Genomic DNA, 111,331 nt, shown 5'->3' with positions numbered 1-111,331 from the left:
GGAGACGCGCGGGAAACTCGGATTCAATGCCAAGTATCTGCTTGAGATGGGGGAGGAAAAAATTTCCCCTGGCCTGCATGCACTGGTTGACGCCCATAAGGAATTATTCCGCGCCGACGTGCTGATCGCCTCGGATGGTCCCCGACTTTCCGCCGCGCGGCCGACCGTCTTTCTGGGATCTCGCGGAGCGATCAGCTTTGACATCTGGATCGATGCGCGCAAGGGCGGCCATCATTCCGGCAACTGGGGCGGTCTTCTCTCCGATCCTGCAATCCAGCTTGCCCACGCGATCGCCAGCATCACTGAGCCCTCTGGCAAGATTCTTGTTCCGGAATGGCTTCCGGTGAGTATCCCGGACAATGTTCGTCGAGTGCTTGCGGATTGTGAGGTCGAGAGCGATGCCGAAGGCCCGCAGATTGATCCGAACTGGGGCGAGCCTGGGCTGACGGCAGCGGAAAAGCTGTTCGCCTGGTGTTCATTTGCTGTACTCGCCTTCGAGGCCGGAAACCCGAGAACGCCTGTTGGGGCTATCCCTGCAAGAGCCTGGGCCCGCTGTCAGTTACGGTTCGTCGTCGGTATTGACGTGGAAAATGTCTTGCCGGCTCTGCGCCGTTACCTGGATCATCACGGTTTTTCCCAGGTTCAAATAGCGCAGGCAAGCGATGAGGTCTTTCGTGCCACAAGGCTCGATCCTGAGCATCCTTGGGTCAACTGGGTAGTGGACTCGATCGGCCGTACAACAGGGAAAAAGCCGGCAATACTGCCGAACCTCGGCGGCTCGCTGCCGAATGATGCCTTCTCTGAAACTCTGCAGCTTCCGACCGTGTGGATACCGCACTCATATCCGGGGTGCTCTCAGCATGCGCCGAACGAGCACCTGCCCATGAATATCGCGCGTGAAGGACTCGCGTTGATGGCCGGGCTATATTGGGACCTCGGAGAGCGAAACGTTCCGGCAGTATCAAGTGGCAATCTGGCTCGTAAATGAGCGCGCGGTTGATGGCATGTGCTGCATGAGAGCGCAAATCTTGCCCGGCTGCGCAATTCGTTCCAATGATAGCGAGCTCAGATTCGCGCCAAAGGCGCTACAGGTGAGCCCCTTTGCATCCTCCCAAATCAGAGCCTCCGAAAAAGGGAAGAGAATGAAAAAACTGCCCGGCGCCGCCCTTGTGTTTGCGTTTGCTGTTTACGGCGCGGGGGCACGGGCAGACGATACGGCACCGCCATCCTATGCCGATACGACACTGACAGGCGATTGGCACGGCTACCGCAATTGGCTGCGGGACCAGGGCGTCACTTTCACGATGTCGCAGACCAGCGATGTGCTCGGCAACGTATCGGGCGGCGTGAAAAGAGGAACGGCCTATGACGGTCTTTTCCAATTGCAGGGCGATTTCGACATGGGCCGGTTGGCAGGCTGGACCGGCGGCGCTATTCATATTTCCGGTTATGCGATCCAGGGCCAGGGCCTGTCCGGCAAGGATGTCGGCAATCTTCTGACCGTAACCTCGGTGGAGGCCGATCCCGGCTTCAGGCTGGGCGAATTCTATCTCTCGCAGAGCCTCATGAACAACACGGTGACGGTGAAGCTCGGGCAAATCCTGGCGGATCAGAATTTCGCGATCAGCAATACGGCCAGCCTTTTCGTCAACTCGACATTCGGATGGCCCGGCATTTTTGCCGCGGATCTGCCCGGAGGAGGACCGGCCTATCCCTTCGCCGTTCCGGGCGCTCAGATCATCATCAAGCCTGACGATGCCTGGACGCTGCAGGCTGCCGTCTTCAATGGCAGCCCGACCGGTTCGGACCCCGATGGCAATGCCAATGGACTGGGGTTTCCGGTTGGCGATGGCGTGCTTGCGATTGCCGAGGCGGCTTATGCCTATACGCCTGGAAAGGGCGAGCCCGGCTTGCCGGGCACCTACAAGCTCGGCGCCTGGTATAATTCGGAGCAGTTCGACAGTTTGTCCACCGCATCGAACGGCGTTTCGCTCGCCGATCCCCTGTCGAGCGGCAGTCCGCGCCGGCTCTCGGGCAATTTTGCGGTCTATGCCGTTGTCGATCAGACGCTCTGGCAGGAGCCCGGGAGTACGGACAATGGCCTCAATGGATTTGTCCGTATCGCGGTTGCGCCGCAGCAGGAGCGCAACAGCATGAACTGGTATTTTGATCTGGGCCTTGCCTATAAGGGGCTTCTGCCGGGGCGCGACAATGATACCGCCGGCGTGAGCTTTGCCTATGCGAGCATGAGTTCGGGCATGTCGGATCTGGTAAAGGCCGAAAATGCCTTCACTGGGACGTCGCAGCCGGTTCCGAGCTCCGAAGCCGTGATCGAAGCCACCTATCAGGCGGCCGTCACGCCATGGTTTACGGCCCAGCCATTCTTTCAATATGTCATCCGACCCGGCGGCAATGCAGCCGATCCCGACAAGCCGAATTCGCGGATACAGAATGCAGCGATTTTCGGGTTCAGGGCCGTGACATCCTTTTGAGAGCGGCAGCGGGCCGCCACGGCGAGCCGATCAAAGCCGGATGGCGGTCTCCTCTTTCGCCGTGCGGATAACGATCTTGGTGAAAAAGCGGGCGACATTGTTTTCGTCGCGGAAAAGCCTGTCGCACAGCGCATCGAATTCTTCCATATCGCGCAGGCGCAGCATCAGGACGACATCGGTTTCGCCGGTGACGGAATAGGCTTGCGAAACGGCCTCTTCAGCGACCGCGATATCCAGAAAGCGGCGCATATGCGCCTCGCCATGCAACTTCATTTCCACCGTCACCAGCGCCTTGATCCCACGTCCGGCCTTGGCGGGATTGAGGATTGCCACGATACGGTCGATCACACCCGATTTGTGGAGCCGCTGCACGCGGCGCAGGCAGCTGGAAGGAGACAGGCCCACCTCCTCGGCCATATCGATATTCGTGCGCGATGCGTCGCGCTGCATCAGGTTCAGAAGTTTTCGGTCGATACGATCCATGCCAGCGAGCATACCGGCCAAACGCGCCTTTGCAATAAAATTGCATAGACCTGCAATATTTGACCACAAATTCGAAGCGAACGGGGCTAACAGATTGAGGCACCATCAAGGGGGTCTCAAATGTCGTTCTTATCGCTCATCCGCCGCAACACCCAGGAAACACTCGCAATTTACTGGGTGCTTGTCCGCATCACGGTTCCGATCGCGGTTGCGGCCGAGCTCTTGTCAAGGATGGGAGCGGTCAAGGCGGTCGCCCCCGTCTTTGCGCCCGTCATGAACCTGATCGGGCTGCCTCCGGAGCTGGGCGTGGCCTGGCTGACGGGCATGCTGGTGGGGATCTGGGGTGCCGTTCCGCTCGTTTTCACCCTCGTTCCCGCATCCTCGCTCAGCATCGCCGACATCACGGTATTCTCGGCCCTCATTTTGTTCGCGCATGGTCTGCCGATCGAGCAGAAGATCATCCAGAAGGCGGGGCCAGGAATGATCGCGACGACCACGCTGCGCATCGCGGGCGGCCTGCTCTATGCCTTCCTGCTGCACCATGTTCTGACGGCGACAGGCTGGCTGTCTGGCCCGGCCAATCCTGTCTGGCTGCCGATGAGCGCAACGCCCGACTGGGCCGACTATATCAGGGGGCTTGCCGAGACCATGGTCTGGATGCTGGTCATCCTCGTCGTCCTGTCCTGGGGCCTTGAAATCCTCAAGGTGACCGGGCTGCTGGGCCTGATGATGAAGGCGCTTTCGCCTGTGCTGCGCCTCGCCGGTATCAGGGGAGAGGCCGAACATCTCACGGCTATCGGCCTGTTTCTGGGCATTTCCTACGGCGCCGGCCTGCTGATCCGCGAGGCGCAATCGGGAGCGATATCGCCGCGCCAGATCTTTCTGTCATGCGTGTTCATGGGCTTTGCGCATAGCGTGATAGAGGACACGATCGTGGTGATCTCGCTCGGCGCGGATCTGCATGGCGTTCTGACCGGCCGGCTCATCTTCGCCGTAGCGGCATGCGCAGCGATTGCCGCCCTGCTGCGCCGCCTGCCCGACAAGGCATTCTTCACGCAGATGTTTCGCCTGGGGAATATGGAAGTCGAGAGACGATGAACTTGCGGACGTCTGCCGCAACACTTTCCCGGCGCAGAGTCACCGCCAATGCGCAGGGCTTGCTTGGGGCACTGAGACCGCCCCAACCTCCCCTCATCCCTGTGCCCGTCACACGGATCCAGCCTGCCCAAGTCTTTGGGCAGGAAAGACTTTTTCGCCTACGGCAAGTAGGGAATCAGTCACCGCGCAGACGCGCGGTGACTGGATTCCTGTGTGAGGGAGGAAAGGTGTGCCGCAACGCACCTGACGAGAGCGCGGCACCCTCTCCTTCGAGAGCACCGCCCATCCATCACACCAGCGGTCCGCGGCTGGTCGCGATCAGATCCTCCTCCTCGTCCCGCTGACGCCCGCCGAAAGCGGCGGCCGCAGCGGCGATGAAGGCACCGACCAGCAGCGACAGCGAGCCGATCAAAGCCGAGGTTGCCGCAGCCTTGCGGGCCTTGTCGGCAGCAGCCTGTGCTGCAACCTTGGCATCGTCGATCTGCTTCAGCACCGTATCGACCCTTGCACGAGCATCGGCTTCCGGAAGGCCCGTGCGGGCCGAGACGATGCCGGCAATATAGGTCTTGTCGCCGTCAGGCACCGAGCCGTTCGCCGCCCCCTGCAGGAGGATGCGGGAGATTTCGGCAGCGGCCGCACCGTTATCCGCGTTGGCGCGGTCGGCGATATTCTGCGGACGCAGCAGCGCATCGGTGAAATAGGCGGTGGGTGCACCGGCCGAATCCGTGTCCGAGGCCGAAACGGCGGCGGCACCTCCGGCGACACCTGCGGCCATGGCGGCCTGACCGGCAGCACTTGCCCCTGCCCCCGCAAGCGAGGTCAGCGACGAGGCCAGAAAGCCGGCGACGAAGACGGTCGCGAGCGCCCAGCTGAGGAAACCATGGGCCGTATCGCGGAAGAAGACTTCATCCGTATGCACCGCCGCCCATTTGGTCCTGAGCCGCCCGGTCAGATAACCGCCGAGGCCTGAGGAAAGCCACTGCACGACGACCAGCCAGATCGCCGCGGTGATGCCGACGGTGGCCGCCGAACTGCTTTGTCCCGCCCAAGGCGACACCATGGTGAGGCCGACACCGGAGCCGAGCAGCAGCAGGATGAGCGTGACGCCCGTCGCCGCCACGGCGCCGCCGATGATCGGTCCCCAGGCGATGGCCGCTACAGAGGATTCGACCGGCATCACACCGGTCTGCCCACCTTCAAGAGGGTATCTGCCTTCAGCAAGAGACATGGAATCCCCCTATCGCATGAACAGAACGAGAAGAATGACGATCGGCAGGGGGATGCCGAGAAGCCAGAGAAGAATACCGCGACCCATGTGAAAATCCTCCATGATATGAGTGTGTTCGCAAGGATCGAACGCCGGCAAATGCTGTTTGTTCCGAAACGGGGCGCCATGATGCCTGCCCGCAATTCTCAGCCTCGATGGAACAGGCGAGTCCGCCCCGCGTTGGGCTTCAAGAGAAAGGAGCGCTTCATGGCCCACAAGACAAAACCGCTCGTCGAAGTCGCCGCCAGGACCGTGGACGGCCGCGTGCCGCTCGGCATCATGAATACCAGGCAGGCGCTTGACCTGCCGGAAGAACTGGACGTGGAAATCTCCCACCCCGACAAGGAAGCCGGTGTCACCGACCATTTCATCGACAGGGACGAGCTGCGCAAGGTCAGGAAGAAGGCCCGTGGCAAGCAGCGGGCGGACTGACCGATCCGGAAGAATTTCGCGAGGCGGCAAATCGGCTCCGGCGAGCCATTGATACACGCGATCCGCGAGCTATCTCGCCGGCATGGGCATCTTCGGCGAAACGTCACGCAGCAAGGGGCTGCGCCTCACACTTCAGCGGATAGAGCGGGGCGAAGGCCAGAAGGCGCTTGCCGTGCAGTTCCTCTTTACCGTCATCGATATCGCCATTCTCGTCTTCTTCGTGCTCGGCCCCTATTTCCGCGCCGCGCCCACCTATCTCGTCATCGATTACGCGATTGCATTGTGGATCGCCGCCGAGATGGCGGCGCGCGCCATTGCCGCTCCGTCGCTGCGCACCTGGATCCTGCGGCCGATGACCTGGATCGATTTCGTGGTACTGGCGACGCTTCTCTTTCCCTTCGCGCTCTTCAACTTCGCCTTCCTGCGGGTCATGCGGCTCTGGGCGATCGGCCGCAGCCCGCTGCTGAGGGTGGCGCTGCGCAGGATGGGCTGTGTCGACCGGATCGATGTTGTCCGGGCGGTCATCAATTTCGTGGTCTTCCTCTTCCTCGTCACCGGCTTCGTCTACACATCCTTCTTCTATAACCTGGAGGGCGGCGAAGGTTTCGTCGATGCGCTCTATTTCACCGTCGCAACCGTCACCACGACGGGCTTCGGCGACATCACACTGCCCGGCACGCTCGGCAAGCTCACCTCGGTCGTCACCATGATTGTCGGCATCTCGCTCTTCGTCCGGCTGGCGCAGGCGGTGGTGCGGCCGCACAAGGTCACCTTTCCCTGCCACCGCTGCGGCCTGCAGCGCCATGACGCCGATGCCGTTCACTGCAAGGCCTGCGGCGAAGTTCTCAACATTCCCGACGAAGGCGCGTGAGCATGGTTGCCCGCCTCGTCGCCGGCCCATGTGCAGCTGATGACGGAGATCGGGGGCTGCTGGCGGAAAAGGCGGCAGGCGGGTGGCTGGGCATATCTGAAACGGCGTGCCGGGAGGCGCCCCTTGTAACTTGACGTCATCCGCTTGCAGCCTAGCTAGCGCTTGAATCAGACCCCACCCGCAAGAGTTCTCCCCGCAACCGAGGAAGGAACACCATGTCCACCGGCATCATCGAAGGCTTCCAGCGCCGCCGCCTCCCGGGCGACGGCGTCGAGATCGACGCGCTCGTTGCCGGCGATGGCCCACCACTCCTCCTCCTGCACGGCTGGCCGCAGACCCGCATGTGCTGGTCGCGCGTCGCACCTGATCTGGCCAGACACTTCACGGTCGTCGTGCCCGATCTGCGCGGCTATGGCCGGAGCGACAAGCCCGAGGGCCGCGCCGATCATCAGACCCATTCCAAGCGCGCCATGGCCCGCGACCAGATCGCAACCATGCGCGCACTCGGCTTCGAGCGCTTTGCCGTCGGCGCACACGATCGCGGCGCGCGCGTCGCCTATCGCCTCGCCTTTGACCACCCCGAGGCGGTTACCCGCTTGGCAAGCCTAGACGTGATCCCGACGGCCGATATGTGGGCGCGGATGGGCGCCAGGGAGGCCGTCTCCGCCTGGCACTGGTCAATGCTGGCACAGCCGGACGGGCTGGCGGAGAAGCTTGTTGGCGCCGATCCGGAGTGGTTCATCCGCTACATCCTCTCGCATCAGTCGGCTCAGGGTTTTGCCTTTCCGGAGGAGAACATGGCCGATTATCTCGCCTGTGCCAGCGACCCCGGAAGCGTTCACGCCTGGGCCGAAGATTATCGTGCCGGCTGGACGATCGACCGCGAACTTGACGAGCAGGATCGCGGCCGCAAACTCGACATGCCGCTCTTGATGCTCTGGGGCGAACGCGGCACGCTGAAGGGCAAGGATGGTCTTGGGCCGTGGCGGGCCTGGGCAAATGCTGTCGAGGGCGAAGCCCTGCCCTGCGGTCACTTCATTCCCGAGGAAGCGCCCGACGCCGTCATTGCGCATTTCACCCGGTTCTTCGGCGCAGGCGCCTGACCGTCCTTGTATGGTCTCCGCGCCATCCGGCTTAAAAGCGGCAAGGCCCATCGCAGGCCATCCCACTCGGGCGCGTCGAGCGGATCGGCGAGCGGGTCTTGTCTCTGCTGGCGGCTTTTCCTGTGAAGCTCGTTTGCGAGCATGATCCAGTTGAGAAGCATGATCCTGCCTCCATCTATGACAGATCCAACTGAGCTAAGGCGCCGGCCCCAGCAAAGGTAGACACGTGGATAAAAGGGGGTTTTCACCGATGAAAGAGGCAAGCTGGGATGACCTGCAGCTCTTCTTCCACGTCGCGACATCGGGCGGCCTGACGGGCGCTGCGGCCCGCACCGGCCTCAGCGCGCCAACCATCGGCAGGCGGATGCTGGCGCTCGAGCGGGCAACCGGGCGCACGCTCTTCCGGCGCGGCCCGACCGGCTATCTGCTGGCTACGGATGGGGAGACACTGCTCGAGCGCGTCCTGGTCATGAAGGAGGCAGCCGAGGCGATCGCCGACTGGCGCGGCGACGTGCTGACCCTGCCGATCGTCTCGACGGGTGCGGATGCCTGGATGTTGTGGTTCATCGCCGGCCACCTGCAAGCCGTCTGGCAGCCGGAAGACAGGTTCCGCATGTGTTACAAGGCGCTCGATACCGGCCTCGACCTGACCTATCGCGAGGCGCATCTGGCCATCATGCAAGGTCGACCCGAGCGCGGCAATTTCGCCACGCGCCGCTCCGTCTCCGTTGCCCACGCAGCCTATCAGGCCAGCACTTTCAGCGCCGCCAATCACAACTGGATCTCGCTCGGAACGGAGATTGCGGTAACCCCGGCCGACAAATGGACCTTCGAGCAGCCCGACCACTGGATCACCAGCTGGACGAATACGCCGCTGATGCTGCTCCACCTCATCCGCGGCGGCGCCGGCCGCGGCCTGCTGCCCTGCTTCATGGGCGATGCCGAACCCGGTCTGGTCCGCGCCGGGCCTGTCATCGACAGCCTGACCTATGACATCTGGATCACCGTGCATGAGGATGAGCGCCAGCGGCCGGAAGTGCGCATAGTGATCGACAGGCTAAGCGCGCTTTTTGCCGCGCATGCGGACCTGTTTGCCGGCAAGTCTGCCCGCGTTTGAAGCGCGCTACAGGGCGGCTGGAGCCGCCCCATGCCGCGGCCATTGCGGCAGATGCACGACAGGATGCGTGACGACCTCGCCTTCGGCATCCTCGTCACAGGCCGTCTGCAGCTTCATGGCGCTGCCTTCGATCTTGTCGAGCAGAGTCTGAACCTCATCGAACCGGCCGAGAAGGCGGTGGGTGAGTTTTCTAAATTTCCGTTGGGACATTGATTGCCTCCTTTGATCCGGGAACGCGGCGGATCGCAGAAAGTTCGAGGTCGGCCCTGCCCCGGTCAATTGCCAAACCGGTCGGGTTGTTATCGTGAGCCATCATCAACCTGGCGCGTAAATGGCGATGATCTACGAGGAGATCCCGGGCGGTCCGGAATTGTTGACCTGGTTCGGCCAGGAACCGGCATTCAACGACGCTGAAATCATCAGCCTGTCGCTTAACCGCAGCGGCGTCAGCGAGCTGAAACTCCATGGCTGGATCAGCACCGACGTCGACCCCGATGGCCGAACCATCCTCGACAAACACGCCGTGGTCACCTTTAGCTTCGAGGAAATCATGGACCTGCAGCTGGATGGTTTCAGCGGGCAAAATGTAATCGCCGGCCTGACGTTGCGCCACGCGACGCATAGAGGGCGGGTGTTGCCGGAACGGTCTGACGAGATCGAAGTAGAACTTCGCCCCTGCTACGGGCTGGATGGATTCATCCGGGCCAAAAAGGTCACGGTATCCTACCGTCCGGGCCTTCCGGATGCGAAGGAGCAACGCGGCAAGCCATGATGCCGGCGAAACTCGGCACTGGTTACAACATTGCCATCCTGGTCGCGACTGGATCGCGCGTCTCTTATACAGAGCGCGCAAAGTGCGCTGCGGTTTTGCGATAACGGATGCGTCAAACAAAGGCTCAAAGGGTGGAAGCGGGAAAGATCGCGACGCGCTTTAGAGGGCCTCCAGGAACGATATCCGGAAAAGGAAGTTACTTCCCGACAGCAATGGTAGCGGATCGGCCTATGAGACTATTGATGATGTTGATCCTGGCGCTGATGATCACATCCGTCGTCGGCATATTGGGCGTGCAGATGTTCGGCGGTAGCGGCCAGAGCGATAAGCCGCCGGCGGTCATCCAGCAGCCCGAGCCGAAATAGCACCCTCACCGCCCCATCAGCTCGCCCATCACCCGCTCGGTCAGCCGGTCGCATTTCCAGCCGGCAAAGGGAAACGCATCGAGCGCGATCGGGCCGATCAGCTCGTCGAGCTGGCGGCGCAGCAGCGCGCGCGCCCGGTGCAGCCGGCTGCGCACGGTTTCGGGCTTGAGGGAGAGCAGCTCGGCGGTCTCCTCGACGCTCATCTCCTCGATCACTCGGGCGATGAAGACGAGGCGGAATTCTTCCGGCAGGCTGTCGGTCGCCTCTTCCACGAGTTTCAGGATCTGTCGCTGCGCCATGGTGGTCTCTGGATTGTCGATGGGCGAACCGGTGGGAAAATCGAGGATGCGGCTTTGCATCTGCGCGGTATCAACGGGTACTTCGGGCGTGCGGCTCGCTTTGCGAAGCCTGCCGAGCGCCTCGTTCATGACGATACGCGTGAGCCAGGTGGAAAAGGCGCTGGCGCCCTGGAAATCACCAAGGTGGCGGAAGGCCTTGAGATAGGCATCCTGCAGGGCATCCTCCGCCATCGCATCATCGCGCAGGATGCCGCGGGCAATGCGGAACAGCCGGCGGTTATAGCGCCGCATGATGGCGCGGAAACCCTCGGGATCGCGCGCCAGCGCCATCGCCACCAGCTCCGGGTCGCTTCTCTCTGCTGCCGCTCTTTCCACCTGCTGCGCCATGGCTCATTCCTTTTTTGCATTGGATGCGGGCCTTTTTCGCATTGGATGCCGGGGCAGGATAAAGGTTCCCGACATCCGGAAAAATCTTTTCGGGAACGTCTGCCCGATGCTGGCATCCAATTCTGCGTAGGAAACATTGACCGGCGGTATCAGCCGGATGGAGGACCAGATGCAGAAACACCTTATCGCCGCGCTCTCGGCTTTCGCGCTCTCCGCCCCCGCGGCTTTTGCCGCCGGCGCAGCACCCACCGATCCGCAGATCGCCCATATCGCCTATACGGCCGGCGTCATCGACATCGTGGCGGCCAAGCAGGCGGTCGAGAAATCCAAGAACAAGGAAGTCGTCGCCTTCGCCAACGATATGATCCGCGACCACGAGGCCGTCAACAAGCAGGCGCTCGATCTCGTCAAGAAGCTCAAGGTGACGCCCGAGGACAATGATACCAGCAAATCGCTGACATCGGCGGCCGAAAAGGAGCGGCAGAAACTCTCCAAGCTCAAGGGTGCCGCCTTCGACAAGGCCTATGTCGATAATGAAGTGGCCTACCACAAGCAGGTCAACGAGGCGCTGAAGACAGGACTGATACCGGCAGCCCAAAACCCGGACCTGAAGACCCTGCTCGAAACTGGCCTAAAACTCTTCGAAGGCCATGAGCAGCATGCCGAGCATGTTGCCTCGATGCTGAAATGACGGTCTTGGCCATTCTGCCGAGACTCTGCCTTGCGGCCGGCCTTTCCCTTTGCGGGACGGCCGCAAGCGCTGCCACGATCGAGGTCACGATCGAAAAGCTCGAGTTCAAGCCAGCGGTGGTCAAGGCACGGCCGGGCGATACGATCCTCTGGCGGAACAAGGATGTGATGGATCACACGGCGACATCCAGGGGGAGTTTCGACGTGGTGATCCCTGCGGGCAAGTCGGGGTCGACTGTGGTCAAGGGCGATGGGGTGGTGGACTATAGCTGCCGCTATCATCCCAATATGAAGGGGCGGATCGAGGTGGCTCCATAGGGGCGGATGGAACGCCCTCGCCCTCAAACGACAGCCGAACCCCTCGCACCGATCGGGTTGCGCCGGAAAAGCTCGCCGACCAGCCAGCTGTCGAGATAGGCGCGCACTTCCACGATCGTCCCGCCCGAAAAGCGGCAGAGCCAGCAATAGCGGTTGTCGAAGCGCATGCCGTCGCGGGCGGTCGCCATGGAGCGGAGCTCGACGATCGCCCAGTCGCCGTCGATGAGGATATTCTCCGTGGAAAGCTGCGTGCCGTCGGGCAGGACCTTGTGCAGCTTGGCGAAGGTGCCGGCGAGGAATTCCTGTTTGGAATGGTAGTGGCCGGCGAGCGGGTGCGTGCCCATGACCGTCCAGTCGACGTCTTCGGCGACCTTAGCGAAGAAGGCGGTGCCGTCGCCCTGTTCGAGATGGGCGAAGAGGGCTGCGATTTGCTGTTTGTTCATGGCGCGTCTCCCCCAAGGATGGTCGCGGGATGCACGGATTGATAGCATGAGTTAGCTGGTGCTGAAATAGCGGGATATTTGCTTGCGGCGGAGATCAATCCCCTCACCGCCAAAGCTTTGAAACTGCATATGCATCCATCCAGCGCCAGACCCAGGCCATGGCGAACATCGTCAGCAGCCAGCCCAGCACGACGTCAGAAAGGAAATGAGCGCCAAAAATCACGCGATTGAACGCCACAAACAGCAGGCAAGGCACCAGCACTATCGCGGCCGCCCACCTGAACCTGGCGGGCACCAGAACCAGCAGCGACAGTGATGCCGCGGCTGCGGAAGCCTCGCCGGAAGGGAAGGAGCAGTTGCGGCTGCACGCGGCGGAAACCTGCCACACCGGCGTAAAATCCATGGTCCCACCGAACTCGACAAGCTCGCGAGGCCGTACACGCCCGATGAGAACCTTGAGCGTTTGGACCGTGAGGAGCGGGCCTGCGGCAAAGCTCAGGAGGACGAACAAGGGTTTGTGCGGCGAGCAGAACCGCATGCGTCCCGGCGGGAGCCGTTGCAGCGCGATCAGCACGATCATCGAGCCGATAAGATAGGGCTGTGCGAGGCGGCTGATATCCCTTACCTCACGCAAGAACGGATCGTCGGCCAGAATGAAGATCCCCCCGCTAACAAACCAGCGCGAGACCATGAGATCGAGATTGGGAAAGGCAACAAAGACGAAACTGACCCACACGATCGACGTACCGATCGCGGCGATCGCCCGGTCCGCCGTGGATGGCGTTGCCGGCAAGGTCACGCCGCTGGAGGCAGAATTCCAGTCATCGAACACAAATTTTCGCAAGCCGGTATCTCCGAAGGCTACAGCATCGGCCCGAAAATCGGAATCGATTTTCGGAACGGCTGATGCGTCAAATCAAAGGGTTAGAGCGTCCTTTGTGCGTCCGAACGGACGCACGGCGCTCTAGTCGGGCGGCAAGCTGGTTTCGAATTGTCAAGAAATGGCGAGGAAGGGATCAAGGCGCTGTTGAGAAGAGGTTGCCTGGCTGCTGAAAGCGCGCTTGCAAATTGCAGAAATCTCGCTTGTCCGCGATAGTGGGCGTCCGGCGGCAAAGCCGACAAAGACAATTGAACAACTGCAGGGCATTGGGGTGGATAACAGTCTCGTTCTGATCGTTGAGGATGAACCGGCAATCGCGCAGATACTGGAAGCCTATTTGTTGCGTGACGGGTTCCGTACCGTTCGCGCCGGCGACGGCGAAATAGCGCTTCAACATCATGCCCATCTGAAACCCGATCTTGTGCTGCTTGACGTGCGCCTTCCGAAACTCGACGGTTTCGACGTGCTCGCGCGCCTGCGCCAGACAGGATCAACGCCGGTGATCATGGTGACGGCTATTGCCGATGACATCGACCGGTTGAGCGGCCTGCGCCTTGGCGCCGACGATTATGTGGTGAAACCGTTCAATCCGCAGGAGGTTGTTGCCCGGGTCAAAGCCGTCTTGCGCCGGACGCGGGGAGAACATGCCAACGTCATCAAGCGGTTTGGGACTATAGAGGTCGATTTCACCAGCTACACGGCGTTTGTCACCAGAGACGAGTGCCGCACGCATCTATCCCTGACGCTCAGCGAGTTTCGAATTCTCGCCTATATGATACGCCATCCGACCCAGGCTTTCGCGCGCGCCGATATTCTCGACGCCTGCCTGCCGGAAAGCGACGCTCTGGTGCGCACTGTCGACACGCATATTTCCAACCTTCGGCGCAAACTGGAAGATATGGGGCAGAACGGCTTCTTTCCTGCCGTGAGGGGAATTGGCTATCGTTTTTCGGATCCGAGATGAAGATATTCAGGCTCCCCTCGCTACCGCTTGCAACGGTTACCGCTGCCATCATCGGAGTGATGCTGCTTCTCAGCGTCGGCATGACCTATCTCGGGGCGATCTGGTATTCCACCTATCTCGAGGAAAGCATCATTGAAAACCTGCCACCGAGAGCCGCGGCTGCTTATCGCGATCTGGACAATGGCGTCGTCCCCGACCAGGATTCGCTCAAGCTCCTCCTCGCTAACCTCAATGGGCTGCAGGAAGAACAGACAGATTTCCAGCTCCAGATCCTGATTCTGACCTGCGGCCTGCTTTCGGCCCTTGTCTGCGCCATTATCGGGATATTTCTGGCGCGACAGATCGCAAGGCCTCTCGCAGAACTCACATCTGCTGCCGAAGGCCTGAAATCCGGCGACTTCTCAGTGAGCGTCGCTGCCTCGCGCCACACCACCCGAGAGGTCTCCAGTCTTCTGGATACTTTCAATGCGCTCTCAGCCAGCCTCGACAGCATGGAAAAAAGGCTGCGCTTCAACAACATGGCGGTCGCGCACGAATTGCGTACGCCACTGACGATCCTGCGGGGTTCATTGCAGGGCATGCTCGACGGCGTCTTTCCAATGGACCGGAAGATGATCTCCGATCTCCTGGTTCAGGTGGAAGGTCTCGGGAGAATTGTTGAAGATCTGCGCACCCTGTCGCTGGCGATCGGCCAGAAACTCGTGATGGAGCGTGAACGGACCGACGTGTCGCAGGTGGTAGAAGCGGTGCTGACATCGGCCAAACCCATACTGGAGACCAGCACGCTGACGCTCGAAACCGGTCTGCAACCCGCCTTTATATCGGTGGACTCGCCGCGTATTCGCCAGGCCGTGCTGGCGCTTCTGGAAAATGCCAGCCGCTACGCGGCAGACGGCAATTGGCTGCGGTGCGAAACAGAGCAATTGCCGGATGAGAGCGTCGTCATCCGCTTTCTGGATCGAGGTCCCGGATTTCCGCAAGGGCTGGATGCCGTGGCCACGAACCCCTTCTGGCGAGGTGATCCCTCCCGATCTCGTGCAACGGGCGGCACAGGACTGGGACTATCGGTGGTGCAGGCCATCGCGGTTGCCCATGGCGGACATCTTGAATTCGCCAACCGGGAAGGCGGTGGCGCGATGGTCGCAATCCACCTGCGTCCGGCATAACGCGCAAAGACCCGACCGCCATTTAGAATGGTCGCTGATAGCCTTCCTGCAAGATCTCCCCCGGCCTGAGATCATGGCCGGCAAAGTTGCCATTGCACCCACCGCGCCCCAGCAGGGGCATGCTCAATGGAACAGTTCGCCGATCGTGTGGAAACGCGATTTGCTCCGGCTGCGCCTGTCCGTTCCGCCGGTTGCGGAATTAGGCACCCTGAACCCATAGGTCTCTTCAGGATCGGCAGAGCGCTCGGCCCAGAACGCATCGATCGCCGACAGCATCATGGACCGCCGTTTGCGGCGGCGATACTGGATCGGCTGCCTGGCCCGCGACACCGCCAGGAAATGCGACATGCCGCCTTCGACGGTCAGCCCCTGCAGGACGATCAGGATCGCCTCCTTCGGGCGAATTCCCAGGAGATCGCGGGTCGCCTCGACGATCAGCCGCTTTCCATTGCGAGGACCCTGCATGCTGCCGATGACAAAGGTGTAGCCGCCCTCAGAGCCCTGGCGAAGGAATGTGAACCTGCCTGTGCACAGGAGGGCCTTGTCGCGCATACGGACGAGCTCGATGGCGAAGGCACCCTCGTGACGTCCGCCACAAAGATCGGCCAGTGCGATGCGGCACGTATAGGCCTCATTGCGGCCGTTCACCACGCCCATGTCCAGCCGTTCCCCCTGCCACAGCCTCATCATGGTTTCCCTGGCCAGGATCTTTTCCGCGACAAGGAAGTGATCGACGAGACGTGCGAGCCGCCCGGAATTGCGCATTCCGTAAACCAGGAATTTCGACAATGGCTTCTGCAGCAACGCGTCATGCGGGGCCGGAAACCCTCGTGCTGCGGCAAAACCCGCGAGGAAGCGCCACCAGCTGATAGTCAGGAGCGGATGGGCGGCAAAGCGAAACCAGAACAGAACGCCGCGCTTCCAACGGGCCCGCAGAACGAAAGTCAGTATTCTCCAGAGCAGGAGAAATCGGAACCGCCGCGGTTCATCAGCAATTTCGGGCGCTGAGTACCGACGAGGAGTGGCGGAAATCTCGCCTTTTGCCGCTGCAGTGATCAATTCATTCTGGATCATATTTTAGGCCCAACGAGTATGGTTGCGGCCAACCATCTGCGGCGGAACTATCAAGATCGCAGCAAGAAACCGTGGTCATCGCGGGGGGAACTGCCGATCAGACCTCTTCGGACATCACCGTCATCTTTCTATTTTCAATGGCATACCGCAGAGCCCGCCAGGCTCGACTTTGGTGCCGTTTCACAATCATGGCCTCACGCGCGGAATCCATGACAGTCCCGGCCTTGTGCCGTGTGACACCCCCACAACCTTTCACCCGTAACGCTGCCTCCACAATGCCGAACCGGCTGGAGGCCATCACCCCTCCTCCACCCGGTCCAACCGCTCACCCCTCACGATCGGATGCCCCTCATGTGCATGTTCTCCTCGCCGCCAAAAGCAGAGCCGCCACAGGCGCCGCCCGAATACGCCCAGCAGAAGACGCCTGATTATGCCGCGGCCCAGTCCGCTGCCGCACGCCGCGCCTCCGAAAAGGTGAAGGGTGCGCCGTCCACCATCCTCACCTCGCCTTCGGGCGCGCCGCCGCTTGCCGATACGCAGTCGCCGGCGCTGTCCGGCAATGCGCTCAAGAAGACGCTGCTCGGGCAATAGGGGCGGATAGCATCAATGGAAAATCATCGTCGCGATAACGAGACGCAGATCGCCTATCACCGCCGGCGGCTGAATGAGCTGAAGGAGGTTCGCCAGCCATGGGAGGCCGAGTGGCGGGCGCTGGCAGAGCATATCGAACCGACGCGGCTCAGGCTCCATTCCGGCCGGGAAGGCCCGCGCTCGCGTGACAAGATCATCGACAGTACCGGCACCCATGCTTACGAGACGCTGAAATCGGGCATGCATTCGGGGCTGACCTCACCGGCGCGACCCTGGTTTCGGCTGACGACCTTCGATCCGGACCTGAAGAAGCGGGATTCCGTAAAAGTCTATCTCGCCGCCGTGCAGGACAAGATGCGCGAGGTCTTTGCCGCCTCCAATCTCTACCGCGCCTTCCATATCGGCTATGGCGATCTCGGCCAGTTCGGCCAGTCGGTGGCGATCCTCGTGGAAGACGAGGAGACTGTCATCCGCGTGCAGCAGCTGGTGCATGGCCGCTTCTGGATCGCGAGGGATCACAAGGGCAAGGCGACCACGCTCTACCGCACCTTCCGCTGGAGCGTACAGCGCATCATCGAGCGCTTCGGTTACGACAATGTGCCGGAGCGGCTGCAGAGCCTCTACGACAGCTCCAAATATGGCGAGTGCTTCGATGTCTATCACGCCATCGAACCACGCTACGACCGCGACCCCAAGCTGATCGACAAGCGCAACAAGCCCTTCCTCTCCAATTACTGGATCGACGAGATCGGTGGGGAATTGCTTGAAGAAAGCGGCTTCGACAGCAATCCCATCATCGCGCCCGCCTGGGAGCTTTCCGAGGACGATCATTACGCGTTGTCGCCTGGCCAGAAGGCGCTCGGCGACATCAGGATGCTGCAGCTGGAGCAGATGCGAAAGCTCGAGGGCATCGACAAGAAGGTGCGCCCGCCGATGAACGCGCCGACCTCCATGCAGAACAGCCCGGCCTCGCTGCTGCCGGGTGCGGTCAACTACGTCGATGACCCGACCGGCAAAGGTTTCCGCCCCGCCATGGAGGTGAACCTCAGCCTTGCCGAGCTGCGCGAAGATATCCAGGAAGTGCAGAACCGCATCGAGAAGACCTTCTTTGCCGATCTCTTCTTCGCGATCACCAATATGGAAGGTGTGCAGCCGCGCAACCAGTTCGAGCTGACCCAGCGCAAGGAAGAGCAGCTCCTGCAGCTCGGCCCCGTCCTGGAAAACGTCTTCGGCGACCAGCTGGGGCCGACGATCGACCGCACTTTCGACATCCTCGCCGCCCGCGACGAGCTGCCCCCGCCCCCGCCGGAGCTGCAGGGCACGGAGCTGAAGGTGGAATATATTTCGACGCTCGCCCAGGCGCAGCAGGCGGTTGCGACAGGTGCGATCGAGCGCGGCGTCGCCTTCATGGGTCAGGTCTCGGCGGTCAAGCCGGAAGCGCTCGACAAGCTCGATGTCGACGAGGCGATCGACCTCTATTTCGATGCGATCGGCGCCCCGCCCTCGATGATCCTGGCCGATGACAAGGTGGAGGATATCCGCGCGCAGCGGGCCCAGCAGATGCAGGCGGCTCAGACCGCGCAGATGGCCTCGCAGGTGGCGCCTGCCCTCAATCAGGGCGCCAAGGCCGCACAGGTACTGGCCGATGCCAATGACAACCCGAATGGATCAGCGCTTCTGCGCCAGCTGGGTCTCGCCTGATGGATCATTTTAAGGATCAACCGTCTCTGCCCCACAACGTCGAGCGGGATGAGATCACCGCGGCCTTCCGCGAGGTCTTCGCCACCGCATCCGGCAAGCGCGTGCTGTTCTGGATGCTGGAACAGTGCGCGATCTACCAGGAGGCTTACGCGGGGGAACTCGTCAACGCCACGCATTACACGCTGGGCAAGCAGGGCGCCGGCCGGAGGCTGATCGCCGAGCTCGACCGCATCGACCCGACGCTCTACCCGCGCCTGCTGCTGGCGATCGCGGATCTCAAGGCAAATGACAAGGCAGCGGCGGCAAGCCGCGCCGCAAGTGAGGAAGGCGAAGACCATGACAGCGATGCTTAAGATCGGCAGGCCGGAAATCGCGATGAGCGCCGAGGGCCCAAATAGCGGCGGCGGTGGCAGCGGCAGCAGTGAAAGTGCTGCACCGGAAACCATTCTCTTTCCCGATGATATGCCATCACCGGATGGTGACGCCGGTGGCGATGACCACGCCGAAACCGAAGACCGCGACGCCGGCAAGCCCGATGATAGCACCGACGACCCTGCCGACCGCGTGCCCGACGATGGCCGCTACACGTTGACCATGCCCGAAGGCATCGAGGTGGATCAGGAGCTGATCGACGCGCTCGGCCCCGATTTCCACGATCTCGGCCTCACAAACCGCCAGGCGCAGCAGCTTGCCGACCGCTTCATCGAGATCCAGGGCCGGCGCGGCAAGGCGGCTTCCGAAGCCTGGGCCGGCCGCGTTCAGGGCTGGGCCGACGAGGCCCGCAGGGACCGCGAGATCGGCGGCGCAAAATGGGGCGGCACCGTGGGCTCGGCCCAGCGCGCGCTTTCGCGCCTCGGCACCCCGGCGCTGCGCGAATATCTCAACACCAGCGGTGGCGGCAACCACCCCGAAATGATCAGAATTTTCGCAAAGGTCGGATCGATGATCCAGGAGGACAACCCACCGAATGGCGGCGCGGGCGGAAACGGCAGGAAAGCCGAAACCGCGCACCTGATGTTTCCCAAAGACGCACCGAAGGGCTGATAAAACATGGCCACCATTGGCAGCTACTACCCCAACCTCGTTGACGCATTCAAAGGCTCTGCCGAAGGCGCCGTCATCGAGCTTCTCTCCCAGCAGAACCCGATCCTCGACGACGCGATGGCCGTCGAATGCAACATGGATGCCGTGCACCGCCATATGGTGCGCACCGGCCTGCCCTCCGTCTCCTGGGGCCGGCTCTACCAGGGCATCAAGCAGTCCAAGGCGACGATGCAGCAGGTGGATGACACGACCGGCTTCGTGCATGCCCGCTCCGAAATCGACATGCGCCTGCTCGATCTGGCACCTGACAAGGCCAAGGCCCGCCTCGTCGACACGATGCCTTTCATCGAGTCCCTGAGCCAGGAAATGGCCTCCGGCCTCTTCTACCATGATACGGCAACGACCCCGGAGAAGTTCAAGGGCCTGTCTGCCCGCTACTCCGCCTACAACCCCAACCTGCCGAATGTCGCGCAGCCGAACATCGCCAACCAGGTCGTCCATGGCGGCGGCACGGGTGCCGACAATACCTCGATCTGGTTCGTTACCTGGGGCGACCACGCCACCCACCTTCTCTACCCCAAGGGCACCAAGGCCGGTGTGAAGATCGACGACAAGGGCGAGCAGCGCGTGCTCGATGCCAATGGCGACCCCTACTATGCCAAGGAGACGCTCTATACCTGGCATATCGGTGCAGCCGTGAAGGACTGGCGCTACAATGCCCGCGTCGCCAATATCGACGTCTCCGACATGATATCAGGCACCGTCGATCTCTGGGCGCTGATGCGCAAGGGCTACTACCGCCTGCAGTCGCGCCGGCTGAATGCCAAGGCCAGCCGCATCGCCATCTACATGAACAAGGATGTGCTCGAAGTGCTCGACGTCCAGTCCACCGACCGGGCGCTGACCTCCGACAGGCAGAACACGGTCCACCTGACCACGCAGTTCGTCGAGGGCCAGGAAGTGAAGTTCTATCGCGGCATCCCGATCCGCGAAACGGACGCCATCCTCAACACCGAAGCGGCCGTTCCGGCCCTCGCCTGATCGTCTGCATCAGCCCGCCGTTATCAGGCGGCGGGCGCCCCTCCTTTAACGAAAGGCACATCCCATGATTTTCGACCGGCAGACGCTGCTTTCGGACGCGCAGGTTATTACCGCAACCGGCCCCAGCACCAATGTCATCAATCTCGGCCCGATCAAGACGGGTCTCACCCGCGACATCGGCAAGGGCGAACCGATCCCCTTCCTCATGCAGGTGGTGGAAGGTTTCAACAACCTGACCTCGCTTGCCGTCACCATCCAGACCGACGACAACGAGGCCTTCGCCTCGCCGAAGGCGGTCATCACCACGACGCTCACCCTCGCCGACCTCAAGGCCGGCAAGATCATCCCGCCGAGCCACATCCCGCGCGGCACGGACGAGCTTTACCTGCGCCTGCTCTACACGGTGACGGGTACTGCCCCGACCACGGGCAAGATCACCGCCGGCTTCACCGCTGGGGTTCCCTCGCATGGTTGATGTGATCGCCATCGAGCGCGGCTATTTCGGCGGCGCCAGACGCGAGCCCGGCGAGCGCTTCGCTCTGCCGGACGCGCTTTGGAAGGACGAAAAGCACCGCCCGAAATGGGTGCGGCTTGCCCGATCCGGCGCCAGGGCGGAAGCGGAGCCGGCCGAGAAAAAGCCGGCCGCAAAGCCAGCCAAGCCCGCCACGCCTCCCGAGCCAATCGGCAACGGCGTGCAGGAAGCCCTTGGCGGCCCCGCCCCGGACTGGGTGGCGCCGGAAATCCAGAACTCCTCCCAGCCTGGCGACTGACACTCGCTGATCGACAGGCCACCTCTGGAGCGCCGTGCGCCCACTCGGACGCACAAAGGACGCTCCAGCTCTTTTATTCGACGCATCGGGCTTCCGAAAATCGATGCCGATTTTCGGGCCGATGCCGTAGCGGCCTCGGCCGCTCTTTTTTCTCTCCGAGCGAAGGCAAGGCGCCAATGGCGAAACTCCACAATATGCAGCGCGTCCAGGGCGTCGTGATCGTTCCCGACGGCACGCGCATGTTCAACAACCGCCCTGTCATCGGCATCCGCGATGTGGGCGGCGCCACCCTGTTTACCGATAACAAGCCTGTGCTCGGCATCGATATCATCAGCGATGGCGCGACTGTCTATAACGACCTGCCCGTGCTCGGCACCGACGATCCGGCATGGCCCGGCATCCTTGACGGCATCAATGCGTGGATCGTCGCGCAGGCGGGCCGCGAAGGTGTCATGCTCTGCAACACGCTTGCGCTCGATGGCCCCGCCTCCGGCATCTCGCCTGCCATGTTCGTCGACGGCCTTCACCCCAAGCCCGACCTGATGGCAAAACGATCAGACATCCTCCTGCCGATCCTGCAGGGCATGGTTTCGGCCGGGGAAACGCGCTCGCTCGATCCGCTTGCCGCCTACAACATCTTCCCGCCCAAGGGCACGCCGGGGACCACCGGCACCAAGACAAACGTCACCGGCGATGTCGCCACCGGCATGCGCCTGGTTCGCGGAACCGGCACGTCGACCTATGTCGGCAGCAAGGAAGTGCTGGCGGCCGGAAACGAGAAGCAGGTGATCACGATCACGCCCGTCAACGACGCGCTCGCCGTCCATACCTTAACCTACGGCCTGCCGGCCAATCTCAGCCTGACAACGCTCGGCCTCGTCGCCGGCGACTGGCTCGAAATCCAGATCCCGGTCGAGCTGAACGACTGGGCGGGCTGGGATTACCTCGACAGCTCCATCCGCGGCCCCGTCCAGATCGGCAACACGGTGACGGTCACCAGCGGCGGCTGGACGACGGGTAACTACATCGGCGGGCGCAACCGCTCGCTCATCTGCGGCTCGAAACTCTGGCTTCCGACCGGGCTGACGATGACGAACATCCGGCTCGATAACCTGCTGATCCTGCGGCACCTCTGCAATACGGGCGGCACGGGGGTCGCAAAGATCGGGGCGCCGATCATTCGTAAGCTTGCTGCTGATCCTCGGGCCGCATGGAAGCTGGCGACCTGACCCCCGCCGTATCTGAAGCGGGTGTCCTGGATGCCTTCAGTTTGTCCCTCAGCAACAAGAGCAATATCCCTGCTAAAATGACGGCCTGCAAGGACAAGTAGGCGTACAAGATCCACCAGAACATGGCTCATTCATTCTCCCCCTAGGTGGGAGTGAAATATGACAGCAGTTACTACGGAAAACAGGGACCAAGGTCTGATGTGGCGACCCCGCGTGGAAAAGGGTGCCTCCCGGTCAGGGAAAGACACCCTTTTCTTGCCGACTCTGAAGGCGCCAGCAGGAAAGAAATTAGCGGACAGACCGCATTCTGCAATCGGACCAAAGTCCGACGCCGACTAATTCGATGCCTCCGGCCAGCGCATCGCTCAAGCGGCGAGTAGCCAAGGCCAGAAACAGCCGTTCCACCGACATCAGGCGATCGGTTGCGGCATCCGCTACCCTCATCTGCTAGCGAGGACCTTCTTGCCGAAGAGCCTCGTAATGAAAGCCGTTGCCACGCGCAATGCAACGGGCGCGGCAGAGGGCCGGCGAATGCTCGGCTGCAGGCCCGCCTTCAGGCGGGAACGTGGTGTCGGATGGATCTCATCTCTCATGGACCAACCATCGCCTTTCCGGGCGTCTACGCCCCGAGGCGAAATCGCTTCTTTGACGACCCTGTCCTTTGAGCTGACGATACCGGAAACGTTGCCTTTGTTCACAGCTACGGTCTGTATCAACTCGTCTATGTCGTAAACCTGCTGCGTTTCTTCAAACAGCTGCTCGATGCCCATTCCACCCGACCCCGGAAGCTCAACCCGAAGGGAGCGGTATCAGGCTGGAAATTGCACGTAAATCGCGCAATGCAACAAGCCCGAGAGAAAATCAGATCAAGGTCAACCGGTAAGGTTAAATCCCGCAAGGCGGCGGGTCCACTACCCTCATCACCGCCGATCGTCGATCGCCGGAGTGTTCCTTCAGGCCAATGAAGCACCGCAAGCGCTGTAACGCCAGCGTCGTCTGAAGCTTTTGCTGGCAGCGGATCTTTTATTCCCTGATCTTCTCGTTAAGCTGCAGGAAGCATTGGGGGATTACATGAAAAAGCTATTGTTTCTATTGGTTTCGCTAGCTTTATTGGCGTCAAGCGCAAACGCACAATATCGTGAGGCCGACACCGTCAATCTATGGATCGACGAAATTAGAGCTCGCAACCCAGTGGCATATGCAATCCTCAAGGATCATATGCCTGAAGCGCGCAAGATAGACAGGATGTTTCAGGCCGGAAACGCAGATGCTGCTCAAAGAGAAATGGTCGCGGTTGTCTGGAAATATCGCGATCGTGCATTCTCACGCGCTGGCGACGCCGCGGCGATCGAGGTGGTAAGAAAGACGAATGAAATCATTGATTTCCTCAGCAAAAACTATCCGCAGGGATGCCTTGAACTCCTCCGCCAACAATTGTCTCTGAAAACCCTGTCAATTCTCGAAGAGACACAAATCTATCCGCGTTATCTCGAGGCCCAGCGGCTGGCCTATGAGGATGGGAAAAATCACGCCCCGATTGCAAGGATGGACATACCGACCATGTATGACGTGGTGACCAACGATTTGGGAGTGAGCGACGCCGAGATACACATGATCGTCAAGCCCGAGAGCATCCCTGCCGCGCAACTATGTTCCCTCGCAAGAAAGAACCTCAATATCGACGCCATCAGGGAGTCTCAAAGGGGTCAATACGCAAGAGCGAATATCTCGTCGAAGAGAGCACAGTGAATATCTGGCGTCGGTTCATCCAGCTATGGCAGTACTTTACGCTCGCCTGGATCGTCACTCTTTCGTCAGTCTGCTGGCCGCTCGTCACCAATGATTTGTGGTGGGCGGGCGAGACTAAGGTAGAAGAATACGCCTTGACCAAGTTGCCGGTGCGCTGCATCGAGGCCCGTGGCACGTTTGCCGTCGACTACGAAATGCGCGACCCGGCGGAGCCATGGAATCGCGACCCCTATGAAGGGTACGACCTAGCGTGCTGGTACGGCGAAGAGCAATTCAAAGCACTTTGGCCAGAATATAAGAATGCGTCGTTCAACGAGATCTCAGCCGCTCGATATTGGTCTTTGGGCTGGGCCAAGACAACAGATCGCTATATCTTGACGAAGCTGGCCGCGTTTATCGTATTGGGACCGCCGCTGATTGCTCTTGCAATCGGTTACCTCCTCCGGTTGGCATACTAAGGTCTGCCTCCCGGCGCCTCACGATGAAGCGACCATGCTCGACGCACCCGCCGACTTGACGCCGACGCAAGCTATGTCCTGGCCGACTCCGTCATATACGTCGACGGGCGCAATCGCTCGCTCATCCGCGGTTCGAAACTCTGGCCTCCGCCTAGGCTGACGATGACGAACATCCGCCTCGGCAACCTGCTGATCCCAAGACACCGCTGCAATACGGTTGGCACCGGGGTCGCTAAAATCGGGGCGCCGATCATCCGCAAGATCGGCAGTCCGAGAGCTGTCTCGGAACTGGCGGCCTGACCCGCCACCCCAAAACGAAGCCCGCCAAAGGGTGTTGGCGAACTTCCCAGGAGAAAGAGTTGAAAAGGGTGCTCGGGGTCAGGAAAGAGACACCCTTTTCGTGCTGACTCTGGAGGCATCAGCCGAACAGAAATTAGCGGGCAGATCGCCGTCTTCAATCGGACTAAAGTCCCACACGCCGCGCCCGACCCTCTTGCACGACCTCACATCCGAACCGACAAAACGAGCGAGATTCGACGAGGCGAACCGCGAGACGCGAAAACTTTAGAAAATACGAAAATAAAAAACTATTCGTGTAATTTGATGATACTGTAGCAGATGATAGAATAATATTTTAACTGAGGCAAAATCATGAAATCGCTTTTTCCAGAAATGTCCACGAGGCAGATAGTCGTATTCATGATCGAGACATCCGTTCTCGTTGCATCGCTCGTTGCTGTCCTCTCTGTAACGATACCTTTGCTCTGATTTCGACGCCCTTGTGAGTTGAAGCGGACCTTCTTTGAAAACGGCGTCCCTCTGACAAATAAAAGCGGCGACGGCGAAATCGCAAAAAGAGGCCCGCCGAAGCGGGCAAGTTTTTTGAGGAAAGGTCAGACAGCGCGGCCGAGGCTATTGAAGGGTCAAGCGCACGTGCATCCGCCGCGTGGTCCATGCCACCTTAACTGACCCGATATCTAAAAGTTCCGATCAGACCTTGCCTCTGGCGGCAGAGACCAAAACCTTCAACTGGTCGAAATTGTGCACGCCCTCGCGGAACAGTTCGATGGTAATTGCGGCGATGCGCGCCGTCTCCTCATCATCCCTGGCAAGCTGAAATTCCGCCTGCACGGCATCCAGCACGCGCTGGCAAATGGCGAGGTCTTCCGACGTCATCGGTTGATCGCGCCCGCTTATGTGACGCTCAATCATTCGATCCCTCCATCATTGGAAATCGGGATTCGAGATAATTTCGGATGGCGGATTTTCAAGCGTGTTTCGCCAGAATTTACGGGCAGGCAGAGGCCCGGCCCCTCGTGCTGACCAGGCCTCCCCATCACCACCTCGTCAGTGCTGAGCATGGCGGCGGGTCCACTACCCTCATCGCCGCTGCTCGTCAATCGTCGCAGCGTTCCTTCGGGTCAATGAAGAACAGTAAGCGCTGTAACACCAGCTTCGTCCGCAGCCCGGATGATGGCCGCTCTGAGCTCGTCGGCTCCGGCTTTACCGGTCATCACGTCCAGGCAGGCTTTCACGGCAGACAGGAACTCCTCGCCATCGTCGGATGGCCATTCCCTCATCAGCGCGTCGGCAGCTTCCCCGACCGTCCGGACAATCAAACGTCTGTTCTCGTCCTTGAAGACAAGGATGACCGGATCGAACGATGCAGAAGTGTCCCATTTCATTACGCTTGGTTCCCGACGAACTAACATATCGGTAACCTTGCAAAAGTCATGCCGCTGCACGCTGCGGTTAGGCAATTGCCGTTGGCCGCATGGCTGAATGACGAAAAACGGCCGGCGAAAGCCGGCCGTTTCAGAGGCGGTCACTGCGCGCCTCAGACCAGCAGAGAGCTGTTGATCAGGATGTCGCTATGGTCGAAGAAGGCCTTGTTGACGCCGACGAAGGCGATGTCCTGGGCGGCATCCTTGCCGGCTCCGTCGTGATCGTAGGACAGGACGCCGGTGGCGGCATTGTAGGTCAGGACCGCATGATCGCCGCTGACCTTCGGGCCATTCTTCACGAGCACCAGGAAGGCATCGTCATCGACAACACCGTTATTGTCCTTGTCGAGGCCGGTGAAGAAGCTGCCGAGCGAGATCTTGTCGTTGGCATCGAAATCCCAGATCGAGTCCTTGTTGGCCGCACCCATTTCGTTGAAATGGAACGTATCGGCGCCGCCCTTGCCATAAAGGCTGTCATTGCCGGCGCCGCCAGCGATGAGATTGCTGCCGGCATTGCCGGTGATCGTGTTTGCCAGCTGGTTGCCGATGCCGTTGATGGCACTGCCGGAAAGGCGGAGGTTTTCGACGAAAGCATTGTCCTTGAGGCTGACACTGACCGAGGCCCAGATCGTATCCGTGCCGCCGCCCGCTGCTTCGTTGACGACCCGGTCCCCGGCATTGTCGAAGACATAGCCGTCATCGCCTGCCGAACCGTGGACCGTGTCGGCACCGCCGCCGGCATCGATCCAGTCATTGCCCGACGTGCCGTAGAACGTATCGGCGGTGGCCGAACCGATGATGTTCACGCGCTCCACCGAAATCAGCGTGACGGTCGAATGGTAGCCGTCAGCGCCGATGATATCGTAGACGACCGCATTGCCGTTCACCGTTGCAGTAACGGACTGCGCAAGCGAGAAGTCGAGTGCAGCATTGTCAGTGCCGGCTCCGCCTTCGAAATATGCCGACTGTCCGTGGTCGAACGCCCAAGGATCGCCTCCCAGGCCTTGCTTGTAGACCAGCGTGTCATCGCCGTTGCCGCCGCCGACGAAGTTCCGCGAATGATCGCTGGTAACGAGGAACCTGTCGTTACCGTCCCCACCGTAGAGCTCATTGTGGCCGGCGAAGCCATTGAGGATGTTGTCGCCGTCGCTACCAAACATACGATTGTCGAGTTCGTTGCCATAGCCTGCCGCATTGCCCTCAACAAGATTGAGGTCTTCGATGCCGGCCCCGAGAGTATAGGTCAATAGCGTTGTGGTAACGGTATCCGGCGGCCCCCAAACACCCCCAAGCTCGATGACCTGATCGCCGACATCGTCTACGAAATAGGTGTCCCTCTCACTCCCACCAATCATCGTATCAGCGCCAGCGCCGGGATTGATGAAGGCAGACATGCCACCGCTTATCTTGACGTAATCATTGCCGGCACCCGCGAAAATCATCGCGTCATCTGCATACGTCACTTCGATATGATTATCGTCATTGCCCCCGTAAATATGGAGTTGGGCGGCAATCAAGCCGTAGGTATTCAGCGGCGCATCCGACGCTATGCCGCCAAAGAAAGCATTGTTCATGAGCGCGTCGGCCGAGAGATAACTCAGAAAATCTCCCGATCCGAGAGTAAGGCCGAGAGACGTCTTAAAAGAACCTATCGACAGGGAAGTATCGGCCGATCCGCCCGTAAATGTCGTATCATCGATAAACTGACCGAAGGATACGTTTCCAGTCTGACTAAAAACAAGCGTTCCCATGAAACCCCACAAAAAATCTGCGCACGCGGGATTTCTTCCACAGCCACAACCAGAAGTCAAAGCATTGGTTAACAAATACCCAATACTGTTGCATCGCAGCAATATTTTAGATCATATAAATATATCGATACTATAGAGCGCCCTCTCGCCCATCAAAATTGAGGGCGCCCAGCTTCCTCCAGCGCAGAAATACAGCAATGTTGCGCCCGGAAGACGCAAATTCCGATCATCACCACCACTGTACCAGCTTAAACCCGCGGCAAGTCCTGCCGCTTGCCTACCGCAGCCCAGCCTCCGCAAGCGAAGACCTCAAGATACTGTACCCGTCCGGCGAAAGATGCAGTTTATCAACTGTAAAATTCGAGCACCCCTGCTTTGCGAAGCTGCATGTCAGGTCATCCTCGTCGATTCTGACAAGCGTCACACCGGTTTTTCCAGCCAGGTCCCGCTCGATATTCGCATTCACCTCAAGACGATCCTTGGCGCGGAAGGTGAAGCCCGATCCGCGCGGAAGGATGGGCACGACATAGATCGGGCTGTCGCTCCAGCGGCTTCTCAGCTCATCGACGACCGCCACGACACCCTGCGAAACACCGCAGGGGGCAAAGGAGCCATCCCACAGGTTGTTGGTTCCTATGATGAGGACGATGTTTTTGGGCTGGATTGCCGGCGGCATTTCCTTGAGGCGCCAGAGGAGCTCCTGGATATGGTCGCCGAAGATGCCGAAGTTTCCGACGGTCGCGGCCCCGAAATCCCGCTTGAGATCCGGACCCCAGTTCTCCGCCAGAGAATCTCCGAAGATCGCCACATCGAGCGCGCCGGAGATTTTCTGCTGCTCCTTCGCCTTCATGACCCGGACGGGAGACTGCTCGATGACAGGGGTTTGCGCGACCAGAGCCTGGACGGGATCACAAGCCGGAGCGGCATTCGCCTGGGGCGCGGCCCAGAGCAATAGTCCGGCGATCGCGCAAGGGAGCAACCGCGTCACAAAATCCGTCATTTCGAGCCTCGCTGCCAAAGCGTGTCGCGATATCAGGGATTCGCTGACCACCGCTCCAGGTTTCTGTTTTCCGCATGTCGTGATCGCAAAACCGCAGCACGGTCTTGCGCGGCACAGTTTAGCGTGCGGATTTTGCCGTGATTATGATGTGGTCGACAAACTAGAAAAGAAGCCACAAAAAAGCGGCCAACAACAACGCCGCGGCGACGAACTTCAGGATCGTGGCTGGAGACGGGGGTGGCTTCCTGCGCGCGACGATATATGGCTCGATGATATTCTGGAAAAAGATGTCCCGGTCTTCGGGTCGCGTGGACATCAGTTGTACGTACCGGGATATCGTGATGCCGCTTGCGTGGGCGCTGCCGCCATCGGCGTATTGGATCTCAAGGGTGCGGTCGCTCTCATTGTACTTCACCTTCCGCACCTTGTGACACTCAAAGGAAGTCCAGGTCATTGTGACATCCGAATAGAATTGTTCCCGATGTGAAAGACTATTGCTCGCTTTAGGCGATAGCCAGGCTGGCTACATAGTCATACATGACGCTGATCTTGACAAATTGCCCATAATAGTTAGTTGCGAACAATTATTTAGCGCAATGCCACCCGCCACCGGTTTGCAACCAGGATGTGACAGTCGTTATATCTTTTGATGGAAAGCCGGGGTAGGAGATGGCAGAGAGATCCAGGTTCGTCTCCTGCTGCGTTTGCAGCATCGGCAGCGGGCAAGTGAGAGTGGGCAGCAGGAAAGTCTACTGAAACTTGCGGATTGCAACCGAGCGAAGAAAGCGCTGCTCAGGTGAAGAGCTCACCTGCTACGATACGCGATGAAGCCACAGCATTACCTCTTGATCATCTTCGTTGCGCCGCCGCTCATTGCGCTTGCGCTCGGGATTTTCATGATCGCCGCATCATTCCATCATGATCCGGCGGACCCGCGTTCAACAGGAACGATCGGTGTCAAAAAAGGCGGCAGGATCGGCAATCCCGGCTATACGCTTCCGCCCCCGCAACCAGGCGGCGACTTTCAATAGAATTGCCCAAACTGTGGCCACCCCTCGCCCACCGCTGTCAGCGCTGCTTCAGCTCGCGCCGTCTCTCAGGATCTGCGCGCCAGCGGCGGCAGGGTAATGAAGGGATTGTCGGGATCGTAGCTCATCCCCGGCTTGCCCCTGCCGGGCTTGAGCAATCCCGGCGCAAGATGGCCGTTCGGGCCGAAGAGATAGGCGCTTCCCGCGCAGAGATGGGCAAGCGCGCGGTAATCGAAATAGCGGAAGGTGCTGTCTGCGAGGAAGGCCGCCTCGTTATAGGCCTTGCCCTTGATCTCGGCAAAGCGGGTCTCGGCCATATAGGCGTAGAGCGCCTTCTTGTTGAGCGATGCACCGCTGCACAGAGTGGCGAGCGAACTGGCAAGCTTGACGACCCTCAATGTCTGGGCATCCGGGTTGTCGAGCGGCTTCATGGCCTGGGCGACGTAATGGTTCGTCGCCGGATCGTTGGTCATGGATTTTTTCCAGGAGGCCGGCAGCTCCGCCGCGGTCGCCCAGTCAACAGAAGCAAGGCCTGCAGAAGCGATCGCAAGAATTGCGGCGAATAGAGAAAATCTGAAATTATAGGTCACACCATCCCCCCATCCGGCACACCTGCCCTGCATCGTCAGCGCTGCTTCAGCTCGAGCCGGATCCTGTAAAAATTCTCTGCATCCGCCATCGCCTTCACGTCGCATTGCTTCGTGCCGACGGCCACGGTTGCGATATCACGGACATCGGTGGTCAGCCAGATCGGCGCCTCGCGCGTATAGGAGCGTCCGGGAAGCGCGCGCCAGTTGACGAAGAAAATACCCACCTCCTCGCCAGCCGCATTGAGGAAGCCTGCGACGACGCAGACCTGGTCGTCATCATCTGGGTCTTCGTTCCTGAGCGTGATTCGCGAGGTGACGGAGTTCGTCTTCGGGTCGGTGCGGAAGGCGAAGCTGTAATATTGCGGCCGCTTCCAATCCCATTTGTCCTCGACGAGTTTGCAATATCCATTCTCGACGGAGAGACATTCCTGCGCGGCGTGCACGCGCCAGACGTAGTTCTGCCATCCGTCCTCGTTGGGAACGGGGGCATGGTCGCTGGTCAGGAGGCCAAGGGCGATAGAGAGCTGTTTGAGGGTCGGCATAACAGGATGCTCGCCGGATTCGCCGCAGCGCGCAAGCCCCTGATCACAAGGGCCTGCAGGCCGGACCGAACGATCCGGCCTGCATCATCTCAATGTCTTGCAGGCACGATCAGGACAATTGACCGCGCTTGCCGGTGACCATGCGAAGCACCTGTTTCGCGCGTCCTTCGGCACCTTCGGCCGAGCGCGGATAGGCATCGCGGATATGGCGCGTGTAATACCAGCCGGGGGACGTGGCCGTGACCAGGTTTTCATACACGACCAGTGGCACGTTGAAATATCTGCGGTGGCCCTTGAGGCGAATCTCGATGTCGAGGACCCCAGTCGACGGGTCGTAGGCAACGGATTTCACGAGTTTTGACGAAAGTTCCATCGTTGCTCCTATGCTGCGTCGCACAATGGAACCCCGGTTGGGATAATAGTCAAGCCTTTGTAATGTTTCGGGACACATTACCTCATAAACCTTGCCTCACGTGAATGCCGCTCTAAAAGGCGCCGAACCCAGACAGATTGCCGCCCTGCAGCATTTCGCCTCACCTGCCCCTCAACCCAAAATCCGTTTTCCATTGAACGCACCCGACTTCTCCAGCTATATAGGAGAAAACGCAAAATCTCGGAGACAAGCATGCGGCAGGAAGATATCGAGGAGTCCGTCGCCGAGAGTGGCTACAGACAGATTCGCGCGGATATCATCTTCGGTCGGCTTTCGCCGGGGCAGAAGCTGAAACTCGAAAATCTCAAAGGCGCCTATGGCACGAGCGTCAGCACGCTGCGCGAGATCCTCAACCGGCTGACCTCGGAAGGCCTCGTCGTGGCCGAAGGTCAGCGGGGGTTTGAGGTTGCCGGCGTTTCCGTTGCCGATCTCCGGGAGATCGCGGCGCTGAGATTGCTGCTCGAGGAACATGCGCTGGAACAATCCTTCGAACAGGGGGATGTGGAATGGGAGGCGCAGCTGGTCTCCGCCCATTACAAGCTGGCCCGCATGGAAAAGGTCATGGCGACGGGCGATACAGCCCAAGCCGAGGACTGGAAGCGCTATGACTGGGAGTTTCACCAGGCGCTGATTGCCGCCTGCGGCTCGCGGCTCCTGATGGAAACGCATTCGGCCGTCTTCGACAAATATCTGCGTTACCAGATGGTGGCGCTCTCCTATCGCGGCAGCGTGGCGGAAGAGGAGCACCGGCAGCTTCTGGAGACCGCCCTCAAGCGCGACAGCAAGACCGCCAAGGAAATCCTGCAGCGCCATATTCAGGCGGGCGTCGAACATGCGCTCGGCAGGGGGCTGTTGTCCTCCCTGCCCGCGCAGGCCAGGGGATGACGGCCTGATGCGCAGCGAAAAACCCATGCCGAAGCTGGCAAGCGAAGCCTCCGAGACGATCAGCGATGTCGTCTTCAGGCAGATCCGGCAGGATATCATATCCGGGGCACTCGCCCCCGGCGCCAAGATCAAGCTCGAACAGGCGAAAGAACATTATTCGATCAGTGTCTCGTCGCTGCGCGAGATCCTGAGCCGCCTTGCGATGGAAAATCTCGTGCTTGCCGAAGGACAGCGCGGCTTCGAGGTAAGCCCGGCCTCAGTCAAGGAGCTGGAGGAGCTTGCCGATCTCCGGACCGTGCTCGAAACCCACGCGATCGGTCTTTCCTTTGCCGCCGGAAACCTGGAATGGGAAGGCCGCATCGTCGCCGCCCACCACAAGCTCGCGGCGGCCGAGCGGAAGCTTCTGGCGGGGGATGCCTCGCGCACTGTCGACTGGGTGCGCTATGACTGGGAATTCCATCAGGCGATCGTTTCGGCCTGCAATTCCGCGACGCTGATGGCGACGCTGTCCTCGGTCTTCGACCGGTTTCTGAGGTATCACATGCTGGCGCAGAGCTTTCGCGGGCAGGCTGTGGTGGATGATCACAAGCTGCTGTTCGAGTTGGCGCTGAAGCGCGATGTCGAAGGTGCAAGGGGCGTGATCCGCAGGCATGTGCAGAGCGGTGTAGAGCATGTGTTGAAGAGTGGGCGGATTAGCTGAGGGCTGCGGCGGGGTTCACCCCGCATCCCTTGGAATCCCCTCCGGCCGCATCTGCTTCTTCAGCGCCGCAATCCGGAAGATCGCGTTCGGCGCCCCGTATCCGCGATAGGCGCGGCGCTCCACCACCTCGAAGAAGAAGCCCTCCCCGTAAGTCCCGCTATAGAGCTGGAAATATTCGCCCTCCCCATCGCGGTCATAGAGGATGTTTTCGGCCTTCAATCTTTCGGTCAGCTCCGGCTCCAGCCCGAAGCGGGCTTCCACATCGTCGTAATAGTTCGGCGAGATTGGCAGTGGCTTGAAGCCTTTGGCGCGTAAGCGCTCGGCGGTGGCAAAGATATCCTTGGTCGAAAAGGCCAGATGCTGGATGCCGGAGCCGAATTTTTCGGCGATGAAATGGCCGGCGAGCGTGCGGCGGTTTTCCGCACCGTTCATGGTGATGCGGAGTGTCCCCGCCTCGTTTTCGATCACCTGGCTGCGCACCACGCCAGCGGGATCGATGATATCGACCATGGGGGTTTTGCGGGTTTCGAAGATCGAGGTGTAGAAGAGCAGCCAGGTCAGCATCTCGTCATAGGCGACGGTCTGGGCAATGTGATCGACCTGCAGGAGGCCGGCGTCGCTTGTTTCGCCCGCCTCTTCCGCCGGCTCGAAATCGATCTCGGAGAAGCGGCCGAGCGGGCTTTTCTCGTCGATGAGATAGATCAGCCCGCCGCCGACGCCGCGGATCGCCGGCAGCTGCAGCTCGCCTTCAATGACGGCTTGCGTGAAGGGTTCGGCATCGAGCGCCAGCGCGCGGGCATAGGCCTCCGCCGCATCCTCGACGATGAGCGCCACCGCATAGGCAAACGTGCCATGCACGGCATAGGCGGCATTGGCAAAACCTACAGGGTCGACATTGATGAGGATGCGGATATCGCCCTGCTGGAAGAGCGTCACCTTCTTGGAGCGATGCACGGCGGTCTTCCGGAAGCCGAGCGCTTCCAGAATGCCGACCAGCTCCACCGCTTCCTCATCATCGGTGGCGAATTCGATGAAGCCGACGCCTTTGACGGCCGCGCGCGGGGGCATATCGATGCCGACTGGCGTCTCCACCTTGCGGCGGATCTGGTCGGCCAGATAGATCAGCGAACGGTGGCCATCGGCAGCGATCGCCCGCGTCGAGCCGCCGCGGAACTGGTCGTTGAAGATCTCCAGCGAGAAGAAGCCGTCATAGCCGGTGGAGGCCACGGCCTCGGTAAATTCCGTCACCGGCAGATCGCCCTCGCCCGGCATGTTGCGGAAATGCCTGGACCAGTAGAGCAGGTCCATATCGATCAGCGGCGCATCGGCAAGCTGCACGATGAAGATCTTTTCCTTCGGGATCGAGCGGATGGACGTGATGTCGATCTTGCGCGACAGCGAGTGGAAACTGTCGAGGATCAGCCCGACATTCTCGTGATCGGCACGGCGCACGATCTCCCAGGCATCGCGGTGGTCGTTGACATAGCGGCCCCAGGCGAGTGCCTCGTAACCCACCTTCAGCCCGCGCTTGGCCGCTCGTTCTCCCAGCTCGTGGAAATCGGCCGCTGCCCTATCGATACCGCCAAGGGCTGCCTGCGAGACATTGGAGCAGACGAGCACCATGTCCGTGCCGAGTTCCTGCATGATGTCGAACTTGCGTTCGGCCCGGTCGAAAGTGCGGCTGCGCAACCCCTCCGGCATGCCCTCGAAATCGCGGAAGGGCTGGAAGAGCGTAATGACAAGGCCGAGGTCGCGCGCCATGCGGCCGACATCGGCGGGGCTGCCGTCAAAGGCCAGGAAGTCGTTTTCGAAAATCTCCACGCCGTCGAAGCCGGCGCGCGCAATCGCTTCGAGTTTTTCCGGCAATTCGCCTGAGAGCGTCACCGTCGCAATCGAGGTCTTCATGGCTCGCAAATCCTCCTCGTTATCGGGCGCGATGGCGGAAACCAGCGACCCTCCTCATGGCATTATGGCAAACGTCGTTAGGATTGCAATTCAATTGATCAAATCAAAAGTCTCATATGATTTTCAAAAACTATGTTGATTTATGAGCGCCCCTCTGGCAAACATGATGTGAACAGTCGGGAGAGGATGACTGTGAGGCCGCTTTTGACGGCCGCCAAAAAGGAGGAGATTCCAATGCTGAAATCGTTGCTGACGCGGCGTGGCGCCATGCTGGGTGCCGCCGCTCTCGTGGCCGCCATCGGGCTTGCAAACCCGGCCGCCGCCGTCACCCCGGAAGAAATCAAGGCCCGCGGCAAGCTGATCGTCGGCATCCAGGGCGACAATCCGCCATGGGGCTTCGTGACCAGCGCCGGCAAGCAGGATGGCCTGGATGCCGATATCGCCACGCTCTATGCCAAGGAACTCGGCGTCGAAGTCGAATTCGTGCCGCTGGAAGTGAACAACCGCATTCCGGCGCTGACCACCGGCCGTGTCGACGTGCTCTTCGCCACCATGGCCATGCTGCCGGATCGCGCCAAGGCCGTGCAGTTTTCCAAGCCCTATGTCGCCAATGCCATCGTGCTGATCGGCGCCAAGTCCACCTCGATCAAGACCAATGAGGATATGGCGAACCTGACGATCGGTGTCGCCAAGGGTGCCGCGCAGGATACGCAGGTAACGAAGAATGCGCCGTCCACCGCCACGATCCGCCGTTTCGATGGCGATGCAGCAAGCGTGCAGGCGCTGGCTTCCGGCCAGGTGCAGGCGCTCGGTGGCAACATCTTCTACATGGACCGCGTCGAAAAGGCCCGCCCCGGCGAATTCGAAAACAAGCTTGAATTCCAGAAGCTCTACAACGGCGCCTGCACGCGTCTGGGCGAAAAGGAAATCAACGCCTCGATCAATACGTTCATCGACAAGATCAAGGCCAATGGCGAGCTGAAGAAGATCTACGACAAGTGGATGAAGGTTCCGGTTCCGGAATTCCCGGAAAAGCTTGAGGGCATCCCCTTCGCCGTAAACTGAGCGATCCGCTCTCTTTCATGACAGCAATAAGGGCGGGCATGCCAATGCCCGTCAACGCAACAGCCATGCCCAACCACGGCATAAGGCCCTGCCCCGTTTGAGGTGCGCGACATGACCAGAACCATCTTTGTGCTCAACGGACCGAACCTGAACCTGCTTGGCGAGCGCGAGCCCGCCATCTACGGCTCGACCACCCTTGCCGATATCAGGCAGATGTGTCTCGCAAAGGCAAAAAGCCTCGGCTTCGAGATCGACTTCCGCCAGACCAATTTCGAGGGCGAGCTGGTGGAAAGCGTGCATCAGGCCCGCAAGGATGCCTGCGGCATCATCATCAATCCCGCCGGCTACAGTTTTACCTCGATTGCGCTCCTCGATGCCTTGAAAACCTTCGATGCGCCGAAGATCGAGCTGCATATTTCCAATGTCCATGCCCGCGAGGAGATCTATCACAAATCCCTCGTCTCGCGCGTCGCCACCGCCATCATGATCGGCTTCGGCGCCCGCGGTTATGAGCTGGCGATCGAGGCGATGGCGGATATGGTCGGAGCGGCAAAAGCAGCATGAATTATCAACTGGATTTCACGCCCGTCATCGATGGCTTGCCGAGCCTGCTGCTCGGCTGTCTCGGCACCTTTCTTCTGGCGCTTTGCGGCATGGTCCTGGCAATCGTCATCGGCATCGGCGGCGTGGCGCTGCGGGATTCCCATATCAAGGCGCTGCGCTGGCTGGTGATCGGCTTTGTCGAGCTCATCCGCAACACGCCCTTCCTGGTGCAGATCTTCTTTCTCTTCTTCGCTTTGCCGCTGATCGGCATCCGCCTCGACCCGACACCGACGGCCATCATCGCGCTCGGCATCAATGGCGGCGCCTATGCGATCGAGATCATCAGGGGCGGTGTGCAATCCATCCCGAGCGGCCAGATGGAGGCCGGTCTGGCACTCGGCCTCCACAAGGTGCAGGTCTTCCGACTGATCATCCTGAAGCCGGCGCTGAGGGCGATCTACCCCTCGCTGACCAGCCAGTTCGTGCTTCTGACGCTGTCGACCAGCATCTGCTCGGCCATCTCGGCCTACGAGCTGACCTCGGTCGCCCAGCGCATCGAATCCGACAGTTTCCGCAGCTTCGAGGTCTATTTCACCGTGACGGTGTTCTACCTCATCATTTCCTGGCTGATGATGCGCCTCTTCGCGCTCTTCTCGGCCCGTTATTTCACCTATCCGGTCAAGTGAGAGCGCCATGGGCAGCGAAGAATTCACCTTCCTTCTGATCGGCCTGAAATGGACCGTGTTACTCTCGGCGGTCGGTTTCGTCTGCGGCTGCATCGCCGGCCTTGGCGTAGCGCTGGCGCGCACCTGCGGCATAGTGTGGGTGGAGCGGCTGACATCGGCCTATATCGCTGTCTTCCAGGGCACGCCGCTCCTGATGCAGCTCTTCGTCACCTATTACGGACTGGCCCTCATCGGGTTCAAGCTCGATGCCTGGGTGGCGGTGGCGATCGGCCTCACGCTCCATGCCAGCGCCTATCTCGGCGAGATCTGGCGCGGCGCAATCGAGGCCGTGCCGCGCGGCCAGACGGAGGCGGCGAAGGCCCTCAGCCTCAAATATGTCTCGCGCATGAAGGATATCATCCTGCCGCAGGCGCTGCGTATCTCCCTGCCGGCGACGATCGGCTTCCTGGTGCAGCTCATCAAGGGCACGTCGCTTGCTTCCATTGTCGGCTTCACGGAGCTGACGCGGGCCGGCAACATCATCTCCAACCAGATCTTCCAGCCGCTCACCGTCTTCGGCATCGTCGGCATCCTTTATTTCCTGATGTGCTGCCCGCTGACCATTTTTGGCGCGCGCCTTGAGCGTCGCTTCAACGCCGCGCACGCGCGCTGATGCCGCGCCCTAGCGAAACGGACCAGAGACCATGACCAACGTTCCCGCCCCATCATCTGAAACCATGATCACCATGAGCCATGTGGAGAAATGGTACGGCGCCTTTCAGGCCCTGCACGATATCAATATCGATGTGCACCGGGGCGAGCGCATCGTGCTCTGCGGCCCCTCCGGCAGCGGAAAATCGACGCTGATCCGCTGCATCAACCATCTGGAGACCTACGAGAAGGGCGAGATCCGCGTCGGCGGCATATTGCTCGGCAATCAGGCCAAGGCGATCGACGCGATCAGGCGCGAGGTCGGCATGGTCTTCCAGCAGTTCAACCTCTTCCCGCATCTGACCGTGCTGCAGAACTGCATGCTGGCGCCGATGCGCGCCCTTGGCGTGACGAAAGCGGAAGCCGAAGACCGTGCCCGCACTCTGCTTGCGCGTGTAAAAATCTCCGAACAGGCCGATAAATATCCGGTGCAGCTCTCAGGCGGCCAGCAGCAGCGCGTGGCGATAGCGCGTGCGCTCTGTATGCGCCCAAAGGTGATGCTCTTCGACGAACCGACCTCGGCGCTCGACCCCGAGATGGTCAAGGAAGTGCTGGATACGATGATCAGCCTTGCCGAGGAAGGCATGACGATGATCTGCGTGACCCATGAAATGGGCTTTGCCCGCCAGGTCGCCAACCGGGTGATCTTCATGGCGAGCGGCGCGATCGTCGAGGAGGCGGCACCGGCCGAATTCTTCACCAATCCCCGCCATGAGCGCACCCGCAAATTCCTCGGCGAAATCCTGCGCAACTAGGATCTGAAGGAGTTTCAATGTCGGATCTTTCGCGCACACGCCCCCTCGACATAGCCGTCATGGGCGCCGGGCTGATCGGCAGGCGCCACATCGAAGGCGTATTGGCCGAGCCGCGCACCGCCCTTGCCGCCATCATCGACCCCTCGCCCGCCGCCCGCGACGAGGCCCGCGCCAATGGCCTGCCCTGGTTTGCAAACCTCGCCGAGGCGCTGGCAAACACCCGGCCCGATGGCGTGATCGTCGCGACACCCAACCAGCTGCATGTGGCAAACGCGCTGGATGTGGTGGCATCAGGCATCCCCGTCCTCATCGAAAAGCCTGTTGCCGATAACGCCGAGGCCGCGGCAGGTCTCGTGCGCCGCGCCGAAGCATCAGGCGTGCCCATCCTCGTCGGCCACCACCGCCGCCACAACCCCATTATCCGGCAGGCCAAGCGCCTGATGGAAAGCGGCCGGCTCGGCCGCATCCGCTCCGTCCATGGCAGCTTCTGGGTCGCCAAGCCCGATGACTATTTCGAGGTGACATGGCGCCGCGAACCGGGCGCCGGGCCGATCTTCATCAACCTCATCCATGATGTCGATCTCTTCCGCCATCTGCTCGGCGAAGTCGAAAGCGTGCATGCGATGGAATCCAATGCCGCCCGCGGCCATGCCGTCGAAGACACCGCCGTCGTGCTCCTGCGTTTCGAAAACGGCGCGCTCGCCACCCTCAGCGCCTCCGATGCCGTGCCCTCGCCCTGGAGCTGGGAGCGGACATCAGGCGAAAACCCCGGCTTTCCGCAGGAGGACCAGTTCTGCTACCAGATCGGCGGCACCGAAGGCGCGCTGACGATCCCCGATCTCACCCTCTGGACCAATGAGGGCCGCCCCGACTGGCGCGAGAAGCTGACCGAGGAACGCCTGCCCGTCACACCGGCCGATCCGCTCACCCTGCAGCTCCAGCATTTCTGCGATGTCATCGAAGGCATGGCGACACCCCTCGTCAGCGGCCGTGAAGGGCTCGCGACACTTGAGGTCATCGAGGCGATCAAGGCGTCGGCGAGCACGGGAAGGACCATATTCCTAAAAGGCGAAACCCCATGATTAGCGGCACCACACGGCTGATCGCCCATCTCGGCTACCCGACGGAAAGCTTCAAGGCGCCGCTGATCTACAATCCCTATTTCGAGGAACAGGGCATCGACGCCGTCGTCGTGCCGATGGGCTGCAAACCGCAGCATTATCCTGACTTCCTGAAGCTCGTCTTCCGCCTCTCGAACATCCACGGCGCCCTCATCACCATGCCGCACAAGATCACCACGATGGGCCTGCTGGACGAGATCTCCACCAATGCCCGCGTCGCCGGCTCCTGCAACGCCATCAGGCTCGGCAAGGACGGCAGACTGATCGGCGACATGTTCGACGGCGAAGGTTTTGTGCGCGGCCTGAAACGCAAGGGCCAGACCATATCAGGCGCCAAAGCCCTCCTCATCGGCGCCGGCGGCGTCGGCTCGGCCATCGCCGCCTCGCTCGCCTCCGCCGCCATCGGCCACCTGGCGCTCCACGACGACAACAAGGCTGCCCTCGAAGGCCTGGCAACCCGCCTCAACACCTACTACCCCGCAACCAGGGTCACCACAGGCTCAAACGACCCGGATGGATTCGACATCGTCATCAACGCCACGCCGCTCGGCATGCGCAAGGATGATCCGCTGCCGCTGGATGTGAACAGGCTTTCGTCCGGTACCTTCGTCGGCGAAGTGGTGATGAAGGAGGAGATCACGCCGTTTCTCGCCGCAGCAAGGGAGCGCGGATGCCGGTATCAGGTGGGGACGGATATGCTGTTTGAGCAGATACCGGCCTATCTGGAGTTTTTTGGGTTTGCGACGACCACGGCGGAGCATTTGAGAAGAGTGGCGCGGTTGTGAATTGGGGCGCACTAACGAAGCCATTCTACCCAGCCGGTGAATCGAAACGTTTGAAAACAGCTGGATACTCTCAGATCTTATAAAACTACCGGTTGCTTTTTTACGCATGATTATGCTCTGTTGAGAGCAAATCTTCGGAGGCGATCAATTTGGGAGATATAAAGCTCGGTGAACCTTTTGGCATGGACCTTACTGGGGTCTCTGATGCCGACTGGGCGCTAGCACTTCAGCGCATCGTTCATGACCTGCGTTCAGACTTCATCTACGCCCCGCATATCGGCTTCATCTATCGGAAAGTCGGACAAGAACTCGTCGAAATCGTGAAGCAAGAACTGAAGGACGGCCAGTACAAACCGGGCCTGCCACTTACAATCGAGGTCCCGAAATCAAACCGCATGCAAGTGAGGGTTCGTCCTCCACGGCCAGGACCGGCGTATTCGCGACCGGGGAGCGTCCTGTTGCCAAAAGACAGACTGTTATATCAACTCCTTGCAGATAAAGCGGCTCCCATTATTGAAGCCAAGACTGATAAATCCCGGTCGTTTAGCCACAGGCTTGAAGATGCCAATTCACCCAGCATGTTCAAGCCGACTCGGGCATGTTGGGGCGAGCTTCAACGGGCATTAGCCCGGCATTCGTCAGACAGAAAAAATCGATACGTTGTAAAGATAGATGTTGCGAATTTTTTCGGATCGCTAAACCAGCACACGTTGGTCAACGTCCTTGCTGATGCAGGTTATCCCACAAAATTTCTTAGTCGGCTGGAAGCGCTGCTAACCGCCTATACCGGTGAAAGAAGTTCCAGAGGCATTATCCAAGGCATTTATCCATCCGATCTACTCGGCAACTTCTACATGGAACCCATCGATAGATTTCTTGATGATCAAGACATCCCGTCCGCAAGGTACGTGGACGACATGTATATATTCCTCCCTAGCGTCGAAGCTTCCGAACACCTAATGAGGCGGCTGATTCCAGAACTCCGTAGCTATGATCTAGTGCTGAACGAGGCCAAGTCGGCAATCATGCCTAAGGCCGCCTTGAATACTGAGGAGCCGGATCTCGAGGCCCTATTCGAGGAAGCGGTAGAAGAGATATCAAACCAGATCGAGGAAGAGGATTTCGACGCTGACTACGGGTTTCAATCAGAGTGGGAAGACGTAGAAGAAGACCAAGAAGCAGCAGACAATAGCAACGATGATGACAATCTCGAACTGGAAGCCACCAAAGTGCTATTCGATGCCATCACAGACCATCCAGGTCATGAAGAGACCATTGAACGCTTCTGCCTCCCGCTGTTTGCGAAAGCCTACTCCGACCACGCAGTCGACCATGTTCTGGACTCGTTCAAGAAGCGGCCGTCCATGTCTCAGATTTACGTCTCCTATCTGGCCAAATTTCTACCAGAGCCATCGGTCTATCAGTTCCTGTGCAGAAGTCTCGAAGACCGGTCACTAGTAGATTGGCAGGTAATGTGGATTTTGGCGGCACTCATCACTAAGGAGCCTCCCGACGACGCACCGTTAAAGACGGCGGCTCAAATTCTGAGAGACGGCGCAGTGCATGACGCAACGAGAGCGACAGCAGCGACTTATATTGGGCGATACGGCGATGCAACAAGGCGACGGGCATTGATTGGTATCTACGGTTCAGTTTCGCCTTACGTGCAATCCGCTATCTATTTTTCATCGCGATATTGGCCGAGAATCGAGCGCAATAACGCCAGAGCGCAATGGGGCGCTCTCACACCATTGAACGAACTGCTAACCAAGGCGATAGCAAAATAGCTTTAGATTGAAATGCGGCCGTAAGCCAGAATAGGGATATCAACAACGCAATGGTGTCATAAAGGCTACGTCACAATCCTCAGGCGCGGCCTGCTCGGCCCGTCGGAATTGAAGTCACCGTACATACTGACGAAGTCTTTTTGAAACACGCGAGACATCCGCAGGAGTTCGTCTGCCTCAAAACCAAGATCATTGAGATGAGCCTTGATGATGGTTGGAAGCACTGTCGGCGGATCGTGTGGAAAGTCGAGGCTTGCCGGCTCTCTTGTTCGCCAGCCCCGTGCACTGATTTGCTGCCAAAGATAACGCGCTTGATTGTCAGAAATAGCCTTCTGAGCCTGAGCGCTCATAAGCAAGCTCTGCATCGAAACTTTCCATTCCTTCTTCATCGAAGCAAGCAGTTCGAGCGTAATACGTCTTCCGGAAAAGGCTTCCTTCATATCCTCAGGGGGGAGCAGGAAAGCTGAGGCAAAACGATTGGCTTCATCCTCCATCTCAGGCGTCGGAAATTGGTGCATGACAAGGTGACCCAACTCGTGAGCCAAGGTGAAGCGTAGGCGATCTGCTGGGTGGTCGCGATTAATCAGGACGATGGCAGGGCGCCCAGGTACGGCAAACGTCACCCCACTCACGCCCGCGCCATGGAAATCGCTATCTGCCACGATGATCCCGGCTTGCTCCATGATGCGGGTTAAATTCTTGATAGGTCCCCGCGGTAACTTCCAGTGCGCCCGAACAATCGCTGCAACTTTTTCAGGAGACTCACATCGCTCGATGTCGAGATGCGGGACCGACGAAACGCCGTTGAAATCCACATTCTCCAAAAAGACGCGCAGGTGCATAAGGCGCACGTTCAACTCGGCAGTAATCATATCAATATCACGGGCCGACACATCAGCTTTTCCGCGAAGCATTGCATGCACGCTCACCGGTGGTCCGTACACAGTATCGGTGATAGTGAAAAATTCAGGAGGAACACCGAACACCTGTGCCGCCTTGGCAAGTAGCTGGTCGTCAGGCTCAATCAGGCCGTTCTCAAGCCGAGAGAGAACGGTTTGAGCGATACCTAAATCTTCAGAGCTTTTCTTCTGCGTATAGCCCCGCAATTGCCTTGCGAGGCGCAGCAGATCACCAAATGCGGCCATATTTCTTACTTGCTTTCGCGTTCCGGCTTCCGTGGCTTAACCACGACGAGCGGCGAGAACTCATCCGGTGCGGGACCAGCGGGGAAGGGCAAGACACCAGAACCGTCGGCCTCGTCGGCATCGTCATCGATTCTGTACGACCATAGCAGAGTATTCCCGTCCCTTGCCACGACGATGACCTCTTCGATGGCCGTGCCGATGTCGTTGGCCTTCCAGACAATCTCAACCTTTGCCGCTTCCGGTGGGAAACCTGGGAGCGTCTGCTGGGGATCCAGATAGTCCAACACTGCTTGGGTGAGGATGTTCTTACCAAGGTTGTCTTCGTCACCTTTCTTGAAGCGAACGATGACCTTCCCGCCAAAAATGAACTTGATCGTCTGCGGCTCTTGGCGAACGCGTATTGTTTTCTCGCGACCAAAAACAACCTGTGCATTGCGGGCGATGGCATCAAAAACATAATTCGCCACCGTCCGGGAATACAGCACAGAGCTATAACCACTAGTCACTCGAAACGCCGCAACACGCAGCCATTCATCGAAGCCTTCGATGACAACCTGCTTGATCCGGCCATGATAAGGCGAGAGTGCTACTTTCACCTCGTCCTGGGTCATCCTGCTCATTGATGCGAATCTCCGATTCCTCACCGGAGTATAATATTCGATATTTTGTAAATTCAACAAAAAATATTCAAATCCTATTCCAGGTATCCTGAATTGGCGTTGGCGGCATCGCCTCTCCTCCGTCATTCCTGCGCTTGTCACAGGAACCCACCCTGCCCAAGCCAATGGGAAGGAAAGACTTTTCACTAACCTTAAATGACTCATTCACCGCGCACACGCGCGGTGGCTGGATCTCGGTGACAAGCACAGAGAAGACGATGGAGAAGGTTGCCGCCCTGTTGCTCTTGCCGAGAGCCTCCCACTCCACACCCCTTCACCTACAACTTGCACCCCTTCGAAAGCGCCGCACTCTCCATCGCCGAAACCTTGCCCTTAGACACCGCAACCTCGCCTTCCTTATCCCCACCGGCCACACTGCCGATCGGCACGCCGACCAGAAACACACCAAACGCATCGCCGTTGGCGGCCGAGATCTGCTGCTTCGATAGGCCGTCGAGCTTCACCTTCTCCTTGCTGCGTTCGCTGGCGATCTGCGGGCAGCTGAGATTGGTGTAGGCCTGCATCGGGATGTCGGCCTGCACGATGGCGTCAGGTCTTTTCGCGCAGGACGTGAGCGCTGCGGCAAGCGCCACGGCGAGAATGAGTTTTTTCATTAGATAACCCCAGTTAGCAGGTGATCTCTAACATCGCCGCCCGCCTGGCGCGAGTAATGCGCAAGAACAACCACAGAAGAATTCTTGGGCGCGGCCGGTGGCCTTGTGCTGGCGAGGACGGTCTTCTGACCCGCTGATGGAGGAGAGCGTCGGCTTTGGGCCGGCAGGGCCATTGCACCTGTCGCCCTGTGGCGGGACGGCCATCATGAGGCTCGTCAGCGCGAATGACCGGCTTTCTGCCTAACCCTTTTGGATGAATTGCGAATCGACCGCGACGCGACCAAAGTAGCTAAGCGGCGGTAGTAGGATTACAAGGACCGAAACCGATGTGGGGGGCTTGCCGAGTATTGAGTGGGAGCCCTTCGATTATGCCGTTTTAGCGGCGGATGCGAACCGGTGCATGGCAGCAGCCATGGGCTCTACCGGAGCCAGGCGCTTGTCCTGATGTAATCACCCAAAGGAAGTAATTTACGGTTCATGCAGTTCACCGGAAGCGTGGAGCTGGGAGATACCGAGTTTTATGATCCTGATGAGATCGGTTTTTCGAGAGCCGTAGGTCTTGCGATATTGTTCGAGCGTCGGCTTGCTGCTGGCGATCTCGGCGAGCACTGGGTCTCGATTGGTTGTTGCTACTAAAGCACCTTTGGCCCAGACACGATCGAATAGAGCACGTTCCTCGTCTTGAGGTGACATGTATGGCCTTCCTTGAAGATTGATTGGATTTTGCAGTCGGGCAGAAAACCCGGGGTCACTGCAGTCATGCGAGAATGATGCTCCATGCAAGCATCGCAAAAGCAGCCGCAATGAGTATCCAAATGCAGATTTTAAATCCCGCACTGGATGTGATGCCTGTGCGCCACTTTGTCGTCGGCATATTCCCGGGGTTGACCTTCAACATAACCGCCTCCTGCTTTCTGCTTTAAGAGGCAGCCGCTCCAGAATGAAGATAGCAGGCTCCGGGGAGTTGAATGACGAACGGGAATGTCCGTCGCCTAGCCTCATATAACCATCCGGCAGCCTTATTGTTCCATGCCGTGGTCTGCTGTCATTCGCCGTGGTGAGCAGCGCCCTGCCCCGTCATTGCCACGGCCCGCGGCCGCACACATCACCGGAGAAGAAGTGGCAGGAACGTCACGATCGATGGTGAGCCGGCTTTGATCTGCCTTCGTTCCGTGTCCCTGCTCATCTGTCGGTTAATTAGAAGATGCTACTTCATAAATGCTTGAAAATTCATCCTACGTTCACGCAGACAGATAGCATCTTCTAAATTACTATGAAAATATTTTCAAATAAAAATACCAAAAACTTCAGAAAATATCTCGTAATAAAGTTGTATTTTTCCGGTTTTATTTATTTTCAAAATGACAAAAGTCATACTTTTAATTTTTATTATCAAAAAATATTTTATTATTTTGAAAGCCTGCGGTGAGAATGCTACTGGTTATTTTGAAAGCTCCGAATTTGATTTGCAGTCGGCATCCGCAGGAGCTGTTGCGGACTCATGGCCACAGCGGCCGTGCCGTCGAAACCTCCGCGACAACAGCCGAGAGCCTTGGAGAACAGCGTCCCGGCCCGGCGCGAATAACGGAAACGATTGGCGAAACAGATGCAGTCGGTGCGATATAAGAAAAAAGATCTGGAGTTCGCGCGGCTCCACGCCGCAAAGGCGGCGCGGCACATCACCAGCCAGGAAATCGTCCTTAGAAGGCTGCGCATGATCGGGGCGCCGCTGGATCTGGATTATGCGTTGCTTGGCAGGCTTTACGATCGCCAGCGGAAGGTTCTCTACCATCTGAAGCGGATCGAAGACGTCCTCGACGTGAAGTCCCAGCCGATACAGCCCGACCCACCTGAACCCGGTCGACACGACCCCAGCCTGCATAGCGTTGTGCGCTTCGGCCAACGGCCGGCGCGGTTCGATTGGCAGTGACGCCGGCTTTCCACGACAGCCTGACCAGCCTTGAACGCCGGGGCCTCCCGCCTTGGATAAAGCGCAATGGAAGCGCATAGTCAGCTATTCGGCGGTCAACGAAGCGGGCCCAGCCAGACAAAGGCCCCTTCGCTCCGATCCAGGGAAGGTGAGAATCTTCCACCTTCAAACACTCAATCGCGACATGCGAGAACGGTTGGCCATGGTAAAGATCTTCCTTCCAGACGGAACTGCTGCAGCGAGCCGGAAGCGCTGGCGTCTGCTGGGCGGGCTCAAGCGCGCAGACTATGCGTCGTCCGATCCCCGGCCCCCCGAAAGCGGCGAACATCATGAAGAGGCGCTGGTGATCCGGCACATGAAAGACGTGACGATCCCTCGCCCTGGCTACCCGGCTTCCCGGCGGCGCAAGCTGAACCCCGACCAGAAAGCCCTGGCATCATGGGAGAACGAAGGAGGCGCAGTCCGCATGGAAAACCGCCCTTCGTTAAAGCGATAAGTCCGGTCGACGGCCGGACAGGCTTTAGCTAACGCAATTTCAGGATGGTTTCGACGCTGAGCCGGCGAGCGATCCAGGCCCAAAAGGGCCGAAACCTCCTCAGAATTTGAGGCCGGTTATAGGGCTCGCCACGCAATACGTCCGCGAGCCTCTATACCTGCTCAGTCCGCCAAAACGCGTTAAGCGCGTGAAATAATCATGGATGGAAGCAAGAGTCGCGTGAAAAGTGTGTGACACGGCACACTGCGCAATATCGTTTCCATAGAGCGCTCTTTTCGCCGGCCCATGGGCGTGCTTGTCCGATCGATGCCCACCGGTCTATCCGGCCTGCAGCACCTCCCCGTCATAGCTCCTGTTTGCTGCATTCTGCACCAGTGCGATCGCAACAGGCGGGAAGAGGAAGCTCCAGAAGGCGAGCCAGGCGATGGAGATCAGGCGCCTCTTTCCGCTCTCGCCGCCGCGATCATTGAGGAGATCGCCAAGCGTCATGAGCAGAACCGGCAGACCGAGCGGCACGAAAACTGCGATCAGCATCGCGGCAAACGGTGTGAGCAGGCGCTGCGAGGGTGCTACCCCCGCAAGCTCTCCATGGATGCGATAGCACCACCAGGCGAGATAGATGAGCGCCGCGATCGCAATGACGAGCACCGCGAGCGCCAGAAGCTGGGTGAACTCGAAAGTGCCGCCCGCCTCGATATCCCCGCCCTGCAGGCCATAGATCCCGAGACTGAGGAGGAAGATCAGCACCATTGGCACAACGAGGATCACGGCAACCATGAGCGGCGATCGCTTTTGCGGCGCAATCGGCCTGTGGCGCTGACGCGGCGCGTCATCGAAGGCGAGAGGCTGCGCCGGCAGAAGCAGGAGGACGGCAACCACCAGGCAGGCGAGAAAACCGAGGGTCAGGGGCACCCCGCCCTGACCGGCCTGATAGAGCCAGGAGGCGACGACGGGCGCGAGACCCGAGGTTAGAATCGTGGTCGACATCAGTGTCAGCGCGCAGCCGAAATCAATCCTGCCGGACCGCCCGCCGACCAGGAAGATCGCGATCGCCAGCGGGAAAACCGCCCGCGCCGTGCCGAACAACAGCCCGAAGACAAACAGGAACGCGGGCGAAGCCCAGAGCGCCGGCGCCGGGATGACTGCAATGGCGACAAGGGCGCAGGCGACAAGCGGCGCGATCAGCGCCGGCCGGCCATGGCGGGTGGCGACGACGAAGGCCAGGAAGGCACCGATGACCCAGCCGGCATTGGAGCCGAGGTAGAAGATCCCGACCGTCTGAAAGCTGCTTCCGGCTTCGCGCGAAATCAGCGGAAAGACCGTGGTGAGCCCCTGCCCGCCAAAGGCCAGAAGCAGCGAGGCCAGAAACAAGGCCCAGTAGCGATAGGTGCTGAGGAAATCGGCCAGCGTCCATTCGGCCCCGCCGGCAGGCTGAGAGATATCGTCCGTCAATGAAACGCCCCCATTCGAAAATCATCGCTCCTCGCCCTCAATGGCGAACCGGTGGAAATACCGCCCATGGCGCAGATAGAAGTGTGTCGGCGATTTTCGAGAGGCTTGGGGGCCATTCAATCGCGCGCTTTTCATTCGCGCCCCAACGACCGGCGAAAACGTGGCATGTGTGACAGCCGCATCCGGCTTGTATAAGCCCTCAAAAAGCGGTTAGCTGCGACAGTTGGGTACGCTCATTCCTGCACAACCACACAAGTTTGAGATGAAACCTGTGCCGAACGCGCCCGCATTTCGAGGAAAGTCTCGTGCGCTGGTCCAAACCCTTAAGGCTGCATCTCGGCGTCCTGGTCGTCGCATCGCTGCTGTTCACGTCGATGCCGATCATCTGGCTGGCCTTCAGCCGTGGAAGCGATGCTGCCGTGAGCGCCGGCGTGCAGCAGATGCGCGAGATGAGCGTGCGGCTGATCGAGGGATATCGCAACACGCTGCAGGGAGGCACGGAGGCGGTGGCGCTCGCTTCTACCCTGCCGCTGCTCGCCTCTCCGCCGCCTCAGGATATCAAGGCAAAGCAGGAATTCTTTCTGGAGATTCTGCGAAACGTCCCCAATGCGACGAGCATCTACACCGGCTATCCTGACGGCTCCTATCTGCAGGTCATCAACACCCAAAGGCGCGATATCTCCCGGACGCTTGCAGCGCCTGATGGCACGGCTTTCGCGATCCGGACGATCGCTGGCAGACAGAGCGCCAATGTCATCTCGACGCTGCAGTTTCTCGATATAGAGGCAAGGCCGATCGGCGAGCGGCAGGTCGAATACGCATCCTTCGATCCGCGCCAGCGCCCCTGGTATCAGGCCGTCGTTCAGGATGGCGCAACGGTTTCCGTCGGCCCCTATATCGCCGGAACGCTTGGTGTGCCGACGCTGACGATCGCAGCACCCATGCGGGACAACGGACAGGTGGTCGTCGGCATCAACATTCACCTGCAGACCATCAGCCGCCTGCTGGACGCGCGCGAGATTTCCCCGCGGGCGCGCGCCTATATCATCGATGCCGGCGATGATCTCATCGCCCATTCCGACCCTGATATCATGAACCGGATCATCGCTATATGGTCGCGAACATCAGGTTCGCTTGTTGCGACGGCAAACAGTTTCGATTCGAGCCTCGAAACCGTGGCAAGGCTCAGGCGCGATCCCGCCTTTGCCAATGGCGGCCTGGCACGCGTCGAGCTCGATGGCGAAAGCCAGCTCGTGCAGATCGCGCCCGTCAGCGTCTCCGGCCTGTTTGAGGGAAGTGCCGCCGCAATCATCGTGCCGATGGAGGATCTGGTGGCGGAGGCCCACCGGCTGCTGCTGCACAATCTCCTGATTGCCGGAGCCCTCCTGGCAGCCGGTGTCGCGGCATCGGTGCTGCTGTCGCGCATGGTCAGCCGCTCTCTCAACCGGCTGGCCGACGAGGCGCGCAGGATCGGCGATCTCGATGTCGGCGAGAAAGCCGTATCGCATTCCTGGATAACGGAGATCAACACGCTGGCGACTGCGCTTGCGGCGAGCCGCCACGCCATCGGCCAGTTTGCCCTCTATGTGCCGCGCGAAGTCGTCCGGCGGATTGTCAGCCCGGAGGGGCGAACGGTCGTCAAGGCGACGCGGCAGGATGTGACCGTGCTCTTCACCGATATCAGGGATTTCACCGCCATATCCGAGCAGCATTCGCCCGAAGACGTGGTCGATACGCTCTCGGCCTATTTCGAACTCCTGAACACCATCGCCGAGCGCAATGGCGGCACGGTCGTGCAATATCTCGGCGACTCCATCTTCGTCATGTGGAACGCCCCCGTGCAGGACGACAGGCATGCCGAAAACGGCTGCCGATGCGCGCTCGCCATGAAAGCGGCGGTCGACGGCCTGAACGAGGAGAACACCAGAAACGGCCACCCCGCCCTGTTCACGCGCTTCGGCTTGCACACCGGCCCGGCCGTCGTCGGCAGTTTCGGCGCCATCTCGCGCCAGCAATACACGGCCATGGGTGATACGATCAATGTCGCCTCGCGGCTGGAAGGGTTGAACAAGGATTTTGGTACGTCGATCCTGGTGAGTGCGGCCATTCACGACGCGGTTGGCGACGGGTTTGAGTTTCGGCCGCTCGGGCTGGTGCAGGTGAAGGGGCGTGCTGAGAAGGTGGATTTGTGGGAGCTGGTTGGGGAGAGTGGCGACGCCCGGTAGCAAATGCCGCCATCATTGCGCTACTAGAAATTGAGCGGCAATTTTGCTACAAAGGATAGGCTTGGAAGCTTTTCAATACGCGCTTGAATAATCAACGCAGAATTCCGTTCTTCGGTGGGCGGAATGTTCGTTTGGAGGCGTCGATGGCTTTCACACCTTCAACAGCGTCCATGGTGTCTTTCGCCGTCATATCGGTCAGCATTTGCGCACAGAGCGATGCCCATCAATCCGGCAGCGGTTGGGCATACCCGCCCTCGTGCTGCAAAGGCAAAGATTTCGGTGGAGACTGCGAGGCTATACCTCGATCCCGGGTGAGGAAGGGTCCCGGAGCGTTCTCCGTTATCCTTCACCCGGGAGACCATCACCTGGTGACGAGAAACCAGTCGTTCCTGATCCCTTATGGAAATGAGTCACCATCCGGAGACGGCGATTTTCACATCTGCCTTCAACCGACGGACGAAGCCAATGAGGCGGATGGGATAGGACGAGGCGGACGCTACCATATGAACTGTTTCTTTGCGCCTCCTGACGGCGTTTGATCGCCAACGGGCTTTGGTGGCAGTTGCTGCCCAATACCGGAAATCCGCTGACCGCCGATCAGGCGGGACGGAACGCTCGACCGGATGATCCTGCCGCGTGACGACCAGCCGGTAACCTGAATCGCCAATGCCGATAAAATCGCAATCGAGCGCGATAAAGATATTGACCTTCCAGCAGGGGGAAGCCTTAGACGCACATCCGAACAGCCTCTCAAAGGTCGCGAATCATTGGAAGGTCTGTCGAGGATATTGAAGCGGAGCTGCCTTGATCGCAGCTCCGGGGTTATGGGCAAAATGTATCTGAACGCACTGGGCAGACTGCTCCTTTTCGTGCGGCTGGTGATCATCGTATCGCTGGCAGGATACTCGCTGTCCAATGCCAATGCCGCCATGCACGGTTCGGCTTTCCCCGACGTGCAGTCGCCGGCGATATTGGCCGGCGCGCATGACCACCATGCCATGTCAGGCGACGATCATGCCGCTTCGAGCGAAGACGTCACGGTCCAGGGTGTTGCCGACCGGCATGATCACGGCTCGTCCGCGAGCGATGACGAGCAACTTTCCAAGCAGCAATGCTGCAAGGATTTTTGTGGCGGCTTCGGCATCGTCTGCGAATCTCACGAGGTCGGCGGACCCGTCATCTCTTCAATCCGCCAGTTCGTCGACGATCAGAGCATTCTGGGCGAAGTGCCGCCTCTTCATCGTCCGCCCAAGATCTGAATAGCTGTCGTCCCCGCGTCTGCGGGTCCGAAGGCATGCCGTGGTGAACCGCGCCTGCCCGTGAGACTCTACTATTCGGATTTTTAAGATGAAACCTTCCATATTGGTGGTGGGGCTGCCGCTTATTGCGGGCGGCTGCGCATCCACTCTTCCTCCCGATGTCATTGCACCTGTGGATGTCGAGCAGACCTATTCCGTTCGGCCGCTCCAGTATCGTTCGCCCATCTCGGGATTTGTTGCCCGACAGCCGGTCGATCCCAAGCCGTGGCGACAACAGAACGAGCAGCAGTCTCCGCAAAAGGGAGACGCTTCATGACCGCAATCAGAAAGCTTCTCGCTCTCACCGCCCTGCCCCTCGTCCTCGGAGGCTGCGTGAGCAGTGCCGAGTATGCAGCGAGAGAAGCCGGTTTCGCGGCAGTTTCCGCCAAGGCCGGCGGGGTTGCCTCCAAACAGACCGTCTGGGTTCAAAACCGGCAGGAAGCCGAAGTGGCCTCCGCTCAGGTGAAGGCGCTTCTTGCGCGCGGGAAGACGCTGGACGCTGAAACGGCAGTGCAGATCGCCCTTATCAACAACAAGGGCCTGCAGGCCGCCTACGCCGATCTCGGCGAGAGTGCTGCCGACGCATGGCAGTCGACGATGCTGCTGAACCCGACGGTCTCGGTTGGCTTCTCCGGTATCGGGACGCCGGAACTGGAAGCGTTCCGGACGATCGAGGGCGCGATCACCACCAACCTCCTGGCGCTGATGACAAAGAAGCGCGATGTCGAGATTGCCAATACGCGTTTCCGCCAAGCCCAGCTGAACGCTGCGCTGCGCACGCTGCAGCTCGCAGCCGACACGCGCCGCGCCTGGATCAACGCGGTCGCCGCATGGGAGAATGTGGCACAGCTCCAGCGCGCACAGGCCGCCGCCGATGCGGCCTCCGAGCTTGCCGAAAAGCTTGGCGAGACCGGGGCGATGGCCAAGGGAGCGCAGGCTCGCGAGCATGTGTTCGCAGCCGAACTCGCCGGTGAAACCGCCAAAGCCCGCCTGGCCGCCCGCCTGGCGAAGGAAGAGCTGACAAGGCAGATGGGCCTGTGGGGCTCGGATGCCGAATTCCAGGTGCCGAACAGCCTGCCGCCCCTGCCGAAGACAACAATGAAACGCGATACGATCGAGGCGGAAGCGCTCGGCAACCGCATCGATCTTCAGGTCGCCAGGCTCGAACTGGAAGCCACCGCGCGCTCCTATGGCCTGACCGAGGCGACCCGATACGTCACCGATCTCGAAATCCTTGCCGGAGCCGAGTCCGAGAGGGAGGTCGGGGAAGACGGCGACAAGAAATGGGAGACGACGGCGGCCGGAGAGCTGGAATTCGCGATCCCGATCTTCGACACCGGCAAGGCTCGCATGCGCAAGGCCGAGCTTGGCTACATGCGTGCGGCCAATCAGCTGGCGGAGAAGGCCGTGAACGTCCGCTCGGAAGCCAGATCGGCCTATGAGGCCTATCGGTCGAATTACGACATCGCCCGCCACTACCGCAACAGCGTCGTCCCGCTCCGCACCAAGGTCGAGGAGGAATCCCTCCTCACCTACAACGGGATGATCACCAACACCTTCGAGCTGCTCACCGACACGCGGGACAAGATCAACTCCATCCTGCTCTCCGTCAACGCCAAACGAGACTTCTGGCTCGCGGACGCCAACCTCGCGCCCGCCGTCTATGGCGGCGGCACGTCTGCGGCATCGGCCGGAACCGAGGCCGCCTCGTCGTCCGAGAGCGGCGGCGGTCATTGAGAAAGGATTTTCACATGTTCAATAGAAGACAACTCTTCGGTGCCGGCGCTGCCCTGATGGCGGCCGGGGCCTGGACGAAAACATCCGCAATGGGCCTGCCGGACGCTCCGGCCATGGGCTCGGCCGACATGCAGCCGCCGCTGCATCCGACCTCCGGGCCGGACTACCAGCCGGTCGTGACGCTGAACGGCTGGACGCTTCCGCACCGGATGAACAATGGCGTCAAGGAATTCCACCTCGTCGCCGAGCCGGTGGAGCGCGAGATGGCGGACGGCATGACCGCTTACCTCTGGGGCTATAACGGGCAGTCGCCGGGACCGACGATCGAGGCTGTCGAAGGCGACCGCGTTCGCATCTTCGTCACCAACAAGCTGCCGGAACATACGACCATCCACTGGCACGGCATGATCTTGCCTTCCGGCATGGACGGCGTGGGCGGCCTGACGCAGCCTCATATCCCCGTCGGCAAGACCTTCGTCTACGAGTTCGACCTCGTGAAGTCAGGCACCTTCATGTACCACCCGCACTCCGACGAGATGGTGCAGATGGCGATGGGCATGATGGGCTTCTTCGTCATTCATCCCAAGGACCCGAAGTTCATGCGCGTCGACCGCGACTTCGTCTTCCTGCTCAACGCCTATGACATTGATCCCGGCTCATATGTGCCGCGTGTCATGGAAATGACCGACTTCAACATGTGGTGCTGGAACAGCCGGGTCTTTCCCGGCATCAGCCCGCTGGTGGTCTCGAAGAACGATCGTGTCCGGGTGCGGGTCGGCAACCTCACCATGACCAACCATCCGGTCCATATGCATGGCTACGACTTCGAAGTCACCTGCACGGACGGCGGATGGGTGCGGCCGGAAGCACGCTGGCCGGAAGTGAGCATCGACATTCCCGTCGGCGCGATGCGGGCCTACGAGTTCGACGCCAAGTATCTCGGCGACTGGGCGATCCATTGCCACAAGTCGCACCACACGATGAACGCGATGGGGCACGACATCCCGACCTTCATCGGGGCGGACAAGTCGAAACTCGCCGAAAAAATCCGCAAGCTTCAACCTGATTACATGCCGATGGGAACCAAAGGCATGGCCGATATGGGCGAAATGGAAATGCCCATTCCCGAGAACACCGTCCCCATGATGACCGGCTGGGGCCCGCACGGCCCCATCGAAATGGGCGGCATGTTCTCCGTCGTGAAAGTCCGCGAGGGTATCTCAGCGGACGATTACGCCGATCCGGGCTGGTACGAAAACCCGCCCGGCACTCAGGCCTGGGAGTGGACCGGCGAACTGCCGGACGCGACCAAGGCCAAAGACGCAAACACCACCATCACGCCGAAGCCGATGCAACACGGCTGACGCAAATCCCCAGCAACCAAAGGACCTGAAATGAAAATTTATACTCTCGCACTGGCTCTTGCGGCCATCGCCGGCCCAGCGCTCGCCTCCGGCAACCACGCCGGCGGGCACGGCGAAAAAATGGCGGTCGGCGAGCCCGGCGACAAGTCGAAGGTCACCCAGACCATTCGCGTCAGCATGAAGGAAACCGAGGACGGCAAGATGCTGTTCCAGCCCGCCGTGATCAAGGTTCGCAAGGACCAGACGGTCAAGATCTCCATCAAGAATGCCGGGCAAAGCGACCACGAATTCGTGCTCGACCAGGAAGACAAGATCCTGGAGCACAAGAAGGTCATGGAGAAATTCCCCGAGATGGAACATGCCGATGCGAACTCGCTCCGCCTGACGGCCGGCCAGTCCGGCGAGATCGTCTGGAAGTTCACCACCGGCGGCGAATTCAAGTTCGCCTGCCTGATCCCCGGCCACTACGAGGCGGGCATGCACGGCGACGTCAGCGTCGCTGCCGAATGAGACATCCCAAGAGGAAACCGAAAATGAAGACTGCAATCAAGCTCACCCTCGCCTTCATGCTGTCTGTCGGCGCCGCAGCAGGCGCAATCGCACAGGAATACACCAGGGGTGTCGTCAACAAGATCGACACCAAGGCGCAAAAGGTCACCATCAAGCACGAAGACCTGAAGAACCTTGACATGCCCGCCATGACCATGGTGTTCCGCGTCAAGGATGCCGCGATGCTCGAGAAACTGAAGGCAGGCCAGAACATCGAGTTCGTCGCCGACCGCGTCGACGGCAAGCTGACCGTGACTGAGGTCAAGTAGGCCGATCAGGCCTGGGTCCGTCGAGGACCCGGGCCGTCTCCATTCCGTTTCTACGGTGCGCCGGAGCGATTTCGGCAAAGACGCGTAGCGGTTTTGCGTCCGTCACTCCGGCAACCCCGCCAGTCGCAGGCCTTCGATGTATTTGGCCATCAGGGCCTTGTCGAGATAGGGAGCGCGGGCGCTGTAGCGCTCTATCGAGAAGTCGGGATTGATTTTCAGGAGTTCGCTCGCGGCCTGGCGTGCCTCCTCCAGCCGTCCCAATTGAGCATAGGTTGCCGCAAGCAGGCGGTAGGCAGGACCAGGCTCGGCCATTTTCTCCAGAAGAGACAGCGCCTCCAGGTACTTCCCCGAAAGAAACTTCGCTGCGGCGATATCCCAAAGATACCAGTCGGGGCGGCTCGGGTTGAGCCTGACGGCGAGTTCTCCCATCCTGATGGCATCGTCAAGACGTCCGAGATAACCGAGCGCATCGCAATATTCCGCAAGCAGGTCGCAGTTGTTGGGAGCCAGTTCCCTGGCACGCTCATAGCAGGCGACGGCCCGCTCGGCCTCCCCGCGCCAGAGATGGACGACGCCAAGCGCCCAGTGCGTATCGGAGTCGATGGGATTGAGCTTCAGGGCCTTGCCCAACAGGGCTGATGCGGTTGCGAGCGCAGTGTCAATTTCGACGATTTCGTTCCATTTGAGTTTTCTGAGCTCGATCCACGCCAGGCCGATGTAAGGCCGCGAATACTGCGGATCATCTTCGATTGCAGCAAGATACATTTCCCTCGCAAGCCGGACGTCGTCCGGGTTGGAACGCTGATGAAGATGCCGGCCCCGCAGGTACAGGTCATATGCCCTCAGCGACGTCACGGGCTTGCCCAGGACGCGCTGCCGCTCCGCCTCTTCGATCTTCACGCTGAGCGCGGCCGGAATGGAGCGGGACAGCTCGTCCTGGATGTGAAAGATGTCGACAAGGTCGAAGTCGTATTTCTCCGCCCAGATTTGCTCGCCCGAAACATTGATCAGCTTGGCATTTACCCTGACGCGATCGCCAAGCCGCCTGACACTTCCTTCAAGGATATAGGTCGGGATTGGTTCGGCCCGTTGCGGCTCCGAGGGCGGTCGCTGAACGACGACGGTCAGCCTGGAGAACCGCGCCAAGGCCGCCACGACATCCTCCGTGATCCCGGCCCCGAAATAATCCTGATCCGGATCGCCGCTCAGATTGGAGAATTTCGAAACGAAGAGCAGCGTTCTGTTCGGCGAAAACTCCCGCCCCCGATGTGTCCCGATCGGCTGCGCTGCGGGCTCGGCTGCCGGCGCAGGCTCGGGTTTCTCCGCCTTTCCGCCGTCGTCGAGATTGACGTCGAAGATGCGGATTGGCCGCCCGATGTTCTTCAGCGCGTGCTCGCCCCGATCCTCGAAGCCGATATCCAGGCGCTTGCCCAAGGTGTCGCGCACCGATGCGGATATCGCTATGCCTCCCGGCCTTGCGATACTTTCGATGCGTGCCGCCACGTTGACGCCATCGCCATAGACATCGTCATCATCGAAGAGGAGGTCGCCGATATTTATTCCGATCCGGAATTCTATCCTTCGCTCGCCGGGGAGATGCGCATTACGCCTGCGCATCTCCAGCTGTATCTCGACCGCGCATAAAACCGCCTCCTCGGCAGTCTGAAACTCGGTCAGCATTCCATCGCCAACAAGCTTGATCGTATGGCCCTGATAGGATGCGATTTTCACATCCCAGAGTTCGTGCCGGTGCAATTTCAGGGCGGAAAGCGTGCCCTTCTCGTCGACCCCCATCAGTCGACTGTAGCCGACCACGTCAGCGGCCATGATGACAGAAAGCCGTTGCTTCATCGTCGCCCCCATCCATCAGGTCAGCCAATCGCCGCCAAGATTAGCATAGACGCAATCTCGAGACACTTCCCGGTGCGCGTCCAGGAGGTCGACTTCGCTCGGATGGCTTCAGCCGCCGAGGGCGACCGCGATTGCGACCAGAAACAATCCAAGGCAGGTCATCGCCATACCTGCATAAAACGGCCGGCCACCTGAAAAACCTGCCCATGCATAACCTGTCACGAAGAGCAGAACGACCAGAAACAGGTTGCTTGCCCTGAGAGCCCGGTCAGCATTGTCGATCAGAAAGAAAGGGATGACGGCGGGAAGCGCGGTGGCCGAGACCAGCAGGAAGATTGCGACCGCAGAGCGCAGATCAGCCTTCGTCAGAGACAGTTTTACCGGCTCGGCACGACGCGTGAGCGCAAGCATCGAGCGATAAAGCGCCTCCGCATCGGCAGCCTCTGCAGAGAGCGGTGATCCTTCGACCGGAAACTCTTTTGCGATGACGGTGAGCGCGGTGGCTTCGTCCCTGGCCGCCCTGATCTGCCGAAACAGCCGAAGACGCCTGCTCCGGTAAAATGTCGTCCCCAGGATGAACAGGACAGCGTCTATGATGCCCCAGGCGACGTTGCAGCCGATTGTCGCAACGACGAGGTCGCGGACATCCAATCCTTCCTCGCCAAGCACGAGCCTCGAACCGACCGTCCACGTCAGCGCCATGATCAGCCCGAAAAGCACCTCGCCGAGCGCATCGCCGGGATCGAGGTCTGCGAAGATGGAACCCGGAGACATATTCATCGTCTGTGCCCTTGTCTCGTTCGCGGTTATTTCACTGCTCGCGAGCCCGCACGACCAGAAACGTCCGATCCCTCACGACAGCGCGAAAATCCTCACTTCCCGCCCGATGCCCTGAAGTTCCTCCATGCGGGAAACCTGGCTGATGCCGCTGTCGCGCAACATCTCCGAAACCTGCTCATTGCCGACGACCGCCTCCGTCGTCAGGATCACCTGCGGTTCGGCAAGGCCCTGCACGCGGGAGGCGATGTTGACCGTCTGGCCGAAATAGTCCTGCCGGTCGTTCATGCTGACGGCAAGGCAGGGGCCCTCGTGGATGCCGATCTTCAGGAGAAGATCCTCGCTGCCGCGTTCGGCATTCAGCCGCAGCATCGCTTCGCGCATCCTGAGTGCTGCCGCCACCGCGCGGTCCGGGCTCGGGAAGGTCGCCATCACGGCATCGCCGATAGTCTTGACGACTGCGCCGGCCTCGGTGGCGACGATCTCGTGCAGAACACGGAAATGCGTGCGCACCAGATCGAAAGCGGCGAGATCGCCGACGCGCTCGTAAAGCGCGGTCGAGCCGCGCAAGTCGGTGAAGAGGAATGTCAGGCTGGTGATCTTCAAGCGCTGGTCGACATCGAGCGTGTCGGTGCGGTAGATGTCGCGAAAACTCTGGTTCGTCAGGAGGCGCTTGGCCGTCAGGAAAGGCCGCCTGTGGCCCAGTATGTCGTGCAGCTCATCGCCTGCGATGCAGACATTCGGCAGTACGCGGCGATCGGTGTGGTTCTCCAGCGTCAGCCGCAGCAGGCCGGGGCGCAGCGTCAGCGTTTCGTTCGGCGCATGCCCCTGGCTGATGACCATCGAGAGGGCCTGGCGTTCGCCGGTCGGATCGCCTTGCACGTCGATGAACTGCGCCGAATGCGTCACCGCATCGAAGATGATGATGAATTGCGCCGGCAGCTGCAGCGAGACGAAGGCCCGCTCGCCGGGGTCCAGTTCGACCATTTCCAGCAGGATGCGCGCAAACCTTTCTTCGAGGTCATCGGGCAGGTCGACCCCGGACGAGAAGAAGATCTGCCGGTAATATTCGAGCGGCGGCAACCGGTCGGGATCGTGGGCGGCTATCCTGCGCACGCGCGGACTGACCGTGAAGGTAACCTCGACCATCTCGTCGAGCGTCGGCTCGTAGCCGGCTGCACACAGCGCGCAATGATAGGCATCCCGGTCGACGGCTTTCAGGGTGGCACCCGTATCGAGCACGCCGCCGCATCCCGGGCAGAGCACATTCCAGGTCATCTCGAAGGCGCCGATGCGGGCTGCATGCAGAAACGCTGCGATCACCTTCTCTTCATCGAGATTGTGTGCTTTGGCGAAGGCCAGCGCATTGATGCGGTTGAGCTCGCGATCCGAGCCGTGCCTGACGACATGCTCGATGCACTCGACCGTCCGCGGGTCGGCCGCCTGTCGCAAAGCGGTAAAAAGAACGTCCACTTCGCTCATGGGACAAGTCTCCGTGCACGCAACGCTACGGCGGATAATCCGTCGCAGAGCGGAATTATATCACGAAATCTCCTGATAGAAATCTGGACAGCCCGAAGTTGCATTGCGCTCGATCGAACGTCAATTTTTGTAAGTCAGTCGATCTCAGCCGCTTGCCCTACAATTGATACGGGAATAATTCCTAGGCACTTTATTGGTGACCGGGCACCCGACCAGGGAGGGACAATGCGGAAATTCAAGATTCCTCACAGCATGAGCCTTGTGATCTGGCTGGTCCTTGTTCCGGCACTGCTCTTCGGTCTCGGGCTATGGCAGGCCGAGCGCGCTGCCGAGACAGCGGCACAGTCGCAGCAACAGGCACAAGACCTCAAGGCAACGCTCGCCGAGGTCAGGAAGATCGCGGAAACAGAACCGGGAGCCATGCTGACGTTTCAGTCAGACGCGGGGCCGAGGTCGCTCTCTGCAATGGTCGCCGTACCGCAGATCGAGGCGGCACGGGACCAGGCAGAACAGGATCTCGAGATTTCATCGATCCGCCGGTCGCTCCCCTGGGGCACGATCGGTGGCGCGATCCTGGCATTCGTCAGCGGCATCCTCGGGCTTGCCACGGCGACCATCAGCGGCTTGAGGGCACGGCGATCTCAGGAGCAGTTGGTCAGGAGTTTCGGACGCTTACGCATCATTCTGCCTTTCGTCCTTGCGGCCCTTGTCATCGGATTTTGCATCGGTATCGTCTGTGCAACCGTATTCGAAGCGATCAGTATGGGCCTATGGGCGGACTTCTCGTCCGGCAGCGCCAAGCTTTTCGTCCTGGCCCTTGGCCTGGCCGGGCTTGCCGCCTACAGCGCCTTCCTTGCATTGCGCGGTCTCAGGAACGTCTTTGCGCTGTTCGCTCCCCAGCCAATGGATGTTTCCGGGCGCAGGGTGGAAGAAACCGATGCACCGGGGCTTTTCCGCTTCGTCCGCGATCTCGCCGACCGGCAGAAAGCCGTGCGGCCGGACACTGTTGTCGTCGGTCTCACCAACGGTTTCTTCGTCACCGAAAGCGAATTGCGGCTTTGGCCGGAAGACGAAGTCATCGGCGGGCGAACACTCTACCTGCCCGCTCCCTATCTCGACCTGCTCGACGAGCCGGAGGTCGCGGCGATCATCGGTCACGAATTGGCGCATTTTTCCGGCAAGGACACGCTCTACAGCCAAAGGTTCACACCGATCTATGCCGGTCTCTGGCGATCGCTTTCAGCTCTGCAGCGCGGCGACGGCGGCAGCTTCGTCCTGTATCCGGCAGCCATGCTGGGCTTTCATGCCCTCCAGCAGTTCGACCATGCGGTAAACCATTGGAGCCGCATTCGCGAGTTCGATGCGGACCGAAGCGGCGCGCAGTCCAGCTCCGTCGTCGGCGCGGCCTCTGCCCTCATCAGAACCGGGCTGATCCCTCCCGCCCTCGATCACGTCTTCAGCCTCGTCGCCAATCGAGCGCTGGCTGTGGAAAATTCGGAGCCTGAGCCTGACCTGGTTGCCAAGACCTCGGATCTCGTTCGTCTCCATGGCTGGTCCGATCCGGTCTCCCTGCTCGAAGATCGGCAGCCGCATCCGACCGATACGCATCCACCGACCATCCAGCGCATTCAGGCAATGGGGCTCACGGTCGACAAACGGCTGCTTGACCTCGCCACGCGCGCTCCAAAACCAGCCGGCCTCACATTCGCCTTCGAGCTCTTTTCGGATTGGAAAGCGCTTTGCAGCCAGCTGAGCGGCGATTACCTGGACCAGGTGCGCGACCTGCGCACGGCTCGCCAGCAGGCGCTCGAAGAACTCGCCGCCGCGGCGCCGGGCGAAACGATCCTCTACGATAACGTCAAGCCGATGATCTGGACGATGGCGATCGTCGCAGCCATCTTTGCAGGGTTCGGAGTGATGGTTACGGTCTTTGCGGCGGAGCTCGGCTTTGCGCAGGATTATTTCGCCAGGACACTGCTATCCGGTATCGCCGCAGCCGGCGTCATCGGCTGCGGCCTTTACGCGCTCTATCTTCACAAATCGGCAGCTCAACCCCTCATGGTCCTGACGCCGGCGGAGTTGCGGGCCTCGATGCTCGACGGGCCGGTTGCCTGGACCGATGTCGCCGCCCATCAGGTATTTGCCTCGAGCCGGTTTGCGCTGCGCCTTTGGCTGGCCCCGTCTGCCTCGCTTCCCGCAAAGAAGTGGCGAGCGCTTTACAGCAAGATCGACCGCAAACAACGCGTCGTTACCATCGGGGCAATGGGCATCCGCGGTATGAAGGCCACGGAATTCAGCGCGCTCGTCGAACGTTACCATAACGCAGCTCACGCGCTGAAGGAGCTTTCCGAGTTCTCGTGAAGTCAGCAAAATGCGCAGCGGTTTCGCGTGCGGAATTGTGTGAAAACAAGGAGATAGAGCATTTCCGTGATTTGAGGAAAAACGGAAATGCTCTAGACGTTTGGCTGGACCCGTTGGACTGGGTCACTCCGGATCAGAGAAAAGAGATAACAAAATTGCAGCAGCGAAACTCACTGAAGGTCGTAGCCACCCTGGCGGTCGTCGCATCCCTGTGGTGCGCGCCGCCTCTGCAGGCGCAGGAACCGGCGGGTGGCCTGACGTGGTCCAAGGATCCGGCCAGCCATTGCGAATTCGTGTCTCCTGTGTCCCTGACGACGGGCCCAACATACTGGACCGGCGCATGCCCGGGAAATAAGGCTTCCGGATCGGGAATGCTGCGTCGCCGCGATGGCGATCGCGCCGGCCCCGCTTTCTACGGGGAAATGCAAGCCGGAGTGCCCGTCATCGGCGTGATCGACAACGAAGGCTATCGTGTCGGCGGCTTCAAGGACGGCGATATCGGCAGCGATGCGGAACTGGAACCTCAGGTCAGGCTGGACGCGTTCCGCGCAGCAGCAAAGGCCGCGCGGGAAGTTGCCGGGCTATACGCCAAACAGGGGAATGCAGCCTCGTCCCGTCACTACGAAACCATCGCGCAGCAGCTGGATATGCAGATCGAATGATGGTCCGACACGGCGGTTCTGCGGATTGCGATCCGCTTCGCGCCGCTTTCTCACATCTCTTCCGTAAACGTCTCCACCGTTATCCCGAACACGGTGATCCGGTGCCACTCGCTGCGGCTGGAAACCATGGTTTCCTTCGAGACCATGGAGATCAAAAAGTCACGGCCCATTGAATCACGGAACTGGCTGGCGGGAGAATCCCATAGGCAGCAGGAGCGTTTGAGGCGGTTCAAACCCACAGTCTTGATGAGATAGGCTTCGGTGGCAGCCGCATCCCGGCCGGATACGCGATATGTCGCCTCAAGCGGTTTGCCCTGCCGATCCGGGGCGTAGCTGCACCCGGCAAATTCTACATGATCGGGCTTCTTCTGCATCTGCGCCAGAAAATCGCCGCAACCCTGCGCCGTCACCAGGATGGGAGCGGACGCTGCCATCAGCGGCGGCGCAAAGGCGTTGCACAACGACCATATGGCAACAAGACAAGCGGCGAACTTCATATCCAACCTCGACTGCGCCGCCTGGACGCTCTTATGCGCGGCATGGATTCTTTATAGCGAATAATCAACTTCGGGACAGATACGCCAGTCAGGGTGCGTACCTGCTGAACACGAAGTCGCGGTCCTTGACGATCGAGTGGCAGGAAAAGCATGCTTCGGGCATTGCCGTGGTCGAGGGTTTATAGTCGTCAAATTCGACATATCCCCAGCCGCCGGTCGAAGCATATTTCTTTGCGTCCTTGATCATGAACTGCACACCATTCTTGGGCGACCCGGCGACGAATGACTGGGGAGCGCCGAAGGCTTCCTTGCTTTCTTCCAACGGGTGATAGTCCCACGCCAGGCGGGCAATGATGGTGCCGTCAGGATAGGTAGCGGCCCCTTCCCGGAAGGCTTTGATCGCAATATCGTTGCCCAGGATGGCTCTGAGATCGTTGAGCTTACCCTCTTCGTGCGCCACGGCGATGACCGGCCAGTCGCGGTAGCCGCCAGGCATTTCAGTCAGGACCGGGGTGCGCCCCTTATCGGTCTCTCCGGACGCACTGGCATTGTAACCGATCAAGCCGGTAACCAAACCAACCGTCAACGACACCACGATAATCTTCTTCATCGAAATACTCTCCGCCATCAGGTTCACGCGGCGATCCTGGCAGATATTCCGACAGGCGAAACCATACTTTGATATGGTAGAAACGGTTCCGCGACAGGCCGCCTACAGGCCCTGCCCCACTCTGTGTTGTTCTCGATACGTGTGACCCACCCGACGGCCCTTGCCATCAAATAGACAGGCCATTTCCCAGGACGACCGGATGCACCAACAAAGAAATGCCGGGGCTGAAAGCAGTTCCCAGACCCGGGCCTCCCCTTGGGTTCTGACGCTTATTGCTGGATATCGGGCTCGACCAGACGTGCCAGATTGCGCAGCGATTCCTGCCAGCCGAGGTAGCAGGCCTCTGCCGGGATGAGATCCGGGATGCCGGCCTGCACCACATGGAGTTCGGTGCCGACGGAAACCTTCGTCAGGGTCACGGTCACGTCCATTTCGCCGGGCAGGTTGGCGTCGTCGAACGTGTCGGTGTAGCGAAGCCTCTGGCCGGGAACGAGTTCCAGATATTCGCCGCCGAAGGAATGGCTGTGGCCGGTCGTGAAGTTGCGGAAAGACATCCTGTGCGTTCCGCCGACAATAGGCTCCAGATGATGGACCGTGCAGGTAAAGCCGTTTGGTGGAAGCCACTTGGCCACGGCGTCCGCCTCCAGGAAGGCGCGATAGACCTTGTCCGGGCTGGTCGCCAGGACGCGGTGAAGTTTGATCGTGCTCGGCATGTTGATCCTCCTTTGGATTGAACTTTGGCAATGCCTCGAGGACGGGCCTGATCTCGCCGATCCGACATTGCGATCGGAAATTTTCGGCTCGGCCTGGTGTCGGTCATTCCCCGCTCCCCGAAGCGGACCCAACACGCCTAGTGTCCGACGCAGGAATATAGCGGTCATTGCCCTGTCTCCAACCCGTCCTATCTCTTGCGCGGGATTATCAGCGAGAGAGGACGCGCATGCCGATAGACAATGCGAGATTGGCGCCGATGCAGCCGGGTGTATCTGTGGAGGAGCTGAAGGCGGCTTTGGGGGCGAACTGGAAGGAGCCGGGCATCCAGGCGGAAGGCCGTCTGCATATCGAGGAATTCGGCACGCGCATCACCGCCGATGGCAGGCTCGGCGAGGTTTATTTCCGCGCCCCCTTCGATCTTCCGGGGCCAATCCATGGCGTCAGGATGGGAATGCCGGCGGGCGAACTGCATCGGCTTTATCCCGGCGCCGAGCGCATCTCCGACGAGAGAGAGGAATATGGCTGGACCATTCTGAAGATGAACCTGTCGGATACGCTGGAGCTCGGCGTCGCCATCAGGGAGGATGTCGTCAGGATGATCAGCCTCACGGACCCGACGGCGATCTATCCGGAACGACCGTATAAATATGCCGATCCCGATCTCGCCGAGGCCTACGACCTGACGCTCGCCGACCCCGTCAATCTCGCGAGGCGACCCGAGAACGGCTGGTGCTATGGCCGCCCGCCCGGCATCGATGCCTCGATGTGGCCGATCAGCGCCACCAACGGAATGCCGCTTCGCCACGCCTTCACGGTAAAATTGCCGCCGCAATATCGCACGCTCGGCAATGAGTATGTAGCGATCTCGCTCTTCGTCGACGAGCAATGGGAAACGCCGCCGGCAAGCAGGAATGCCGGAGCAGGCGGCGCGCGGCGGGCCGATCCGCGTCGCTTCGACATGGAATTTATGGACAACGGCTACACTCTCTTCTGGCTGACGGATGAGGAATTTGCAGCACCTCTCGGCGCTCCGCCGGAGATCGAAGGCGCCCCTATTCCGGGCTGGCTCTCGAAATCGCCGCTCGATTATTTCGGCGAATTCAACCTGCCGAAGACGGTGGCCGAGCAGCAGGCGAAAAACGTCTTTTCGCCCGGCGGACTTGCCGTCAACGAGCTTCTGGCCGCAGCCCGGCCTCCGAGGGGCTGGAAGAACTTGCCGGGAACAGAAGCGCTCGATTACGGTTGGCCGATCGAGATCACCTTGCGCGAGGGCGACCCGAATGTCGGCAAGCCAGCGCGCGAATTCAGGCACGAAAACGAGTTCAGCGGCTATATCACCGCCTATTCGGAGGAAGGCCAGAAACTGGGGCTGGAGCGCTTTCAGGACTGGCACGCCCATCTCGGCGGCACGATGTTTCCCATGCAGGGCTATCCCGATTTCTCGCCCTTCTACATCGAGATCTCGGAGATCTTCGGCGGCTTCAATTTCGGCGACGGCATCGCCCAGATCGACCTCAAGGAGATGAAGCTCGAATGGGCCTGCTGATGCTGGAGAAATTTGGCGACGGCTGCCAGTTGCCGGGCGCAAGCCCGGCCGATATCGCCGCCTGCGAGGCGAAACTGAAGATTATCCTGCCGGCGGAGATCAAGGCCTTCCTCGCCTCCTCCAACGGCTTCAACGGCGAGGTCGGCCAGGGCTATCTGATCCTGTGGAGTGCGGCGGAACTCTCCGGGGCTGACGGCTACGAGATCTTCGAGTTTCGCGACGACCAGCTGCTGATCGGCTCGAATGGTGGGCCGACGGCCTATGGCTTCGTCAAGGGCGATTATGTCTCCATTCCCTTCGTCTTTGCCGGAAAGTGGCTGAACGAAGTGCGCGTTCTCGGCCGTTCTTTCGAGGAATTCATCGAGGCAATCGAGCGCGGCGACGGCTGGTAATGGCCGGTTGCCTGCCGGTCCGGCTTGCGGCTAATCTTGCCTGATGGCGCGAAAGAGAAACCAAGAAGTCACCTCCTGGTATGAGGCACCGACGCCTGATATCTGCCCGCTCTGCGGCCGGGTCGTTCCGAAAGAACAGCGGGACGAGCACCATCTCGTACCCAAGAGCCGCGGCGGACGGGAGACGCAGGTTCTGCACCGCATCTGCCATCGCCAGATCCATGCGCAGTTCAGCGAAGCGGAGCTGGAACAGTCCTACACGACCGTCGAGGCCCTGCTTGCCCACCCCGCTATCCAGACCTTCGTCGCCTGGGTGCGGAAGAAACCGCCGGGGTTTTACGATGGCACGCGGCGGAGCAACCGTCGGCGGGAGTGAGGCGGGCTCGTCAGCGCTGCCGAACCTACCCGACCTTGCCTGCCCGCCTGCCCTTATCCTTGCCCACCCGCTTGCCCGCGACATCGAGCAGCCGCCGGAGGGTCGGGCATTCCATATGGGAAGGCCGGCGCGGCACGGCCTCCGGCCTGCTCGGCCTGTCGCGCAATATCGGCCTGATCTCCGGCGCATCCCTGATAGGCGCCGTCTTCGCCTATGGCGCCGGCACAGAGGATTTCATTCATGCGACGCCGGCAGCGATTTCAGCCGGCATGCAGCTAACCTTCCTGCTTGCCGGAGCGCTGATGATTGGCGCTATGGCGGTTGTCTTCGCTGGTGCCTCCGAACGGACATCGGCCAGGGCACAATAGTCCGTAACTGCCTTGGGCGGCGCTACCACCGCCCGAGGCCAACCTCTGCTAAAGCAGCCGAGAGCGCTCGACGGGCTTGAACTCTGCAAACGCTCCGCCAAATTCACCCGCGCCACGGGAAAAAATATCCATGAAATATGCCAGTCTTTTGCTTGCCGCTCTGCTCGCCAGCGCGATCGTGGCGAAAGCTTCCGCGGCATCCGATCAAACGCAACCGGAGGCGCGCGATTTGCAGGCTCTGACGACCATGTCCACCGAATTCGTCATCGAGACGACCTTCCTGCCACAGATCATGCGGGTGAAATATGATGACGACAAGGGGGCGATACTGGCCGATATCGGCAGGCTGGAGCCTGAGGTGCGCAACCTCTTCTGGCTCTCATACCTGCATTATGTGGTGCCGGGCGGCGAGTTGCATCACTTCTTCACCACGATTGCCGAGGCGCGCAAAATCCAGGAGGAGGCCAAAAAACTGCTGGTCGCTCAGGGCCAGTCCGTCAGCGACGACACGCTGCACGAGATGACCGAGATGAGCAAAAAATCAGACCCGGCACGCAACGCGGATGCGGTGCTGCAGGCGCTGACTGCGGCCGGCCTGACGCGGCAGGCGCAGGCCTTTGCCGCAGTGCGCGACCTCGCAGCCAAAAGTGAGGACGCCGATTTTGCCGCGCTCGATGCCGCCTTCGGCGAGATGACTGAGCTTCCGGGCGCCATCGGCAGCTATGTCGAGCGTACACCTGATCTCGTCGAATGGTCCGCCAAGGCGCGCGAAAAGATCGGTGACGAAGACCGACTCAGCTACCTGACGGGAAAACTCAATGCGATGGAGGACGCCGAGATCGATCGCCTTCCAAAAGCGCTGAAGCAGATCTACGTCGTCGATTATTTCAACGCCGAGATGCTGAATGGCGGCGTCCATCAATTCTTCTTCAATTCGTCCGGCGGTTATGCCCCCGATGTCGCAGTCGCCTTGCGCGAACTCGGCTTGACCACACATGCCGATGTTATCGAGCGCGGCATCGACATGTTCAGCAAACCCTATCCAACCGACATGCAGAAGCGGCGGGTGCTGAATTTTGCCGGCGAATGGGGCGCATGGGACGAGGCACTTTCTGCCCTCACCTATGAGGTCGACGACGGAGAGATAACGCCTGCCCTGATCGCGCTCGCCAAGCGTGAAAATCTGCTGCCGCGATAGAGCAGAACCACCCCACCCCTAAAGCAGCCGAACCATCAATGATCATCGGGCTGCCGGTCATGAAGCTCGATTGGTCCGACAGCAGGAAGAGTGCCGCCTGCGCAATTTCTTGCGCCGCGGCCATCCGCTTCATCGGATACAGGCTCGAAATATAGTCGAGGAATTCAGGATTATTCTCGCCGCCGGCGGTTAGGGCCCTATCGCTTCAAATGAATCCATTTTGCGGTTGTATGGGGTCACACAGGGCAACTCAGGCAAATACGGTAATACAGACGGCCATCCAGATTAACGCCGTTCCCAGTGCCATCGCTCGCCTGGCGACGACGACTTTGTCTGCCTCATCCTCCGCGACAGGTGTGGTCACAATCCAGGGCACGCAGCCAAGTGCCGCAAATCCGATGACAGCAACAATCATCACAAGATAATCGATTGCACGCCAGGTCCCCTGTTCATAGACCCCCCAGTAACCCAGAAAGGCCATCCCGACTGCAAACATGGTGGCGGACGCAGAGCAAAGCCCTGTAACAGACCCGGTAGGTGCGCGCATGGTGCTTTTTTCACGTGTCTGCGAGTTCATGACGCAATATCCACGACGGTTGGCTGTCTCCCTGCAAATATGTCAGGAATCGAGTGCGGCGTGAAGCGCCGGTGACCCTCTGGGACGTGACCCTCCGGGACGGCCGCGAAATTCCGCGCCTCGGGCGGCGCAACATCGCCCGAGGCCACTTCTGCTAAAGCAGCCGAACCGACATGCCGCCATCGACGATCATCGGGCTGCCGGTCATGAAGCTCGATTGGTCCGACAGCAGGAAGAGTGCCGCCTGCGCAATTTCCTGCGCCGCGGCCATCCGCTTCATTGGATGCAGGCTCGATATATAGTCGAGGAATTCAGGGTTATTCTCGCCGCCCGCCGGCGTGATGGTTCCACCCGGCAACAGGCTGTTGATCCTGATGCCATCGGCCGCGTAATCGGCGGCGACCGATTTCACGAGGCCGATCAGGCCCGCCTTGGAGGCCGCATAAGCCCCCATGCCGGGCAGGCCGCCATTGCTGTATCCGACGAAGGATGAGGTGAAGACGATCGAGCCGCTGCGTTGCGCTTTCATCACGGGCAGCTGCGCCTTCAGCGCAAGGAACGCGCTCGTCAGGTTGGTGGAAATCACGGCCTCCCAATTGGCCGCACTCATCTCGGCAAAGGCGCCCATCTCGCCGACGATCCCGGCATTGTTGAAAGCGCCGTCGAGCCGGCCATAGCCATCTAGCGCCCGGTCGACGAGGCCCTGCGCGTAAGCTCCCTCGCGCACGTCACCGGCCAGAGACACGGCCGCACCCCCGCTTTCACTGATCTCGGAAACCAGCGCGTCGAGGTTCTGCGCCCGCCGTGCACCGAGCACGAGCTTCGCGCCCTTGGCCGCAAACAGCCGAGCGGCGGCCGCTCCGATGCCACTGCTTGCGCCGGAAATGATGATCACCTTGTCTTCCAGTTCCATGTCCAGACCTCCTGTTTTGATGGTCATGGAGGGGTAGGAAATATGAGAAGCGGCAGCCACCCGATTCCGGATCGGCAACCTGCCGGGCGGCAACGCCGGGCGAACGGTCCGACCGAGAAACCTGTTAACCATCTCCCGCTCTCTAAGACCATAGTCCGGCGGATGCCGGACCTCGGTCCGATGCACGCGCCGCGTTTCGCACCTAACATCGTGATCCTGATGGCCGCCTTCCCGAGTCGGCTGTCCCACGATTTTTGATGAATTATCCTGCGAGGGAGACCCGGATGCGTATCGCAACTCTTGCGTCCATAGCCGCACTTTCGATGATCATGGCTTCCAGCCCGCTGACGATCACCGGCGCCGATATTGCCGCCATGGCAAAGGGCGGTGGAAACGGTGGCGGCAACGGGGGCGGTAATGGCGGAGGCAACGGCGGCGGTAACGGCAGCAGCAATGGTGGCGGTAATGGCGGCGGACAAAGCAGCAGTCACGAAAATCGCGGCCACCAGACCGGCAGCTCCCAGACCGGCAAATCACTGCGCGACGGTTCGAAATCCGGGAGCGGAGTGAAGGGTAAATCCGGCGAGGCGAAGACGAAATCGCTCAATGCGAAAAACGCCGCAGCCGATATCAAGCAGAAAAACCTGGCCTCCGAACTGAAGGGCCTGAACTCTCTCAACCGTAGCTACAAGGCCTATCTGCACACGTCCGATCCGAAGATGACCGCGATCGCTGCCTACGCGGTTGCCTATGCCCAGTTTGAACTCGACAACGGCATCGAGCCTGCAATCGACGATCCGGTGCTCGGCGACGCGGCACTGGAGGATGCGCTGGCTTCCGCAACGCGCAGCGGCGAAGTGAGCCCGGCAGTCCTCGCCGAGGCCAAGACCATCCTCGGCGTCGGTGACGCTGACGGCAAAATCGACCAGATCCGTGAATCCCTGTCTTACTCCGCCCCGACCTCGACAGGGAATTAACGGCCGCTCGATCCGCCGGGCGGCATACCCGGCGGATCGATTGCACCTGTCATGGGTTTTCCCATGGGCAGAATAATCTCTTTCCCCCTGCATTGCGCCATTCGCCGCACCGACGCTCCAACTCTTTGAATCGACGCATCAGGCTTTCCGAAGATCGATTCCGATTTTCGGGCCGATGCTGTGGCCCGGTTCCGAGCGACATCCCGGCCGCCCTGCAACAGGCATCAAGCCGAAATCGAAAAAACCCGCGAAAAACCTCTTGAGCCGGACCCAGCGTCATAGCTTAGAAGGGTTCCGAGACATCGCGGGAGGCTTGATGGACGCCGAAACAGGAAAACAGAGCTGGCTGACGGCGGCGCAATGTGCCGAGCGGATCGGCATGACGGTGCGTGCGCTGAGGCTCTATGAAGAGACCGGCCTCATCCGGCCGCCGCGCACGGGAAAGAACTGGCGGCTCTACGGCACCAGGGAAATTGCACGGCTCACCGAGATCCTGGCTCTGAAGCGGCTGGGGCTCAGCCTGCAGGACATCGCCCGGCTGCTCGCCGGCCACGCGACCGATCTCGACCGCATGCTCGCCATGCAGAACCTCGCATTGCAGGACCAGCTGACCCGCACCCAACGCAGCCTCGCCATCATCGACGCGCTGCGGGCGAAGATGGCCGCAGGCGACATTCTTTCGATCGATGAACTGCTGAAGCTCGCAAAGGACACGAACATGACCGACACCTCAGCCGATGCCATGGCCTGGCGCCGCTATGAGCAGGCACGGCCGCGCACCGAACAGAAGATCGATCCTGCCCTCTATGCCGATTATGCCGGCCACTATCATCTGGGCACGTCGGCCTATGTGGTGAGCCTGCGCGACGGGCGGCTCTTCACGCGGCTGACCGGCCAGCCGGAACTCGAAATCTTCGCCGAAGATGTCGACCGCTTCTTCTACAAGGCGGTTCAGGCGCAGATCACCTTTACCCGCGACGAAGGCGGCACCGTCACCGGCCTCGTGCTGCACCAGAACGGCTATGAACTGGAAGCATCCCGCATGGACGAACGCGCCGCGACCGATCTGGAAGAGGCGCTTGCTGCGCGCATCCGCGACAAGCAGCCGGTGGAAAACAGCAGGGCACTGCTGGAGCGGGTCATCGAACAGCACCAGCGCGGCGAACCCGACTATGAGCGGATGAGCCCGCCGCTCGCCGCCGCCGCACGCGAACAATCCGCCATGATCAAGGCCGATCTCGATCGAATGGGGCCGCTCAGGGACATATCCTTCAAGGGCGTGACGGCGGAAGGCTGGGATGTTTACGACGTGACCTTCGAAAACGGTAATCTCGAATGGAGCTTCGCGCTAGCGGCAGACGGAAGATTCGGCGGGATGTTTATTCGACCGGCGCTGTGACGGAGGCGTTTCGTGACGACCCCTCCCTGCAAGGGAGGGACTAACTAGTGGCACCGCCCTGCTCCTCCGCCTCCCTCATCTCTGTGCCCTCGTGTCAGCACGAGGAAACAGGAATGAGGGAGGTTAGGGTTGGCGTCGATACCCAAAGCTACGCCAGCATTTTGGCCTTGCCGAGGGCAAGAAATCTCGCGTGCGGCAGCTACCCGATTTCAGATTGGCGGCATGGAACGCATTTCGCCTTGCGCGCAGACGTCGGCTTTGCAGCAGATGCCATATCAGGAAATTTGCTTTGTAAGGAGCGGAGTGGTTCTGTCCTCATCGACGAGGAGCCATCCAAGCTTTTTGTAGAAGGCCACGGCATCCGGTGCGGCATGAACCTCCAGCCGCGTAAGGCCTTTCTCAGCGGCAAGTCGTTCAAGCGCGTGCATCATGGCCCTACCAATTCCTTGCCGCTGATACTGCGGAACGATCGCGACGAGCCGTACGGTTCCGGGGTCGGCGTGCGCGGGCCCGATATCCAGCCGGACGGCGCCAACGGGCACATCGTCGCAAATGAACAGCAGGGGAAAGTGATTTTCCCGACGCTCGTCCGGATGCATCTCATCATAGTCAGCCTGGCCGCGCAGTTCGAAGAGAACGTGACGCCTGATCGCGTGATAGTCCTGCCACTGGTTTCTGTCCTGCACCTGTAGGAGCTGCATTTTCATCGCCCGCTCGCCTCGTGTCTTGTTGCTGCAAGGTGTGTTTACGCTGGAGTACTTATCCTCGCAGCCCCGGCGATAAACTTTTTGGAGTCTTTGGTCCGCAGACGATCCCACCTCAAGCCTGCTCCTCGATCGCCGCCTGCGCCACCTGCGGAACCCCGCCATTGATCCGCGTCGCGATCAGATGCCCGAGTGCCACCGCCCCGATGCAGAGCACGACGGAGGCCGCGACATTGATGCAAGCCCTGACCGTTGCGCCCGAGCGCAGCAGGTCGAGTGTCTGCAGGCTGAAGGAGGAGAAGGTCGTGTAGCCGCCGCAGAGCCCGATCATCACGAAGAGGCGCATATTGTCCGAGGCCGGAAACCGGCCATTGGCGAGCGTCAGCGTGCTGAACAGGCCGATGATCAGCGAGCCCGTGACATTGATGATCACAGTGCCCCAGGGCAGATCCCGGCTGATCGGCATGGCGATGATCGATACGGCATAGCGGGCGAAGGTGCCGAGCGCACCGCCGGCCATGACGATAAGGCAAGTATAGAAGGACATGCTCGCTTCAAAATCTCGGGCGGGCAATAAAAAAACCGCCTTGCGGCGGGCTCCGGACAGATTCCCACCGCGGTTAAACACGGTAGGAGTCATCAGCCTTGTGGGCGGTTTCGGGGGCACTCCATCCCCATCGCCGGGATGTATAGCCTGGGCTGCGGCGGGCTGGCAAGGGTGAGTGTCAGCCTCTCCATCGTCGAGGGAGACACACCCGCACCTGAAAATTCATTCCCTCGTGGCGTCCGCCACCAATTCCCCAACGACAACATCCCTCAGCCCCTGACGCAACGCCGCGATATTCGCAGCCCCATTCAGCTCTTCAAATTCACGTTGCGCCGCTTCCCAGAGCGGCTCTGCCTTCTTGTGCAGCCGCCGGCCTTCGTCGGTGATTTCGACGATCCGCACCCGGCCGTCGGCGGGCGACGGACTGATCGCGACAAAGCCGTCGCGTTCAAGGAAGCCCAGCATCTTGCCCATGGCCGTCCGTTCGATATCCAGCCGTTCGGCAAGCGTGTTCACGGTGGCACCGCCGGCTTCCTCCAGGGCAGCCAACATCAGGAACTGGGTAATGCGCAGGCCGACGGGTTCGAGGTGGCTGTCGTAAAGCCTGGTGATCTGGCGGCTTGCCTTTCTCATGGCAGAACAGGTGCACTGATCGATCCCAAGCGGCTGGTCGGCCAACAACATCGCATGTTCCTTTCGATTCCCGCCTCATAGGTGCCATGGGCGCGGCCCTCAGAAAAGCTCCGCGCCGATAATATGGTTCAACGGCATCGTCGCGATAGCCGGCGTCAGATGACGCCTTCCGGCGGTGTGATGTAGCCAGGCACGTCGGCCGAAAGCGTGCTCTTCAGCACGGTCGTGCCGCGATCGGCCATGACTTCGCTCCTGCCGGCGGCAAGCGCGTCATAGGTCTGGCGCACCACATCCTGCGGACTTGCCTTCGGCACGTCGATGCCATCGGTCAGATCCGTATCGACGAAGCCGACATGCAGGCCGAGCACCTGGATGCCTTTCTCGCGCAGGTGAAAGCGAAGCTGGTTCGTGTAGCTCCAGGCCGCAGCCTTCGATGCCGCGTAAGGGGTAAGGATTGGGCGCGGAAGCCAGACGATATCGGAGAGGACATTGATGATGGCTGCCTGTGGCTGCGCCGAAAGGATCGGCTCGAAGGCCCGGGTGACACGCACGACGCCATGATAGTTCACGTCGAAGAGACGCTGCGACTGTTCTTCGACATCACCAGACAGGGGGCCGTCGATCAGCTCTGCGATGCCGGCATTGTTGATCAGCAGCGTCGTATCGGTGGCGAGTCCGGCAGCGGCGGCGATCGATGCCTTGTCCGTGACGTCGATCCTGACCGGGATGATATCGGGCTCATTGAAGCCAGCGGTGTTGCGCATGCCGGCATAGATCTTGGCTGCCCCGCGGCGGCGGGCCTCACGTGCGAAGGCAAGGCCGAGGCCGCGATTGGCGCCGGTGATGAAGACTGTGCTGTTGGCGATATCCATGGCTCATATCCTTTGAAAAGGCGGGATCAGGCGGCATTCTGCACGCCCGGTCCGGCGGGTGACTGCGATTCAGAGAAATAAATGCTCCGGCAGTTTTGCCGAGAGCGCCTCTCGCAGGCCGGCGGCAAGCGACAGGACGGAGCCGAGCGGGCTCATGCGTACGCTGACGTGCGGCACGGATCCGTCCGGGTTGCGATCGACGATGACAGCCGCGGTCAATTTTTCACCGCTCACCAGAACGGCTTCATATTCGAGGAAGAGCCGAGAGCCGACGACCTCGAAGAAGGTCGGCGTCTGCAAGGCATAGAAGGTGCCGACGGTATTGACGGCGAGCGTGATCTCGTCGCGGCCGACAACGGGTCCGCGCAGCACGGAGCTGACGAGCTCGGCGTCGGCGGTCAGGTCGTCCAGAAAGGGATGACGGTCATGTTTATCGTGTGACATGGTTTCCTGCTTTTACGTGCTGATGCGGTTTTGCGGTCAAATAAGAGCATATGCTCCTATTAAGGTAAACGTAGGAGCATATGCTCTTTTCGTCAAGATTGAACGCTGACCTCTGAGATGATGGGGGATCGATGGAAGGAAAGAGGTAGAGAAAGGATTCGAAGATGTGTACGGCCTTCGGCTCACCTGACCGTTGTCGAGCCACGGGTCTCGATCCGTCCTTCAAACTCCCGCCGGGAGAAGGAGATCCAACACGACCTCGGCATTCTCAGGGATGTCCCCCTCGCCCCTGCAAGGACGCCCGAGATCAAAACAACAAAACACACGACGCAATAAAAACTGTCAGGTATCGTCCGGGTCCAAAGCGTCGACCATCAGCCCGGTCGTTCAAATAATTCTCCCGTCCCCCCATTCCCTCCCCAGCCTTACCCGAGGAGGGAACGAGGTGAGCGCCGGCCGCCGCCCCTCGCGTTGCGGCCGGCGTGGTAACTCATGCGCGGGCGGTCTGCCGAGCCGTCTGGGGTCCAAATTCCGAGGCGATCTCGCTCACCAGGTCTGCCGGGAAGCCGCCTTCGCGGGCGTGGCGGTAGACGGTTTCGGCGCTGTCGGCCTCATGCACGCAGTAGATCTTGTCGCCGGCGACATAGCTGGTGATCCATGTATAGGGCCGGTCGAGGCCGGCCACGACCTGGTTCGACTTTGCGGAAATGTTGCACAGGTCTTCCGAGGTGAGCTTGCTTGCGCCGGGAATGTTGCGTTCGATAAGATATCTGGGCATGGCGACCTCCTGTTCGCATCCTTGTTGACGAAACGGACGCTAGGCCGATGCCGGGGCCGGCGCATCGGGATATCTCCCCATTTTCTGGCGCTCGCCGCCCTATTTTGGCACGTTCCTATTCCCAGCCGGCAATGATGCTGGCAATAATCCGCCATGCGACTAATCGAGCGCGCCCCCAATCTCGATCATCTTCAGTCGTTGTTGCGCGAGGCCGCCAACGGCAATGGCAGGGTCGTACTTCTGGAAGGGGAAGCAGGGGCGGGAAAATCCTCCCTCGCCGCAGCCTTCGCCGGCGCCGTGCCTGAAGGTACCCGCATCCTCTCGGGCGCCTGCGAGAATTTCGGCACGGCCGAGCCGCTCGGGCCCTGGCGCGATATTGCCCGGCAAGCCCGCTGGACGCTGACAAGGGCCTCCAGCGGCAACTGGATCACGCTCTTCTCCGAAGTGCTCGATCTTCTGACCGAGGCGTTCCAGCCGACATTGCTCGTCATCGAGGATATTCACTGGGCCGACGACGCCACGCTGAACCTCATCCGCTATATCGGCCGCCGCATCCGCCACACCTGCCTGCTGCTGGTCGCAACGGCGCGGAATGACGATACGCCGGGCCAGACGCGGCTCAGGCGGCTGCTCGCCGATATTCCGCCCGCCCATTGGCTGCGCATCACTGTCCCGCCGCTGTCGAAAGCCGCCGTGCTGGAGCTTGCGGACCGGAAAGGTCTCGATGGCGAGGCGATCTTCAGCGCCACCGGCGGCAATGCCTATTTCGTCAGCGAGCTCGTGGATTGCGCCGGCAGCGATTGCCTGCCGCCACTCAGCCGCGACCATCTGCCGACAACCATCCGCGATGCCGTGCTGGCGCGGGCCGATATCCTTGACGAGGCCGACAGGGAGGCGCTCTGGGCCGCCTCCACCTCGCCCGATGCCTTTGCGCCTGAATTGATCGAGGCGATCTGCGGCAGTGATGCCCGCGCCTCGCTTGAAGCCTGCACGGCTTGCGGGCTTCTGGTGCCCGCAAGTAGTGGCCCGGGGGGCAACCTCTTCATGTTCCGCCATGAGATCGCCAGGCAGGCCGTCGAGCAATCGCTGCCGCCGCTGCGCCGCCGGGCGCTGCATGAAAAGGCGCTTGCCTATTTCCGCAACCGTGCCGAGGCCTCGGTCGCGCGCATGGTCCACCATGCCAATGAGGCGCAGGACATGAGCGCGATCTCGGAGCTCGCCCCGAAGGCCGCAGCCGAGGCCGGCAGGCTCGGCGCCCACCGGCAGGCGATGCGCCATTACGAGCTGGCGCTCGTCCATGCCGGCGAGTTAAGCGATGCGAAGCGCGCCTGCCTCTACGAGGGCTATGCCTTCGAATGCCACCTGACCGGCCAGATGGAACGGGCCATTGCCGCCCAGACCAGCGCGCTTGCGCTCTACCGGGCGCTCGGCGATATCAGGCATGTCGGCGATAACCTGCGCTGGCTGTCGCGGCTGAGCTATCTCGCCGGAGACCGCAAGGGCGCCGATGCCTTCGGCCGCGAGGCTGTTGAGGTGCTGGAGCAGGCAGCAAGCCCGGCCGAGCTCGCCATGGGCTATTCCAACCTGTCGCAGCTCGGCATGCTGGCGGGCGATGCCGAGACCGCAACCCTCTACGGCGAGCGCGCCATCGCGCTCATGACATCGGACGATATCGCCAGGCCCGAGGTCCTCTGTCATGCGCTGAACAATGTCGGCACCGCCATCTGCTGGCGGGAGCCGGAGCGCGCCCGCCAAACACTCGATCAGGCGCTGGCAATCGCCCTCGAGCATGGCTTCCAGGAGCATGCGGCCCGTGCCTTCACCAACCGCGCCTGGGTGGAAATCCAGCTCCGCGCAGTCGATGCCGCCGAGAACGTGCTGGCGCACGGCATTGCCTATTGCATCGAGCATGACCTCGATACCTGGCGCGACTATATGCGCGGCGAGCTCGCGGAACTGCTGACCTTCCTCGGCCGCTGGGAGGAGGCCGCCGCAGCAGCGCAGGCCGTGGTCGACAACCAGAATGCCCCGGCGCTCTCCCGCTACCCCTCGCTCGTGGCGCTGGCGACGCTCAGAACGCGGCGCGGCGAGACATCAGGCGAACTGCTGCAGGAAATGGCGAAATTCCTCGAAAACACCTTCGAATTCCAACGCCTGTCCGCCCATGCCGCGCTGGTGGCCGAACGCGCCTGGCTCGGCCTCTGCGACCGGGAGGAAGCGCTCGCCGGCCTGCGGCAGGCCGCTTCCCTCTGCAGCGACGATGCCGCCGGCTCGATGATCGGCTTCTGGGCGCATATTCTGGGTGAAACCGGCCTTGCGCCTGAGGACTCCAGCGGCGACGCCGCCGTCATCGCCATGCTCAACGGCCGATGGCAGGAGGCCGCCGATATCTGGACCGACCGCCGCGCGCCCTATCTCGCCGCCCTTGCCCTGCTCGACGGCGATAATGACGCGCTCTACCGGGCCCTGACGACGCTGGAAGCCCTCGGCGCCACTGCCGTTATCACCCACGTGAAGGACCTGATCCGCAGGCGCAGCGGCCGGCTTGCGACGCGCGGCCCGCGGGCCAGCACCCAGGCCAACGCCGCCGGCCTCACGACACGGGAAATGGACGTGCTGCGCCTGATCGACGAGGGTCGCTCGAATGCCGAGATCGGCGCGCGCCTGTTCGTATCGGCCAAGACGGTGGATCATCATATTTCCTCGATCCTTGCCAAGCTGAGCGCAAAATCGAGGGGACAGGCGGCTGCCGAGGGACGGAGGCTGGGGCTGCTGGGATAAGGTGAGCCACAGCGCGCGGGACAGAGGGGGGTGTCACTCGGCACAGCTTCAGTTTTCAGCCCTGACCCGTTGCTGCCGGGACCCGAAAGAACAGGTGAAATCCATTAGAGAATAAAAGTATCGGATCCGCACATTCATAGACCATCAAAAGCTGACTGACCGAAACATTCTGCAAAACAAATCCATGAAGATGAATTTTATTCCTGAACAATAGACTACTATAAATTTATATAACCACGCAAAATGGACTACATATGATTTATTACTAAAATTATCTTGACGTGCACCTTATGCGATAGTTTACTTGCAATATTGCCACCTCACCGGGAGGTTGCGCATCGAGACGGGGGCTTGTCGCATGAGCAATAGCAGCCGCGTTATCCTTTTGGCCGTGTTCTCCTCACTCGTTGGTCCGCTGACAGCCAATGCCGCGCACCACGCGTACCGAGGCATTTGCGAGGCCTCGGCCGCAGCATTGGTCGATAAGTCTCATGTGGCCGTCGCAAGCGACGATTTCTCTGCGATCATGATCTATCAGCGGGGAAAGCCGAAACCGGTGACAAAATTCGCTGTCGATGATGTAACTGACATCGAAGGCAGCGCCCGTGTCGGCGACACGATTTTCTGGCTCACATCCCATTCGCTCAACAGCAGTGGGGAAGACAAGAAAAAGCGCAAGGAACTGTTGGCAACCGCCGTATCCGCCGACGGGACATTGTCCAATTCCGGCGAAGTCTATCGCAATCTTCGTGCGGACATGGCCGCAGCACTCGGCAGCAGCGAAGACAGTTTGAAGACCCATCTCAACATTGAAGGTCTGGCAGCGACACCCGAAGGGCATCTCCTGATCGGCCTGCGGGGACCGTTATCCGATAATCGCGCCATTGTGCTCGAACTCGCCAATCCGATGCAAGTGGTCAAACTGGGTACCGGCGACGTGGGCTCTGCGCAAATTACCCCTCCCGTCATGATGGACCTTTCCGATGGACCGGGAACGACTGGCCGCGGCGTGCGTGACATCGCGCTGGTCGGCAACCGATATCTCGTCCTGGCGGGCTCCGAACCTGATGGCGGCAACCCGCCACCGAAGCTCTTCTGGTGGGATGGAAATAAAGAAGGCCGCGTAACGCCCGGTCCGGAGGTTGATTTTACGGGAATGACACCGGAGGCAATCGTGGTCTGGAGCGATCACGAGGGCGAAATCCTGAGTGATAGCGGCGGCGCGATGATCAACGGGGTGAAATGTGCCGACAAGGATCCGCCAAAGGACGCCTTCTTTCCCACCGTTGATCTGAAATTCTGAGTTTTTCGGCTGCGTTTGATCCGGCAGGCAATGCGGAGGCATCCTCCCATCGGTTGGTGTGGCGACGTCCCTTCCTCCCTCATTCCTGTGCCTGTCACAGGAATGAGGGAGATTGTGTTCACCGCCTTGGGCTAAAAGGCAGGCCCCTATCAGTCGCCCGGTGAGGGTCTGGGGAAGTAAACGCCATCACAACCGCCCCTCGACACCCGCGCCGGCCGCCGCCTCGAACAACTGCGGCACAGCCGGGTTCTTCGCCGCACGCGAGGCGCAGAGCACGACATCGAATTCCGGCGCATCGTCGACCTGCCTGGACACCACGCCCTCCGCCAGATCGCTGCAAAGCGATTGCGGGATCAGCGCCACGCCCAGCCCCTCCTGCACCAGCCGGATGATCGTGTGCTGCAGGCGCGGCTCGAAGGCAAAATGCGGGATGACGCCGCCGGCAGCGCAATAGAGGCTGATCGCCGAGCGCAGTGTTGGCGCCACGGTTGCGGGCGCGGCGATCAGTTTTTCGCCCGCAAGCGACTCCGGCCCGATGGTTTCGGCCTCGGCCAGTGGGTGGCCTGACGGCACGATCAGGCACAGCCGGTCACGGGCAAGCAGCAGCGTGCGCAGATGCGGTGCGGGACCGCCGCCGAAGGTGACGGCGGCATCGAGTTTGCCTTCGGTGAGCATCTCCTCGATATCGGTGGGTATGCGCTCCTCCAGGATCAGCCGCACATCCGGACGCGCCTGCGAATAAAGCCGCACCAACGCCGGGATGACGCTATGGGCGGCATGCATCATGAAACCGAGCTTCAACTCACCCTTCATGCCGCTGGCGACCAGTTGCACATCGCGGCAGGCAGCATCGAAGCGTTCAAGCACGGTGCGGCAATCGGCCAGGAAATGCCGGCCGGCCGGCGTCAGCGCCACATTGCGCGAATTGCGTTCGACGAGCCGCACGCCGAGCGTCTTTTCGATCCCTGATATCTGCCGGCTGAAGGGCGGCTGGCTCATGTTCATGCGCGCGGCCGCATGGCCGAAATGCAGCGTTTCGGCCAGCGCCACGAAATAGCGCATATGGCGTGTGTCCATTCGATACCCCAGAAGTATCAATCAGCATTGCAGATGACATTGGATTATCTCGATCTCAGGCGCTAGGCAATCATCGCCCTCAAGTGAGACTTGTCCATGCTGACGAACCTTTCGATTGTCCTGCCGATCTTCGCCCTCATCCTTGCCGGCTGGATCGCCCGCAAGACCGGGGCGCTCAGCGAAAATGCCACGCGCGAGGTCAACCGGCTGGTCGTCTATCTCGCTTTGCCCGCGCTCCTCTTCGATATCATGGCCAATGCCAAACCCGCCGAGATCTGGCAACCGGGCTTCATCCTGGCGTTTACCGCCGGCTGCGCCGTCATCTTCGGCGCCACGCTCTTCTGGCGCGTCGCCAGGGGCCGGCATCTGGCGGATGCCGCGATAGACGGGCTGAATGCGAGCTATGCCAACACCGGTTTCATCGGCTTTCCGCTCGTCCTGTCACTGATCGGCGACACCGGCATGGCACCGACGCTGATCTCGACCATCCTCACCGTCTGCGTACTCTTCGCCGTCGCCATCATCCTGATCGAAGGCGGGCTGCAATCCGAAACCCGGCGGCGCGATATCGCGCTCAAGACGGCGCGTTCGCTGGCGAAAAATCCGCTGTTGGTCGCCCCCGTGCTCGGCGCGCTGGTCATGCTCTCGGGTGTGGCGCTCCCAGCCCCCATCCATGCCTTCCTGAAGCTCCTGGGCGGGGCAGCCTCCCCCTGCGCGCTGATCGCGCTTGGCTTGTTTCTGGCCGGCACCAAGGCCGGCGAAGCGGGCGCCCGGGCGACCACAACAAGCATTCTCGTCGGACTGAAGCTGATCGCCCAGCCCGTCGTCACCTGGCTGATCGCCGCACCGCTCTTAAACCTGCCGCCGGCTGCCACCCATACCGCCGTGCTGCTCGCAGCGCTGCCGACAGGCACAGGCCCCTTCATGCTGGCGGAATTCTATGGTCGCGAAGCGAGCCTGACGGGCCGCGTCGTGCTCGCCTCCACGGTGCTTTCGGTGCTGACGATCTCTGCCTATCTGGCGCTGGCGGGGCGGGTATAGGAACTGGCGGCACCATCCATCTCAGAGCCCAAGAAATCGGCGCAGCAGTTTATCCATATCCCGCCTCTTGAACCGGCGCGGCGTTGCAGCATGTCCTTGACTAATCACTTTTCGTTAGTCGCCATTTCAGAGCGTGGCGGTATCTTTGGTCAGGGAGGATGCAGCCATGGAACGCGTAGAGCCTGCAGATGTCGAGCATGATGCCCTGACCAAGGTCTGGTCCGTTACTGAGTTCTGCACCCGACACCGGATCGACGGCAAGGAGGAGAAGCGGCTGCTGCAGCTCTTCGGCGCTTTCGCCACCGCCAGTGAACTTCTGCACAACGCCCGCCGCGAACCGCGTTTCCGGTAATCGCCCGGCAGCATCAGGCATTCGGGAGCAGGCCGGACACTCCATTCAGCGCGCGCAGATTTCACCTGGCTAATGTGCGGTAGCCCACCTTTTTTCATCCACCGGCTGCACTAGCTTCTGTCGCGGAGATCCGATCCCTGGTGCATGAGGCGGCATGATCCGAAGACGCAATCTGCTGGTCGGCGCAACGGCCGCAACCATGCTTGGCACGGCGAAAACGACCCGCGCCGCCTTTTATCCCGAACCTTCGGGAGAGCCGGGCGCGCCCTTCGGCGATCCCAATCTCAAGCTCGTCGTCATGTCCGTGATGATGGACAAGGGCATTCTCAATCTCGGCACACGTGAGGAACTGGCAGGCCATGTGCTCGGTCGCGCCGTCGATCTCGACACTGACGGCCATCATCCGCTCCTGCCGGTGCGCGCCTATCTGGAGCGCTATCCGCTGACGCGGGAGATGCTGGACCAGGTGGACACGCTCTATTTCGACGGCGGCAACACCATCTATTCCTACATCTGGAAATTCTGGAGCGGCGAAGATGACAGCTTCGATGTCGCCAGCATGGCTGGTATCGCCAACTGCCCCAATATCACCGCGCTAGATCTCACCTCGATGGTCCGCTTCGTCGATGTCGAAACGCTGAAACCACCGCTGAAGCTGCAATATCTCACCCTCGGTGTCGATCTCGCCAACCTGCCCGCGCTGCTCGACATGTCCGCTCTGCGCGGCGTGAAGATCTATGATGACGATATCTATCGCGATGTGATGACGCCGGGCAGCCCGGCCCGGCATGTGATGGAGAGGCTGAAGGCACGCGGCGTGTCGGTCTGGGTTCACTGGATATCAAGCGATCAGGGAGAGCCGCCGGCCTATCAATGAGCAGGCTAGAACAAGCCGACCAGCCGGGCGGAACTGATCGCAAGGCCGGCGATCGCCACCAGGATGAAGGCGCACATGATGACGAGAAAGATCGGGTTCTTCACTGTTTCTCCTTCGAGGCCGGGCGATGGCTAGAGGGTGACCTAGCAGCTGCCGACAACAGCGACAACCATTCCGCCGACGACTTGTTTGTCACAGACCCGTCTGCGGGCGGGCCGCATCATCGACACCGGCCAATTCGACACCTCAAAAGCCGGATATCGTAATTGCCCGCCACGCCGCAAAGATGCAGGATCAGCTGCCGTATTCATTCCAGCCGGCATTGAGGGAAGCAGGGCCGATCATGTCATCGATCACCACAGGCAATGCCGAGCAATATAGCGACAGCAAGAAGCTAGCCGCGCGTGGGCGCCTGAACCGCGAATATACGATTGCCGAAACCGGATGGTTTCCCTGGGTGGCGCAGCAACTGCCGCTGAAACCGGGCGATGCCGTTCTTGACATCGGCTGCGGCCCCGGCTGGTTCTGGGCCTCGGTGGCAAACGAGCTGCCGGAGGGCCTGAACCTCACGCTCGCCGATCTCTCCCCCGGCATGCTGCAGGAAGGGCTGGAGCGCTGCCAGGCGCTCGGCTTCGCCGCCGTTTCCGGGGAGCAGGCCGATGCCGCCGCCCTGCCCTTTGCCGACGCCTCCTTCGACACCGTCATCGCCATGCACATGCTTTACCATGTGGCCGATCAGGCCAAGGCGATCGCCGAAATGCACCGCGTGCTGAAACCGGGCGGTCACCTTGCGGTGACGACAAACGGCGCGGGTAATATGCGCGGCATGTATGCGCTGACCGCAGTTTTCGGCAGCCCGCCCTACGACCCCGCCGGCGCCGCCTTCGGCTATGAGACGGCCGAACGGCTGATGCTGGCCGAGTTCGGCAATGTGACCATGCGCGAGCACCCGGCGCATATGCGGATAACGGAGCCGGAGGATGTATTTCTGGCGCTGACATCGTATCCACCAGGTGACCGAGCAAGCGAGGAAGAGCTTACGGCTTTCCGGGCGGCGATATCGGAGGCGTTCCAGACGGGCGGCGGCGTGCTGGAGGTGGGCAAGGAGACGGGGTTGTTTGTCAGCCGCAAGGCGGGGTGAGTGGTTCGGGCTCGACCGCGCTCGAGCGCGGTCGGCAGCATGAGAACCGGCGAAGGGCATCTCCTCCGGCATGGACCTTGCTATGGAGCGGCATCCCTCCTCCCCTCATTCCTGTGCTTGTCACAGGAATCCAGTCTGCCCAAGTCCTCGGGCAGGAAAGACTTTCTTCCTTGAGACATACTTTCGGTCATCGCCATGATCTGCCGCTCCCCGCCCAAGAGACCTTTCGGCTTGCGGACGCAAGCTGGCTGGATTCCTGTGACAAGCACAGGAATGAGGGAGGTTGGGGGTGCCGCCTCGCCAGTTCGGATCAGGCGTCGTCTAGCCAGTCTTGCATCGTTGCTGAACCGTCGGGAAACACCGGACGGGCGGATGAACACATCCAGCCAACCCTTCGAAACATCCACTCCACATATGATTCTGTTCACGGTAACCTGCCTTGTGCGTGCGGTTGGAACCAAGCGACTGTTCGGTCGTACGTGACGATGGTGACGATCCCTGGCTCATCCACGGTTGTAACCGGAGGGGAGAACGGGCGACGCTGCCACGCCTCTTGCCGGGTGGCCACCCGACAAGAGGCTCAATCGCACAAAATCACCAATGTGCAGATACAAGGGAGGAAAGCGCGTGCCCTGTCGCCCGAACACAGCACGCGGCCCCCTCTCCAGCCCATTCCTCCGCCTTACGCCGCCCCCACTTCACCCCAACAACCATCCCCACGTTAGCCCTATCCCAACTCAAGAGGTTGGTTCATGGCTACCGTCGTCTCTATCTGCAATCTCGCCCTTTCCAATATCGGCAAGGACAATATCAACGATCTCACCGAAAAGAGCGCCGAGGCGCGCGCCTGCAATCAGTTCTATGCGCAGACCCGCGATGTACTGCTGCAATCCTTCCCTTGGGCTGTGGCGGGCAAGACCGTGGCGCTGGGCGCGCTCGACAATGACAAGCCGGGTGTGTGGCGCCACTCCTATGCACGGCCGGCCGATTGCCTGCAGATCCGCTGGATCAGGCCCCGTTATTCCGCCGATGCCGTCATACCGCCCGAAACACTGAAGCCCGATCTCGATGAGGCCGGGCGCGAGATGCAATATGCTTATGCGCTCGAGGGCGACCGGCTCTATTGCGATCTCTCGCCGGCGCTGCTGCGCTATACCTGCCGGCTCACCGACCCGACGAAATATTCGCCGCTCTTCATCGAGGCGCTCGCCTGGCATCTGGCCGTGCGCCTTGCCATGCCGCTGACGCGCGATCCGAAGATCCGCGCCGATGCGATGGCGCTGGCGCAGAGCAGCCAGCGGGCGGCCGAGCAGGCCGAGGCCAATCAGGTGAGGCACACGAGCGAGCGTTTCGTGAGCGAGCTGATCGCGGTGCGCGCCCATGGCTGATTTTCGCGCCTACCAGCCTTCCTTCACCGCCGGCGAACTTTCGCCCGCCCTCGGCGCCCGCGTCGATCTTACCAAATATCAGAGCGGCCTGCGCACGGCGCTGAATGTCTTCGTGCACCCGCATGGTGGTGTGTCGAACCGGGCCGGGCTGCAATTCGTCCACGAGATCAAGGACAGCTCGAAGCAGGCCCGGCTGATCCGGTTTCAGTTCAATACCGAGCAGACCTATATCCTCGAATTCGGTGACAAATACATCCGTATCTTCCGCGATGGCGGGCTGGTGCTGACGGGCGCCGCCCCTTACGAGGTTGCGACCGCCTATACGGCAGCAGACGTGCAGGACCTCGTGTTCGTGCAGGAAGCCGACGTGCTCTACCTCTGCCACGTCAATCACCCCGTACGCAAACTCGGGCGGCTGGCCGACAACAACTGGACACTGACGACGGTCCAGTTCAAGCCGCTGATCAACCCGCCGGCAGGAACACCTGTCGTCACCAAGCCCGGCGATACAGCAGGCAAGCCGGGTTATGTGGCAACCACATACCGCTACCGTGTCTCTTCCGTCGCCGATAGCGGCGAGGAAAGCCTGCCGTCCAATGCCGGCGCCACCGTCAACGACCTCGCCATCCAGGGCGGCATTAACCGCGTGGCCTGGAGCGCCGTTGCGGGTGCGGCGCGCTATATCGTCTACCGCGACGATAACGGCATTTTCGGCTATGTCGGCGGCACGACGGGCCTGAGCTTCGATGACGAGAACATCACGCCCGATCTCTCCGACACGCCGCAGAGCGGCCGCAACCCTTTCGATGCGGCGGGCAATTATCCGCGCTGCGTCACCTTCATCGAGCAGCGCCTCGCCTTCGCCTCGACACAGAACGACCCGCAGGCAGTCTGGCTCAGCCAGTCCGCCAATTACGAAAATTTTGGCGTCTCCTCGCCCGCAAAGGCAAGTGACGCCGTGACCTTCCGCATCCGCGCCCGGCAGGTGAACGAGATCCGCTCGATGATCTCGGTACGCGGCCTGCTGCTTTTGACCTCCGGTTCCGAATGGATCGTCACCGGCGGCTCGACCTCGGATGCGATTTCCCCCTCCGCCATCAAGCTCGATAACCAGGGCTATCGCGGAGCCGCCAAGGTGCAGCCGATCGTCGTCGGCAATACGGTGCTTTTTGCCCAGCGCCTTGGCGGCGTGGTGCGCGATTTCTCCTATGACTATACGCAGGACAGCTATGTCGGGAAGGATCTGACGATCCTTGCCCGTCACCTCTTCAAGGGCCGCGAGATATCAGCCTGGGATTATGCCCAGGCACCCGACTCCGTCGTCTGGGTGGTGCTTGATGACGGGGCGCTGGTGTCGCTCACCTACATGAAGGAGCAGGATGTCTGGGCTTGGACGCGCCACGAAAGCGGCCCCGGCAACGATGCCTTCTTCGAGGATGTGACCGTGATCGAGGAAGAGGGCGAGGACGTGCCCTATTTCATCGTCCGGCGCACGATCAATGGCCAGCAGAAGCGCTATATCGAGCGGCTGCACAGCCGCGCCTTCGAGGATGTGCAGGACGCCTTCTTCGTCGATTGCGGCCTCACCTATTCCGGCCCGCCGGCGACGGTGCTGAACGGGCTAAACCATCTCGAGGGCCAGACGCTCGTGGCGCTCGCAGACGGCAATGTCGTGCGCAATCTCACCGTCACAGGCGGCAGCGTGCGGCTGCGGAACGCGGCATCGAAGATCCATGTCGGCCTGCCGGTGACGGCGGCGATCGAGACGCTCGATCTCGATGTCGGCCAGGTGCAGGGCCTCGGCACCGTGCAGGGCCGCAGCAAATCCATCTCCGAAGTGACCTTCCGGGTGGAAAACACCCGCGGCATTTTCACCGGCCCTCAGGACGGCGAGCGCGACGGCGGCACGTTGGTGGAATACAAGCAGCGCCGCAACGAAAACTGGAACGAGGCGATCAGCCTCTATACCGGCGATCTCACCATCACCCCTTATTGGGACTGGAGCACCAGCGGCGCCATGTGGGTGAAGCAGTTCGATCCGCTGCCGATGACCATTCTCTCCATCATGCCGGATGTCACCCTTGGCCGCTGAAATCGCCATTATCGAGGCGCGGCCGAGCCATGTCAGGCAGATTGCCGCGCGCATGCGCTCAGCCGACCGCCACGAGGTTTTCGCCGCCTCCGGCCGCTCGCCGCTTTCGGCGCTCTCCTTTTCCTACCGCCACTCCTCTCAGGCGTGGACCGCCCTCTTCGATGGCCGGCCGGAGGTGATGTGGGGTGTCGGCGATATCAACATCCTGACCGGTATCGGTGCGCCCTGGCTGCTCGGCACGGACGCGGTGGAGAAGAATTTCCGCGGCTTTCTCAAGATCTCGCGCAATTGGCCGGCTCAACTGTTGAGCCGCTACGGCTTGCTTCGAAACTTCGTGGATGCGCGCAATACGATCTCCCTACGCTGGCTCGAATGGCTGGGCTTCCAGCTGTTCGAACCCGTCGAGATCAACGGGCATCCATTCCGGCTATTCGAAATGGGAGAAGCGGATGTGTGATCTTGGTCTTGCGCTGACACTGGGGTCGACGCTTCTCGGCGCCGCCGGCCAGGTGCAGCAGGCAAAGGCGACGGCGGAGGCGAACAAATACAACGCCCAGGTCGCCGAAATGAATGCGCAGATCGCCGACAAACAAGCGAAGGACGCGATCGAGCGCGGCAAGCAGGAAGAGCAGCAGAAGCGCCTGCAGACCTCCCAGCTCGAAGGCCGCCAGAAAGCCGCGATCGCCGCAAACGGCGTCGATCTCTCCTTCGGCTCGCCGCTGGATACGATCGTCGACACCGCCAAGATGGGGGAGATCGATGCGCTGAACGTGCGCACCAATGCCTATCGCGAAGCCTATGGCTACAAGGTGCAGGGCACCAACCAGCTGGCAAGCGCCAAGCTGGACCGCATGCGCGCCGACGCCGCTGTGAAAGGCGGCTATCTCGATGCCTTCGGCACGATCCTCGGCGGCACGGGCAAGGTCTACACCCAGGCAAAGACCCTGGGCTATATCAAGTGAGGTGATGCATGCCGACAGTTCCGACCTATCAGGATACGCAACAGCACGTCCCGCTGCGCCCCGAATATACCGAGGGATTCACCGTGCAGGCCGATGCAGAGGCTTTCGGCTCCGCCATCGGCAAGGGCATGCAGGGGCTCGCAACCGGCATGGGCACGCTCGGCGAAGCCGTGGTGGAGGTGGAGAAGCTTGATAATGCCAATGCCGCCAAGGATGCACAGACGAAGCTCAACGACTGGCAGCGCGAGCAGCTTTACGGCAAGAGCGGCTTCCTGACGCTGACCGGCCGCGCCGCCGTGGAAGGCCGCGCCACCTTCGAAAAGCTTGCCGAGCAGAAGCGCGCCGAATTCGGCAAGGGCCTGACGCCGGGTGCCGCCCGCACCTATGAAGAGACCAGCCGCGCCAGCATGAACACGTTGCTGGACAGCACGATCCGCCACACATTCGACCAGCGCAAGGCATGGTTTGCCGAGACCTCGGCCAACAGCATCAAATCCGCCAGCGCCAATGCCGTCGCCGTCTATAGCGATCCGGCCAAGGTCGATGCCGAAATCCGCAAAGGCGTCACCGAGATCGAGCATCAGGGCCACATGCAGGGCTGGAGCAAGGAAAAGCTCGACCAGGAACGCGCCCGATACGTCTCCGACACGACGAGGAACGTGGCGCTGCGCATGGCCAATGACAGCCCCATCGAGGCCGAGCAATATGTCAAGGACGCCGGCGACAGGATGCTGCCGGCCGACAGCACCGCAGTGCTGATATCGCTGGAACCCGCAGTCCAGGACGAAAAGGCCAGACACAACGCCACCGACATTATCGCCGGCCGGCTGCCGACCTATACGGGCGCGCCGGATGCCGGTGCCGGCCCCTCGCCCGCCGCACCGGCTGCAAACGCCGATGCCGTCACGGGCGGCCGGCCACAGACAGGTGGCCCCACTCAGCCTTCCGTCGCAGGCGCAAGAACCACCGGCCTCGAAACGGATGGCGCCGGCAGCACAACCGGGAGAGCACGCACGCTCGGCGCGCGGCCTTCGGCGGGCAAGACCGCAGCCCTGCAAACCGCCGGCAATCGAACCGCTGTCTCGCCAACCACCAGCCCGCAGTCAGACACGCCTCAGCCCAAACCCCGCCAGCCTAGCGGCCCCGAAGATTTCCGCACTGTCGCCGCCACGCTCGCCTTCCCCGGCAAAGCGAAGGACGATCTGGCACTGGCAGGCTTCGTGAAAAATGCCGCCGGCAACACGGTCGATCCCTCGCTCAGGGGCTGGCTGAGCGATGTCACAGGCGCCCTCCTGGGCACCGCCGCAGCGCCTACCAATCTCGTCGGCAGCGCTGCTGCCGACGCCACAAGCTTCCGCCATTTCGGCCTGCCGACGCAGACACCCCACCCCGGAGACATCGTCGTGCTCGGCCCGCAGCAAAAGAAAGGCGCCGGTAGCAACAACGGCACCGACAAGGGTCAGATCGGCTTCTTCCGCGGCTACGATGCCGACGGCAACATCCTCGTGCTCGGCCCCGATCCGAGGCAAACAGGCGATACGGCGCTAACCGCCCACGCCGCAAACGAGGTCGTCAGTTTCCGCACATCCGGCACCGTCGACGAAAAGACCATGACCCTGCCGAACTACAATCCCGAGGGCCTGCGCAGGATCGAAGAGAGCCTGAACAGCATCACCGACCCGGCGCTGCGCGCCGCCACTGAAGCCCAGCTCAACGCCTATACCGTCTCGCAGAAGAAGGCGCTCGACGCCCAGCGCGTGCAGGTGCAGGAATGGGCAAACAACCAGGTCATCGCAGACCCGACCTTCGACCCGACGAAACTGCCCGTCCACATCCAGCAGGCCATCCGCCCATCCGGCTTGCTTACGCTGCGCGACTACAAGGAAAAGGTCCGCGCCTATGGCCAGCCGGCGACGGATACGCAGACGCTCTACGACCTGCAGACCGAGTTCGCCAGGGATCCGGCCGCCTTCTCGCAAATCGATCTCCTCGAATACCGTCCCAAGCTCTCTGACAAGGATTGGGAAAAAGTCACCGGCTGGCGACAAACGGCACTCACCGACCTGCGAAAGGCCCGGCTCGAAAGCCTCGATATCAATACCGCCTTCGAACTCGCGAAACCCCAACTGGAAGCTCTTGGCCTCCTCACTCAGGACGGCGGCTTCGCCACCTCCTATAGTGTCCCGCGCCGCGTTGCCGAATTCCGGTCAGCACTCCTCGATCAGATGGATGTATTCAAGGACAAGAACGACGGCCAGAACCCGACCCAGAGCGATACCCAGAAAATGATCAACCGCCTGCTGTTCCCGATCGTCGTCAGCACGCCGAACTCTTTTTTCAGCGGCGGAACTCCCGCAAAGAGCTCCGGCTACCTCTATCAGGTCAACTCGCTTACCGACGATCAGAGCTACGATATCGCCGTGCAGTATGAAGATATTCCGCGCGATCTCAGGATGGAGTTTGAAGCCGAACTGACGAAGAAAAACGGCAAGAAGCCTACGCAGGATGAAGTTGCAAACGAGTATGAATTATTCAAGCTCAATCGCTGACACCCTGCATCAGTGAAAACCAAACGTCTTTATCCTCGCAGGAAAGTATGGCCAACGCCTCACTTCCCAACTGACGCCTTCTCGAACTGAACCTTGAGCCGCTCCACCGCCTCGGGCGACCACCCCGGCGGGTCCGTCACCGCAAGCCACGCGTCGACATAGTGCTGCGGCGCATAGACATGGCCGTAGCCCATCGGTGATGTCGTGGCGATCATGGCGTCGAAGCCGAGCTGAAGGGCCGTGACGATCGGATACCAGCGGAAAGCTGACAAGACATCAGGACTTCTCTCACCCACATGAAAACGCAGCGATCAAGGCGCCTGCTGTCACGGCCGCGAACAAGGCCCGTCTGCCCGGTGACGAAGCAAGACCATCTCGCGCTCGAAGCGGATTGGCCAGGTCAGGCCGACAACCTTCCTGAGCCTATGGTTCAGGAAACCAGAGGTACAATCACATGACCATTTCGAGCGAGATAAACCGATCCGGCCCCTATAATGGGGACGGCGTCGCCACGGCTTTCGAATACAAGTTCAAAATCCTGGAGCCCCATCATCTGCAGGTGATCCGGACGGATGCATCGGGCACGGATTCAATCCTGGTGCTCGACGCCGATTATACTGTGACCGGCACTGGCAATGATGGCGGCGGAAGCGCGGTCATCGTCCCCGCCCCGGCGGCCGGCACCAAGATAACTTTGCTGCTGGACGTGCCCTTTACCCAGGAAACCGACCTGGAAAACCAGGGCGCCTATTATGCGGAGACCGTCGAGCAGGCGCTCGACCTCGTTGTGATGAGGCTCCAGCAGCTCAAGGAAAGAGCGGCCCGCGCAGTCACCATTCCGCCGTCATTCGATTCAGCAACGATCGACAAGCTGATTGCAGACGTTCTGACGCTCAGCGACAAAAGCGATGCGCTCGAGGCCGTTGCCGCCGTCTCGCAATATTTGGAAACTGTGGCTGATATTGCTGATGACATCCCTGATGTTGCCGGCCTCACACAGACCGCCCAGCAGAAAGCCGCGGAAGCCGCTCAGTCGGCAACGAACGCAAATGCCAGCGCCGGCCTCGCGACCGCCTACGCAACGAATCCGGAAGATGTCGCGATCCCCGGTTCGGGCGGGCTGTTTTCCGCCTTTCATTGGTATCGGAAGACGTTGGCGATCTACAATGCCGTCGCCAATACGCTCGCCGGCTGGCTTCACGGCGCAGCTGCAAAGACCGACATCATAGATGGCGACGAGTTCGCCATCGCCGACAGCGCGACAGGCTGGGGCCTGAAAAAGGTTCTCGCGGGTAGTATTGTCAAATATGTGGCGTCAGCGCTCGGGCTGGACTTCATGGTCGGCTTTGTGCCAGCCTACTCCACCGCGACAACCTTTACCGTAGCGGCCGGCTTCGGGTTCTTCGGAGGCAGGAAGCATACCACAGCTGGGGATGCCTCCTGCAGTCTCGCAGCCGTCTTCGGGACAGGCCCGGGTTGCCTGGATACCGGCACGGTGCAGCCTGGTAAGACCTACTTCGTGTACGCCGTGAGGAGCCTGGCGGATGGGAGCACCAAGTTCGTCGCCTCATTGTCGGCCGTCGAAGGCGGGGTCGCGGTGCCCTTGGGGTGGGAGCTGTTCTCTGGTAGCCGGGTAGGCATAATCCTGACGAACAGTTCCGGAAACATCGTCACGTTCCAGCAGTCGGGCAATCGGGTACTTGTCACGAGTGACTTGCTCTATTCCAGCACATCGGGCAATGCGACATGGACACTCCTCACCCTTCCCAGCTGTCCGATGGGTATCTCGGTGGATGCCTTGGTATTTATCGACATAAGCACAGGGACGAATGGTGACGCCATCTCCGCTATAGGCCCAGTATCCTCTCTCTTCACTGGCCTGATGATTGCTCGTAGCCGCGCCACGGGTAACTCAGGAGGTGGCGGAACTGAACTTGGGGCTCTAACCCCAGTCAGGACGAATGCCTCGGCTCAGGTAATGCGCGAGGTGGACATAGCCGGTACAGCAAGTGTGGCAGCATACTTGACAGGCTGGGATGATTGGCAAAGCAAGAGGTTTTGGGCATGACCACGGTTTATGTAAGACAGGACAGTGAGGGAAAAATCCTCGAAATTCTGGGGGCTCCGCAACCAGGGATGCCAGATGTCACCCCTCACGACGACCAGGAACCCTTAATCGCCAAATTCCTCCGCGACCCGCTCGGCCTCGAAGACGCCTTCCCTTCCCTCAAGAAATGGCAGCTCTGGCTCGCTGCACTCGAACTCGAGCCGCCGGTTTTCAAGGCCGATGTCCTCTCCCTCGTCAACGGTATGGCTGACATGTCGGTGAAGGACAAGGAAACCGTGCGCATCATGATCGAGGACGCCCAAGAATATTCCCGCAACGATCCTCGCATCGATCTGCTCGCGGTGGCCATGGGCATTCCGCCGAACCAGATGGACGATCTCTGGAAATGGGCGGCCCAGATCGAGCCTTGACGATGTAGGTTGTCGTAAAATAGCAGGCCGGGACCAGCCAATCCGGCCGGCCCCGCTCGCCAATGACCTTATTGCGGCAGCGGCTTGCCCGTCTGCTCGGCCATCATGTATTCCGCATACCAGTCCGGCCAGTTTTCGTCATGCTTGCCGCCATTGCGCTTCTCATGCTCGCCATGGGCTTCGGCTGCCCGGCGCAGCCCTGCAGCAAGGTCTTTCGCCGTGCCGAAGGCGGCAAGGTCGGAGGTGATGCGACCCGGCAGCCGGGCGGTGATTTCCTGGAAGAGCCAGCCGTTGCCGTCAGGGTCGCTGAAGGAAGCGAAGGAGCGATAGCTGCCGCCGTCGGGATCAGGACCGCTGACCCGGCGCAGGCCGAAGAGATAGGGCACGTCGGGCCCGCTATAGACCTCGCCCTCGGGATGAAAGGCCTCGCTGACCTCCACACCGCGCGCTCGCAACTCTTTGCGGGTCGCCTCGATATCGGAGACTATGAGATAGAGCCCCTGCGCGGAGCCTGGTGCCGCCGGTGTCACGTTTTTCCCGAAGATGACGGAGGCGTTCGAGCCCGGCGGGGTGAACTGGATCACCCGGTAATTGTCACCAGAGGAATAATCGGCATCGAGGCGCCAGCCGAGCCCGCCGTAAAATGCCTTGGCCCGGTCGACATCCGAAACGGGCACGACAATGATCTCCAGCTTCATCTCGCTCGTGCCGTTGCCGGTCATATTGCTTGCGCTGCTCATGATCTTCCCCCTCCATTGTCACTACGACGGTGTTGTTGATGATGGCGATGCGGCGAATGCATCGCCCGCCCCCACTCTACCACGTTGCGGGCCGATGATCTCTGCTCACGCCTCCCGCGGCATCGCCTTGACGAAATCGATGAAGGCGCGCAACGGCGCCGGCACCAGCCGCCGGCCGGGATAGTAGAGGAAAGGGCCGGAAAAGCTTTCCCACCAGGGCTCCAGCACCGGCTCCAGCGCGCCGCTTGCAAAATAGGGTTTCAGCCAGTCCTCGAAGGTGAAGACGACGCCGGTTCCGGCAACGGCCGCATCGACGGCGAGATCCGTGCCGCCGCCATTCTGGACGATCAGCGGGCTCGGCGGATCGACCCTGATGATCTCACCATTGCGCTCGAACTCCCAGACCGGGATGGCGCGGCCGGCAAAACGCCCGCGGATGCAGGCATGTCGAAGCAGATCCCGCGGATGCTCCGGTCGCCCGTGTTCTGCGAGATAGGCGGCTGAAGCACCGCCGGCATAACGCTGGACGCGCGGGCCGATCGGCACGGCGATCATGTCCTGTTCCAGCCGCTCGTCATAACGGATGCCAGCATCGCAGCCTGCGGCAATGATATCGACGAAATTCTCCTCGGTGACGATTTCGAGGCGGATATCCGGATAAGCTCTTAGAAACGCGGGCACGATGCGCGGCAGCACCAGCCGCGCCGCGCTGACCGGCACATTGAGCTTCAGCGTACCGGCCGGCCTATCGCGAAAATCTTTGACGAAATCGAGCGCCGCATTGATCTCGCTGAAGGCGGGGCCGAGCCGCTCCATCAGCCCGCGGCCGGCCTCCGTCGGCACCACGCTGCGTGTCGTGCGATTGAGCAGCCGAACGCCAAGTTCCGCCTCCAGCCGCCGCACCGCATCGCTGAGCGCCGATGAGCTCATATGCCCTGCCCGCTCCGCCTCGCGGAAACCACCGGCCCTTGCCACAGCGAGAAAAGCGCTGACATCACTGATTTCTGGCGAACCTTGCTTCATAATCCTGATCTCACCGATTGTCCTCCATACAGGACAGCCCGTCCGGATTATAGCCAATTGTCGCAGCAATGATACGGGCCTATCTCCCTCGTGCCTTCAATCGGGGCCTGCCTTCAATCGGAGAAGAGATTTCATGTCCACTGTCGAAAAATCCGGAACCTTCAAGCTCGGCGACCGCGCGGTCAAGCGCATCGGCTACGGCGCCATGCAGCTCGCCGGCAAGGGTGTCTTCGGCCCGCCGCGGGATCGAAACGAGGCGATCGCCGTGCTGCGCGAAGCAGTCGAAAGCGGCGTCGACCACATCGACACCAGCGATTTCTACGGCCCCTTCGTCACCAATGAGATCATCAGGGAAGCGCTGCACCCCTATAGAGACAATCTCGTCATCGTCACCAAGGTCGGCGCGCTGCGCGGCGCCGACGCCTCCTGGAATCCGGCCTTCTCGAAGGAAGAGCTGACCGCGGCAATCCACAGCAACCTGAAAAACCTCGGCCTCGACGTCATCGAGGTGGTGAACCTGCGCGCCATGTTCGATGTGCATGGTCCGGCCGAAGGCTCGCTCGAGGCACCGCTGACGGCTCTCGCCGAACTGCAGCAGCAAGGCCTGATCAAGCATATCGGCCTCTCGAATGTAACCGCAAAGCAGGTGGATGACGGCCGCAAGATCACCGACATCGTCTGTGTCCAGAACCAGTACAATCTCGCCAACCGTGAGGATGACGCCCTGATCGACAAGCTTGCTGCCGAGGGCACGGCTTACGTGCCCTTCTTCCCGCTCGGCGGCTTCTCGCCCCTGCAGTCCTCGACGCTCTCGGATGTCGCCGCCCGCCTCAGCGCCACGCCGCTGCAGGTGGCGCTCGCCTGGCTCCTGACGCGCGCGCCGAACATTCTGCTCATCCCCGGCACATCCTCGCGTGGTCACCTCAGGGAAAACCTCGCAGTTGCCGATATCGAGCTGCGCGATGATGTAATGGCTGAGCTCAACGGCATTGCCGCTGCGTAAGGCGCCTGACTCTACGCAAGGCAACAGATGGCGGCGGATCATCCGCCGCCGTCCAGGAAGTCGCGTCACAGCCTCCTCACAGGCACCTCCCCAGATTGACGAATCGCGCCAGCATCGACATCTTCTGGCTCAGGCGTGGCCTGCGCCCAACCTCCAACGATCCTCCCCGGCAGGGTCTTTCAAACGGAGGCAAAGGGACTTCCGTCTCGGGTTCGAAAACCTTGGTCCGATCGCTCGGGCGTGGTTGCCGGGGAACATGCGTCCGTGACGGAAAGGCCCGACAATGACCCGAAACGGAAACTTCAAACGCAGGGTACGCACCCGCGCCGCAAAGACCGGCGAATCCTATACTTCAGCCCTCAGCCACATCCGTGCGCCGCAAACAACATCCCAAACAGAACCGCAAACGGATGGGCCAGCCGGCAAATCCCTGCGACTGGCCGTTGCCCAGACCACGGTCCGCCTTGACCCGCGCGATGCCGACGCCTTCCGCGCCAACGGCGCCGAAATGCGCCGCCTCATGCGCCAGGCACGCGATGCCGGCGCCCGCCTCCTCCACTTTTCCGAGGGAACGATCTGCTTTCCCAACAAGCGCATCCTCTCCGAAATCGGCCCCGCCGAGATCGGCGCTGCCGACTGGAGCCGTTACCAATGGGAGGTTCTACGCGAGGAACTGGAGGAGATAAGAAAGCTCGCAAGGGAGCTCAAACTCTGGACGGTCTTCGGCGCACCCCACCGGCTGACCCCGCCGCACCGGCCACATAACAGCCTCTACGTCGTCTCCGACCGGGGCGAGTTGGTGACGCGCTATGACGAGCGCCTGCTCTCCCACACCAAAATCTCCTTCATGTATTCGCCGGGCAAGATCCCCGTCACCTTCGAAGTGGACGGCCTGCGCTTCGGCTGCGCTGCCGGCATGGAGTCGCACTATCCCGAAATCTTCATCGAATATGAAAGGCTCGATGTGGACTGCGTGCTCTTCTCGACATCGGGAGAAACACCCTCCGCAGCCCCGCCCTTTGCCGCCGAAGTGCTGGGTCTCGCCGCCAGCAACACCTATTGGGTCAGCTACGCCTCCCACGCCCCGCAGAGCGTGATCGCCCCCTGCGGGATCGCTGCTCCCAATGGCCAATGGGCAGCCCTCTGCCCAGCGGACGGCACGCCCGGCATCGCCTTTGCCGACATCACCACCAATCCGGAGAACCCCGCGCGGCCCTGGCGGCGCACCGCCCGCGGCGATCTCTACCGGCTGCACCAGATCGAAGGCGACCCCAGAAGCGACAGCCGCGAGGCGTTCTGAAGTCCATAGCCGGCGGGCAAATTGCCCGTCGGCATCCGATCGCGTCCGACTACGCCTTTCGCAGGAATTGCAACTATCAGTGAAATCCCTATCGTCGAGCCCGAAAGCCGACCACGGGAGATCTGATGTGGAGACTTGAGCGGGCTGCGTGGTAAGCCCAGCCCGTCTGCCATGTCCTCTCTCATCGAGCCCCACTATGGATGAGACCAGGAAGGACCTTGTTCAGGCGTCAATTGCACCCCGATCCTCCAAAGACCGGCAGCGACTACGGCTCGCCCTCAGCGCATTTGCCGAAAATGATCCATCCATCACTTGGCCATCCATCACTTGGATTGAGGCTGAAACCGGCAACGCGCTCCTGAGAGCCGCAAACGAAGCCGATCTCGCCATCGCTCTCGATGAGATCAAGCGCGCCTACGCAATCGACGCCGACATCAGTCCGCCGAAGGTCGTCTACCGGGCGACCATCGCGCGGGTCACCGAGATCGACTACACCCACAAACGACAGATCGGCGGAACCGGCGAGTTCGCCCGCATCAAGCTGACCGCCACAGCAAACGATATCGGCCGAGGCTTTAAATTCCGGTCAGAGATCGTCGGCGGCGCGGTGCCGGAAGCCTATATTCCTGCTGTCGAAAAAGGCCTGCGATCGGTCATCGGCCCAGGCATGATCGCCGGTGATCCCGTCGTCGATATCAGCGTCATCCTGTTCGATGGCGCCTTCCACGATATCGATTCTTCACCCCTCATCTTCGAAACCGCCGCGCGTATGGCGATGCGCCAGGTGCTTGATATGGGGGAGCTTGTCATTCTCGAGCCGGTCATGCGGCTGGACGTCGTCACCCCGGCAGACTACGCCGAGTTGATCGCCGCCGATCTGCGGGCGCGGCGCGGCCGGATCGAGCGGCTGAATCTGGATGAAGACTCTGCCATCATCCACGCCCTCGCCCCGCTGGCAAACCTGCTCGGCTACGGCAACCAGCTCAATGCCCGGTCCGATGGACGGGCAAGCTACAGCAGGCGCTTCGACCATTATGACCGGGTTCCGCCCGAGCATCCCGAACCACCATTCCGGCCGGCGGCAGCGATGCGCTTACAGCGATGCAAAAGACGCGGCCCGCCCCACCCTCATTGAGCGAGATGTTTGAGGTCACCGAGATAACCGAGGCCCGCGAGCACAAGCACGACAATCAAGCCGGATAGCACCCCTGCGAAGCGATCTGCGCTTTTGCGTCTCACAAAACGGACGATGAAAAATGCGATCAACCCAACGACGAACGACGGCAGAGATCCGCCGATCATCTCGCCGATAAATCGGGGCGCCCCTGCCGCCGGATAGGTCGCACCCGTCGCGATGAACCGCGCGACAGTGCAGACCAGCGCGGCCGCCGCCAGGATCGCAATTCCCGCTCCCACGCCACCTTTACTCCCCGCCGAAGCCCCACTCATATCAGTCCCGTTTGCCATCGGCATCCCTCCCTCGATTTATAAAACAACCCTTCCGCACCTACCCCTGTCTCTCGGCCGAACGGGAGACAGTCATGGATAGCATGCAGGACAATAACGCCTTGTCGCGGAAGCGGGACCAGAAGGCCGCAGCCACCGCAAGCAGCATTATTCAATCCTCGGATGAAAATCCAGATGAGGTTGCGGGTAACCTTAGTTTCGCGCGTAAGTTTTCAGAAACGACAGGAAAACCCGTCTCTCCACAGATGATCACGGGGAATCGCGAGCTTCTTCAGGGAATTATCGACGCCGAACGCAATAGACTTATTCTGTCTATATCGCCGCGGACGGCAACTTGGCTTAGCGAAAACCCCACCGCAGCAGTGTTGGCGAAGGACGATATCTACAACCTTGGTTCTTTCGAAAAACTGGCGCAGAAGTTAGGCCAGGTTCCCAAGGCTTTCGGCGAGCCGAACGATCCCGCAGCAAAGCTCAATGCTCGAGCCTCACGACCCGTCGGGCCTTCCACAGGTCCGACGGCGCCAAATTGGCCACCAGTCAACCAGATCCCACCGACCACCGCTCCGTTCATTACCACGTTCACGCTTCCCGTTGCGCCGACGTTGGAACCCTCCGCTCCAGCGATAGAGAATGGCAGTTCCGAAACACCGTCCACCACGCCTGCCGCAGGTCCAGTTGCGCAAGCGCCCTCAACAGGTGTCCCGCCCCCATCCACCTTACAATCCACGCCTTCCGTCACAGGATCTGCTCCTGAAACGAGCATGCTTCAAGGATGGGAGAACGCACTCATTCGCGGCCTAATCAAGCAAAAGCAGAAATACCATACGTTTATGCTGGATTTCACTGCAGACCCTGCTGGCGACCGCACAATGCCATTTTGGCAAATCGTTGATAGCGAGCGAGCTGTCTTCCATACCCGCAGCAGAGACATTAAAGAGTGGATAGGACCGGACGCACTCTTTCACGCTGCAGTGCGATACAGCAGCGCCCGCATCATGGATTTCATGATAACCGATGAGGACGCGGCTGCCAGACACTATCTCGAAGCTCTTGCGGAAGACATCGCGGCTGTAAAGGCTTTACCCAAATCGTCACGCGCAGCTAGCGTCGAAAAGTCGATAAACGTCGAAGGAGCATCCTTTCCGCAGACCCTCATGAATGCGGGCTCCGCTGTCTGGAACGACCCTGTGGGCGCTCTCTCTATGACTGCCGAGAATACAATTGAAGATCTGCCACAAGCCGTGCCCGGCATCGTAGCCGGCGCGGTAACCAAAGATCCCCGTATCGTATTCGCCGCTGACGCTGTAACGAACTACCTTGATGAATATTTGACCGCTCAAGCCGATTACTTCGAAGAGATCGGCATAGACATCTCAAAGCCCGAAGACAGAGAGCGGGTTCTCAAAGACCCCTCTATACTGAAGGCGGCCAGAGAAAGAGCCGTATCTCGCGCGAACGCGCTTTTTTTAGTTGATACCTTATCGGGCGGCCTGTTCGAAAAACTCGGAATCAAGAAGCCGTTTCGTGAAGCCGCTGCAGATACGCTCCGCGAAATGATTACCGCCGGTGCGGGCGAACTTTTCGCAAGACTCGCATCCGGACAAAAGATCGACTGGGGCGCCATTGTCACTGAAACTATGAACCCTATTGCAATTGCTCCGAAAAAATTCGGCGATGCAACTCGCGAGTCGGTCAGCAACCACAATCAAGCCATCACATCCGCAGGAACCTCACCCGCCCCCACGACGCCTGCAACTCCAGTTCCGGTGGCGCCCGCGGCATCTGCACCGACGACCACGGCGTCGTCGACAACACCAGCTGCCGCATCAACAACACCCGCGGCCGCAGCACCCATTCCCACGGGACCTGCAGCACATGCGGCCCAGGGAGCCGCAGCACCTGTCCCTAAGGCGGCACCTGCGGCAACTGCACCCGCAGCCACGGCACCTGCAGCCCAAGGGGTCGCAGCTCCGACAGCCGACCCCGCGACGCCCGCTGCCCTAGCATCCACGTCCAACACGTCGGCAACACCAGCCACTGCGCCCACAACACGATCGGCTCGAACACCCAAAACCGATCGCATCAAAATACAGGGCATCTCAAAGGCTTCTGAAAGTTCATCGTTTCGCAGGCGCTCTCCGGAAGATTTTCACAAACTCGCGGAGGCTTACCTGGAAGGTACGTCGCTCCAAACCCTCTACATTCCCATCGACAACTTCGCGAAACAACTGAAAGCAACCGGCACCGATCTGCATAGTTTTGCCGCCAATACACGTGGCATGTCTGTCCATGACCTAGATGTGTCGTTGGCAACCGGAAGTGCAGTCAAAATTCCCACCGCCACCTACGCCACGGACTATGCTGGCGGGAACCTCGACGGGATCTTTCAGGAAAATTCGAGCTTTGATCCCCATACGCCCACAGCCGCTGAAGCAAAATCTCCGCAGCCAGCAACACAACGCAATAATTTCAATCCGAGAGGTGAGCGGATCGCTCCCTACAGGAATGCCATCGACCACACCACCCGGCGGCTTATCGAGCGCGATCTGGCTGCACGTATCCGGAAAAACATTGCCGACACGAATGCGGTGTCGGAGTCTGGAAAAGATCACGCGCCCGTCACACCCGTTCTAAAGAAGACGGGGCGCATCGGAAACTCCGGAAATACAAAGCGCTACCCCGCTGGGCTGAGCCTCAAAAGCCCCACTGACCAACCCTGACCTTCAGTAGATTTCCCGAGGGGATTCATGTTGAAAAATTCGACCAATCGTTCGGCCGATGGTGAAGCCGTATCCACACAGCCTGTTCTTGGCGTCTCAGTGGTGGAAGCCGATGTTCCCGCTGCTACATCCTTTCTCTTCCACCGCCCGGAGGGCACATCGGCAGATGCAATCCACCTTCCGGTCGGCACTGATGGCGAGACCATCATCGATGTCTTCGGCAGATCCAGCTTTTCCGCGCTGTTTCACGGGGCGAGCCGGTACTTCCTTGAAATTGTGCAGGACATGGCCCCACGCGATATTGACTCCGGAGCCGAAACCCTTGCCCATCTTGAAAGCTGGTGGCGCGAAAACGCCGCTGCTCTAGCCGCAGATGCCAAACGCGTCGAACCCGGCTTCAAAATCATCGCGAAAGACGTGCTCGTCGCGCTCGATCGCAGCACTACCGGGAGTCCAGCAAAGGACACCGCCATCGATGCCGGTATGCAATCCTTCTTCGCACGCGCTGCTGAAACCTACCTCATCGAAGGCAAGGCACCCTCACCCGAGATGCGCGGCGTCTTCGAACAGTTCCGCGACTGGCTGCTCTCGGTCTATCTGCGGCTGGCCTCGTACAACATCTCCCTCGCCCCTGATATCGCCGCCATCTTCTTCCGCATGCTCGCCTGCGACACGGCAATCGACATGGCCCAACAGGATGTCGGCGGCGATGAACCCGTCTTTGCCGGCGCCGAGACCGCTGGCCTCACCCAGCCGCAATACGACCACCTGCTGAAGCTGCGCGCGCTCGCCGCGCAGGAGGCGAAAGCGCGGCTGTCACGCCAAATGATGGAGCCTGTGCGGCGCGAGGAGCAGAAGGTCTATCAGGCAGAAAAGGCAGCCGTGCAGCGCGAGGCGGAGAAGGAGATCAACGCCACCAGCCTCTACCGCGCCATCGAATGGATGGCGAACCGGCACTGGCTGGATGCTGAAACGCCCGCACCGGCAGGTGACATCCATTTCGACAAGACTGCCCTCGTAGCACGCTATGGTGCGGCCGTTCTCAACGCCCTGCCACAGGGCGAGCACCCCCTCTATGCCGATGAGGGCGGGCTCGATCCCGATATCGTCGCAGATCTCTTCGGCCTTGGTTCCGGCGATGAGCTGGTGGCGGCCATGGCGCTGGCGCCGGCCCGCGCGGATGCGATCGCGTTCGAAGTCGAGCGTGTCATGCTGCAGCGCCACGGCGATATGCTGATCGATGGTTCGGCCGAAGAGCGGGCGATTGCCGCTGTCCATAATGACAGGCGGGCGCAATGGCTGGCGGCCGAACTGAAGGCGATCGTCGAGGTCGCCGATGGTGGCGAGGGGCTGACGGTGGCCGAGGCCGAAGCCTATGCGCTTTCGGCCACCGCCGGCATGGAGGTCGGCGATGCGATGGACGGTGCGCGCTTCCTCGCTGCCGGCCGGCGCACCGGCCTGGAGGCGGCCCGGATCGGCCTTGAGCTGGCGCAGGATGAAAGCTGGCGAGAGAGGGCAAGCCGGGGGGGGCGCCGGCGAAGGCGAGGCGCAGACGGCCCCTCACCCCGATCAGGACGAGCGGATCGGCAAGCTGATCACGGCCAAACGCCGTCAGCTTCTCAATCATGCGATCTATGCCGAAAGCCTCAAGGTGGCCCGCGAGGTCGAGGAATTCGAGGCTGATGCCGCGCGTCTGGCAAGCGGCCCGGCACGCGAAAAGCTTGCCGAGGCGAGCCGCCGCGACAATGGCCACATTGATTATCTCGGCGCGATTGATGCCCTGCTCGAGCGCTACGGCCTTGGCGGCGAAACAAATGGCCGGCAAGCCGGGCAGAATGATCCGCGCATGGTGCTGAGAAACTACATCCTGGCCATGAAGGAAGCCAGCCGGGAAAACGAGCTTGCCATTGCCGATAGCGTGCTGATCGCCTCCGGGCGCCAGTCCTACAAGGAGATCACGCTGGAGCGTTTCCGCGCCGTCATGGCTGCGGTGAAGAATCTCAAACATGCAGCAGAGCGCGCCAGCCGGCTGACCGATGCCGATGGCGAGGCGGATTATGACGAGACCGTCACCGCGCTCGCCGACGCCATCGTCAAGACCTCGCCACCCGCCGACGACGGATTCCTGAACCTCCCGCATCTCGATCACGCGCTGGAAGCAGGCGCCCAGTTGCGGCAGATCGGCGGCATCGCCTATCAGGCCATCAAGGCGCCGCTCGATGCAGCTGCAAAGAGGCTTGCGCAACGCAGGCAGAAGGCCGCCGCCGACCTGCGGGCGCTCTACGATGTCTATTCGCCTGAAGAGATCGGCGAGATGCGCAAGCCCCGTTACCTGCCGGCCCTCGGCCAGTCCCTGTCAAAATGGGAGGCGATCGCCATTGCGCTCAATACCGGCAATGATGCAAACCGCCGGCGACTGACGGATACTCGCATCCCCGGCGCGCTGGATGAGGCCGGACTTGGCGCCGTGCTCGCCTCGCTGGATGAGCGCGACGCGGACTTCGTGCAATCCGTCTGGGATTTTCTTGGCCGTTTCCAGCCCGATATCGCCGCGCGCGAAAAGCGCCTGACCGGCATCGCGCCGCAATGGGTAGAGCCCGCCCCGATCACCATCGCCGGCAAGGCGCTGAAGGGCGGCTACTATCCGCTTGCTTATGATGGCGCGGACGCGGCGCCAGATCGGGCGCAGGCGCTGGTATCAGGCCGCGTCACCAAGTCGCAAACCGAGGCCGGCCACGGCCGGTCCCGCGCCGATCTCATGGCCGGGCCGCTCGATCTCGATATCGCCGTGATGCACCGGCACGTCAATCATCTGCTCTACGATCTCGAATTCTGCGAGCCGCTTGCCAATGCCAGGCGCCTGCTGGACGATCCCAAGCTGGGGGCCGCCTTCGTGCGGACCAAAAACTTCGCAACTTCGCACCGCCTTAAAGTCTGGCTGGACGAAGCCGGCGCCGGCGAGCTGCGCGCCGCAGATGGCATCGGCCGCATGGCACGCCTCATGAAGAAGAACCTCACCGCGACAAGCCTCGCCAATGATCTCGCGACAGCGCTTTCGCACCGCTACCGGCTGGACGACATCATCGCCGCAACAGGCAGGGGCGATTTCGCCACCGCGCTTCAAGATGCCTTCCGCCCCGGCATCATCGACCAAGTCACCATCCGCTCGCCCCTCATGCTGGGTCGTCAGGCTTTTTCGGATGCCCGAACGGCGTGGGAGACGTTGGCTCGCTGGCTTGAGGAGACGCTGCGATATTGTTTCATCGAGATACCGGCCTGGCTCGCGCATTATCACAAGGGCCTCAAGCAATTCGGCGGGGATGAAGCGAATGCCCTTGCCCATGCCGATACCTCCATGCAGCAAGCAATATTCAACCCGTTCCCGGCCCATGCCGGCGGGGGCGAAACCCTACGCATCTTCAAGGCCCTCGGCGCACATCTTGCGGAGAAGTTCAAGGCTAGCGCCGGAGGCATAAATCAGAACGCCGCAGCCATCGATCAGAGCGCTGAAGCCACCGATCAGGACGCGGCCGCCCGGCAGGGCATTGCGCTCGCCATGGATCTGATCGCGCTCGCCATGACGGACAGGGTGTTTACCGCTGCCCTCGGCGGACACGATCGTGACGTGACATGGCCGGCATATCTCGCAGAGCATACCGGCTATTCAGTCATGGCCGCCCTGCCCGAAATCCGCCATGCGCAAAGCCCGTCCGCGGGCACGGCGAGCGATACGAGCGATACAAGGGCGCTCGCAAAGGCCATTCGCCCGCCGCGCGGCGATCTTGGCATCGGCAACGAGCATATCACCGAAATCCTCGAAGCCACCGGCCTCTCGGCGGAGTCGCCCGCCGACGCGATGCTCAGCACGGCGAATGCCGGCCTGGCAAAGATCGCGGGGCAGTGATTTTCGCTCTCAACCGTTCGCCCCCTATCCATGATGCCAAAAGAGGAATGGCATCATGGACGAAACAACCCGCAACGAGCTTGAAAAGCTGCATGGCAGGATCAACGATTTGAAGGAGCGTGTCGTCTCGCTGGAAGCGCAGCAGCCGCATATCAATGCCGCCCTGCTGCGCATCGAAGGCAGCGTCGAGAAGCTCGCAAACCGCATCGGCAAGGCGCTCTGGGCAGTCGTCGCCATCGTGCTGGCACCGCTCGCAGGCCTGCTGATCAAAGTGATTGCGTCCGGCGCGCTCGCCCGCTTTCTCTAGAGCAATTCCAACAAAAGTGCGTAGTGGTTTTGCGTAAGGAATTACGTAAAAACAAAGAGATATAGTATTTTCCTGATCTAAACTCTCCGAGTTCAGCCCGACAACCCTTCCCAGGCCATCCTGCCGCCATTCATCACCACTCAGGGCAGCAGACATGACCCTCGTCTTCATCCGCATTCTCCTGCGTTACCTCGCCGCCGTCCTCGTCACCCGCGGGCTGATCGCACCCGATCTCGGCGAGATGATCTCACGCGATCCCGATATCGCCATGGCCCTTCAGGTCGCCTCGGGCGCGTTCATCGCGGCAACAGCTGAAGGCTGGTATTACCTGGCGCACCGCTGCGGATGGGCGAAATGAAGTGGCTGACGGACCTGCTGCTCGGCGGCATCATCGAGAAATTCACCGGCCCGCTGCTTGCTGCCTATCAGGCGAAACTGGAGGCTGAGACCGATCAGCAGATGCTTGCCGCTGCGGAAGTGATCAAGGGCATCGAGACCGCCCGCGACATCGCCGTGGCCGAAGCCGCCGACCGCTGGAGCGCCACCCGTCTCGGCCGTCCTCTCATCGTCATCCCCTTCGGGCTCTGGTGGGCTGCGATCTACATGGTGCAGATCCTCAATCCCTGGTTCGGCCTCGATCTCGTCGTCATCGACGTGCCGCCGCGCATCAACGACATGGCGCTGGTGCTGATCCCGGCCATCGTCATCGGCGATGCCGGGGCACTCTTGGCACGGCGATTGAACAGATAGGCAAGACACCGCCTCAACCATTGCCTGCCATCATCACCCCATCAAGAGAGCGACGGGTTGGGGGCCGAATTCCTCCGGTGACCTTGCGAAACGCCTTCGGCCGGCGCCAGGCGCTCTCTTGATACCCCATTCCAGGAAAACCCGTGATCACGCAGCTAATGCCGCTAATGGCCGCCTTCGGCCCGAAGCGGACGAAATTTCACGATGAGCCTGAAAGGATACCGATAGCGCGGTCGAATATCTTTTGATCGACATGTCCTGCGCCAGGAATGATTTCCATCCTCCACGCAAGTTGTCCCCCGCATGAGGTCGCAAGGCCCTGGCAGAGCTTAAAATGCCACAGGCCGCGTGCAAGGCGATGTGGGCCTTGCGCCATGGCTTCGTCGTTGCGTGGAAGATCAAAAGCTGTTCCATCGCAGTCGCACTCCCCAAGCAAGATGGTCAAGCGCGCACCGAAATATCGGTTGAGTGCGATCTCATCCAGATCAAGACCACCCATTCCGCTCGGATACGCGACTTCCAGATCGGGCAGCATATAGATTCCACTGTTCGATGCGACCGCCTGGTCGACAAGGGCGGCTCCGTTCAGTGCCAGATAACGGAGAACAAACTGGGAGCCTGCTGAGTTGCCGAATAACCCAAAGGTTTCTCGGCGCGATCCCAGGCTGTCTCTGACCTGTTTGAACAGCCTGTCTATAATGCCGAAGGTCCAATGTTCCCGTGGAAGGACCGCAGCGTCACGGCCATCAGGCCTCACATTTCCATAGTTGTAGGCATATACATCCGGAAACGCCTCCATATCGAATTCAGGAACGAGAACCATCATTTGGTGGGGGTCTGCGGGTTGCGTGAGCACATCTCGAAAATCGGATGCTTTGCGGTCAAGTCCGTGCATTCCAACAGCGATACGGGTGTCGGCGGTGATTTTGTCAGGTAGGAAATAGAAAACGCGCAGAGACTGCCGCTTCCCTGCCGCGTGGTCTTTGAAGACAAAGGAGCCAAAGCGATCGCTCGCAGAAAATACGTCTAACATAACCATCGATCCGTCGTTAAGAACTTTGCTGAAATCACTTGAAATTACGGATCAGTTGCTCTGTTTGCAACGTTCGCTTGTGGCGCGAAGCTGCCTCGTGCCTTGCCGGCATCTCCCGGCGAATTTCGCAAAGCCTTCGTTCACCTATGCTTATTCTAGGCTCGTTTCGGTATCAGGGAGAAAAGACGCCCACCATGCCCGCCAACCCGCATGAAACCGATAGCACGCTGACCCTTGTCTCCGCCGAGGAGCGGCCAGATCTCATCCCCGCGTTCGCCGAACTGGGGGCGGCCGTCTGGCCGAAATTCATCGGCAGCGACGCGGTCGTCGAAAGAGACTGGGACAGCCTGTTTTCTGAGCGCCTGCGCCGCCACCAGTTTCTCATCCTCGGCCGGGACGCGCACGAAAACGAGAGGGTTCTGGCGACATCGAACAGCATTCCCTTCCATTGGCCCGAGCCCGATGATGAAACCTCCCTACCCGACGAGGGGTGGGATGCGGTTCTCACAACCGGCGTCGAAGCCGCCGCATCCGGGCAAAAGCCCAACGCTCTCTCCGCGCTCGCCATCGTCGTGGCGCCCGACATGCGCGGCTCGGATCTCGCCGAACGCCTGATCGCCAACATGAAGGACAGTGCCCGGCAAAGCGGCCTCGATGCGCTCGTCGCACCCGTGCGGCCCACGAAGAAACCGGCTTATCCGCTAACGTCCTTTGCCGATTACATGGGCTGGACGACAGCCGACGGCGCGCCCTTCGATCCGTGGGTGCGCAAGCATTGGCAGCTTGGCGCGCGGATCGCGAAAATTGCACCGCGCTCGATGCGGGTTCAAGCGCCGCTGTCGCAATGGACGGAATGGAGCGGGCTGCGCTTTCCCGTATCAGGGCCGTATCATGTAGAGGGCGGGCTGGCGCCGCTGATGGCCGATTGCGATACTGGCCTCGGGCTCTATGAGGAGCCGAATGTCTGGATGCGGCATAGGCTGGAGGTTTCCGCGCGCTGATGGTGCGGACGGCTATCAGGCATGTCTCCAATCGATGACGCCGAGGCTATGGGCATAAAAAGCGCACGCTCCAGCGTCCGCCAACGCCGTTTCCCGGACAGGAACAATCAACAGCCGAGTGCATTCCCTCATCGACCCAAGGAGGGACCAATGTCACGCAAGACCGAAAAAACTGCCGCATCCGCCACAGTGACCATCCACGATCAGCGCCTTCACAGGGGCGTCGGCGGCGAGCTCCACCAGATCGCCGAAGAGGGCGCCGAGGTCTTGACGACGTCACAGGGCGCCCCCGTGGCGGACGATCAGAACACGCTGAAGGTCGGCCCGCGCGGACCAGCCCTGATGGAGGATTTCCATTTCCGCGAAAAGATATTCCACTTCGACCATGAGCGCATTCCCGAGCGCGTGGTCCATGCCCGCGGTTACGGGGCGCACGGTTTCTTCGAGACCTATGAATCCCTGTCGAAATACACGAGGGCCGATCTCTTCCAGCGCCCCGGCGAGAGGACGCCGGCCTTCGTGCGCTTTTCCACCGTCGCCGGCAGCAAGGGATCCTTCGATCTCGCGCGCGACGTGCGCGGTTTTGCCGTGAAGATCTATACCCAGGAAGGAAACTGGGATCTGGTCGGAAACAATATTCCGGTCTTCTTCATCCAGGATGCTATCAAGTTTCCGGATATCATTCATTCCGTCAAACCCGAGCCGGACCGCGCCTTTCCCCAGGCGCAATCGGCCCACGATAATTTCTGGGACTTCATCTCGCTGACCCCGGAAAGCATGCACATGATCATGTGGGTCATGTCCGACCGCGCGATCCCACGATCGTTCCGCC

117 protein-coding genes, 1 pseudogene and 1 riboswitch (1 of these 119 cut by a window edge) are annotated in these 111,331 nt (G+C 60.7%); of the genes and pseudogenes, 74 read left to right on the top strand and 44 right to left on the bottom strand.

Annotated features, from left to right (window positions below; genetic code table 11):
- Both AB4Z13_RS00590 and AB4Z13_RS00585 read left to right on the top strand, forming a co-directional pair.
- Positions 1–988 carry the 3' portion of a M20 family metallopeptidase gene (locus AB4Z13_RS00590; RefSeq protein WP_442205471.1) on the top strand. 419 nt of this gene lie to the left of the window's left edge, so only the last 988 of its 1,407 coding nucleotides appear in the window; the start codon falls outside the window, past its left edge; the stop codon is at positions 986–988.
- Between the two features lie 154 nt (positions 989–1,142).
- Entirely contained in the window at positions 1,143–2,492 is a 1,350-nt protein-coding gene (locus AB4Z13_RS00585) for a carbohydrate porin (protein ID WP_442205470.1), read from the top strand.
- Between the two features lie 30 nt (positions 2,493–2,522).
- Here the strand turns inward: AB4Z13_RS00585 and AB4Z13_RS00580 are convergent, their stop codons facing one another.
- Positions 2,523–2,975: an Lrp/AsnC family transcriptional regulator gene (locus AB4Z13_RS00580; RefSeq protein ID WP_442205893.1), complete on the bottom strand. Its 453-nt coding sequence runs from the start codon at positions 2,973–2,975 to the stop codon at positions 2,523–2,525.
- Positions 2,976–3,095: 120 nt separating this feature from the next.
- Here AB4Z13_RS00580 and AB4Z13_RS00575 point away from each other — a divergent pair, with 120 nt between their 5' ends.
- The gene (locus AB4Z13_RS00575; RefSeq protein ID WP_442205469.1) at positions 3,096–4,073 is read left to right on the top strand and encodes a nucleoside recognition domain-containing protein; all 978 of its coding nucleotides are present in this window, start codon (positions 3,096–3,098) and stop codon (positions 4,071–4,073) included.
- A 289-nt stretch (positions 4,074–4,362) separates the two neighbouring features.
- Here the strand turns inward: AB4Z13_RS00575 and AB4Z13_RS00570 are convergent, their stop codons facing one another.
- Complete coding sequence (locus tag AB4Z13_RS00570) at positions 4,363–5,301, bottom strand: hypothetical protein (RefSeq protein ID WP_442205468.1); 939 nt, start codon at positions 5,299–5,301, stop codon at positions 4,363–4,365.
- 246 nt (positions 5,302–5,547) lie between these two features.
- On the opposite strand from AB4Z13_RS00570, the gene AB4Z13_RS00565 reads away from it, so the two are divergent.
- From AB4Z13_RS00565 to AB4Z13_RS00550, 4 genes are all read left to right on the top strand, one after another.
- Positions 5,548–5,772, top strand: a complete 225-nt coding sequence (locus tag AB4Z13_RS00565; protein WP_113325323.1) for a hypothetical protein — start codon at positions 5,548–5,550, stop codon at positions 5,770–5,772.
- A gap of 82 nt (positions 5,773–5,854) precedes the next feature.
- Positions 5,855–6,643 (top strand): potassium channel family protein, encoded by a 789-nt coding sequence (locus AB4Z13_RS00560; protein ID WP_310386347.1) that lies wholly within the window; start codon positions 5,855–5,857, stop codon positions 6,641–6,643.
- 215 nt (positions 6,644–6,858) lie between these two features.
- Positions 6,859–7,746: an alpha/beta fold hydrolase gene (locus AB4Z13_RS00555; RefSeq protein WP_442205467.1), complete on the top strand. Its 888-nt coding sequence runs from the start codon at positions 6,859–6,861 to the stop codon at positions 7,744–7,746.
- Positions 7,747–7,996: 250 nt separating this feature from the next.
- Entirely contained in the window at positions 7,997–8,863 is an 867-nt protein-coding gene (locus tag AB4Z13_RS00550) for a LysR family transcriptional regulator (RefSeq protein ID WP_442205466.1), read from the top strand.
- A 6-nt stretch (positions 8,864–8,869) separates the two neighbouring features.
- Here the strand turns inward: AB4Z13_RS00550 and AB4Z13_RS00545 are convergent, their stop codons facing one another.
- The gene (locus AB4Z13_RS00545) at positions 8,870–9,073 is read right to left on the bottom strand and encodes a hypothetical protein (protein WP_442205465.1); all 204 of its coding nucleotides are present in this window, start codon (positions 9,071–9,073) and stop codon (positions 8,870–8,872) included.
- 121 nt (positions 9,074–9,194) lie between these two features.
- Here AB4Z13_RS00545 and AB4Z13_RS00540 point away from each other — a divergent pair, with 121 nt between their 5' ends.
- Entirely contained in the window at positions 9,195–9,635 is a 441-nt protein-coding gene (locus AB4Z13_RS00540) for an Imm50 family immunity protein (protein ID WP_442205464.1), read from the top strand.
- 242 nt (positions 9,636–9,877) lie between these two features.
- Entirely contained in the window at positions 9,878–10,000 is a 123-nt protein-coding gene (locus tag AB4Z13_RS00535) for a hypothetical protein (RefSeq protein ID WP_310386355.1), read from the top strand.
- Between the two features lie 5 nt (positions 10,001–10,005).
- Here the strand turns inward: AB4Z13_RS00535 and AB4Z13_RS00530 are convergent, their stop codons facing one another.
- The gene (locus AB4Z13_RS00530; RefSeq protein ID WP_442205463.1) at positions 10,006–10,686 is read right to left on the bottom strand and encodes an RNA polymerase sigma factor; all 681 of its coding nucleotides are present in this window, start codon (positions 10,684–10,686) and stop codon (positions 10,006–10,008) included.
- 169 nt (positions 10,687–10,855) lie between these two features.
- Between AB4Z13_RS00530 and AB4Z13_RS00525 the strand changes: the two genes are divergently transcribed.
- Together AB4Z13_RS00525 and AB4Z13_RS00520 are read left to right on the top strand one after the other, a co-directional pair.
- Complete coding sequence (locus tag AB4Z13_RS00525; RefSeq protein WP_442205462.1) at positions 10,856–11,377, top strand: DUF4142 domain-containing protein; 522 nt, start codon at positions 10,856–10,858, stop codon at positions 11,375–11,377.
- Positions 11,374–11,694: a cupredoxin domain-containing protein gene (locus tag AB4Z13_RS00520; RefSeq protein ID WP_442205461.1), complete on the top strand. Its 321-nt coding sequence runs from the start codon at positions 11,374–11,376 to the stop codon at positions 11,692–11,694. Before AB4Z13_RS00525 ends, AB4Z13_RS00520 begins: the two co-directional genes overlap by 4 nt.
- Before the next feature lie 23 nt (positions 11,695–11,717).
- On the opposite strand, the gene AB4Z13_RS00515 is transcribed toward AB4Z13_RS00520, so the two are convergent.
- Both AB4Z13_RS00515 and AB4Z13_RS00510 read right to left on the bottom strand, forming a co-directional pair.
- A complete protein-coding gene (locus AB4Z13_RS00515) occupies positions 11,718–12,137 on the bottom strand; it encodes a nuclear transport factor 2 family protein (RefSeq protein WP_442205460.1) in 420 nt (139 codons plus the stop codon).
- Positions 12,138–12,240: 103 nt separating this feature from the next.
- Positions 12,241–12,981 (bottom strand): phosphatase PAP2 family protein, encoded by a 741-nt coding sequence (locus AB4Z13_RS00510; protein WP_442205459.1) that lies wholly within the window; start codon positions 12,979–12,981, stop codon positions 12,241–12,243.
- Positions 12,982–13,288: 307 nt separating this feature from the next.
- Here AB4Z13_RS00510 and AB4Z13_RS00505 point away from each other — a divergent pair, with 307 nt between their 5' ends.
- A complete protein-coding gene (locus tag AB4Z13_RS00505; protein ID WP_439017244.1) occupies positions 13,289–13,981 on the top strand; it encodes a response regulator in 693 nt (230 codons plus the stop codon).
- Positions 13,978–15,147: an ATP-binding protein gene (locus AB4Z13_RS00500; RefSeq protein ID WP_442205458.1), complete on the top strand. Its 1,170-nt coding sequence runs from the start codon at positions 13,978–13,980 to the stop codon at positions 15,145–15,147. The genes AB4Z13_RS00505 and AB4Z13_RS00500 overlap by 4 nt, the downstream gene beginning before the upstream one ends.
- Before the next feature lie 123 nt (positions 15,148–15,270).
- Here the strand turns inward: AB4Z13_RS00500 and AB4Z13_RS00495 are convergent, their stop codons facing one another.
- Positions 15,271–16,221: a DUF535 family protein gene (locus tag AB4Z13_RS00495; RefSeq protein ID WP_442205457.1), complete on the bottom strand. Its 951-nt coding sequence runs from the start codon at positions 16,219–16,221 to the stop codon at positions 15,271–15,273.
- 351 nt (positions 16,222–16,572) lie between these two features.
- On the opposite strand from AB4Z13_RS00495, the gene AB4Z13_RS00490 reads away from it, so the two are divergent.
- The 8 genes from AB4Z13_RS00490 (at position 16,573) to AB4Z13_RS00455 (ending at position 22,597) form a co-directional block, all read left to right on the top strand.
- Positions 16,573–16,812, top strand: coding sequence for a hypothetical protein (locus AB4Z13_RS00490; protein WP_439015548.1), 240 nt, complete (start codon positions 16,573–16,575; stop codon positions 16,810–16,812).
- Between the two features lie 15 nt (positions 16,813–16,827).
- Complete coding sequence (locus AB4Z13_RS00485; protein WP_442205456.1) at positions 16,828–18,513, top strand: portal protein; 1,686 nt, start codon at positions 16,828–16,830, stop codon at positions 18,511–18,513.
- Positions 18,513–18,866, top strand: coding sequence for a hypothetical protein (locus AB4Z13_RS00480; RefSeq protein ID WP_113324666.1), 354 nt, complete (start codon positions 18,513–18,515; stop codon positions 18,864–18,866). Before AB4Z13_RS00485 ends, AB4Z13_RS00480 begins: the two co-directional genes overlap by 1 nt.
- Positions 18,850–19,557: a hypothetical protein gene (locus AB4Z13_RS00475; protein ID WP_442205455.1), complete on the top strand. Its 708-nt coding sequence runs from the start codon at positions 18,850–18,852 to the stop codon at positions 19,555–19,557. Before AB4Z13_RS00480 ends, AB4Z13_RS00475 begins: the two co-directional genes overlap by 17 nt.
- A gap of 6 nt (positions 19,558–19,563) precedes the next feature.
- Positions 19,564–20,598, top strand: coding sequence for a major capsid protein (locus AB4Z13_RS00470; protein WP_442205454.1), 1,035 nt, complete (start codon positions 19,564–19,566; stop codon positions 20,596–20,598).
- Between the two features lie 64 nt (positions 20,599–20,662).
- Positions 20,663–21,073: a Bbp16 family capsid cement protein gene (locus tag AB4Z13_RS00465; protein ID WP_442205453.1), complete on the top strand. Its 411-nt coding sequence runs from the start codon at positions 20,663–20,665 to the stop codon at positions 21,071–21,073.
- Positions 21,066–21,368, top strand: coding sequence for a hypothetical protein (locus AB4Z13_RS00460; protein WP_439015554.1), 303 nt, complete (start codon positions 21,066–21,068; stop codon positions 21,366–21,368). The genes AB4Z13_RS00465 and AB4Z13_RS00460 overlap by 8 nt, the downstream gene beginning before the upstream one ends.
- A 176-nt stretch (positions 21,369–21,544) precedes the next feature.
- On the top strand, positions 21,545–22,597 hold the full coding sequence (locus tag AB4Z13_RS00455) for a hypothetical protein (protein ID WP_442205452.1): 1,053 nt from the start codon (positions 21,545–21,547) through the stop codon (positions 22,595–22,597).
- A 440-nt stretch (positions 22,598–23,037) separates the two neighbouring features.
- Here the strand turns inward: AB4Z13_RS00455 and AB4Z13_RS00450 are convergent, their stop codons facing one another.
- Positions 23,038–23,367 carry a hypothetical protein gene (locus AB4Z13_RS00450; RefSeq protein WP_442205451.1) on the bottom strand — a complete coding sequence of 110 codons (330 nt, stop codon included), beginning with the start codon at positions 23,365–23,367 and terminating at the stop codon, positions 23,038–23,040.
- A gap of 301 nt (positions 23,368–23,668) precedes the next feature.
- On the opposite strand from AB4Z13_RS00450, the gene AB4Z13_RS00445 reads away from it, so the two are divergent.
- Both AB4Z13_RS00445 and AB4Z13_RS00440 read left to right on the top strand, forming a co-directional pair.
- Positions 23,669–24,346: a hypothetical protein gene (locus AB4Z13_RS00445; protein ID WP_442205450.1), complete on the top strand. Its 678-nt coding sequence runs from the start codon at positions 23,669–23,671 to the stop codon at positions 24,344–24,346.
- Positions 24,343–24,804: a hypothetical protein gene (locus tag AB4Z13_RS00440; protein WP_442205449.1), complete on the top strand. Its 462-nt coding sequence runs from the start codon at positions 24,343–24,345 to the stop codon at positions 24,802–24,804. Before AB4Z13_RS00445 ends, AB4Z13_RS00440 begins: the two co-directional genes overlap by 4 nt.
- A gap of 990 nt (positions 24,805–25,794) precedes the next feature.
- Here the strand turns inward: AB4Z13_RS00440 and AB4Z13_RS00435 are convergent.
- The 8 genes from AB4Z13_RS00435 to AB4Z13_RS00400 form a co-directional block, all read right to left on the bottom strand.
- Positions 25,795–26,016: a hypothetical protein gene (locus AB4Z13_RS00435; RefSeq protein WP_007823043.1), complete on the bottom strand. Its 222-nt coding sequence runs from the start codon at positions 26,014–26,016 to the stop codon at positions 25,795–25,797.
- 209 nt (positions 26,017–26,225) lie between these two features.
- The gene (locus AB4Z13_RS00430) at positions 26,226–26,489 is read right to left on the bottom strand and encodes a DUF982 domain-containing protein (RefSeq protein WP_442205892.1); all 264 of its coding nucleotides are present in this window, start codon (positions 26,487–26,489) and stop codon (positions 26,226–26,228) included.
- Positions 26,490–26,641: 152 nt separating this feature from the next.
- Complete coding sequence (locus AB4Z13_RS00425) at positions 26,642–28,102, bottom strand: calcium-binding protein (RefSeq protein WP_442205448.1); 1,461 nt, start codon at positions 28,100–28,102, stop codon at positions 26,642–26,644.
- 454 nt (positions 28,103–28,556) lie between these two features.
- Entirely contained in the window at positions 28,557–29,279 is a 723-nt protein-coding gene (locus tag AB4Z13_RS00420) for an SGNH/GDSL hydrolase family protein (RefSeq protein WP_442205447.1), read from the bottom strand.
- Between the two features lie 160 nt (positions 29,280–29,439).
- Entirely contained in the window at positions 29,440–29,733 is a 294-nt protein-coding gene (locus tag AB4Z13_RS00415) for a hypothetical protein (RefSeq protein ID WP_442205446.1), read from the bottom strand.
- Positions 29,734–30,375: 642 nt separating this feature from the next.
- On the bottom strand, positions 30,376–30,780 hold the full coding sequence (locus tag AB4Z13_RS00410) for a hypothetical protein (protein ID WP_442205445.1): 405 nt from the start codon (positions 30,778–30,780) through the stop codon (positions 30,376–30,378).
- A gap of 152 nt (positions 30,781–30,932) precedes the next feature.
- The gene (locus tag AB4Z13_RS00405) at positions 30,933–31,439 is read right to left on the bottom strand and encodes a hypothetical protein (protein WP_442205444.1); all 507 of its coding nucleotides are present in this window, start codon (positions 31,437–31,439) and stop codon (positions 30,933–30,935) included.
- Positions 31,440–31,548: 109 nt separating this feature from the next.
- A complete protein-coding gene (locus tag AB4Z13_RS00400; protein WP_113324682.1) occupies positions 31,549–31,812 on the bottom strand; it encodes a KTSC domain-containing protein in 264 nt (87 codons plus the stop codon).
- 252 nt (positions 31,813–32,064) lie between these two features.
- Here AB4Z13_RS00400 and AB4Z13_RS00395 point away from each other — a divergent pair, with 252 nt between their 5' ends.
- Together AB4Z13_RS00395 and AB4Z13_RS00390 are read left to right on the top strand one after the other, a co-directional pair.
- Positions 32,065–32,757 (top strand): GntR family transcriptional regulator, encoded by a 693-nt coding sequence (locus AB4Z13_RS00395; RefSeq protein ID WP_113324683.1) that lies wholly within the window; start codon positions 32,065–32,067, stop codon positions 32,755–32,757.
- A gap of 7 nt (positions 32,758–32,764) precedes the next feature.
- Positions 32,765–33,457 (top strand): GntR family transcriptional regulator, encoded by a 693-nt coding sequence (locus AB4Z13_RS00390; RefSeq protein WP_442205443.1) that lies wholly within the window; start codon positions 32,765–32,767, stop codon positions 33,455–33,457.
- 15 nt (positions 33,458–33,472) lie between these two features.
- Here AB4Z13_RS00390 and AB4Z13_RS00385 read toward each other — a convergent pair whose 3' ends face one another.
- Complete coding sequence (locus AB4Z13_RS00385) at positions 33,473–35,362, bottom strand: bifunctional sugar phosphate isomerase/epimerase/4-hydroxyphenylpyruvate dioxygenase family protein (protein WP_442205442.1); 1,890 nt, start codon at positions 35,360–35,362, stop codon at positions 33,473–33,475.
- 234 nt (positions 35,363–35,596) lie between these two features.
- On the opposite strand from AB4Z13_RS00385, the gene AB4Z13_RS00380 reads away from it, so the two are divergent.
- The 8 genes from AB4Z13_RS00380 (at position 35,597) to AB4Z13_RS00345 (ending at position 42,794) form a co-directional block, all read left to right on the top strand.
- A complete protein-coding gene (locus tag AB4Z13_RS00380; RefSeq protein WP_113324685.1) occupies positions 35,597–36,427 on the top strand; it encodes a transporter substrate-binding domain-containing protein in 831 nt (276 codons plus the stop codon).
- Between the two features lie 111 nt (positions 36,428–36,538).
- Positions 36,539–36,991 (top strand): type II 3-dehydroquinate dehydratase, encoded by a 453-nt coding sequence (gene aroQ / locus AB4Z13_RS00375; RefSeq protein WP_439015568.1) that lies wholly within the window; start codon positions 36,539–36,541, stop codon positions 36,989–36,991.
- A complete protein-coding gene (locus AB4Z13_RS00370; protein WP_442205441.1) occupies positions 36,988–37,656 on the top strand; it encodes an amino acid ABC transporter permease in 669 nt (222 codons plus the stop codon). Before aroQ ends, AB4Z13_RS00370 begins: the two co-directional genes overlap by 4 nt.
- 7 nt (positions 37,657–37,663) lie before the next feature.
- Positions 37,664–38,308: an amino acid ABC transporter permease gene (locus tag AB4Z13_RS00365; RefSeq protein WP_442205440.1), complete on the top strand. Its 645-nt coding sequence runs from the start codon at positions 37,664–37,666 to the stop codon at positions 38,306–38,308.
- Positions 38,309–38,372: 64 nt separating this feature from the next.
- Positions 38,373–39,101 carry an amino acid ABC transporter ATP-binding protein gene (locus AB4Z13_RS00360; protein WP_442205891.1) on the top strand — a complete coding sequence of 243 codons (729 nt, stop codon included), beginning with the start codon at positions 38,373–38,375 and terminating at the stop codon, positions 39,099–39,101.
- 17 nt (positions 39,102–39,118) lie between these two features.
- Entirely contained in the window at positions 39,119–40,183 is a 1,065-nt protein-coding gene (locus AB4Z13_RS00355; RefSeq protein WP_442205439.1) for a Gfo/Idh/MocA family protein, read from the top strand.
- A complete protein-coding gene (locus AB4Z13_RS00350) occupies positions 40,180–41,007 on the top strand; it encodes a shikimate dehydrogenase family protein (RefSeq protein ID WP_442205438.1) in 828 nt (275 codons plus the stop codon). The genes AB4Z13_RS00355 and AB4Z13_RS00350 overlap by 4 nt, the downstream gene beginning before the upstream one ends.
- Positions 41,008–41,156: 149 nt before the next feature.
- A complete protein-coding gene (locus AB4Z13_RS00345; RefSeq protein ID WP_442205437.1) occupies positions 41,157–42,794 on the top strand; it encodes an RNA-directed DNA polymerase in 1,638 nt (545 codons plus the stop codon).
- Positions 42,795–42,859: 65 nt separating this feature from the next.
- On the opposite strand, the gene AB4Z13_RS00340 is transcribed toward AB4Z13_RS00345, so the two are convergent.
- The 5 genes from AB4Z13_RS00340 to AB4Z13_RS00320 all read right to left on the bottom strand — a co-directional run bounded on the left by AB4Z13_RS00340 (position 42,860) and on the right by AB4Z13_RS00320 (position 46,110).
- Positions 42,860–43,939 (bottom strand): helix-turn-helix domain-containing protein, encoded by a 1,080-nt coding sequence (locus AB4Z13_RS00340; RefSeq protein WP_442205436.1) that lies wholly within the window; start codon positions 43,937–43,939, stop codon positions 42,860–42,862.
- Positions 43,940–43,944: 5 nt separating this feature from the next.
- Positions 43,945–44,559, bottom strand: coding sequence for a hypothetical protein (locus AB4Z13_RS00335; protein ID WP_442205435.1), 615 nt, complete (start codon positions 44,557–44,559; stop codon positions 43,945–43,947).
- Between the two features lie 317 nt (positions 44,560–44,876).
- Positions 44,877–45,212, bottom strand: coding sequence for a hypothetical protein (locus AB4Z13_RS00330; RefSeq protein WP_442205434.1), 336 nt, complete (start codon positions 45,210–45,212; stop codon positions 44,877–44,879).
- Positions 45,213–45,680: 468 nt separating this feature from the next.
- Positions 45,681–45,905, bottom strand: coding sequence for a hypothetical protein (locus AB4Z13_RS00325; protein ID WP_310386432.1), 225 nt, complete (start codon positions 45,903–45,905; stop codon positions 45,681–45,683).
- A 64-nt stretch (positions 45,906–45,969) separates the two neighbouring features.
- Positions 45,970–46,110, bottom strand: a complete 141-nt coding sequence (locus AB4Z13_RS00320; protein WP_442205433.1) for a hypothetical protein — start codon at positions 46,108–46,110, stop codon at positions 45,970–45,972.
- A gap of 696 nt (positions 46,111–46,806) precedes the next feature.
- Here AB4Z13_RS00320 and AB4Z13_RS00315 point away from each other — a divergent pair.
- Together AB4Z13_RS00315 and AB4Z13_RS00310 are read left to right on the top strand one after the other, a co-directional pair.
- Complete coding sequence (locus AB4Z13_RS00315) at positions 46,807–47,142, top strand: hypothetical protein (protein ID WP_442205432.1); 336 nt, start codon at positions 46,807–46,809, stop codon at positions 47,140–47,142.
- A 202-nt stretch (positions 47,143–47,344) separates the two neighbouring features.
- Complete coding sequence (locus AB4Z13_RS00310; RefSeq protein WP_025669830.1) at positions 47,345–47,638, top strand: hypothetical protein; 294 nt, start codon at positions 47,345–47,347, stop codon at positions 47,636–47,638.
- 318 nt (positions 47,639–47,956) lie between these two features.
- Here AB4Z13_RS00310 and AB4Z13_RS00305 read toward each other — a convergent pair whose 3' ends face one another.
- Positions 47,957–49,090 (bottom strand): hypothetical protein, encoded by a 1,134-nt coding sequence (locus tag AB4Z13_RS00305; protein ID WP_442205431.1) that lies wholly within the window; start codon positions 49,088–49,090, stop codon positions 47,957–47,959.
- Positions 49,091–49,395: 305 nt separating this feature from the next.
- On the opposite strand from AB4Z13_RS00305, the gene AB4Z13_RS00300 reads away from it, so the two are divergent.
- From AB4Z13_RS00300 to AB4Z13_RS00270, 7 genes are all read left to right on the top strand, one after another.
- Positions 49,396–51,315 (top strand): adenylate/guanylate cyclase domain-containing protein, encoded by a 1,920-nt coding sequence (locus tag AB4Z13_RS00300; protein WP_310386438.1) that lies wholly within the window; start codon positions 49,396–49,398, stop codon positions 51,313–51,315.
- Between the two features lie 824 nt (positions 51,316–52,139).
- Positions 52,140–52,574, top strand: a complete 435-nt coding sequence (locus AB4Z13_RS00295) for a hypothetical protein (protein ID WP_442205430.1) — start codon at positions 52,140–52,142, stop codon at positions 52,572–52,574.
- A gap of 88 nt (positions 52,575–52,662) precedes the next feature.
- Entirely contained in the window at positions 52,663–52,890 is a 228-nt protein-coding gene (locus tag AB4Z13_RS00290) for a hypothetical protein (protein ID WP_310386442.1), read from the top strand.
- Complete coding sequence (locus AB4Z13_RS00285) at positions 52,887–54,350, top strand: TolC family protein (protein WP_442205429.1); 1,464 nt, start codon at positions 52,887–52,889, stop codon at positions 54,348–54,350. Before AB4Z13_RS00290 ends, AB4Z13_RS00285 begins: the two co-directional genes overlap by 4 nt.
- A 14-nt stretch (positions 54,351–54,364) precedes the next feature.
- A complete protein-coding gene (locus AB4Z13_RS00280) occupies positions 54,365–55,714 on the top strand; it encodes a multicopper oxidase family protein (RefSeq protein ID WP_442205428.1) in 1,350 nt (449 codons plus the stop codon).
- 30 nt (positions 55,715–55,744) lie between these two features.
- On the top strand, positions 55,745–56,224 hold the full coding sequence (locus AB4Z13_RS00275; protein WP_442205427.1) for a cupredoxin domain-containing protein: 480 nt from the start codon (positions 55,745–55,747) through the stop codon (positions 56,222–56,224).
- 23 nt (positions 56,225–56,247) lie between these two features.
- Positions 56,248–56,532 (top strand): copper-binding protein, encoded by a 285-nt coding sequence (locus AB4Z13_RS00270; RefSeq protein ID WP_442205426.1) that lies wholly within the window; start codon positions 56,248–56,250, stop codon positions 56,530–56,532.
- Positions 56,533–56,634: 102 nt separating this feature from the next.
- On the opposite strand, the gene AB4Z13_RS00265 is transcribed toward AB4Z13_RS00270, so the two are convergent.
- The 3 genes from AB4Z13_RS00265 to AB4Z13_RS00255 all read right to left on the bottom strand — a co-directional run bounded on the left by AB4Z13_RS00265 (position 56,635) and on the right by AB4Z13_RS00255 (position 60,642).
- Positions 56,635–58,383: an adenylate/guanylate cyclase domain-containing protein gene (locus AB4Z13_RS00265; RefSeq protein WP_442205425.1), complete on the bottom strand. Its 1,749-nt coding sequence runs from the start codon at positions 58,381–58,383 to the stop codon at positions 56,635–56,637.
- Positions 58,384–58,491: 108 nt separating this feature from the next.
- Positions 58,492–59,163: a VIT1/CCC1 transporter family protein gene (locus AB4Z13_RS00260; RefSeq protein ID WP_439015593.1), complete on the bottom strand. Its 672-nt coding sequence runs from the start codon at positions 59,161–59,163 to the stop codon at positions 58,492–58,494.
- Between the two features lie 72 nt (positions 59,164–59,235).
- The gene (locus AB4Z13_RS00255; protein ID WP_442205424.1) at positions 59,236–60,642 is read right to left on the bottom strand and encodes an adenylate/guanylate cyclase domain-containing protein; all 1,407 of its coding nucleotides are present in this window, start codon (positions 60,640–60,642) and stop codon (positions 59,236–59,238) included.
- 225 nt (positions 60,643–60,867) lie between these two features.
- Between AB4Z13_RS00255 and AB4Z13_RS00250 the strand changes: the two genes are divergently transcribed.
- Complete coding sequence (locus AB4Z13_RS00250; RefSeq protein ID WP_442205423.1) at positions 60,868–63,003, top strand: M48 family metallopeptidase; 2,136 nt, start codon at positions 60,868–60,870, stop codon at positions 63,001–63,003.
- A gap of 155 nt (positions 63,004–63,158) precedes the next feature.
- Positions 63,159–63,665 (top strand): hypothetical protein, encoded by a 507-nt coding sequence (locus tag AB4Z13_RS00245; protein ID WP_442205890.1) that lies wholly within the window; start codon positions 63,159–63,161, stop codon positions 63,663–63,665.
- Positions 63,666–63,715: 50 nt separating this feature from the next.
- Here the strand turns inward: AB4Z13_RS00245 and AB4Z13_RS00240 are convergent, their stop codons facing one another.
- The 3 genes from AB4Z13_RS00240 to AB4Z13_RS00230 all read right to left on the bottom strand — a co-directional run bounded on the left by AB4Z13_RS00240 (position 63,716) and on the right by AB4Z13_RS00230 (position 65,485).
- The gene (locus tag AB4Z13_RS00240) at positions 63,716–64,162 is read right to left on the bottom strand and encodes a DUF4952 domain-containing protein (RefSeq protein WP_442205422.1); all 447 of its coding nucleotides are present in this window, start codon (positions 64,160–64,162) and stop codon (positions 63,716–63,718) included.
- Positions 64,163–64,250: 88 nt separating this feature from the next.
- Positions 64,251–64,772 carry a cytochrome P460 family protein gene (locus AB4Z13_RS00235; protein WP_442205421.1) on the bottom strand — a complete coding sequence of 174 codons (522 nt, stop codon included), beginning with the start codon at positions 64,770–64,772 and terminating at the stop codon, positions 64,251–64,253.
- 269 nt (positions 64,773–65,041) lie between these two features.
- The gene (locus tag AB4Z13_RS00230; RefSeq protein WP_439015601.1) at positions 65,042–65,485 is read right to left on the bottom strand and encodes an SRPBCC family protein; all 444 of its coding nucleotides are present in this window, start codon (positions 65,483–65,485) and stop codon (positions 65,042–65,044) included.
- A 227-nt stretch (positions 65,486–65,712) separates the two neighbouring features.
- Here AB4Z13_RS00230 and AB4Z13_RS00225 point away from each other — a divergent pair, with 227 nt between their 5' ends.
- The 5 genes from AB4Z13_RS00225 (at position 65,713) to AB4Z13_RS00205 (ending at position 69,366) form a co-directional block, all read left to right on the top strand.
- A complete protein-coding gene (locus AB4Z13_RS00225) occupies positions 65,713–67,032 on the top strand; it encodes a DUF7256 domain-containing protein (RefSeq protein ID WP_442205420.1) in 1,320 nt (439 codons plus the stop codon).
- A complete protein-coding gene (locus tag AB4Z13_RS00220; protein ID WP_442205419.1) occupies positions 67,020–67,424 on the top strand; it encodes an SMI1/KNR4 family protein in 405 nt (134 codons plus the stop codon). Before AB4Z13_RS00225 ends, AB4Z13_RS00220 begins: the two co-directional genes overlap by 13 nt.
- Positions 67,425–67,467: 43 nt before the next feature.
- Positions 67,468–67,800 carry an HNH endonuclease signature motif containing protein gene (locus tag AB4Z13_RS00215; RefSeq protein WP_439015604.1) on the top strand — a complete coding sequence of 111 codons (333 nt, stop codon included), beginning with the start codon at positions 67,468–67,470 and terminating at the stop codon, positions 67,798–67,800.
- A 71-nt stretch (positions 67,801–67,871) separates the two neighbouring features.
- Complete coding sequence (locus AB4Z13_RS00210; protein WP_442205418.1) at positions 67,872–68,168, top strand: hypothetical protein; 297 nt, start codon at positions 67,872–67,874, stop codon at positions 68,166–68,168.
- Between the two features lie 130 nt (positions 68,169–68,298).
- Positions 68,299–69,366, top strand: a complete 1,068-nt coding sequence (locus AB4Z13_RS00205) for a DMP19 family protein (protein WP_442205417.1) — start codon at positions 68,299–68,301, stop codon at positions 69,364–69,366.
- On the opposite strand, the pseudogene AB4Z13_RS00200 reads toward AB4Z13_RS00205, so the two are convergent.
- From AB4Z13_RS00200 to AB4Z13_RS00190, 3 genes and pseudogenes are all read right to left on the bottom strand, one after another.
- Positions 69,287–69,544, bottom strand: a pseudogene (locus tag AB4Z13_RS00200) (SDR family oxidoreductase); the annotation flags it as partial. The gene AB4Z13_RS00205 and the pseudogene AB4Z13_RS00200 sit on opposite strands and share 80 nt — an antisense overlap.
- A 72-nt stretch (positions 69,545–69,616) precedes the next feature.
- The gene (locus tag AB4Z13_RS00195; RefSeq protein WP_113324786.1) at positions 69,617–69,943 is read right to left on the bottom strand and encodes a hypothetical protein; all 327 of its coding nucleotides are present in this window, start codon (positions 69,941–69,943) and stop codon (positions 69,617–69,619) included.
- Positions 69,944–70,097: 154 nt separating this feature from the next.
- Positions 70,098–70,856, bottom strand: a complete 759-nt coding sequence (locus AB4Z13_RS00190; protein ID WP_442205416.1) for an SDR family oxidoreductase — start codon at positions 70,854–70,856, stop codon at positions 70,098–70,100.
- 284 nt (positions 70,857–71,140) lie between these two features.
- On the opposite strand from AB4Z13_RS00190, the gene AB4Z13_RS00185 reads away from it, so the two are divergent.
- Positions 71,141–71,833: a hypothetical protein gene (locus AB4Z13_RS00185; RefSeq protein WP_442205415.1), complete on the top strand. Its 693-nt coding sequence runs from the start codon at positions 71,141–71,143 to the stop codon at positions 71,831–71,833.
- A 316-nt stretch (positions 71,834–72,149) separates the two neighbouring features.
- The gene (locus AB4Z13_RS00180) at positions 72,150–73,232 is read left to right on the top strand and encodes a MerR family transcriptional regulator (protein ID WP_442205414.1); all 1,083 of its coding nucleotides are present in this window, start codon (positions 72,150–72,152) and stop codon (positions 73,230–73,232) included.
- Positions 73,233–73,507: 275 nt separating this feature from the next.
- Here the strand turns inward: AB4Z13_RS00180 and AB4Z13_RS00175 are convergent, their stop codons facing one another.
- The 6 genes from AB4Z13_RS00175 to AB4Z13_RS00150 all read right to left on the bottom strand — a co-directional run bounded on the left by AB4Z13_RS00175 (position 73,508) and on the right by AB4Z13_RS00150 (position 77,210).
- Positions 73,508–73,933, bottom strand: coding sequence for a GNAT family N-acetyltransferase (locus AB4Z13_RS00175; RefSeq protein ID WP_442205889.1), 426 nt, complete (start codon positions 73,931–73,933; stop codon positions 73,508–73,510).
- Between the two features lie 118 nt (positions 73,934–74,051).
- Positions 74,052–74,483 (bottom strand): fluoride efflux transporter CrcB, encoded by a 432-nt coding sequence (crcB, locus tag AB4Z13_RS00170; RefSeq protein ID WP_113324792.1) that lies wholly within the window; start codon positions 74,481–74,483, stop codon positions 74,052–74,054.
- A gap of 76 nt (positions 74,484–74,559) precedes the next feature.
- A riboswitch (Fluoride riboswitch) is annotated at positions 74,560–74,621 on the bottom strand.
- Positions 74,622–74,705: 84 nt separating this feature from the next.
- A complete protein-coding gene (locus AB4Z13_RS00165; protein WP_113324793.1) occupies positions 74,706–75,167 on the bottom strand; it encodes a MarR family transcriptional regulator in 462 nt (153 codons plus the stop codon).
- A 104-nt stretch (positions 75,168–75,271) separates the two neighbouring features.
- Complete coding sequence (locus AB4Z13_RS00160) at positions 75,272–75,988, bottom strand: SDR family oxidoreductase (protein ID WP_442205413.1); 717 nt, start codon at positions 75,986–75,988, stop codon at positions 75,272–75,274.
- A 69-nt stretch (positions 75,989–76,057) separates the two neighbouring features.
- Positions 76,058–76,432, bottom strand: coding sequence for a hypothetical protein (locus AB4Z13_RS00155; RefSeq protein ID WP_113324795.1), 375 nt, complete (start codon positions 76,430–76,432; stop codon positions 76,058–76,060).
- Positions 76,433–76,922: 490 nt separating this feature from the next.
- Positions 76,923–77,210, bottom strand: a complete 288-nt coding sequence (locus AB4Z13_RS00150; RefSeq protein ID WP_310386499.1) for a DUF4242 domain-containing protein — start codon at positions 77,208–77,210, stop codon at positions 76,923–76,925.
- Between the two features lie 153 nt (positions 77,211–77,363).
- Between AB4Z13_RS00150 and AB4Z13_RS00145 the strand changes: the two genes are divergently transcribed.
- A complete protein-coding gene (locus tag AB4Z13_RS00145) occupies positions 77,364–79,991 on the top strand; it encodes an ATP-binding protein (protein WP_442205412.1) in 2,628 nt (875 codons plus the stop codon).
- Between the two features lie 331 nt (positions 79,992–80,322).
- Entirely contained in the window at positions 80,323–81,294 is a 972-nt protein-coding gene (locus tag AB4Z13_RS00140) for a DUF3616 domain-containing protein (protein ID WP_442205411.1), read from the top strand.
- Between the two features lie 186 nt (positions 81,295–81,480).
- Here the strand turns inward: AB4Z13_RS00140 and AB4Z13_RS00135 are convergent, their stop codons facing one another.
- On the bottom strand, positions 81,481–82,371 hold the full coding sequence (locus AB4Z13_RS00135; RefSeq protein ID WP_442205410.1) for a LysR family transcriptional regulator: 891 nt from the start codon (positions 82,369–82,371) through the stop codon (positions 81,481–81,483).
- Between the two features lie 96 nt (positions 82,372–82,467).
- On the opposite strand from AB4Z13_RS00135, the gene AB4Z13_RS00130 reads away from it, so the two are divergent.
- From AB4Z13_RS00130 to AB4Z13_RS00090, 9 genes are all read left to right on the top strand, one after another.
- Entirely contained in the window at positions 82,468–83,412 is a 945-nt protein-coding gene (locus AB4Z13_RS00130) for an AEC family transporter (protein WP_442205409.1), read from the top strand.
- A gap of 166 nt (positions 83,413–83,578) precedes the next feature.
- Complete coding sequence (locus tag AB4Z13_RS00125) at positions 83,579–83,764, top strand: hypothetical protein (RefSeq protein WP_439015616.1); 186 nt, start codon at positions 83,579–83,581, stop codon at positions 83,762–83,764.
- Between the two features lie 154 nt (positions 83,765–83,918).
- Entirely contained in the window at positions 83,919–84,641 is a 723-nt protein-coding gene (locus AB4Z13_RS00120; protein WP_442205408.1) for a DUF6892 domain-containing protein, read from the top strand.
- A 343-nt stretch (positions 84,642–84,984) separates the two neighbouring features.
- A complete protein-coding gene (locus AB4Z13_RS00115; protein ID WP_439015618.1) occupies positions 84,985–85,782 on the top strand; it encodes a class I SAM-dependent methyltransferase in 798 nt (265 codons plus the stop codon).
- 752 nt (positions 85,783–86,534) lie between these two features.
- Positions 86,535–87,170, top strand: coding sequence for a hypothetical protein (locus AB4Z13_RS00110; RefSeq protein ID WP_442205407.1), 636 nt, complete (start codon positions 86,535–86,537; stop codon positions 87,168–87,170).
- Complete coding sequence (locus AB4Z13_RS00105) at positions 87,163–89,262, top strand: hypothetical protein (protein WP_442205406.1); 2,100 nt, start codon at positions 87,163–87,165, stop codon at positions 89,260–89,262. The genes AB4Z13_RS00110 and AB4Z13_RS00105 overlap by 8 nt, the downstream gene beginning before the upstream one ends.
- Entirely contained in the window at positions 89,243–89,719 is a 477-nt protein-coding gene (locus tag AB4Z13_RS00100; RefSeq protein WP_442205405.1) for a hypothetical protein, read from the top strand. Before AB4Z13_RS00105 ends, AB4Z13_RS00100 begins: the two co-directional genes overlap by 20 nt.
- Positions 89,712–90,224: a virion core protein, T7 gp14 family gene (locus AB4Z13_RS00095; protein ID WP_442205404.1), complete on the top strand. Its 513-nt coding sequence runs from the start codon at positions 89,712–89,714 to the stop codon at positions 90,222–90,224. Before AB4Z13_RS00100 ends, AB4Z13_RS00095 begins: the two co-directional genes overlap by 8 nt.
- Positions 90,225–90,232: 8 nt before the next feature.
- Complete coding sequence (locus AB4Z13_RS00090) at positions 90,233–92,773, top strand: hypothetical protein (protein WP_442205403.1); 2,541 nt, start codon at positions 90,233–90,235, stop codon at positions 92,771–92,773.
- Positions 92,774–92,832: 59 nt separating this feature from the next.
- On the opposite strand, the gene AB4Z13_RS00085 is transcribed toward AB4Z13_RS00090, so the two are convergent.
- A complete protein-coding gene (locus AB4Z13_RS00085) occupies positions 92,833–93,069 on the bottom strand; it encodes an alpha/beta-hydrolase family protein (RefSeq protein WP_442205402.1) in 237 nt (78 codons plus the stop codon).
- A 158-nt stretch (positions 93,070–93,227) separates the two neighbouring features.
- Between AB4Z13_RS00085 and AB4Z13_RS00080 the strand changes: the two genes are divergently transcribed.
- Positions 93,228–94,841: a hypothetical protein gene (locus AB4Z13_RS00080; RefSeq protein WP_442205401.1), complete on the top strand. Its 1,614-nt coding sequence runs from the start codon at positions 93,228–93,230 to the stop codon at positions 94,839–94,841.
- Complete coding sequence (locus AB4Z13_RS00075) at positions 94,814–95,251, top strand: hypothetical protein (protein ID WP_442205400.1); 438 nt, start codon at positions 94,814–94,816, stop codon at positions 95,249–95,251. Before AB4Z13_RS00080 ends, AB4Z13_RS00075 begins: the two co-directional genes overlap by 28 nt.
- 68 nt (positions 95,252–95,319) lie before the next feature.
- Here the strand turns inward: AB4Z13_RS00075 and AB4Z13_RS00070 are convergent, their stop codons facing one another.
- The gene (locus tag AB4Z13_RS00070) at positions 95,320–95,991 is read right to left on the bottom strand and encodes a VOC family protein (RefSeq protein ID WP_442205399.1); all 672 of its coding nucleotides are present in this window, start codon (positions 95,989–95,991) and stop codon (positions 95,320–95,322) included.
- A gap of 105 nt (positions 95,992–96,096) precedes the next feature.
- On the bottom strand, positions 96,097–97,014 hold the full coding sequence (locus AB4Z13_RS00065) for a LysR family transcriptional regulator (protein WP_442205398.1): 918 nt from the start codon (positions 97,012–97,014) through the stop codon (positions 96,097–96,099).
- Between the two features lie 133 nt (positions 97,015–97,147).
- Here AB4Z13_RS00065 and AB4Z13_RS00060 point away from each other — a divergent pair, with 133 nt between their 5' ends.
- The 3 genes from AB4Z13_RS00060 to AB4Z13_RS00050 all read left to right on the top strand — a co-directional run bounded on the left by AB4Z13_RS00060 (position 97,148) and on the right by AB4Z13_RS00050 (position 100,452).
- On the top strand, positions 97,148–98,017 hold the full coding sequence (locus AB4Z13_RS00060; RefSeq protein WP_442205397.1) for an aldo/keto reductase family oxidoreductase: 870 nt from the start codon (positions 97,148–97,150) through the stop codon (positions 98,015–98,017).
- A gap of 283 nt (positions 98,018–98,300) precedes the next feature.
- Entirely contained in the window at positions 98,301–99,317 is a 1,017-nt protein-coding gene (locus AB4Z13_RS00055) for a carbon-nitrogen hydrolase family protein (protein WP_442205396.1), read from the top strand.
- Positions 99,318–99,513: 196 nt separating this feature from the next.
- Positions 99,514–100,452 (top strand): hypothetical protein, encoded by a 939-nt coding sequence (locus tag AB4Z13_RS00050; RefSeq protein ID WP_442205395.1) that lies wholly within the window; start codon positions 99,514–99,516, stop codon positions 100,450–100,452.
- Here the strand turns inward: AB4Z13_RS00050 and AB4Z13_RS00045 are convergent.
- Complete coding sequence (locus AB4Z13_RS00045; protein WP_442205394.1) at positions 100,446–100,784, bottom strand: hypothetical protein; 339 nt, start codon at positions 100,782–100,784, stop codon at positions 100,446–100,448. The two genes, AB4Z13_RS00050 and AB4Z13_RS00045, sit on opposite strands and share 7 nt — an antisense overlap.
- A 74-nt stretch (positions 100,785–100,858) precedes the next feature.
- Here AB4Z13_RS00045 and AB4Z13_RS00040 point away from each other — a divergent pair, with 74 nt between their 5' ends.
- The 5 genes from AB4Z13_RS00040 (at position 100,859) to AB4Z13_RS00020 (ending at position 108,465) form a co-directional block, all read left to right on the top strand.
- Positions 100,859–103,504 (top strand): hypothetical protein, encoded by a 2,646-nt coding sequence (locus tag AB4Z13_RS00040; protein ID WP_442205393.1) that lies wholly within the window; start codon positions 100,859–100,861, stop codon positions 103,502–103,504.
- A gap of 1,495 nt (positions 103,505–104,999) precedes the next feature.
- Positions 105,000–107,408, top strand: coding sequence for a hypothetical protein (locus AB4Z13_RS00035; protein WP_442205392.1), 2,409 nt, complete (start codon positions 105,000–105,002; stop codon positions 107,406–107,408).
- 55 nt (positions 107,409–107,463) lie between these two features.
- The gene (locus AB4Z13_RS00030; protein ID WP_442205391.1) at positions 107,464–107,715 is read left to right on the top strand and encodes a hypothetical protein; all 252 of its coding nucleotides are present in this window, start codon (positions 107,464–107,466) and stop codon (positions 107,713–107,715) included.
- A gap of 154 nt (positions 107,716–107,869) precedes the next feature.
- Entirely contained in the window at positions 107,870–108,073 is a 204-nt protein-coding gene (locus AB4Z13_RS00025; protein WP_442205390.1) for a hypothetical protein, read from the top strand.
- Positions 108,070–108,465, top strand: a complete 396-nt coding sequence (locus tag AB4Z13_RS00020; protein ID WP_442205389.1) for a hypothetical protein — start codon at positions 108,070–108,072, stop codon at positions 108,463–108,465. Before AB4Z13_RS00025 ends, AB4Z13_RS00020 begins: the two co-directional genes overlap by 4 nt.
- A gap of 199 nt (positions 108,466–108,664) precedes the next feature.
- Here AB4Z13_RS00020 and AB4Z13_RS00015 read toward each other — a convergent pair whose 3' ends face one another.
- Positions 108,665–109,498 carry a hypothetical protein gene (locus AB4Z13_RS00015; RefSeq protein ID WP_442205388.1) on the bottom strand — a complete coding sequence of 278 codons (834 nt, stop codon included), beginning with the start codon at positions 109,496–109,498 and terminating at the stop codon, positions 108,665–108,667.
- A 194-nt stretch (positions 109,499–109,692) separates the two neighbouring features.
- Here AB4Z13_RS00015 and AB4Z13_RS00010 point away from each other — a divergent pair, with 194 nt between their 5' ends.
- On the top strand, positions 109,693–110,499 hold the full coding sequence (locus tag AB4Z13_RS00010) for a hypothetical protein (RefSeq protein WP_442205387.1): 807 nt from the start codon (positions 109,693–109,695) through the stop codon (positions 110,497–110,499).
- 150 nt (positions 110,500–110,649) lie between these two features.
- The coding region (locus AB4Z13_RS00005) for a catalase (protein WP_442205386.1) at positions 110,650–111,331 on the top strand (682 nt) is incomplete at its 3' end.

This window comes from Rhizobium sp. YAF28 (assembly GCF_052113285.1).
Classification (GTDB): Bacteria; Pseudomonadota; Alphaproteobacteria; order Rhizobiales; family Rhizobiaceae; genus Rhizobium.
The sequence above is the reverse complement of the archived record's forward strand: the minus strand, read 5'-3'. Positions and strand labels throughout refer to the sequence as shown.

Bases quoted from the DNA above. Each gene is read 5' to 3' on its own strand.
- AB4Z13_RS00380 (WP_113324685.1), top strand. From the start codon at position 35,597: ATGCTGAAATCGTTGCTGACGCGGCGTGGCGCCATGCTGGGTGCCGCC.
- AB4Z13_RS00070 (WP_442205399.1), bottom strand. From the start codon at position 95,991: ATGAGCAGCGCAAGCAATATGACCGGCAACGGCACGAGCGAGATGAAG.
- AB4Z13_RS00240 (WP_442205422.1), bottom strand. From the start codon at position 64,162: ATGAAGTTCGCCGCTTGTCTTGTTGCCATATGGTCGTTGTGCAACGCC.
- AB4Z13_RS00370 (WP_442205441.1), top strand. From the start codon at position 36,988: ATGAATTATCAACTGGATTTCACGCCCGTCATCGATGGCTTGCCGAGC.
- AB4Z13_RS00095 (WP_442205404.1), top strand. From the start codon at position 89,712: ATGTGTGATCTTGGTCTTGCGCTGACACTGGGGTCGACGCTTCTCGGC.
- AB4Z13_RS00490 (WP_439015548.1), top strand. From the start codon at position 16,573: ATGTGCATGTTCTCCTCGCCGCCAAAAGCAGAGCCGCCACAGGCGCCG.
- AB4Z13_RS00205 (WP_442205417.1), top strand. From the start codon at position 68,299: ATGAAATATGCCAGTCTTTTGCTTGCCGCTCTGCTCGCCAGCGCGATC.
- AB4Z13_RS00115 (WP_439015618.1), top strand. From the start codon at position 84,985: ATGTCATCGATCACCACAGGCAATGCCGAGCAATATAGCGACAGCAAG.
- crcB (WP_113324792.1), bottom strand. From the start codon at position 74,483: ATGTCCTTCTATACTTGCCTTATCGTCATGGCCGGCGGTGCGCTCGGC.
- AB4Z13_RS00550 (WP_442205466.1), top strand. From the start codon at position 7,997: ATGAAAGAGGCAAGCTGGGATGACCTGCAGCTCTTCTTCCACGTCGCG.
- AB4Z13_RS00385 (WP_442205442.1), bottom strand. From the start codon at position 35,362: ATGAAGACCTCGATTGCGACGGTGACGCTCTCAGGCGAATTGCCGGAA.
- AB4Z13_RS00450 (WP_442205451.1), bottom strand. From the start codon at position 23,367: ATGGGCATCGAGCAGCTGTTTGAAGAAACGCAGCAGGTTTACGACATA.
- AB4Z13_RS00445 (WP_442205450.1), top strand. From the start codon at position 23,669: ATGAAAAAGCTATTGTTTCTATTGGTTTCGCTAGCTTTATTGGCGTCA.
- AB4Z13_RS00470 (WP_442205454.1), top strand. From the start codon at position 19,564: ATGGCCACCATTGGCAGCTACTACCCCAACCTCGTTGACGCATTCAAA.
- AB4Z13_RS00520 (WP_442205461.1), top strand. From the start codon at position 11,374: ATGACGGTCTTGGCCATTCTGCCGAGACTCTGCCTTGCGGCCGGCCTT.
- AB4Z13_RS00265 (WP_442205425.1), bottom strand. From the start codon at position 58,383: ATGAAGCAACGGCTTTCTGTCATCATGGCCGCTGACGTGGTCGGCTAC.
- AB4Z13_RS00545 (WP_442205465.1), bottom strand. From the start codon at position 9,073: ATGTCCCAACGGAAATTTAGAAAACTCACCCACCGCCTTCTCGGCCGG.
- AB4Z13_RS00515 (WP_442205460.1), bottom strand. From the start codon at position 12,137: ATGAACAAACAGCAAATCGCAGCCCTCTTCGCCCATCTCGAACAGGGC.
- AB4Z13_RS00485 (WP_442205456.1), top strand. From the start codon at position 16,828: ATGGAAAATCATCGTCGCGATAACGAGACGCAGATCGCCTATCACCGC.
- AB4Z13_RS00100 (WP_442205405.1), top strand. From the start codon at position 89,243: ATGTCACCCTTGGCCGCTGAAATCGCCATTATCGAGGCGCGGCCGAGC.
- AB4Z13_RS00500 (WP_442205458.1), top strand. From the start codon at position 13,978: ATGAAGATATTCAGGCTCCCCTCGCTACCGCTTGCAACGGTTACCGCT.
- AB4Z13_RS00535 (WP_310386355.1), top strand. From the start codon at position 9,878: ATGATGTTGATCCTGGCGCTGATGATCACATCCGTCGTCGGCATATTG.
- AB4Z13_RS00285 (WP_442205429.1), top strand. From the start codon at position 52,887: ATGACCGCAATCAGAAAGCTTCTCGCTCTCACCGCCCTGCCCCTCGTC.
- AB4Z13_RS00250 (WP_442205423.1), top strand. From the start codon at position 60,868: ATGCGGAAATTCAAGATTCCTCACAGCATGAGCCTTGTGATCTGGCTG.
- AB4Z13_RS00320 (WP_442205433.1), bottom strand. From the start codon at position 46,110: ATGTTGAAGGTCAACCCCGGGAATATGCCGACGACAAAGTGGCGCACA.
- AB4Z13_RS00410 (WP_442205445.1), bottom strand. From the start codon at position 30,780: ATGACCAACGATCCGGCGACGAACCATTACGTCGCCCAGGCCATGAAG.
- AB4Z13_RS00135 (WP_442205410.1), bottom strand. From the start codon at position 82,371: ATGGACACACGCCATATGCGCTATTTCGTGGCGCTGGCCGAAACGCTG.
- AB4Z13_RS00585 (WP_442205470.1), top strand. From the start codon at position 1,143: ATGAAAAAACTGCCCGGCGCCGCCCTTGTGTTTGCGTTTGCTGTTTAC.
- AB4Z13_RS00405 (WP_442205444.1), bottom strand. From the start codon at position 31,439: ATGCCGACCCTCAAACAGCTCTCTATCGCCCTTGGCCTCCTGACCAGC.
- AB4Z13_RS00355 (WP_442205439.1), top strand. From the start codon at position 39,119: ATGTCGGATCTTTCGCGCACACGCCCCCTCGACATAGCCGTCATGGGC.
- AB4Z13_RS00015 (WP_442205388.1), bottom strand. From the start codon at position 109,498: ATGTTAGACGTATTTTCTGCGAGCGATCGCTTTGGCTCCTTTGTCTTC.
- AB4Z13_RS00475 (WP_442205455.1), top strand. From the start codon at position 18,850: ATGACAGCGATGCTTAAGATCGGCAGGCCGGAAATCGCGATGAGCGCC.
- AB4Z13_RS00295 (WP_442205430.1), top strand. From the start codon at position 52,140: ATGGGCAAAATGTATCTGAACGCACTGGGCAGACTGCTCCTTTTCGTG.
- AB4Z13_RS00125 (WP_439015616.1), top strand. From the start codon at position 83,579: ATGGAACGCGTAGAGCCTGCAGATGTCGAGCATGATGCCCTGACCAAG.
- AB4Z13_RS00570 (WP_442205468.1), bottom strand. From the start codon at position 5,301: ATGTCTCTTGCTGAAGGCAGATACCCTCTTGAAGGTGGGCAGACCGGT.
- AB4Z13_RS00220 (WP_442205419.1), top strand. From the start codon at position 67,020: ATGGGCCTGCTGATGCTGGAGAAATTTGGCGACGGCTGCCAGTTGCCG.
- AB4Z13_RS00020 (WP_442205389.1), top strand. From the start codon at position 108,070: ATGAAGTGGCTGACGGACCTGCTGCTCGGCGGCATCATCGAGAAATTC.
- AB4Z13_RS00430 (WP_442205892.1), bottom strand. From the start codon at position 26,489: ATGAAATGGGACACTTCTGCATCGTTCGATCCGGTCATCCTTGTCTTC.
- AB4Z13_RS00230 (WP_439015601.1), bottom strand. From the start codon at position 65,485: ATGCCGAGCACGATCAAACTTCACCGCGTCCTGGCGACCAGCCCGGAC.
- AB4Z13_RS00565 (WP_113325323.1), top strand. From the start codon at position 5,548: ATGGCCCACAAGACAAAACCGCTCGTCGAAGTCGCCGCCAGGACCGTG.
- AB4Z13_RS00215 (WP_439015604.1), top strand. From the start codon at position 67,468: ATGGCGCGAAAGAGAAACCAAGAAGTCACCTCCTGGTATGAGGCACCG.
- AB4Z13_RS00185 (WP_442205415.1), top strand. From the start codon at position 71,141: ATGCGTATCGCAACTCTTGCGTCCATAGCCGCACTTTCGATGATCATG.
- AB4Z13_RS00395 (WP_113324683.1), top strand. From the start codon at position 32,065: ATGCGGCAGGAAGATATCGAGGAGTCCGTCGCCGAGAGTGGCTACAGA.
- AB4Z13_RS00390 (WP_442205443.1), top strand. From the start codon at position 32,765: ATGCGCAGCGAAAAACCCATGCCGAAGCTGGCAAGCGAAGCCTCCGAG.
- AB4Z13_RS00180 (WP_442205414.1), top strand. From the start codon at position 72,150: ATGGACGCCGAAACAGGAAAACAGAGCTGGCTGACGGCGGCGCAATGT.
- AB4Z13_RS00580 (WP_442205893.1), bottom strand. From the start codon at position 2,975: ATGGATCGTATCGACCGAAAACTTCTGAACCTGATGCAGCGCGACGCA.
- AB4Z13_RS00415 (WP_442205446.1), bottom strand. From the start codon at position 29,733: ATGACCTGGACTTCCTTTGAGTGTCACAAGGTGCGGAAGGTGAAGTAC.
- AB4Z13_RS00050 (WP_442205395.1), top strand. From the start codon at position 99,514: ATGGATGAGACCAGGAAGGACCTTGTTCAGGCGTCAATTGCACCCCGA.
- AB4Z13_RS00055 (WP_442205396.1), top strand. From the start codon at position 98,301: ATGACCCGAAACGGAAACTTCAAACGCAGGGTACGCACCCGCGCCGCA.
- AB4Z13_RS00400 (WP_113324682.1), bottom strand. From the start codon at position 31,812: ATGGAACTTTCGTCAAAACTCGTGAAATCCGTTGCCTACGACCCGTCG.
- AB4Z13_RS00460 (WP_439015554.1), top strand. From the start codon at position 21,066: ATGGTTGATGTGATCGCCATCGAGCGCGGCTATTTCGGCGGCGCCAGA.
- AB4Z13_RS00350 (WP_442205438.1), top strand. From the start codon at position 40,180: ATGATTAGCGGCACCACACGGCTGATCGCCCATCTCGGCTACCCGACG.
- AB4Z13_RS00330 (WP_442205434.1), bottom strand. From the start codon at position 45,212: ATGAAAAAACTCATTCTCGCCGTGGCGCTTGCCGCAGCGCTCACGTCC.
- AB4Z13_RS00190 (WP_442205416.1), bottom strand. From the start codon at position 70,856: ATGGAACTGGAAGACAAGGTGATCATCATTTCCGGCGCAAGCAGTGGC.
- AB4Z13_RS00420 (WP_442205447.1), bottom strand. From the start codon at position 29,279: ATGACGGATTTTGTGACGCGGTTGCTCCCTTGCGCGATCGCCGGACTA.
- AB4Z13_RS00435 (WP_007823043.1), bottom strand. From the start codon at position 26,016: ATGATTGAGCGTCACATAAGCGGGCGCGATCAACCGATGACGTCGGAA.
- AB4Z13_RS00225 (WP_442205420.1), top strand. From the start codon at position 65,713: ATGCCGATAGACAATGCGAGATTGGCGCCGATGCAGCCGGGTGTATCT.
- AB4Z13_RS00530 (WP_442205463.1), bottom strand. From the start codon at position 10,686: ATGGCGCAGCAGGTGGAAAGAGCGGCAGCAGAGAGAAGCGACCCGGAG.
- AB4Z13_RS00455 (WP_442205452.1), top strand. From the start codon at position 21,545: ATGGCGAAACTCCACAATATGCAGCGCGTCCAGGGCGTCGTGATCGTT.
- AB4Z13_RS00235 (WP_442205421.1), bottom strand. From the start codon at position 64,772: ATGAAGAAGATTATCGTGGTGTCGTTGACGGTTGGTTTGGTTACCGGC.
- AB4Z13_RS00160 (WP_442205413.1), bottom strand. From the start codon at position 75,988: ATGGATATCGCCAACAGCACAGTCTTCATCACCGGCGCCAATCGCGGC.
- AB4Z13_RS00080 (WP_442205401.1), top strand. From the start codon at position 93,228: ATGACCATTTCGAGCGAGATAAACCGATCCGGCCCCTATAATGGGGAC.
- AB4Z13_RS00480 (WP_113324666.1), top strand. From the start codon at position 18,513: ATGGATCATTTTAAGGATCAACCGTCTCTGCCCCACAACGTCGAGCGG.
- AB4Z13_RS00155 (WP_113324795.1), bottom strand. From the start codon at position 76,432: ATGTCACACGATAAACATGACCGTCATCCCTTTCTGGACGACCTGACC.
- AB4Z13_RS00540 (WP_442205464.1), top strand. From the start codon at position 9,195: ATGGCGATGATCTACGAGGAGATCCCGGGCGGTCCGGAATTGTTGACC.
- AB4Z13_RS00120 (WP_442205408.1), top strand. From the start codon at position 83,919: ATGATCCGAAGACGCAATCTGCTGGTCGGCGCAACGGCCGCAACCATG.
- AB4Z13_RS00130 (WP_442205409.1), top strand. From the start codon at position 82,468: ATGCTGACGAACCTTTCGATTGTCCTGCCGATCTTCGCCCTCATCCTT.
- AB4Z13_RS00035 (WP_442205392.1), top strand. From the start codon at position 105,000: ATGAAAGCTGGCGAGAGAGGGCAAGCCGGGGGGGGCGCCGGCGAAGGC.
- AB4Z13_RS00365 (WP_442205440.1), top strand. From the start codon at position 37,664: ATGGGCAGCGAAGAATTCACCTTCCTTCTGATCGGCCTGAAATGGACC.
- AB4Z13_RS00340 (WP_442205436.1), bottom strand. From the start codon at position 43,939: ATGGCCGCATTTGGTGATCTGCTGCGCCTCGCAAGGCAATTGCGGGGC.
- AB4Z13_RS00560 (WP_310386347.1), top strand. From the start codon at position 5,855: ATGGGCATCTTCGGCGAAACGTCACGCAGCAAGGGGCTGCGCCTCACA.
- AB4Z13_RS00335 (WP_442205435.1), bottom strand. From the start codon at position 44,559: ATGAGCAGGATGACCCAGGACGAGGTGAAAGTAGCACTCTCGCCTTAT.
- AB4Z13_RS00290 (WP_310386442.1), top strand. From the start codon at position 52,663: ATGAAACCTTCCATATTGGTGGTGGGGCTGCCGCTTATTGCGGGCGGC.
- AB4Z13_RS00045 (WP_442205394.1), bottom strand. From the start codon at position 100,784: ATGGCAAACGGGACTGATATGAGTGGGGCTTCGGCGGGGAGTAAAGGT.
- AB4Z13_RS00310 (WP_025669830.1), top strand. From the start codon at position 47,345: ATGGTAAAGATCTTCCTTCCAGACGGAACTGCTGCAGCGAGCCGGAAG.
- AB4Z13_RS00260 (WP_439015593.1), bottom strand. From the start codon at position 59,163: ATGAATATGTCTCCGGGTTCCATCTTCGCAGACCTCGATCCCGGCGAT.
- AB4Z13_RS00495 (WP_442205457.1), bottom strand. From the start codon at position 16,221: ATGATCCAGAATGAATTGATCACTGCAGCGGCAAAAGGCGAGATTTCC.
- AB4Z13_RS00105 (WP_442205406.1), top strand. From the start codon at position 87,163: ATGGCTGATTTTCGCGCCTACCAGCCTTCCTTCACCGCCGGCGAACTT.
- AB4Z13_RS00465 (WP_442205453.1), top strand. From the start codon at position 20,663: ATGATTTTCGACCGGCAGACGCTGCTTTCGGACGCGCAGGTTATTACC.
- AB4Z13_RS00425 (WP_442205448.1), bottom strand. From the start codon at position 28,102: ATGAACAATGCTTTCTTTGGCGGCATAGCGTCGGATGCGCCGCTGAAT.
- AB4Z13_RS00165 (WP_113324793.1), bottom strand. From the start codon at position 75,167: ATGTTGTTGGCCGACCAGCCGCTTGGGATCGATCAGTGCACCTGTTCT.
- AB4Z13_RS00040 (WP_442205393.1), top strand. From the start codon at position 100,859: ATGGATAGCATGCAGGACAATAACGCCTTGTCGCGGAAGCGGGACCAG.
- AB4Z13_RS00065 (WP_442205398.1), bottom strand. From the start codon at position 97,014: ATGAAGCAAGGTTCGCCAGAAATCAGTGATGTCAGCGCTTTTCTCGCT.
- aroQ (WP_439015568.1), top strand. From the start codon at position 36,539: ATGACCAGAACCATCTTTGTGCTCAACGGACCGAACCTGAACCTGCTT.
- AB4Z13_RS00150 (WP_310386499.1), bottom strand. From the start codon at position 77,210: ATGCCCAGATATCTTATCGAACGCAACATTCCCGGCGCAAGCAAGCTC.
- AB4Z13_RS00525 (WP_442205462.1), top strand. From the start codon at position 10,856: ATGCAGAAACACCTTATCGCCGCGCTCTCGGCTTTCGCGCTCTCCGCC.
- AB4Z13_RS00555 (WP_442205467.1), top strand. From the start codon at position 6,859: ATGTCCACCGGCATCATCGAAGGCTTCCAGCGCCGCCGCCTCCCGGGC.
- AB4Z13_RS00110 (WP_442205407.1), top strand. From the start codon at position 86,535: ATGGCTACCGTCGTCTCTATCTGCAATCTCGCCCTTTCCAATATCGGC.
- AB4Z13_RS00360 (WP_442205891.1), top strand. From the start codon at position 38,373: ATGATCACCATGAGCCATGTGGAGAAATGGTACGGCGCCTTTCAGGCC.
- AB4Z13_RS00060 (WP_442205397.1), top strand. From the start codon at position 97,148: ATGTCCACTGTCGAAAAATCCGGAACCTTCAAGCTCGGCGACCGCGCG.
- AB4Z13_RS00145 (WP_442205412.1), top strand. From the start codon at position 77,364: ATGCGACTAATCGAGCGCGCCCCCAATCTCGATCATCTTCAGTCGTTG.
- AB4Z13_RS00575 (WP_442205469.1), top strand. From the start codon at position 3,096: ATGTCGTTCTTATCGCTCATCCGCCGCAACACCCAGGAAACACTCGCA.
- AB4Z13_RS00025 (WP_442205390.1), top strand. From the start codon at position 107,870: ATGACCCTCGTCTTCATCCGCATTCTCCTGCGTTACCTCGCCGCCGTC.
- AB4Z13_RS00195 (WP_113324786.1), bottom strand. From the start codon at position 69,943: ATGAACTCGCAGACACGTGAAAAAAGCACCATGCGCGCACCTACCGGG.
- AB4Z13_RS00255 (WP_442205424.1), bottom strand. From the start codon at position 60,642: ATGAGCGAAGTGGACGTTCTTTTTACCGCTTTGCGACAGGCGGCCGAC.
- AB4Z13_RS00280 (WP_442205428.1), top strand. From the start codon at position 54,365: ATGTTCAATAGAAGACAACTCTTCGGTGCCGGCGCTGCCCTGATGGCG.
- AB4Z13_RS00275 (WP_442205427.1), top strand. From the start codon at position 55,745: ATGAAAATTTATACTCTCGCACTGGCTCTTGCGGCCATCGCCGGCCCA.
- AB4Z13_RS00030 (WP_442205391.1), top strand. From the start codon at position 107,464: ATGGACGAAACAACCCGCAACGAGCTTGAAAAGCTGCATGGCAGGATC.
- AB4Z13_RS00325 (WP_310386432.1), bottom strand. From the start codon at position 45,905: ATGTCACCTCAAGACGAGGAACGTGCTCTATTCGATCGTGTCTGGGCC.
- AB4Z13_RS00270 (WP_442205426.1), top strand. From the start codon at position 56,248: ATGAAGACTGCAATCAAGCTCACCCTCGCCTTCATGCTGTCTGTCGGC.
- AB4Z13_RS00010 (WP_442205387.1), top strand. From the start codon at position 109,693: ATGCCCGCCAACCCGCATGAAACCGATAGCACGCTGACCCTTGTCTCC.
- AB4Z13_RS00090 (WP_442205403.1), top strand. From the start codon at position 90,233: ATGCCGACAGTTCCGACCTATCAGGATACGCAACAGCACGTCCCGCTG.
- AB4Z13_RS00175 (WP_442205889.1), bottom strand. From the start codon at position 73,933: ATGCAGCTCCTACAGGTGCAGGACAGAAACCAGTGGCAGGACTATCAC.